This is a genomic window from Clostridioides sp. ES-S-0048-02, from assembly GCF_020658495.1.
Taxonomy (GTDB): domain Bacteria; phylum Bacillota; class Clostridia; order Peptostreptococcales; family Peptostreptococcaceae; genus Clostridioides.
The window spans coordinates 1-87,684 of the sequence record NZ_JACVWH010000013.1; the positions used below are offsets into that span (position 1 = coordinate 1).

Here is an 87,684-nt window from a genome sequence, read left to right on the forward strand (position 1 = left end):
TCTTTGACTAATTGTTTTCTTAAAGTATTCATAAAAAATCTCCTTTACGACATTTGATTATATTTAAATCATTGCCATAAAGAAGATTTTTATTAACCTTGAAGCACAAATTATTTTACATTACCTATAAGTACTTTAGTTTATAGTTTCTTGTATAAATTTATAAATATACACTTAAGTAGCATGAATTATAAAGGTGGTGTCTCAAAATGATTTTAATTAATCATTTTGGAACACCACTTTTTTAGTGTATATATAATAGATTAGTTTTTTACAAATCTACACACATTATCTTCAAAAATTAACTTACCATTTCTTTTTTCAGTCTCCACATAGCAAGTGCGAAACTTCCACAACACAATATTAAAAATAACACTATAACAGGTAGTATATCTCCAACTAGAATGGTTTCACCAAATATTAGACTACGTAAAGTATTAATAACATGGGTAAATGGATTGAGCATAACTGCTATTTTTAATCCTCCAGATAAATCTTCAACAGGGAAGAGAGCAGAGCTTAAAAAGAAAATAGGAAGTACAATGGCAGTCATAATTGTTTCATAAATTATTTCATTTGGTAATAATAGACTTATAGCATAAGCTAGGCTTGATAAAAAAAAGGCTGTCATAAATATCAATACTATCATTATAGCAATTCCACCAATACCAGATGCTATTTTTACTGAAAAGAATATGCTTACTATGCATAAAATTGCTACTTCAATAAAAGACACTAGGATAGCTTCTAGTAACTGACCAAAGACAATGGAATATCGACTAATAGGTGCAATTAAAACTCTATAAAAACTCCCGCTATTTTTCATTATAAAATTGATGATACCACCACTACTACATGATGAAAAGATAACCAATACAATTATACCTGGAAGTATAAAAGCTGTATAATTATCGACATTCATATCACTCATAGTTTGGTTTGCGACAGAGCTATAAAGTATAAGCCAAAGAAGAGGTTGTAATATAGTAACTACAAATGAAATTGGATTTTTAAAACGCCATTTCATATTACGCCATAAGATATTTAACATTTCCATTCCTCCTTTAAATCTTTATTAGAACTTGTTAATGCTAAAAAAACATCTTCAAGACTTGGCTCTACAATTTCTATCGCATCAAACTTTATATTATGCTCTAAAAGAAATTTATTTATTAAAGTAAGTGAAGTTCTACTTTCTTTTACACTTATGAAAAGAGAATTTTCATGTATATTCATAAATTTAACTAAGCAAGCATTTTTAATATCATTCTTATATTTTTTTATATCTTCAATATCATGAAATGCGATACGAAGTATATTTTGCTTAATATAATTACGTAAACTAGATGGTGTTCCTTGTGCCAAATCTTTTCCATTTTTCATAATACAGATATTATCACTTAGCTGTTCAGCTTCTTCAAGATAATGAGTAGTTAGAAAAATAGTTGTACCATATTCATCTCTAATTTTTAGTAGCATATCCCACATAGCTTTTCTTGAATCTACATCCATACCAACAGTAGGTTCATCTAAAAACAGAATCTTAGGAGACGACACCATATTCATAGCTATATCTAATCTACGTTTTACTCCACCAGAATAAGATGAAGTAGGATACTTTAAGTAACTAGTTAACTCAAATTTTTCAATTAAAGAGTTTATTCTTTCTTTTGCAACTTGTGGTTCCACTTTATACATTTTGCTTTGGAATATCATGTTTTCCATGAGAGACAGGTGTTCATCAATAGATACTTGTTGTGCTACACAAGCAATTTGAGTGCGTATCCAAGATGGATTATTTATTAAGTCTTTTCCAAGCATCGTTACATTACCCGCTGTAGGCTTATAAAAAGTGGTCAAAATATTGATAAGCGAAGATTTACCAGCACCATTTGGACCAAGTAAAGAAAATATTTCTCCAGTCTTTACACTAAAACTTAGACCATTTAAAGCTCTTACACCATTTTTATATTGTTTTACTAAATTGTTGATTTCGATTGCCAACATGTATTATTCCTCCTCTTTAAGTGGAAATATGATTTCTGTAATATATTTATCTGGATTACCTTTTATTAGCATACCTGGTCCTTTAATAAATACTTCTCTCCAAGGAGTTTTTATTGTTAGATTATTTTCATGAATATATTTAAATATCATTTCATATGTTTTCGGCAAATTGTTATATGAACCAATGTGGGTAAAAAACAAAGCTTTTGTTTTAGGAAACTCTTTTATTGTTACACCCATACGATTTGGAGTTTCAGAAGTTGGTACACATAACTCCATTTTTCCTATGCCAGTTTCTTGGTCAACATTATGGTAGCAAAAGAATGGTGCACCATTTGATTTTCCTTTTATAGATTTAAATACATTTGGAAAATATTTTGTTGCTTCAGTCATGGGTCCATTGTAACTCATAGTAGCTGCTGTGACTGATTCGATGTTTTTAATTTCAATTTTATAATTCATTTGTTTTCCTCCTTAGGTATGTTTATAATGGTTTAATTAACCCATTAAGTATTAGTACAATATAAGATTTTTGATTCATTGATGATATAACCTTACCTTGTTTGTTTTCAAGTCTAACATAACATAAAATATATATCCTCTCATTTGATGCTCAATTTTGTAAACTTATTATTTGAATTTTGATTTCAATGATTTAATAAATTAAAATCAAATAATTTATTAAAAAGTATTTACAAATTAAGTGTATTAATCGTATAATACACTTAACGAAATATAAAATAAAATTTAAAGTAGAAGTGTATTTTTTTAGAAAAAGTGTATTATCGTATTAATACACTAGAATAGGAGGAAGTATGAATTTTGAATTAGATAATACATCTCCAATTTATTTGCAAATAATAAAGCATATAAAGAGACAAATAGTAACAGGAGAATTAAAACCAGGAGAAACAATACCATCAAGAAGAGAAATGGCACTTAATTTAAAAGTAAATTTAAATACTGTTCAAAGGGCATATAAGGAGATGGGTGATATGAATATAATAAATACTTTTAAAAACTATCAGAGTAGCGTGACAGTTGATGAAAATATATTAAAAAATTTAAAACTAGAGTTAATAAATGAATCTTTAGTTGTATTTATAGAAGATATGAAGGCAATAAATGTTACTAAAGAAGAAGTTTTAAAGATAATAGAAGATAGATATTAGTTTTTTAATAAATATAAACACTTAACTTATAAGGTTAATTGTACAAGCATATTAAATATGGAGGATACTAATATGATAGAAATTAAAAATGTAAGCAAAACATATAAAAGAATGCAAGGACTAAAAGTAAAGAAAATAGATGCTTTAAAGAATGTAAGCTTTAGTATTGAAAAAGGAAAAATAACAGCTTTACTTGGGATAAATGGTGTTGGTAAGTCAACAATTTTAAAAGCAATAGCAGGGCTTATAAAAATTGATAGTGGAGAGATTTTAATAGATGGAGAAAAAATGAATAAAAACATATATAATAAACTTGCATTTGTTCCAGATGTAGAATCTCACTTTAGTAATACAACAATAAAAGAGTCATTTGAATTTATGGAAATTTTTTATCCAAGATGGAATAAAGAAAAATCAAAAGAAATGATGGATATATTTAAACTGAATGAAAATGAATTAATTGACAATTTATCTAAAGGAAATATTGCAAGAGTAAAATTAATTCTTGGATTTTGTCAAGACCCAGACTATATATTACTTGATGAACCATTCACAGGGATTGACTTGTTTAAAAGAGAAGAATTTATAGGAGTAATAGCACAGTATATGAAAGAAAATCAAGCTATTATTATAACCACTCATGAGATAGTAGAAATAGAAAGTCTAGTTGATGAAGTTATAATTCTTGATGAAGGTAAAGTAATAACATCATTTAATGCAGAAGATTTGAGAGAAAGAGAAGGTAAGTCTATATTAGATAAAATGAGGGAGGTATATAAGAATGAATAAGCTTCTATGTCTAATAAATGTAGATTTAAGGAGAAATAAGAGGTTTTATATAGCCTATATATCTTTTTTATCTTTAATTACATTGGGCTTAAATTTATTTGAAATTATTAAATTTAAGAACTCTAAATTTATTATAAACTTAGCAATAGAGGATTTTGGAGGTGTATTTTATGGAATAGGTATCATTGGCAATCTTAGATGTATCCAAACAATTTTACTGTATGGAATATTGGGAATGTTTACATACTATATTTTTATGTGGAAAAGAGATTTCTTTTCTAAAAATCAAAGTATTTATACTTTAATGATGTTACCTCAGAATAAATTTAAACTTTGTATATCTAAGTCAATTACTTTGATAACAATGGTATATGGTTTTTTGATAAGTCAGATAGCAACATTATTTATATGTAAACACATATTTAATTTTGTTTTTAGAAATGTTCCAATAGTTAATATGTCCTTTGCTCAGGATTTATATTATTTAAATTTAAAAAGTATTCCAATCGATTTTATTTATTTCATAACAATTTATGTATTTTTACTGTTTGTAGCTATTTCTTTTTTGAATAGTTGTATATTATTCACATTTTCTTACAGAGGTAAATTTTATGTGATTTTAATTACCTTGATAATTTTGGCAGGGTTATATTTTTCAACAGTATATATAAATATAATTAGTTTGTTTAGAAAGTATTATGGATTTGTTGGAACACAACTTAATTCCTTAGGTAACCATGTATTAAGTTTTATAGTTATAATGTTTATTTTAAATGGAATCTCTTATTTCTTAATAAATAAGAAATTGTCTATTTAGGAGGTGTGACATGAAATTAAAATCTAAAATATCTATACTTATTATATTTTTAGCAGTGGCAATATATTTTAGTATAGACCTATTGAACAATGAAAACAATTTAAGTATAAAAACGATAAAAGGTGACCAAGATGAATTGGGTTATATAAACATATATTTTGGATATGATTTTAATGGATATATAAATTCAAGATATATAATAAATGGAAGCAATAAAACTAAAAAAACAGAATTATTAAAATCAATAAAAGAGAGTGAGAACACGAATAACCTAATCGATGTCTCTAGTGGTTTGGATTCAATAGCTCATGTTGGTTTTGAAATAAGTGATGATTCTAAATCTAGTTCAAAAGGGATAAATTTTGTTATAGATGAGAAAAAAGAAGACCTAGAAAAAGGTGTATTTATTTCAGAAGGAAGTGATAAAAAAGTTGAATATGAAAAACTAGATATGGATAATTTTATAAGAACTAAATATAAAGTAGATAAAGATATCGATGAGTATCATGTAAAAGTGCTATCATCAAAAAGATACAAAAAAGATTTATATGTGTCTGTGCTTTATGCTCCAAATGAGTCATCAGAAAAAAATGAAGAAGATTTGAATACTATAGATATAATAAAGATTAATACTAAAAGTAAAAAAATAGAGACGATAAAAAGTATAAATATAAGCAAGTATCTTTTTGAAAAATACAACAACATACAGAGTATTGATGTAAGTTATTCTAGTAAAGATGGAGATAAAATGTATATTTTGATAGAAGCGATAAATGCAAATACATGGGATGATGTTGATTCTAAGCTCAATTTACTTGAGTATAATGTTAAAGAGAATAAAGATAAAATAATAGAATTAAAAAGTTATAATAGAATGTCTTTGGAAAAAGCAAAGCTAAAAGATAGTAAATTATATATGATAATGTCAGAAAGAGATAATTCCAATAAAAGTAAAGAGGTAAATTTAATAACTTATAACATACTAGATGGCAGTTTAGTTGAAGATAAATATGTTTTGGATGAAAAAGAAGAAAGAAGCATCAGAAACATTGAAATTGATTCAAATAAAATCATTGTATGTACATCAAAAACAAATTCCGTACTACCCTGGGACAATAAGACTATTCTATATATAATAAATAAAAATTCGAAAGAAATAGTGTATAAGGGAGAATTACAGTTTAATAGTTCAAATAGCAGTTTAGAATTTGAAATAAAGTAGGTGAATTGATGAGGGATTTAATGAAGTTATTTGAGTTTGATTTAAAAAGAAACATAAAAAATTATATATTTATAATAAGTTGTTTTTGTTCTATTGTATTTTTAAATCTAGTGAAAAATTTAAATGATTATAACTATATAATAGAAAATGCAGTAAAAACTGAGCAGTTATCAAAAGTAGGAAAGACAATAGAAACAGCAAGTGTCATGGGGTTTTCAAGTTTTGGAAACATAATGGGTTCTATACAATCATGTTTTTTATTTGGGATATTTGTGTGTATTTGTTATGCTTTTTTTATTTGGTATAGAGATTTTGACATGAAAAGCAAATCCATATATACACTTGTGATGCTTCCCAAGAATAAAATTAATATTTATATATCTAAATTATTAAATGTATTGTTTCTAGTGTATAGCTACACTATATTATTTACAATAACTTTATTTATTGCAAGTAAAATACTACCTAATTATATGCTTGGTAGTATTGCAAACTATAATTTTGTACAAGAAACAATATATAAATTAAATATTTTACTTCCATACAGCTTTGAGAACTTATTAGTAGAATATGTATTTTTACTAATAGGAGTTATATGTGTAGTATTCACATCAATTCTTATAAATAAATCTGTGTATAAAATGAGAGCTTTAATGAGTTTTCTATTTTTAGTTATAGAAATTCTAATATTTATAATTCTTGTAGAGTTTATTATACCTTATGAATATAGTAATGTATTTACTGTAGTATATTCAAGTGTGAGCATATTTGTATGTAGTTTTATGTCTAATAAACTTTTAAATAATAAAATTGACTTTTAGGAGGTGTATATATGAGAGAAAAGAAATTAGGAAAATATACAATATGTTTTATAACAGTATGTTTATCAATGATTATTATGACTTTGATATTGAGTTGTCTTAGTAAAAATAAATTATCTATAAGAACTTTAAATGGTAATCTAAAGGATATAGGAAGAGTTAGTTTAGTATATACACCGAATATAAGTAGATATACTTATGAAGAAGTAACCATAAGTAAAAATGGGACAAGAAATGATATAAATCCTAAAACTAAAATTGGAAATGATTATTTGCATATTGATAAGAAATACAGCGATTTTATTGATGGTAAAGGAATCGAATTTATATATAAAGATGATTTGAATATAGGGGTAGCATATACTTCTACTAAGTCTAATTCAGTACAGGAAAGAAACCATTTAAATGATTATATAAAAGTTTCAAATAAAAATTTGAAAAGTGGCTTAGAAGAAAATTTTGATATTGATTTAAAAAAATCTGATTTTAAAGAAAATAGTTGGCAAACTATTTTTAACAAAATATATAGAGGAAATTTATATATGGTGATTAGTGAAACAAATGTTTCAGGTGTTACAGTCAATAATATTTGTATATTAAAGGTAGATATAAAAAATAAATCCTATAAATTATTAAATAGATTTAATTTAGACTCACAAAGTAAATACCAACAAAATATTAATGAGATTAAATTTTCTATTGGAAGTAAACTTTATTTAGAGAGGTTAAACAACAAAGAGATAAATGGTGACATTGAAGGGCATGATAATTATTCAGATTTCATTGTGTATGATATAGAAGAGAATTCTTTCGATAAAAGTAACAAGTTTATGGATAATTTAAATAAAGAAAAAAATGCTGACCAAGGGGAAATGGGCTTATTGAGTAAAACAAAGTTAGACTATATCGTTAAAGATAACAAACTAAATATTATAGTTACAGATAAGAGTCGTTTTATAATTAATCTTGTTTATAGTGTTGATTCTAATGAAATTAAACTAGAAGATTATGAAAGGCTTAATTTAAAAGTAGATTATGATGAAGCACTATCTGGTGTTAGGAAAGTTAAGTTATTAGACGATAAAATATACTCTATTTCAAGTGTAAAGGAAACTATTTCAGGAGAGAAAAAAGGAAGTGGAGTTACTTCTGATATAGTTGGAACCAAGCCAATAAAATTTCAAGTATTTGATATGAATCTTAAAAAAACAGTATATGAAGCTGAATTGATAAATGGAGATGTAAGTTTACAAGATAAGTTATTCTTTGTAGCAAATTAAATAATAGTATTAATCAAATAACTTTAAATTTAGATATTTTTTCATGTAAAATATAAAAATGAATAGATAAAAATAAAACAAGATAATTATATACATTTTGATTATCTTGTCTTATTTTAGCATTGATATAAAAGCAATTTGATTAATATCTTTTACATATTATAAATATTCTAATATTATAATATATTCTAGTTTAATCCGATATTTAATTCACTTAAATTTGAAATGATAGTAATATAGTGGTAGAATTAATTATTAGAATATTAAAAATAATAAATAAATAATACATTATACTTGAAGAGGGGGATAATTTAAAAATGAGTAAAAAGTATATAAAAGCAGGAAATTTAATTGATGGAACAGGAAATAGTATTATGGAGAATAAAGGTATAATTATTGATGGAGATACTATACTTGAAATTGAAGATATAAGAGAAGATTTAAGTGGATATGAGGTGTATGATTACCTAGATAAAACTGTTATGCCAGGAATTATGAATTGTCATGTGCATTTGACAATGGAACCAGTAGGAAATCCAAAAGTTTATTATGAGAATGTATCTGATGTAGAGCTTGTAGTAAATACAATAAAACAACTTGATGCATATTTAGATTCAGGAGTAACATATATTAGAAGTCTAGGTTGTCCGAAATATGTGGATGTACAACTTAAAAATCTTATAGACAAAGGATCTATAGATGGTCCTGGTATAGTTACTTCAGGTCCAGTTATATGTATGACAGGAGGACATGGATACTATTTTGGTATTGAAAGTGATGGAGTAGATGAATGTAGAAAATCAGCTAGAACAGTTTTAAAAAATGGAGTAGATTGTGTAAAGATAATGGCTACTGGAGGTGTAACAACTGATGGTGTTGAGCCAGGTTCACCACAGTTGACTTTAGAGGAAATGAAGGCTGCTGTAGATGAAGCTATAAAAGCAGGTAAAATAACTGCTACACATGCACAAGGAAGAACTGGTATAAAAAATGCAGTTCTTGCAGGTATTACTTCTATAGAGCATGGTGTTTATTTAGATGATGAAATAATTGATTTGATGCTTGAAAAAGGAACATATCTAGTTCCAACAGTTGCTGCACCATATTTTATTTTAAATGCAGGAAAAGAAAGTGGAATAACTGAGGCTACTCTTAGAAAGTGCGAAATTGTTGCTATTCCTCATAAGGAATCATTCTTAAAAGCGTATAAAAAAGGAATTAAAATTGCAGTTGGTTCTGACGCAGGAACTTCTTATAATGAACATGGAAAGACGTATTATGAAATGAAATTAATGTCAGATTATGGTATGGATAACATGGATGTAATAGTAGCAGCTACAAAAACTGCATCTGAACTTTTAAGAATTGATAAAAATTATGGAACTCTAGAAAAAGGAAAGAAAGCAGATGTGATAGTGGTAAATGGAAATCCTATAGATAATATAGATGTAATGTCAGATGTTTTATCAGTATTTAAACTTGGCAAAAAAGTTAGATAATAAAATAAAAGAGAAATTAGAAAAAAGTGTCTGAAAGAATGTTTAAAAGATTAGAGACACTTTTTTTTATTGATAATATTTATTAATACTTTAAAAATTCATATGTTATTTTATATCCATTAGTTAATATATATATTATAAAAGAATAAAAAGTAATAATTTGTCATGTAAATATATGTGTTTTTATAAATAATATATTTTAAAATAAAAAACAGTATATAAAAAAGGTTTATATGTTATATTTATATAAATATATCTATAAATAAGAAAGGAGCAAGTTGGTAAATGATAGAGGTAGATAAATTATGTAAATCTTTTACAAGGGTTGTAAAAGATGATAAAAGTAAAAGTTCGATAAAAAAATTAAAGAAGATTAAAACTAAAAAAGAAGACTTTCTTGCTGTAAATAATGTTTCTTTTAGTGTTGAAGAAGGTGAGATAGTTGGAATATTAGGACCAAATGGTGCTGGAAAAACAACATTACTTAGAATGTTAGGAGGAATATTAACACCAACATCAGGAAATATAAGTGTTTCTGGATATGATTATTCAATAGATAGAAATTCAGCAAAAAAAGAAATAGGATATCTATCTGGAAATACAAAGCTGTATGGGAGACTTTCTCCTAGAGAACTTTTAACAACTTTTGGAAGTTTATATGAAATGACAAAAGAAGAAATAGAAGAATCAATTAAAAATGTTGTAAAAGTAATGGATATGAATGAGTTTATAGACAACAGAATTGAAAATCTATCAACTGGTCAGACACAGCGAACATCTATAGCTCGTTGCTTAATACATTCCCCAAAAGTATATATTTTTGATGAGCCGACATTAGGTCTTGATGTTTTGAGTAGTGCATCTATAATAGACTTTATGAAAAATGAAAAGTTAATAGGAAAAACTGTACTTTATTCAACTCATTATATGGAAGAAGCAGAAATTTTATGTGATAAGATTTTAATGATTCATAATGGAAAAATAATTGCATCAGGGACTCCAGAAAGTTTAAAAGAAGAATCAGGAGTAAATAACTTGAGAGATGTGTTTATAAATCTTGCTAGAATGGAGGAGGTTTAGATGAGAAGTAAAATTGTAAAATACATATTCAAAAAAGAAATGTTAGACATACTAAGAGACAAAAAGACTTTATTTATGATGATTGTTATACCACTTCTTTTATATCCTTTGCTTATGTTGTTGATGATTCAGGTAATGAATATGTCCGCAAATAGTATGAATAGTAAAGATATTAATATAGCTTTTGATAGTACACCCAATAAAGTGCTTGTATCAATGATTGAAAAGGAGAATAATTTAGAGGAAGACACTGGGAACAATAAAGATACTACAAATGATAAAGGCAAGATAAAAATATTAAGTGTTGATAATTATAAGAAGTCTTTAGAAGAAAATAAAATTGATGCCTACATAAAAATAGAAGAAAAGCAATCAGCTACAAGTTATAAAATATATATGAATTCATCTCAGGAAAATTCTTCTAACTCTGTAAAAAGAATTGAAACTGTTTTAGATAAATACAAGAGACTTACTGTAGAAAATACTTTAGCTGAAAAAGGATTAGATGTACAGAGTACATTGGAACCTATAACATACAATACTATAGATATTGCAAAAACAGAAGAAGTAGCAGGTTACTTTTTAGGTCAGATATTACCATTTATATTAATAATAGGAGTTTTGCTTGGTTCAATATATCCAGCAATAGATGTTATGGCTGGAGAAAAGGAAAGAGGTACACTAGAAACTTTATTTACACTCCCAATATCGAATTTAGAATTAGTAATGGGAAAATATATGGCGGTTTCCCTTAGTGCAATAGTAACAGCAATTTTAAATATTTTATCTATAGGATTAACGATGGCATTTATTTTAGTTAGTGGTGGTCTTAGTAGCCAGTTTGGTTTTGGAAATTTTAATTATGGAGATTTAGTTTTACCAGTTATTACTACTTTAATATGTGTATGTCTGTTTTCAATGGTAGTTGCAGCAATAAGTATGTGTGTATGTTCACTAGCAAAAAGTTTTAAAGATGCTCAAAACTATATAACTCCTCTTATGTTGGTTATTATGATACCATCTTATGTTTCTATGATACCCAATATAGTATTGGATAGAGTAACAGCTGTAATACCTGTGGTAAACATATCATTACTTATAAAAAGTGTATTGTCTTTTAAAAGTGATTTAAATCTGATAGCACTAGTTTTAACATCAAATATAGCTTTTGTAATATTGGCAATTATACTTCTGTCTAAAATGTTTAATTCTGAAGAAATACTTTTTGGAAATAGTAAGAGTTTTTCTTTCTTGGAGAAAAGATGCAATATAAAAAAAGGGTCTATACCAACTGTGAGTGATGGTATTATTTTGTATGCAGTAGGATTAGTTCTTTTAATTTATGTTGGTTCTTTGGTTCAAATTAAATTTGGAACAGCAGGTATTGTAATGACGCAAGTTATGATAATTGCTTTACCACTAATATTTGCATATTATATCAAAGCTGATTTTAGAGAAGTATTTAGTATAAAGATTCCAACATTAAAACATCTCTTAGGAGGCGTTGTTCTTTGGGTTGGAGGATACATAATTATTATGATTATAACTCAGTTAATTTTATTTTTATTTCCTCAAAATATGGAAGTGGCTGAGAGTTTAAATAAATCTCTTTTTATGAAGGATAAATTTCTATTGAATTTATTGATAATAGGATTATTGCCAGCTATATGTGAAGAAATATTTTTTAGAGGTTTTATATTTTCTGCATTTAGTAAATCCAAAAATGGAGTTAAGTCTGTAAAGTTAGCAATAATATGTAGTGGAGTATTGTTTGGTATTATGCATATGGATTTTATAAGAATAATTCCAACATCAATATTAGGAATCATATTTGCATACAGTGTATATAAGTCTGGCTCTATATTTGTATCAATGTTATTACATTTCTTAAATAATAGTGTAGCGGTTATAGTAAGCCATTATGCAACAGGAAATATAGCTAACTTATATAAGTTTATTGAGGTTGATTTTTCAAATTTAAATATATTTAAATTTGCTTTAGTTCTTGTAATAAGCTTTATATTAGTTATATTAGGGATGAGATTTTTATACAGAAAAGATTTAAAAAATTAAATATAAATTTCTTAAATATATTGAGATAATAAATAACACTAAAATATATAAGTATTGCTTTATTTATATATACTTTAGTGTTATTTTATTTATTTATTCATTATATAAACTCTTTATAAATTCATTTATATAATATTTTAATTATATAAATGAATTTATAAAGAGTTTATATTTAAAAAATGACTTTAAAAAATTAGGTGAAAGTGGCATATTAAAAAATTTATATTAAATATTATTCAATTTAGTTAATTATGAAAATTAAGTGTTGATTTGTTGAAATGAATAGAAGAAGAAAAACATAATAGAATTTTAAAGGTGAATGTATTGGAAATACTGTGTTTTAATAAAAAGTAGTCATTTCTTGTAAAATGGATAGTTTATATTTATTTTAAAATTTGTAAAATTTTGCTATACTATATATATAGAATATGTTATATTAGTTGTCTTTCCTATTGATTTATACATTTCATATCGGTATAATAGAAAATAAATTGGATTATTTTGGCATATAATTATTGATGAAAAGCCTATATCTTTCTATGAATTTTCTGAAAAATTTTATTTTTATATTATAATTATATTAATTTTTAATAAAAACTATCTATTTTACAAGAAATGGAAACTTTTGGAATGTGTTTATTTGCTAGTGGTTTATAATCAAATAGAGGTGCTTTAATGGGAGGAAATTTTTATGAGGAAATTACAAAAAAAATTAATGGTTTTTTTATTTATTTGTATAATTTTACAAGTTAAATATACAACACCAGTCTATTCTTTACATAAGCTTTATAAAAATAACTCCATAAATAACCTTGAATTCAGCTTATTTAATAAACAATTTATTAGCTACTATGCATCGCAGATAATATTTATTATGACGATAATATGTCTAGTACTTATTTTTTATATAATATATGATAAATTAAGTTTAAGAGTTAAATTGCAAAAGATAGTATATACAGATGGTCTTACAGGAGCAAGTACTATGGATAAATTTGTAATTGATGCTAAAAAAATATTAAGCAAAAACACTCAAGAGAAATATGCGTTATTATATATAGATATTGATAAATTTAAGTATATAAATGATTTGTTTGGATATGAAGTGGGAAATAAAATTTTATGTAGTTTAACAAATATTATTAAACATAATATATTTGAAGAAGAAATATTTGCAAGGATATCTGCTGATAATTTCACAATAATCATGAAATATAGAGAAGAAGAAGATATAATAAATAGATTAGAATCTATATTTAAAGAATTGGATTTATTTAATAATAATCAGGAAGAAAAATATAAATTAGTTTTAAGTTGTGGAATATACTTTATACTTCCAGAAGATAAAGATATCAACCCAATAATAGATAGAGCTAATATACCTCATAAAATGGCAAAGGGAGGACATAAAAGTTCATATGCATTTTATGACAACAAGATTCATGATCAAGAAATAAAAGAAAAAGAGATGGAAAATACAATGTTCTCAAGCTTAGAAAATAAAGAGTTCATAGTATACTTGCAACCTAAAATAGAACTAAATACAGGAGAAATACAAGGTTCGGAAGCACTTGTACGATGGAAAAGTCGTGATAAGGGATTAATTCCTCCAAATGAGTTTATACCATTTTTTGAGAAAAATGGTTTTATAATAAATTTAGATTTATATGTACTAGAAGAAGTTTGTATACAACTTAGAAAATGGATTGACACAGGTATAAACCCATTAACTATTTCAGTTAATGTATCAAGAATACATTTATATTGTAATAATTTTATAGAAACCTATAAAATTATAATTGACAAGTACAATATACCTGCAAAATATATAGAACTTGAATTAACTGAGAGTATTATATTTGATAATTTTGATATTTTAATTGATATAATGAATAGTTTAAAAGAGATAGGTTTTTTAATATCTATGGATGATTTTGGTTCAGGGTATTCATCATTAAATATGTTAAAAGAAATTCCTATGGATATTTTAAAACTTGACCAAAAATTTATCATGGAAACATATAATAGTAAGAGAAGTAAAATAATTGTTACTAAAGTTGTAGAGATGGCAAAGGAATTGGGGATGAAAGTAATATCTGAAGGTGTAGAGACAGAAGCACAGTTTAAACTATTGAAGGAAGTCAAATGTGATATGGCACAAGGATATCTATTTGGAAAACCAATGCCAATTGAAGAATTTGAAAAATTGATTGCATACACTTCAGCAAAAGAATAATCAGTTTACTTTATAAAAAATGAATAAGTTATATTAAAAATGAACTCTAAGCTAGTGTTCATTTTTTTATGTGGATTTTTATACATCTATTTATTAAAATATGTAAACATTAACAAATATAAATATAGTCTTATCTCATATAGATTAGACAAAACACTAGAATGTAGTATATATTGATAGCATCCATTGACATTACACTTCAGTGTTTATTTTGCAGTAATGATTGTATAACTCCTGAACTTTTGATTTTATCAATGTTTTAAGCTCAATTGGTTCTAGTACTGTGGCCTCTTTTCCAAATGACAAGAAGTATTCAGCTACCCAGTTTAGTGTTGTTTTTGAGACATACATATCTATGTAACCGCCATTAGGAAAAACAGTCAATCCTTTTGCTAATAGAAATTCTGTCTCACAGCGTTTTACTCCTATATCTGTTAGTTGAATTTTAATATGATAATCTTTAGCAACTTTTAAATTTTCAAGATATTCATGTATTGAATTTGGAATACTGTATTTTGAACTTGTTATATTTTCTATACTTACAATCTTTTCAATTCTGTCTACACGAAATTCACGGATAGATTTTGACTTTAAGCAATACGCTGGACAGTACCAAAGACCATTCATTGCATATAAACCAACAGGTATAATAGTTCTGATACTTTGGTTTTTATTTGATGAATATTGAACTGTAAGAGCAGAATTATTTGTAATTATGTTAAATAGTTCTTTTAGCAAGGGAGAAGAGCAATGTCTATCTGGTGTCCAGAATACAATTTTATTTTGTATTTGAGTAATATTATGTTGTACATCTGCTGGTAGACAATTTAAAAACTTTTTTAATACAGAGACTCTCTCTTGTTCAAATGGCAAATCACGATAAAAAGCTAACGATTGATAGGCAAAAAATATTGCTTTTGCTTCACTTTCTGAAAAGGTAATTGGTGGTAGTATACGTTCTTTTAACATATGATAACCACCTGTTGCTCCTGTTTTTGAATATAGAGGGAATCCCATGCTTTCTAAAGCTTGTAAATCCCTAAGTATTGTTCGTTTTGATACACAAAATTCTTCAGCCAATTCTCTTAGAGTAAAATTTCTTTTTGCATTTATAGTTATCATCAATTCAATTAAGCGCTCAGCCTTTGACATTTTTCTACTCCTTTTTTTACAATAGTGACAATTATTGTCACTATTATATGATAGGATATTATCGTGTTGAAAGCAATATAAATATTGTAGAAAGGATGGATATTTAATATGAAAGCTGACGATATATTCAATTACTGTGTATCAAATTTAGATGATGTTGTTTTAACAGAAAATTGGGGGGAAAGAGGGATATTTTATAATCCTAATGGTATTTTAAAGAAAGGAGTATATGTTCTTACTATCAAAGAAAAAGATGGTGAAAATGACAAAAGTTCATCACTAAACCGAAGTAATGTTTATCGTGTAAATGTATGCTTGAAAAAGGAAACATTTATTAAAAGGTTTGATAATATCCCAAAACGACCATATGCTGGGCAAATTGTGAAAATGGATTTTGATTTTACAAAACTGGATACAATTATGCCTCATCCTGTTTATGCATGGATGGGATGGGTGTGTGTCTTAAATCCTTCAGAAAAAACATTTAAAGAATTAAAAGTAATGATACAAGAGTCATACTATTTTGCTAAGGAAAAATTTGCTAAAAGGATAAAAAAGTAATAGCATGTGAACATAATTATAATAAAGGCTACTGAGACCTGAAAATACAATTCTATTTTTTCACTTCATATATTCTTATAGATTCATATAAAATTTGGTAGCCTTGAATGTAAATCTCTAAGTCAGACAAGAGAAAAATAAATACCAAATGAAATATCAAAAAACATAGTGATTAAGGAAATTTCTTGTATTATACCTATTTAGACCTGAAGATTTTGAGATTTAATAGTAGGTTTTAAAATGCTATTTTTTATAAAAACTATCTTTAAATGAAAAAGCTTGTAGATATTTATAATTTTATTTAAAAATAGTTGACATATGAGCTGTGTTATTATATTATTGTATTAAGTTATTAATACAATAATATAATAACACAATGAGGAGGCATGAATATGGAATGGGAACTTGATAATAACAAACCTATATATATACAATTAGTAGAACATCTAAAGTTAAAAATAGTTTCAGGGGAAATAAAAATAGGTTCTAAATTAGAAACAGTAAGAGCACTTGCTGAGGATGCTGAAGTTAATCCAAATACGATGCAAAAAGCTTTAACAGAACTGGAAAGACAAGGATTGGTTTATAGCCAAAGAACAAAAGGAAGATTTGTAACAGATGATAAGGAAAAAATAAAAGCTATGAAAGAGGAAATAGCCAATGTTGAAATAAATACATTAAAAGAGACTTTAGTAAAACTTGGATATGACGAAGATGAAATGTTAAAACTTATAACAGAAAATTTGAAAGGAGAATTATAAAATGGATAAAAATATAAATGATGTTTCTCAAAATGACATAGTTGAATTTAAAGGTGTAAATAAAAGCTATGGAGCTAAAAAGGTTTTAAAGAATGTTGAATTGAATATACCAAAAGGAAAAATAGTTGGCTTGTTAGGTCCTAATGGAAGTGGCAAAAGTACAATGATTAAATTGATGAATGGATTATTACAACCTGATGATGGTGAAATTATGATAAATGGAATGAAGCCATCTATAGAAACAAAGAAAATAGTATCATACCTACCAGAAAGAACTTATTTAAACGACTGGATGAAAGTATCAGATTTACTTAAATTTTTCTATGATTTTTATAGTGATTTTGATGTTAGAAGGGCAAATGAAATGATTAAGAGTTTAGATATTGATGTAGATGAAAAATTAAAAACAATGTCTAAAGGAACTAAAGAAAAAGTACAACTTATTCTGGTTATGTCAAGAAAAGCAAATATATATATTTTAGATGAGCCTATTGGAGGTGTTGACCCAGCTGCAAGGTCATATATACTTAAGACTATACTAAAAAACTATTATGAGGATAGTACTTTGCTGATTGCAACTCATTTAATAAGTGAGATAGAAAATATATGTGATGAAGTAATATTTATATCTAAAGGTGAGATAGTACTACAAGGAGATGTTGAATCAATAAGAGAGGAAAAAGGTAAATCTATAGATGCATTATTTAGGGAGGAATTCAAATGTTAGGAAAACTATTAAAATATGAGTTAAAGGCAAGTGGAAGAACGTTTATACCATTATATATAGCTATAATAGTAGTGGCTATATTAAATGGAATATTTATGAAGATTGATATATTCCAAATACAAGGAATAGGAATACTTGTACTTACAAGTCTTTTTATGGCACTGGGTGTTTTAACTATTGTAGTTACAATTCAAAGATTTAGAAAAAATCTTTTGGGAGATGAAGGCTATTTAATGTTTACTCTTCCTGTTAGTACTAGTTCACTTATATTATCCAAATGTATAACAGCACTTATATATGCGGTACTTAGTTTTATAGTTGCAGTAGGTACATTTGCAGTACTAATGTTTTTTAGTGCTTCTGGAATTGCATTTGCTGAGATTTTAGATTTTTTTAATAATGTTTTCAGATTGGGGTTTGAAAATTTTTTAGATATGTTCTTGCTATTATTAACAATGCTTATTTCATATACTTCATTTATTTTATTGCTATATACAGCAATTTCAATGGGGCAATTACCAAAGTTTAATAAACATAGAAATGTATCTGCATTTGTTTCTTTTATAATTATAAATATGATAATATCAACTGTTGGTAGTACAATTGAAAGATTTTTACCAGGAGAAAATACTAACATGATTTATCATTTATATCAAAGTTCTCATTTTATGTTTGCTATACTTGGTAGTATTATAATTTTAGTAATATTATTTATTGCTACAAAATATATACTAGATAGAAATTTAAATTTAGAATAGATATTTTTATAAAGAGCCATCTTTTAGAGTTACTTTAAAAGATGGCTCTTGTTTACTTTAAGAATTAATTAAGTATTATATAAACAGGAATAAATTCTTATATATGGTTAAATGTGTATGTGTATTGTATAATAGAAATGCATATTAAAAATTTTGATAAATAATTACAAAATTCTTATAAACAAATACTGTAAATAGAAAGTCTACAAACAGAGTAATAAAAGTTAAAATTACATAGATTTGAGGGAGAAAATATGAAAAGTTATACAAAGACTAAATGGAGTGTTTGGGGCATAATTACATTTTCATTTATTTTAGTCTTATTTTTAAGGATGTCAACTGCTGTTGTCTCAGATAATTTAGCAAAAGAGTTAGGGTTTAATTCTATACAAATATCAAATATAGCATCATTTTGCCTTTACTCATATGCACTTATGCAAATACCAGCAGGTATATTAATTGATAAATATGGAGCAAGAAAGATTAGTAGTATTGGAATAATAACAGCTAGTATAGGTTCGATACTATTTGGATTAATACAAAATATAGAATTAGCATATCTTTCTCGTATAGTTGTAGGAGCAGGAACATCAGTAATATTACTCTGTATCTTAAAAATTCAAGGTAGATGGTTTGATAAATCGGAGTTTGCTTCTGCAACAGCTAAGTTCTCATTTGTTGGAAATGTGGGAGGAGTTCTTGCTACTTTTCCGCTAGTATCTTTGTCCGAATTTATTGGTTGGAGAAATTCATTTTTATTAATAGGTATAATAGGTATTTTAATTGGATGTTGTATGTATATTATTGTTAGAGATACACCAAGAGAATATGGATTTAATGTAAATGTTGATATTTATGAAGAATCAGAAAAAATTAGTATTATTGAAGGGATTAAGTCCGTTATAATTAATAAGTCAACATGGTATAATTCAATAATAATGTTTTCTTTTGTAGGTTTAACAAGTGCATTTACAAGTCTTTGGGGAGTAAGATACATAATGGATGTTTATGGAGTTAGTAAGAGTTTTTCTGCGTTTATAGTATCATTTTTTACATATGGATTTATATTTGGTTCAATAATCATGGATTTTGTGTTTGCAAAAATAAAGTCTAGCAAGTTTAACATAATAAAATATGGTGCAATGATAGACTTATTTATATGGATAATAATTGTAATTGTTTTTAAAGTAAAACCACCAATAATGTTTTTACCAGTAGCATTTTTTATAATGGGGTGTATAGTCATGTCACATCTACAAGTATTTAATGATGCTAAATATAAAAATAAAGAGATTTATTCTGGATTGGCAACTAGTGTTATTAATACCTTTGAATTTATAGGAAGTGGTATTATTAATTTAATCATAGCTATATCTTTACAAATAAATTTCTATAATACAGTTGATGGATATAAAAGAGGATTTATTGTATTTATAGTATTAAGTATTATAACTATAATAGCATCTCATATTGGTGTAAAAAATGATGATTTTAAAACTCAATAGCATTTTCATAGTGGCTTAGCATAAAGTTCTACAAATAATAGAAGGTTTGGATTTAGAAAAAAGAGCTAACTGGAATATAAATCTTGTTTACTATGATTAAATGATATTGTATCATATTAAATAGAAAAATAAGAACTTTAAACTATAATATTGGTTCTAAAATATAAAGTAAGGAGTTTTTTCTATGGATACAACAAAAATAGATGATATAAGTAAGTTAGATTTAAATAATCTAGATATTAATAAAATGGACATGGGTGGTTTGATGGAAAGCCTTTTGGAATGGGCAACTACAAGTGGAGTAAAACTTATAATAGGTTTACTCATACTTTCAATTGGATTTAAAATAATAAAAAAAATTGTAAACCATGTCATGACAGTTCTTGGCAAAAGAGATGTCGATTTAACTTTAAGAAGGTTTTTGAAATCTCTTCTTTTAAGTGTACTTAAAGTTGCTGTTATAATAGTTGTTCTTGAATACTGGGGGATGAGTTTATCTAGTTTTGCTGCTGTAATAGCTTCAGCAGGGGTAGCGATAGGTTTAGCGCTGCAAGGTAGTTTATCAAATTTTGCTGGAGGATTTATTATACTTTTGATTAGACCTTTTAAAGTAGGAGATTACATAGAAGCAGCAGGTCATGGAGGAACAGTTGAGCAAATAGGACTTTTTTATACTCAATTAGCTACTCCAGATAATAAGCAGATACTTATACCAAATGGCTCTGTATCAAATGATAGTCTGATAAATTATTCTGCAAAAAATACTAGAAGGGTTGATTTAGTTTTTAGTGTAGGATATGAAGATGATATATTACATGTTAGAAGAGTCTTAAAAGAAATTGTAAATAGACATAAATTAATAATAAATGAACCAGAACCATTTATAGGAGTAGTAGAACATGGAGATAATGCCATTAAATTTGCAATTAGGGCTTGGTGTAAGACAGAAGACTATTGGACAATTTACCTTGATTTATTAGAAGATGTTAAAATTAGATTTGATGAAGAAGGAATTACAATACCTTATCCTAAAATGGATTTAACAGTTAGGGAACTAAATAAAATTTAAGTTTTTAATTATATAAAAGGGATGCTATTTAAAGCATCTCTTTTAGTTGTTTTTATTTTATGTAGATTTTTTATTTTCATATTTAATTAATGATAATTTTTACTATTTTATAGATTTAAATTTTAAAATTCTGGTATAATAAATTATATTATATAGATTTTAAAAATATTTCATCTTTGAGCGATACACGTATAGTTAAATATTATTTTACGATAGACAGAAAATCATCTTATCTCAGTATTTTAAAATAATAAGAAGTTGTATAACTTTGGATATTTGTGTATCATCCAATTTCATCTCAGTTTATCTCAACATTTCTATTTTTAAGAATAATTATGATTTATAAACAGGTATTATATTAGAAATTTAAAAATTTGTACTCATATCTTATTATTTAGGTTAATTTTCATATAAGTAATATTAAAATAGATTTTTAGCTTTTGATTATAAAGCTTTGAAAATAATTAAAATAAAGTAAGGAAAATATGCAATATAAAAGGGTAAATGAAGGGTTTAAAGGGCATAATATAGAATAAATTAATTATTATTTAAGGAGGATTTTTATGTGTAAAAAATTATATTTATTAGTAGCAAGTATACTTATTGCAGGTTTATTAACTGCATGTAGTGGAAATTCAAATTCAGGACAAGCACCTCAAAATAGCAATACAAAAAAAGAAGCAAATGCTTCAAATAGTGATTTAAAAGATGGCAAAATTGATGAAAGTTTAATGGAACAAGACTTCAAAGTACCTTATACAGATGCAATAAATATGTTTAAAGACAAATATAAGGATGCTGATATAGTAGATTTAAGTCTTGAAAGCGATTTAAATAAATATGTTTATACTGTTGAAGGTGTAGATGATAATAATGAGTATAAGATGAAAATAGATGCTAATACAAAGGATGTATTGCAAGATAAAACTGAAAAATTGGATTCAGAAGATTTAAATGGTAAAGCTAGAAAAGAAAAATTAGATTTAAATGATATAATAACACCTCAAAAAGCTATGGAAATTGCATTGAAAGAACAAGATGGAATAGTAAAAGAATGGAGTTTAGATAAAGATTTAGATGTTACTTTTTATAAAATAAGAATAGATAAAGATAAAAATGAATATGACATAAAGGTAGATTCTAAAAAAGGAACTATACTGGAGGTAGAAAAAGAAGATTAAGAGTTTCAAGTTGCTTTTAAAATAAATTCTTTTTTGAATAAAATTTGTTTAAAATATAACAAATAGGGTATAAAAAGGTTAAATAACTATTTTAGGAGGAGTACGGTATGTCATTAAAATCATTGAAAATAAAAGAAAATTTATATTGGGTAGGTTCACTTGACCCTGATTTAAGAGTATTTGACATAATTATGTATACACCTTATGGAACAACTTATAATTCATATGTCTTAAAAGGCACAGAAAAAACAGTTTTATTTGAAACAGTTAAAGATAAACATTTTGAGAAATATATTGAAAGATTAAATGATTTAAATATAGACTTTGAAAAAATTGACTATATTGTGGTAAGTCATACTGAACCAGACCATGCAGGAAGCGTTGAAAAGCTATTAGATTTAGCAAAAAATGCAAAAGTAGTAGCTTCAGAAACTGCTATTAAGTATCTAAAGGAAATCGTAAACAAAGACTTTGAATATATTGCAGTTGCAGATGGAGATGTGCTATCAATAGGCGATAAGACTTTAGAATTCTTCTCTGTACCTATGCTTCATTGGCCAGATACTATATACACATATATAAAAGAAGATAAAACTCTTGTAACATGTGATTCATTTGGAAGTCATTATAGTAATGACAAGATAGTAAACACTCTTAATGAAGATGAAGAAAAGGATTACTTAGATGCCTTAAGATATTATTATGATTGTATAATGGGGCCATTTAAACCATCTATGGTAACTGCTATAGAAAAGATAAAAGATTTAGATATAGACACAGTGTGCCCAGGTCATGGACCAGTATTGACTGAAAATCCTAGAAAAATTATAGACCTTTATTATAAATGGAGTGTAAATGAACAAGTAAAATTAGAAAAAGAAGTTACAATTTGTTATGTTTCTGCACATGGATATACAAAAATCATGGCAGAGGCTATAAAATCATATATTGAAAAAAATAGCAATTATAAAGTAAATTTATTTGATGTAATAGAGCATAAGCAAGAAGAAATTCTAGATAAAATAGCAGTATCGCAAGGTGTATTATTTGGAACACCAACAATATTAGGGGATGCATTAAAACCTATATGGGATATATTAGTATCTTTAAATCCAGTTCTTCATGGTGGAAAAGTTGCATCAGTATTTGGTTCATATGGATGGAGTGGAGAAGGTATAGAAAATGCTATGGAGAGAATCAATCAGCTTAGAATGACAACAGTGAAACCATTTGCTGTTAATTTTAAACCATCAGGGGAAGAAGTTGACAAATTATATGCTTATACAGGAAAATTCTTAGATAAGTTAAACTCTACTTTTGGAAGTAAAAAGAAGACTAAAAAGTTTAAATGTGTAATTTGTAATGAAGTATTTGAAGGAGATAGTGCTCCTAGTATATGCCCTGTATGTGGAGCCAAAGAGGACCAATTTATAGAAGTTGAAGAAGATGAGGTTACTTTTAGAAAAGATACTGACGAATATTTTGTTATAGTAGGAAATGGTGCAGCTGGTTTCTATGCAGCAAATGCTATAAGAAAAAGAAATAAGACTTGTAAGATAACTATGATTTCTAATGAGGAAGAGTTAACTTACTATAGACCTGCACTTTCTGATGGTATAAATGAAGAACTTAATTCTGATTTCTATATGGAAGATAAAGCTTGGTATGACGAAAACAACATAGTAGTAATATTAGGAACAAATGTAGATAAATTAGATGAAGCAAATAAAACTATTGTAGTAAATGATGGAGCTATTAAATTTGATAAGCTTGTAATAGCCACAGGAAGTAGAAATTTCATACCACCAATTAAAGGTCATGATTTAGAAAATGTATTTACACTTAGAAATATAAAAGACTTATATAATGTAAAAGAAGCATTAGAAAAGTCTAAGAAAGTTGTAGTAATTGGTGGAGGACTATTAGGTCTTGAAGCAGCATGGGAATTTAAATTAAAAGGCTTAGAAGTAGTAGTGGTTGAAGCAATGGATGGTATATTATCAAAACAACTTGATAAAGAAGGCAGTAAAATACTAGAGCAATGTGTAAGAGATACAGGCATAGATGTAAGATTAGGTGTGGCAGTTGATGGTATTGATGGCAATGGAAGGGCTCAAAAAGTTGTATTTAAAGATGGCAATAGTGTTGACTGTGATATGGTAGTCTTTTCAATTGGAGTGAGAGCAAATACTCAGATGGTTCAAGATACATCTGTAAAAATTGATAGAGGTATTGTTGTAGATAATACATTACAGACAAATGTTAAAGATATATACGCTTGTGGAGATGTTGCACAAGTAGGAAACACTAGTCTAGCAATATGGCCATCTTCAGTAGAAATGGGAAAAATAGCAGGAGCAAATGCAAGTGGAGATAGTTTGAAATTTGAAAGTGATGTATATCCAGTTTCATTAGATGCTATGAATGTTAAAGTATTTAGTATTGGTAATATACAAGATTTTGATAAAGAAATTTCATCAAAAGATGAAGGTAAAAGAGTATATAAAAAATTATTTATGAAAGATGGTTCATTAGTAGGAGCTATACTTATAAATGATTTAAGTTGCACTGTTAAATTGATAAGATTAATATCTGAAAAAGGGGATTTTGAAGATGTTATGAAGTCAGATATACTATAGTTTAAATATATCTAGATAAAAAGAAAAAGTCTTGAAATATGATAGATTCATATTTTAAGACTTTTTTGTTATAATATATAATAAAATAAAGATACCTTAACTGTAAATTTACATAAATTATTTACTTTTGAATATTAGATTCCTTTTTGAAATTGGTATGTAATAGCAATATAGAGTATATAATAATAGTTAAAGTTAAAAAAGGGGAAAAGCAATATGCAGTATATACAAGAATTACTTGATTTAACTCAAAACTATTGGGTGTTAGCCACAATAATTGGTTTATTAAGTGCATTTATAGAAAGCTTTATACCAGCCTTACCACTTGTGGCGATAGTTACAGCAAATGCTGCTATACAAGGGTTATTACTTGGGTGTTTGCTATCATGGATTGGCTCAGGGCTTGGGACAACCTCATTATTTTTATTAATAAGTAGATTTACTGATAGTAGACTTTTTAATAAGTTGAGAAATAGTAAAACTGAAAGAGCAATAAGTTGGATGGACAAACAGGGATTTAAACTGCTATTTATAGCATATGCTTGTCCATTTATGCCTGGGTGTTTAGTTACTGTTGCATCAGCTTTTTGTAAAAAAGATATAAAAGATTTTGTTCCAGCAATGTTGGCAGGAAAATTTGTAATGTTTATAGTAATAAGTTATGTGGCAAGTGATATAGAAGGATTTATAACAAGTCCACTAAAGATAGCATCATTTATACTATTAGTATTTTTATCATGGAAGATTGGAAGTAAAGTTAATAAAAACCTTGAAAATCATAACTATGAATTTCATCATAAAAAACACGATAATGATAGAGATAACAAAAGAATTTAACTTGTCAAAAAATTAAAATTGTCTTAAAAGAATTAGATTTAAATAAAAATTAAATTTAAAAGTATTCTTTTAAGACAATTTTTTTAATTTATTTAATTAATTTATAAATATGTAGCTATAAAAATACATTAAAATAAAATGTAAAATTGATATCCGATTAAAAAAATAACTATGAAGTTTAAAAGTTTAGATATGAATTTTTCTGTTTTTGAACTAGTTTTTATAGGGAGTAAGGAAATGTTTATAGTAATGGGAAAAAACAATTCGATACCTTCTTTGGTAATAAGGTCAAGACACATGTGAGAAAAATATCCTATTATAAATCCACTAGACAGACATGAAAAAACTATATTGTTGTTGGTAAAGATTGTTAGAGACTTAAAAAAACTACTAATGAGTAATAATGCAAGAAGACTATGGGTAAACCCTCTGTGTCTAAACCTACTTCCAAATAATTTGTAAATTAATATGAATTTTTTACTTATGTAAGAACCTCTCATATCTATATCTGGAAACAATGAACCTAAATATGCAAAATAGATATAGATTATAATTAATACTATTTTATATGTAGTATCGTATTTGACTAAATATATATTATTTATAAAGGGGAGTATCAAAAGCGCTAATATATATCCTCCCCTTTCATGTGTTTCTTTTATCATATAAAAATCCTCCTGAATCGTCACTATAAACACAATATTGGTAAATTTAGACTATCTTTTATTATATTATATAGCAAACATAAGTTTTTTTCAAAAGGATTTTAATATTTAATTACTCTTGAGATTTTAAATTTTTGTAATTTTCTAAAGCTCCATTCCAATTAACTACATTAAACCAGTTGTTAATATATTCATTTCTTCTGTTTTGATATTTTAAATAGTAAGCATGTTCCCAAACATCAAGACCTATGATAGGAGTCAAGTTTTTACTTACAGGGCTATCTTGGTTTGGAGTAGTTATAATGGACAATTTACCATCTTTAGTGGCTACCAGCCAAGCCCAACCAGAACCAAAAACATCTAAAGCTGCTTTTTGGAATTCTTCTTTGAATTTTTCAAAAGAACCAAAATCTCTGTCGATAGCTGCTTTTAAAGATTCAGAAGGTATAGTTTTCTCAGGAGTCATTATATCAAAAAAGAATTTATGATTGTAAGCACCACCTGCATTATTTCTTACTGTTGTAGCAATGTCTTTAGGCAAAGAATCTAAGTTTTGTAATAATTCACATAAAGAATAATTATAAAGCTCAGGATATTTTTCAAGAGCTGCATTTAACTTATCAACATAAGCCTGATAATGTTTATCATGATGTAAAATCATAGTTTCTTTATCTATATATGGCTCAAGTGCATCATAAGCATAAGGTAATGGTTTAACCTTAAACTTGTTATTTTCGGGTGTAAAAGCAAATAAAGTTATACACTGTGAAAGTATAAATAAAGACATAATAACTGGTATTAACATTTTTTTCTTCATAAAAATCACCTCCTAATATAGTATTTCTAGAAATTAAAAAATTATGAAAGATTAGCAGATAATTTATAAAAATTTGATAGTAATTTTTTTAAAATTGAATAAGTTTTGAAGGCAAAGACAAAACTATGAAATAAGGATAACACTAAAAATTAGGAAGGAAATTTGATAATATGTGTGGCAATATTTCAATTTATTATAAAGGAGATATATCTAAAAAAGAAGATATTAAATTTAAAATAAAAGAATCTGTAAATAATATAAATCATATAAGTCTTGATAGTAGAGGATACTTAAAAGGTGAGGAAAAAGAGTTTGATTTTAATAGATTTGATGTAATAGATGTTATACATGGAGTTAAACCATTTGAAAAAGATGGAAAGGTTATAGTTTTAAATGGTGAAATATATAATAGTTGCGAGATAAAAGAAGAATTGATTAAAAAAGGGTACAGCTTTGCTACAGATAGTGATATTGAAATCTTATTAACATCTTATATAGCATTTGGAAAAAATTGTGTACATAAGATAAAAGGTATGTTTAGCTTTATAATATATGATAAAGAAAATGAAAGCATATTTGGGGCAAGAGATTTATTTGGAATAAAACCACTTTACTATATAAATAAAGAAAAAGTGATAATCTTTGCATCAGAATATAAATTTATACTCGAGTATGTTAAAAAACTAAACATAAATGAACGAAGTTTACAGAGTTATTTTTCGTTTCAATATGTTCTTCCTGAAGATACTATGATACAAGGAATAAGATTGATACCAGCAGGACATTTTTTTAGAGTGGAAAACGGAATACTATCTTTAAAGAGATACAATAAACTTGAATTTAGGAGTAGTACAAAATTTTTTTACAGTAAGAATCATTTAGGGAATAGAGATATAGGCGAAGAAGAAATAAGAAATGTAGTAATAGATTCGGTAAGAAGACAGGTAGCAGAAAATAAACAAATTGGGACATTTTTGTCTGGTGGTATAGATTCATCAATTATAACCTCTATAGCTTCACAAATTAATCCAAATATAAAGTCTTTTTCGCTAGGTTTTAATGTTAAAGGGTATAGTGAATTGGAAATAGCTAAAAAAACAGCTGATAAATTGGGCATAGAAAACATTCCACTTAACATAACACAAGATGACTATATAAAAGCATTACCGAGTGTAATTTATTTTTTGGATGACCCTGTGGCAGACCCATCAGGAGTAGGTCTTTATTTTTTAATTAAAGAAGCTAGTAAATATGTTAAAATAGCTTTGTCTGGAGAAGGTGCTGATGAATTATTCGGGGGATATAATGTATACAAGGAATATAATAATGTGAAATCAGTTATAAATTCACCAGTGTATATTAGAGGCGTATTAAATAGAGTTTCAGAGCTTATGCCTAATATAAAAGGCAAAAATTATCTTTACAGAGCTACAACACCTTTAGAAAAGAGATATATAGGAAATGCGAAGATTTTTGAAAATAATGAAGTAAAAAGATTCTTTTTTAAATATAAGGAAAAGAATATACATGAGTATTTATTATCAAATTTGTACAGAGAAGCGCAGAAAAATAATTACGATTATATAAGTAAAATGCAACATATAGATGTAAATACATGGCTTCAAGGTGATATACTTCAAAAAGTTGATAAATTTTCTGTAGCTGAGCATCTAGAACTTAGAGTACCTTTTTTAGATAAAGATGTATTTGATGTAGCAAAAAATTTAAGAGTTGAACAAAAAATAACAAAAAATAACACAAAAGTGCTACTTAGAGAATCTTTTAAAGATATAGTACCAGAGCATGTTATTCAGAGAAAAAAATTAGGATTTCCAACGCCAATAAGAGTTTGGTTAAAAGATGATTTAGGAGTTGTTGTAAGAGAAACTATTTCCAATGCAAATGTAGACGAGTTTATTGATAAAAAATATATAATAAAACTTTTAGATGAACATCTAAAAGGTCACAAAGATAATTCAAGGAAAATATGGACTATATTTACATTTTGTCTATGGCATCAATTGTTTATAGAGCATAAAAACATCAAGTATTAATTTTTTCATGATATGGAGAGGGCGAACATATATAATGTTCTCACCCTCTCTATTGGTATGAAGAAAGAGTAAATTAGTTTATTATTTCGATAAAATTATTGGCAAATATTTTGACAAGATGACTTTCCACTGCTAGATTTAAGTTTTGTCCATCATCATATCCAGCAGAAATTAATCCCAGTAAATTGCCAAACATATCTAAAAGAGCCCCTCCAGAACTACCACTAGAGATTGGAGCTGTAAATTGTATCATTTGAACTGTTTCAAAGTCACGAAAAGCAGAGATAATTCCATCTGAAACTGTATTGAAAAGACCTAAAGGGCTTCCAATTGCAACTATTTTTTGGCCTCTTACAGGTTTTTTACTAACCTTGACTGGTATTGATTTACATTCTCTATCAACTTTTATTACAGCCAAATCATAATCTGAGTGGTATTTTATGATTTGATGTGATGTATAAACTTTATCATCATTTTCAAATCTAACTAAAAATGAATAGCCTTCATTAACTACATGGAGATTTGTAAGTATGTAACCTTCACTATTTATGACTACTCCAGAACCGCTCTTGAATGGTTTGTTTTCATTATCACACACAACAATCATAACAACGGAAGTTGATAATTTTGCGAGTTCTTCATATGTAAGTTCTATTTCTTTATCTTTTTTATTTTTTGTAGATGTAAAGTTTGTGTCAACAGAAGTTTGTTCAGATTGAGGTTTATTTATAGGAGTATAAGTTTTGTTATTATTGATGTTCTTATTTATATCTGTATTTAATTTTTCCAAAGGTATATCTAGCATAGTTGGACTTTTTTTAGAAAATTCAACTAAAGTAGAAAATCTAGAACATTCAGGATACAAATCAAGGATATCCTTATGAGGATTTATATATAAAATATCACATCCAAGCTGTGATAAAAAATATAAGAAAAAAAGTTCCTGTCTCTTAATATTTCCAAAATACACTACCTTGGGTGAAACAGTAATTTTAATTTTATTATAAAATAATTTAGGTAGAAAATAATCTATCCAACATAAAAGTTTAACAGCAAAATTTTTAACAATAGAAGGTGTTGAATGTGGTGTGTTTTTAGAAAACAAATCTAATGTATTTTTAAATGCAATTTTTTTTGTCCAATCTAATGTATCATTTTCTATCTTACAAGGAAATTCAATATTGTATAAATTCCAACTGTTAAATTTAGCATCATTATAAGTATTGAAAGTATTGAGCATCTTATCTGTTTGTGATTTATCAAAATTTATATTTAAGTTGTTTAGCCTAATATAGGGAACTGTTATATTGTTAAAAAAATGAGCATCTATATTTTTGATGTTTTTTATGTATTTATCAATCGAATTATCAATACCTATATATCGTGTAAAGTAGACTTCTTTAATATAAGAAGAACTCTTATTTGTATAAGACTTACTAGACATAAATTCATTTAAAGGCTCTTTTGAGTTCTTTATTACAGCTTTTAATGGTTTAATAGTACAAATCATATTTTTTCTCCTCTAATAAGATGATATAATCTATTATAAAACATCTTAAAACAATATAGTACAAAGAATTTTGTAGTTTCAAAATAAAATGTATACTTGTATATATAAATGATATATAATTACATATTAAACATAGATTTTATCTATTTAAAAAAATATGTAAAATCTATGTAAAAAGTAAGAAATATAAACATTTTTTTAATTATATTTTAAAAATATCAAGTAAGTTTTATTCACAAATGAATAAAAAATGTTATAATATGATTAAAGAAAAAGATAAATAATTAGCAAGATTTGTTTAGCTAAAATTAACAAGGGAGCGATAAATTATGGGTATAACATTATCAAAAGGCCAAAAGGTTGATTTAACTAAGGGAAACCCAGGGCTTAAAAATATTTTAGTAGGGTTAGGATGGGACACTAACAAGTATGATGGTGGATTTGACTTTGACTTAGATACAGCAGCATTTTTAACAGGAGCAAGTGGAAGTGTTACTAATGATGGAGATTTTGTATTTTACAACAATTTAAAGCATACTTCTGGAGCAGTTGAACATTTAGGTGATAATAGAACTGGTGAAGGTGATGGAGATGATGAGCAAATAGTTGTTGATTTATCTAAGATTCCTGGAGAAATAAGCAAAATTTCTTTTACAGTTACAATTCATGATGCTACAGAAAGAACACAAAATTTTGGGCAAGTAAGTAATTCTTATATAAGAATAGTAGATAAAGATACAAATGAAGAGCTAATAAAGTATGAATTAGGTGAAGATTTTAGTATAGAGACAGCTATAGTAGTAGCTGAAATATATAAACACAATGGAGAATGGAAATTTAACGCACTAGGTTCTGGTTTTGAAGGTGGACTTGCTGCGTTATGTGGAAACTTTGGAATAAACTTATAATTTTAAATACAATAAACTAGAGGGGGTATTTTCCATGGCTATAGTATTAAAAAAAGGACAAAAAATTGATTTAACTAAGGGAAATCCAGGACTTAAAAATATTAGACTTGGACTAGGATGGGATACAAATTCATTTGATAGTGGATATGATTACGATTTAGATGTCAGTGTTTTTATGGTAGGAGAATCTCAAAGAGTTGAAAGAGATGAAGATTTTATATTCTATAATAATTTAAAACATCCATCTGGAGCAGTTGAGCATTTAGGTGATAATAGAACTGGTGAAGGTGATGGAGATGACGAAGAAATATTAGTAAACTTAGATACAATGCCAAAGCATATACAAAAAATAGCTGTAACAGTTACAATATATGAAGCTGCTGAAAGAAAACAAAACTTTGGACAAGTAAGCAACTCATATATAAGAGTTTTAAACTCTGAAAATGACCAAGAAATATTAAGATATGACTTAGGTGAAGAATTTAGTATAGAGACTGCAATTACAGTATGTGAGATATATAAATATAATGGAGAATGGAAGTTTAGTGCAGTTGGAGCAGGATTTGAAGGTGGCTTAGAAGCACTTTGCAGAAACTATGGATTAAGTGTTTAGTATGAGTAACACAGTATATTAAATATAAGTAGCCTATACAAATAATGTATAGGTTATATTATATAAAATTTTATGGAGGTTTAGTATGTCAATTAATTTATCAAAGGGTGATAAAATAGATTTAAAAAAATCCAACCCAGGATTGAGTAATATACTTGTGGGCCTAGGATGGGACCCTGTGCAACAGGCAGGTGGAGGATTCCTTAAGTCTTTATTTGGTGGAGGACAAGCTGATATAGATTGCGATGCATCTGTATTTATGCTAAATCAGGAAGGAAAATTAAGTGGTATAAAAGACTTAATTTATTTTGGAAATTTAAAGAGTGCCTGTAAGTCAGTTTTACATACAGGAGATAACTTAACTGGTGAAGGTGTGGGTGATGATGAACAAATTCTAGTTAATTTAGATAAAGTTCCATCAAATATTCACAGATTATTATTTGTAGTAAATATATACAATTGTATAGACAGAAAACAACACTTTGGGATGATAAAAAATGCCTATATAAGAGTTGAGGACCAAAGCAATAAAAAGGAAATAGCAAAGTATAATTTATCTGATAATTATTCAGAAAAAACTACTCTTATAGTAGGGGTTATATATAGAAAAGATGGAAGTTGGCAGTTTAAAGCAATAGGTGAAGGAACAAAAGATGCGGGTCTTAAAGAAGTAATGCAAAATTTAGACAGGATTGAGTGTGTATATGGAATTTAATAACGATATCAAATATTATAATGTTGACAAAGAAGACGTAACTAAAGACTTATCTGTTAACCCTGATAGAGGTCTATCAGAATCAGAAGTCAAGACTAGAAGAGAAAAGTATGGTTTAAATGAATTTACACCAAAAGAGGAAGGAAGCTTTTGGGATGATTTAAAAGACAGTTTAAGTGAACCAATGATAGTTATTTTAATTATTGCAGCAGTAGTAAGTGCAGTAATTGGAGAAACTCATGATGCAATAGGGATTGTAGGAGCTATAGCAATAGGTATAGCAATAGGTATGATTACAGAAGGTCGTTCTAAGAAAGCAGCAGATGCTCTTTCTAAGATGACTGAAAATATTGAAGTTAAAGTACTAAGAGATGGAGAAATACATCAAATTTCTAAGAATGAACTAGTACCAGGAGATATAGTATATATTGAAACTGGTGATATGGTACCTGCTGATGGTAGACTTATAGAAACTATAAATCTTAAAATTAGAGAAGATATGTTAACAGGAGAATCAGATGATGTATCTAAAAAATGTGATGTAGTAGTTCCAATGGAAGAAATAGAATCTAAAGGAGCACTAGTGGTACAAGAACCAATTCCTGCAAAACAAATAAATATGGTATTTGGTGGTACACTTGTTGCTTATGGTAGAGGAATATTAGTTGTAACTTCAATTGGAGATAGCAGTGAAATGGGTAAAATTGCTCAAAACTTATCAGATGCAGATGAGCAAACTCCACTTCAGATAAAGCTTGGAAATTTAGGTGGATTGATAGCTAAAGTTTCCAGTGCAGTAGCAGGACTATTATTTATATTCATGGTTTTCCAAATGGTAAGTAAGAATGTATTAAATGTTGATATGTCTGGAATTTTACCATTTTTAGAATCAATAGACCCTGTTAAAACAGCCTTTACAGTATGTGTTGCATTGATAGTTGCAGCAGTTCCAGAAGGTCTGCCAACTATGATAAATATGACACTTGCAATAACAATGCAAAAAATGGCTAAAATAAATGCCTTAGTTACCAAAAAAGAAGCTTGTGAAACTATAGGTTCTGTTTCTGTAATATGTTCAGATAAAACTGGTACATTAACAGAAAATAGAATGACAGTAGAAGTTGCATATATTGATGGAAGATATATTGAGAGCTCAGAAGAAGAAATAAATAGTTATTTTGAAGAAAACTGTATGATAAACTCTACAGCTGATGTAGAGCATAATGATAATGATGTTAAGTACCTAGGAAGTGCTACAGAATGTGCATTACTTCTATATTATAAAAATGTAGATTACAGACAAGTTAGAAAAGAATCTAATATAGTAGCTCAAAATCCTTTTACTTCTGATTCAAAGAGAATGACATCTGTCATAGGTCAAGATAATAATCATGTGTTGTTATCAAAAGGAGCACCAGAAGTATTGCTTGAGCTATGTTCACACATTCAAAGAGGTAAAGACATAGTTCCAATAACTGAAGGTATAAAACATGAGATTTTAGAAGAAATAAAAAAATTACAAGTAAAATCAATGAGAACCTTAGGTTTTGCATATAAAGAAATTTCCCAAGCTGAAGAAGAAGCAGCAGTAACTGCTGAAAGTGATTCTATGAATGTAAGTGCAATGGAAAGTAATTTAGTATTTAGTGGATTTGTTGGTATAAGAGACCCACTTAGAAAAGATGTTATAGAATCAGTGAATACAGCAAATAAAGCTGGTGTTTCTGTAAAAATGCTTACAGGAGACAATATAAATACAGCAAGAGCTATAGGTGAAGAGTTAGGTCTATTAAAAGGAAATATGAGAGCAGTTGAAGCTTCATATATAGATACTTTAGATGATGAAGAATTAAAACAAGAAATACAAACTATTTCGATTGTTGCAAGAAGTAAGCCAGATAGTAAAATGAGAATAGTTTCAGCTCTTCAAAAGAGTGGAGATGTTGTTGCTGTAACAGGTGATGGGATAAATGATGCCCCAGCGCTTTCAAAGGCAGATGTTGGTATAGCAATGGGTATATCTGGTACAGAAGTATCAAAAAGTGCAGCAGATATAATTTTAACTGATGATAGTTTTAGCACTATTGTAAAAGGTATTAAATGGGGTAGAGGAATTTATGATAACTTCCAAAGATTTGTTCAATTCCAATTAACAGTAAATGTAATTGCATTTTTAGTGGCTATAATATCTCAGGTTATGGGACAAGAAATGCCATTTACAACAATACAATTGTTGTGGGTAAATATAATTATGGATGGGCCACCAGCACTAGCATTAGGTTTAGAGCCTGTTAGAGACCACGTATTAAATAGAAAACCTGTTGATAGAAAAGCAAATATAATTTCTAAGTCAATGGTATATACAATAGTATTAAATGCATTCTATATAACAGCAATACTATTGTTACAATCTACATTTAACTTCTTAGGTGTTGATGAAGCTCATAAGGGAACTGTAATGTTTGCGTTATTTGCTTTTAGTGCATTATTTAATGCATTTAACTGTAGAGAATTTAGTGCAGATAGTATTTTTCCAAACTTTACACATAATAAACTAGCATTACAAATAATAGTTTTAACAGGTATTGCACAAGTAATATTTACTCAGTTATTCCAAGATTTCTTTAATTCTGTAGCTATGGATGTTATGACATGGGTAAAAGTTTTATGTGTTGCAGCAAGTGTAGTTGTAGTCAATGAAGTTGTAAAGTGTGTAATAAGATTAGTAAAACCAAAGAAAACAGCTTAAAACAAATTTTATAAAAAAACAAACTGGCTCAAAATATATATTTTGAGTCAGTTATCAATAAACAATTAAATTGGGAGGATAATTATGGGTGACTCAAAGGTATTTGAAAAAATATTCTCCAGCCAATCAGATAGAGGAAATTACACTCCTTCAAAGGGATATCTAAGTTATTTTATTTCATATATTGGTTTAGAAGATGAGATTTTGTATAATCTTGAAATATTTAAGGCGAAGCAAAATATTGATAGTAGAAAAGATATTGCCTTATTTACTGATGCTATAGCAAATCCTAGTGATTTTGACATTATTAATTATTTTAAAAATGGGCTTAAAAATTATAAAAACAGTACAGAAGATGTAGACATAAGTATTTTAGGGTTTGAAGAAATAGATTATAAAATAAAGCAAGCAATAGATAAAGTATTAAAAGAGGAAGAAAAAGATTTTACTAATGATAGAGTTAAACAAAATTTTATAGTGAAAATAATGGCATGGATAAAGACTTATATTGGTGCCTTAGATATAAATAAAAATGATGCTCCAAAAATAATATTTTATGGAGACATAAAAAAGCATGAAGTCTATCTACTTTTAATATTGTACTTAGCAGGATTTGATATATTATACCTTAATCCAAACTCAAAGAGTAATATAAGTATCTTAAATTTAGAGAAATATAAGATAGAATTAGAAGAGGCTAATATAATAGAAGAAAATGTTTCTTTTGAAGATAGAGTTGTTTCAGGTGAAAAGATAGATAAAGGCTCTGTAAAAAAAGCTTTCACTGTTGGAGCAGAAGCATCAAAAAGAATAAGTGAAGAATTGTTAAATGATGCTGGATTTATAAAACCCTGGCAACTTCAAGATAGAAAAATAAAAAGCTTGCTTTTAAGTTCAACTATTGATGAAATATCAATATATTGGAATCAGCCATTAAAATTGAGACCAGGATTTAAGTTTAATGATACTATAGTAGAAACTCCAGTTTTCTTTTCTAAAATCAATGGAATATATAATGATAAAAATGAATACATTAAGTTTTTAGATTTATTAAGAGATTCAGAAAGTTCAACATTTATTGAATTTAATGGAGAGATAGATAGATTTTCAAAAGAATTTACAAGAGAAGCTTTTAGCCTATCATTTGTATTAAATTCAAAAGGTATTATAGATAAAAATTCTGTTTTAAATAATAAAGAATATTCTATTTCAACATTAGCATTAAATCAACAAATTATGATTTTAGAAAAAGTGGAAGAACTTATAGAAGGCAACATGTTTTTAAATGGACTAAGTGGAGAGGATAAAATAAAAGGCTTATTCACAGTACTTCATATGGATAAAAAGCTTGTTCATATGATGAATAATTTCGATTACTCTCTCATAAATCCAAAGTTGGTTATATATATGTATAAGAGCATTGTGTTTGATAAAGAAGTTGTATTCCTAATGCTTTTACTTAGTAAAATTGGATTTGATATTATTATATTATCTCCAGGCGGAGAAAATAATATAGAAAATGTTATAAATAACCAATTGATTGATATACACAGATTGGATAAAATGGTATATGACCTTAAATTGAACTTACTTGAAGATGGAATACCTTTACTTAAAAAAATTTTTGGCAAGAGGAGACGATTTTAAATGGGGATAAATATAAATAATTTTTCAAAAGATAATAATTCTGTAGAGACTGTTGAAAATTTACCTACGACTATACAAGAAGAAAATTTTGATATAATGGAATATACAAATAATAAAAAAAATGAACTTAGAAAGTCTAAAGAGGTGGAGGCTTTAACTTCTCTTATAGAAGTAGAAAATCCAGATACAATTTTACAATTTGGTAGAAAAGCATCTGAAGGAGTAGCTAGAGTTTCTGATAGCCTATTAAACACAATAAAATTAAATAGAAATGAAGAAAATTCTAAGATGCTTGTTCACTTAACTAAAATAATGGATAAGTTTGATTTAGATGATTTTCAAGAAACTAAGGAACCAAATTTTGTTCAAAAACTTTTCAAAAAAGCTAATAATGCTATTGAAATGATGTTTCAAAAGTATGAAACACTGGGAGGAGAAGTTGAAAAGATTCAAATTGAACTTGAACAATATGAAAGAGATATAGCTCTTTCTAACAAGCAAATTGGTGCTATGCTAAATGAAAATTTTGACTTTTATAATGAACTTCAAAAATATATTGTTGCTGGAGAAATGGCAGTAGAAGAAATGGATAATGAAATACTACCATATTTCAAACAAAAATCAGAGACTAGTGGAGACCAAATGGATATTGTCAACTATCAAGAACTATTAAAAGTCTATGATATGTTAAATCAAAGAGTCTATGATTTAAGGATAGCAGAAAATATAGCTATTCAGACTATACCTATGCTGAGAGGTATGCAACATAATAACTATGGTTTAATTAGAAAAATCAATAGTGCCTTTGTTGTAACTCTACCAGTATTTAAACAATGTTTATCTCAAGCTATATTACTTAAAAAGCAAGAATTACAAGCAAAGTCTTTAAAAGCTCTTGATGATAAAACTAATGAATTACTGCTTAGAAATGCACAAAATGTAAGTTCTCAAAGTGCACAAATAGCTAGAATGGCTGGAACAAGCTCTGTGCAAATAGAGACATTAGAAAAAATGTACAATACCATTAAATCTGGTATAGATGAAACTATGAGAATAGAAGAAAATAATAGAGTTACAATTAAGGATAATACAAAGAGATTAGAAGAATTAAATACAGCTATAATTTATAATAAGTAGTATATTAAGGGCTAATTTTGATAAAGTTGGCCCTTTCTATGTATATGAGGAGGCCACACATTGAAATATTTCGATTATATCTGCAAAGAGGATTTAGAGAAAATTTTTTTGAAAGTGCCAGAAGACTTTAATGCCAATACTGAAAAAGATGTACTGAAATATGCACTAGGTGCTTTTTTATACGTTCCAGCGACTCAATATAACATGATTTATAAAAGTATTATAGGTGATGTTAAGGGAGTTAGACCATTAGCTATTTGTTTAGAAGATGCTGTTGGGGCAAATGGAGAATCTGAGGCTATAGAAAATCTTAAATTGATTTTGAAAAATATTAGCAATGAAAATATAACTAATAAAGATGGTATACCATTAATTTTTGTGAGAATAAAAGATGTAGAGCAATTGCTAAGAATTAAAGAGATTATAATTAAAAACAATAATACAATAACAGGAATATTGATTCCTAAAGCAAATTCTGAGTTAATTGAAAACTGTATAGAAGTTTTGAATTCTATAGGTCTTCAAAATATGTATGTTATTCCAATAATAGAAACAAGAGAATTCATATATAAAGAAAACAAAGAATTAAGCTTCAGTAGTTTATATAATACTATTTTAAGATATAAATCAAGAATACTCAGTATTAGAATAGGTCTAACTGACATATTAGGTATGTATGGTATAAGAAGAAATAAAAATTTTTCTATATATAATAATTTAATTTGTTCTTCTTTTATATTAGATATAATTACATATCTTCAAAGACCAGAGATAGATATACCAATAAGTGGAGGTGTATCGGAATTTTTTGATATGACAAATGAAGAGATAAGAAATAAGTATATAGAAGAAATACTATTGGATAAATTTCATGGATTAGTTGGAAAGACAGTAATTCATCCAATGCAAATTCAAATTGTACAAGCTTTGTCTGCAGTATCATATGAAGATTTTACTGATGCTTTAGAGATACTTGATAGTACAAATAGTAAATATGGTGTGAGTAAAGGCATATTAGGTGAGAGAATGAATGAAACTAATCCTCATTTTTTATGGGCTAAAAAAACATTGATTTTATCTAAAATATATGGTGTATTAAATAAAGGAGTAGACTATGAAGAATTGCTTAAATTTTAATTGTGAGATTGACATTGTTGATAATCCATTGAACTTAGATTTAAATGATTTTTTAGATATAGGAATAAGAAATAACAGCAAAAGACGTTTTTTATTTATATCAAAAAAACTTGGAAAACATTTAGCTTGTAAGCCAAGTGAAATGGATAATTTAGGAAAACTAATGGCTACGATTTATAATAAAAAAAATAAGGTGGCATCAAATGGAACTGTAATAGCTTTTGCAGAAACTGGGACAGCCGTTGGGCATAGCTTTTTTGATTACTTATCTGGAAATTATGAATTTATTCATACCACTAGAGAGCAATTTGATGAGCTAGAAAATTTAGATTTTTTAGAAGAACATTCTCATGCAACAGACCAAAATTTATATTTTGAAATGCTAGACAACTTTAAATTTGGCGATGAAGTAATTTTGGTAGATGATGAAATTACTACAGCTAATACATGTATGAATATAATCAGAAAGATTCAAAGTATCTATCCTAAAAAAATATATACTATATGTTCTATACTTAATTGGGTAAGTGATGAAAATTTAAGAAGAATTAGTAGTCTAGAAATAGAACTTGGATGTAAAATAGAATTTGTGTATTTATTTAAAGGAGACTTTAATTTTGATATAAATGAAGATATTGTTGCAAATTACAATGATAATTACAATATTAGTAAATTGAGTATTATGAAGGATGATAAAATAAATTTAATAGTAAATCATATCAATGTTGATTTAGAAGATTATATTGGAAATAAAAAATATATAAGATATACAGGTAGGTTTGGAATTAACAAAAGAGAACAAATTAAATTAAAAGAAATTATAAAAAGAGAAAGTAAAAAAATAGTTATAGAAAGTAAAGAATCTTTAAAAAAGAAAGCAGAAAAGGTTCTATTTTTAGGCACTGAAGAATTTATGTATATACCTATGTTATTTGCAAAAGAAAAAGAAAATCAATGTGATATATACTATCATTCAACAACTAGAAGTCCAATAATTAATATTGATAAAAATAATTATCCTATTAGAAGTAAGTTTAAATTAAAGAGTTTTTATAATTTAGATGTTCAAAATTACATTTACAACATAGACAGACATAATTTTTCTGAGTGTTATTTATTTGTTGAGTTAGATAAAAGTGAGAATTCTTATCTGGAATTTATTGATATAATTAAAAATACAAGTATAAAAAAATTGACTATAGTATGTTGTAGCTAAAATGTTTTATTGCGATAAAATATATCACAGTTTTAAGATAGGAGTTGAGTCATATGAGAGAATTTAGCACATATTCTAAAGATGATGTTATCTTTTTATTAAAAGATATATCAAATTTAATTGAAGAAGAAGGAAACAAAGAGAGAGAGTTAAAAATACAAAATGGCAGACATTATTCGGAAATGATACCAATAGAGTATGAGGTTAGCGAAGATTATCTGAAATTATATCATGATAAACTAGAAGAAAATAAGAATAAACTTGCATTTTCTATAGGTGTTATGTGTGAAAAGATAATTAAAAAAAATGGAAATGATGTTGTACTAGTTTCACTTGCTAGAGCAGGAACTCCAATTGGTATTTTGGCAAAGAGATATCTAAGAAATAAGTATAGTTTAAATTTACCTCACTATACAATATCTATAATAAGAGATAAAGGAATAGATATGAATGCAGTTGAATATATAATAAATAGTCATCCAGATTCAAACATACAATTTTTAGATGGATGGACTGGCAAGGGAACAATATCAAGGGAGCTAGAAAAAGCATGTGATGAGCTTAAAATTAAATTTAAAAAGAATTTTGATTCAACACTTGCCGTATTAGCTGACCCTGCTGGATATTCTGGACTTTATGGAATTAGAGAAGACTTTTTAATACCAAGTGCATGTTTAAACTCAACTGTTTCTGGATTAGTGAGTAGAACTGTGCTAAGAGAAGATTTGATTGGTAAGGATGATTTTCATGGTGCTAAGTTTTATAGCCATTTAAAGGATAAAGATGAGTCTATAAATTATATAGAAACTATAGAAGCATGTTTCAAAAACCAATTTGAAAATATATCTGATGAAGTTGAAAAATGGAAAAGTGATATTATAACTAAAGATGGTTATTTTGATGTTTTAAATATAAAGGAAAAGTACGATATAAAAGATATCAACTTTATCAAGCCAGGGGTAGGAGAAACAACAAGAGTTTTACTTAGGAGAGTTCCATATAAGATACTTGTTAAAGACTTAAATGATAAATCTTTAGAGCATATATTTATTTTGGCAAAAGAAAAAAATGTTGAAGTTGAGAAAATAGATTTAAAAGCTTACAAGTGTTGTGGCATAATAAAGAATATGAAAGATGTTTAGAAAATATATTTGACAGGAGAATGCTGAATGATTGTTTTTTCAGACTTAGACAGGAGTATTATTTACTCTGATAAATTTTTAAATACTAATAAGAGATATACCAATATAGAAATCTATAAAGAGAAAGAAATCTCTTATATATCTTTAAATACTATAAATTTAATAAAACAAATACAGTACTATGGTATGTTTGTACCAACTACTACTAGAACAATAGAGCAGTTTAAGCGTATAGAATTTAATAAATATGGTATTTACTTTCCATGGAGTATAACTTCAAATGGAGGAGTTATACTTAAAGATAATGAAATATTGAAATCATGGAGTGAAAAGATAGACAAATTAAAATCTGACTATGAGCCTATTGAAAGCATGGTAGATAAATTTAAAATTTATTTGAATGTAGAAGGAATAACTAATTTTAAAGTTGCAGAGGATACATTTTTTTATATAGTTGTAGATTTTAAAAAATTTAATTTAGATTCAATTAGGGAGTATATAAATATATTAGAATCAAAAAATTGGAGATTGTATGTGAGTGGTAGAAAAATTTATTTTATACCAAAAGAAATCTCAAAAGAAAATGCCATAGAATATTTAACCAAAGAATTAGGAATAGAAAGTTTTTATGCAATTGGGGATTCTATTATGGATTATGGGATGCTCGATATTTCAAATAAAGCTTATGTATTGAAGCATGGTGATATAAATAAAAATGAAATAAAAAACACATTTATATCAAGTAAATTTGATGGAATGAGTGGAACTGAGGAAATATTATCTGAAATTTTAGATGAAAGTTGTCTACTCAATATATAACCAATAAACTAGAAAAGTCTGAAATAAATTAGGATAAAATTTATCATACTAATTTATTTCAGATTTTTATTAATTTATATTTAAACAAGAGCTGCATATATTAAAATGAAGGTGGAGTCATTGCCCAGACGGAAATACATTCATCATCATCACAGTTTTCATATATATGTGGTATAGTGCTGTTAAAATAAAAACTGTCACCCTCCTCTAATATATACTCTTTATTACCAAGTGTTATTTTCATTTTTCCTTTTATTATGTATCCGCATTCCTCTCCTTCATGTGTAACAAATTCATTACTTTTTTTTGTATGTCCATTTAATGTGACAAGTATAAATTCTATTTTTTTTCCAATTAAATTAGGAACAAGAAGCTCGTAAAATTTTGTAGAATCGTTAGTTACTATTTTCTTTCGATTGTTTTTCTTTACTACTATATTAGAATTATCCTTCCCAATATCATCAAAAAAATAACCTATGTTTACATCAAGCGTTTTTGATATTTTCCACATTGCTATAATTGATGGAACAACCATATTACGTTCAATTTGACTTATTAAACCTGTACTTAAACCAGACTCTTTTGCTAAGGTAGCTATACTTATATTTTTAGATTTTCTAAGAGCTCTAATTTTGCTTCCAACATCTATGTCCATTAGATAAAAACCCCCTCAAACATGATTATAACATATATAGTTTTCAAAATTAATAAAATAAAATAAAAGTTATATAATGCATGTATTTACATCGTTATATTGAATTTTCTGAAAAGATGAATTATAATAGTATTAATATTCAATATATTGAATATTAATACTGATATTTTAATTTAATGAAATGGAGGCGGTTGAGATGAAGAGTTTTGTAAGTCCTGATAATATTTGGGTATTGTGGGCAATTGTAACTGGATGGGCAGCATTTAGTATTTATTTAGAGCAAAAGTATAGTTGGGCATCAAAAATATCAGGAGCAATAATAGCTCTTGTAGGAGCAATGTTATTATCAAATCTAAATATTATACCAGTAGAGTCTGTTGTATATGACCAAGTCTGGGGTTATGTTGTCCCTTTAGCCATAGCTTTGTTGTTATATCAATGTAATATCAAAAAGATATGGAAAGAGAGTGGAAGATTACTTGTAATATTTCTTGTAGGTTCTATAGGAACTGTACTTGGAGCTATGATTGGATTCTTGGCATTAAAAAATGCAGTACCAGATTTAAATATTGTTGCAGCCATGATGACAGGTTCTTATATAGGTGGAAATGTAAACTTTGCAGCTATGTCAGGAGCATTTGATGCACCTGGAGAATTGGTATCAGCAACTGTTGTAGCAGATAATCTTTTGATGGCATTATATTTCTTTGTTTTAATAGCTATCCCATCTATTGGATTTTTTAGAAAACATTTTAAACATCCACATGTAGATGAGATGGAAAGCATAGGTGTAAATGAAGGCGAAACAATAGCAGCAAATTATTGGGGAAGAAAAGAAATATCTTTAAAAGATATAGCAATAGCCATTGGTAGTGCTTTTATAATAGTTGCAGTATCAGTAGAATTGTCAGGTTGGTTTAAAGCTATAATACCAACATCAAATCCATTTTTAGCAATGTTAAATACTTTATTTGGCAATCAATATCTAATAATAACTACTTTAACTATGATGTTTGCTACCTTTATGCCTAATTTCTTTAGTGATATAAAAGGAGCGCAAGAGCTGGGTACATTTTTAATCTACATTTTCTTTGTCGTAGTAGGTGTTCCTGCTTCAATCCCATTAATAATTCAAAAATCACCATTATTACTTTTATATTGTGGAATAATGGTACTTATAAACATGCTAGTTACATTTACAGTTGCCAAAATATTTAAGTTTAGCTTGGAAGAAGCTATTCTTGCATCTAATGCAAATATTGGTGGACCTACAACAGCAGCAGCTATGGCAATATCAAAAGGGTGGTCTAAGTTAGTAGGGCCAATACTTATAGTTGGAACATTTGGTTATATAGTTGGTAATTATTTTGGTCTTTTGGTAGGAAATATTTTAATATAAGTTTTGTAAAGAGTGAAAAACAAACGTTTGAAAAAGATTTTATTTAATTGGAGGTTGTCATGATTTTTGATGGACATTCAGATACTTGGTCAGATGTAACGATAAGAAGAATTAATGGAGAGAAAGATGTATTTAGAAGAATCCATCTTGAAAATTTTAAAAAAGCAAATATTGAAGGGGCTATTTTTGTAATATGGATAGACCCACCATATGATAAAAAGCCTGAAAAGAGAGTTAAGCAGATAATAGAATGTGTAAAAGAAGAAATTGAAGATATGAAGGATATTGTAAACATAGTAAAAAAATATTCTGATATAAATAAAGGTCTAAATGAGAATAAAATAAATATTTTAATTGGTCTTGAAGGTTTAAGCCATGTTGGAAAAAATTTAGACTTAATCGAATATTATTATAAAGAAGTTGGAGCTAGACATGCATCATTAACTTGGAATGAGCAGAATGAACTTGCTACAGGGTGTTTAGGAGATGAAAACAGAGGCTTAACTGCAATAGGAAAAAAAGCAGTAGATAAGTTAGAACAATTAGGTATGCTAATAGATGTATCACATCTAAATGAAAAATCATTTTGGGATTTGATGTCTGTTGTAAGTAAACCAGTTATAGCATCTCATTCTAATGTTAAGAATCTATGTGATGTAAAAAGAAATCTTACAGATAATCAATTAAAAGAAATTTCAAAAACAGGTGGATTAGTGGGAATAAATAGCTTTAGAGCATTTACCAATATTAATCCTAAGAAGCAAGATTTAATACATTTAGTTGACCATATAGATTATATGGTGAATCTTATAGGTATAGAGCATGTATCTTTTGGTTTTGATTTTAGCGATTATCTAGGAGAAGAGACTATAGGTTCTTTTACTGAAGAAAATTCCAAAAATCCAAGTGTAGATGGGCTTAAAAGTACATATGAAGCTAAAAATATAATAGTAGAGCTTGAAAAAAGAGGATATAAAAAAAGTGATATAAATCTAATATCTAGTGGAAACTTTTATAGAGTGTTTAAAGAGATACTAAAGTAAGATAGTAATTAAATTAGGTGTAGAAAATACTATATTTAATAAGAAGCATTCATATATATAGATTTATATATGAGATATGGTTTAGATTAAATTTAAATGTTACTAGAATTTTTAATTCTAGTAACATTTTTTATATAAAAAAACAAATATATATACATATTGACAATGATAATTATTATTGATAAAATGTAAAAAGAAATGATAATAATTATCATTTTTAGTAAAAAATTAAGGAGAGAGAATGAAAAAGAGATATTTAATTATAGGAATAATAATTTTATCTTATTTTTCCTTATTTATAGGAGCAGAAGATATAAACATAATGCATATATTTGCAAAAAATCAGCATAAACTTATGATATTTGTCATGAGTAGAATACCAAGATTAATAAGTATATTAATTGCAGGTATAGGAATGAGTATAGCAGGCCTTATAATGCAACAGATAAGTAAAAATAAATTTGTATCGCCTACTACAGGAGCAACAATAGATGCGGCTCAATTTGGTATAGTAATTAGTATGCTTTTAATACCAAGTGCATCGATTTTCACGAAGACCATAATAGCATTTATATTTTCTCTTATAGGAACATTTATGTTCATGAAAATAATAAGGAAGTTACAGTTTAAAAGTATAATATTCGTGCCATTAGTAGGTATAATGTTTGGAAATATAATAGGTTCTATGACTGATTTTATTTCATATAAATATGATTTGAGTCAAAATGTAAGTTCTTGGATGCAAGGTGACTTTTCTATGATACTTAAAGGAAATTATGAAATATTATACATAACAATACCTCTCATAATAGTAGCATATATTTATGCAAATAGATTTACTGTTGTTGGGATGGGGATGGATTTTGCAACTAACCTAGGTCTAAGTTATAAAAAAGTCGTTAATGTAGGTTTAATAATAGTAGCTCTTGTTACAGTATGTGTAGTTGTTACTGCTGGTAATATACCTTTTATAGGTCTAATAGTTCCTAATATTGTATCTTTGTATATGGGTGACAATATAAGAGATAGTATATGGCATACGGGATTATTTGGGGCACTATTTGTACTTATATGTGATATTTTTGGAAGGCTTATCATTTATCCATATGAAATATCTATAGGGCTTACAGTTGGTGTTATAGGAAGTATACTATTCCTTTACTTAATACTAAGGAGGAATATAAATGAAGCTTAGTCTTAATAAAAAAATTTACTTAGTGACTGCATTACTCTTGATATCAATGGCACTTTTTTTAACCTATGGAATAGATATGAATAATCTAGATTATGCATTATCACAAAGAATACCAAAAATACTTGCAATGATACTTGGAGGAGGATGTATAGCATTTACTACAGTAGTATTTCAAACAATTACTAACAATCAGATATTAACACCAAGTGTGCTAGGATTAGATTCCTTATATGTAATGATTCAAACTATAATAGTATTTATATTTGGAGCAAGCAGTAATCTCATTACAAATGAAAATTATAATTTTATCATTAATGTGACTATAATGATTGTAGCTTCAATGTTATTGTATAGGGCATTGTTTGAAAGAAAAGAAAATAATATTTTCTTTTTAATCCTAGTAGGAATGGTATTTGGAACTCTATTTAAAAGTGCAACAACATTTATTCAAGTAATGATAGACCCTAATGAATTTCTAGCACTACAAACTAGCATAATGGCTAGTCTAAATAATATAAATACAAATGTATTGTTAATTGCATTTATAATAGTTATTGCAACAATACCTTTTATATATGATGATATAAAATATTTAGATGTACTATCATTAGGTAGAGAGCAAGCAATTAATTTAGGTGTAGATTTTGATAAAGTAGTAAAAAAAATGATAATCCTAATAGCAATTTTAGTTTCAGTATCAACGGCACTTATTGGACCTATGACATTTTTAGGTCTTTTACTAGCCAACATAGCTAGAGAAGTTTTTAAAACATATAAACATACCTATTTAATTTTAGGTTCTATATTGCTAGGAATGATTACGTTAATAATAGGTCAATTTTTTATACAACATATATTCAAATTTGATACAACATTAAGTGTAGTAATAAATTTTATAGGAGGAATTTACTTTATCCAATTATTATTAAAGGGGGCAAATAGATGATAGAAATAAAAAATATATTTAAAAAATATAAAAATAAAAATGTTGTAGATAATGTTTCTTTTAATATAGAAAAAGGAAAAATAACATCTTTTATAGGTCCAAATGGGGCTGGTAAAAGCACTGTGTTATCAATAGTAACAAGACTTATAGGAGGTGATAGTGGAGAAGTATTGATAGAAGGAAAAAGCTTGAGTTCTTACAACAATAAAGAACTTGCAAAAAAAATAGCTATACTTAAACAATCTAATAATATAACTTTAAAACTCACAATAAGAGAATTAGTTGGCTTTGGAAGATTTCCATACAGTGAAGGAAATTTAACTCAAGAGGATGAAAAATATATTAATGAAGCAATAGAGTATATGAAATTAACTGATATACAAGACAAATATTTGGATGAATTAAGTGGAGGTCAAAGACAAAGAGCTTATATAGCAATGGTAATAGCCCAAAATACGGAGTACATATTACTTGATGAACCACTTAACAATTTGGATATGAATCATTCAGTACAAATGATGAAGGTACTTAGAAGTCTTTGTGATGAGTTAGGTAAGACTATAGTGTTGGTCATGCATGATATAAATTTTGCTTCATGCTATTCAGATAATATAGTTGCACTTAAAAATGGAAAAATTGAAAAGGTAGGTCGTACAGATGAAATAGTTAATGAAAAAGTTTTAGGAGATATTTATGAAATGAACTTTGACATTAAGCATATAAATGGAAATAAAATATGTGTTTATTTTTAAAACACTATAGATAAAAATCTATGAATTTTCTAATCAAAATTTAAATTAAGACAAGTATTAATAAAAAATGAGGGAGACATTAAGATGAATAAAAAAGCAGCAATAATAGCAACCGTGGCTATAGTAGGATTAGTAGCAGTATTTGCATTAGGTGGGAGTAAAAAAAGTGATAAGAAAACATTAGATGCTTCAAATGCTACTATAAAAATAACTCATAGCTTAGGAGAAACAGATGTAAAGTTGAAGCCTAAAAAAGTAGTAGTATTTGATTATTCAGCACTAGATACAATGGATGCACTAGGTGTAAGTGAGAGTTTAGTAGGACTTCCAAAATCAAGCTTACCAGTATCTTTAGAAAAGTATAAAGATGAAAAATATGCAGATTTAGGTGGATTAAAAGAACCAGATTTAGAAAGTATAAAATCAACAAATCCAGATTTAATCATAATAAATGGAAGACAAGAAGATTTTTATGAGCAATTATCTAAGATTGCACCAACAATAAGTACAAGTAAAGATGATAAGAAGTATTTAGAATCTGTCAAAAATAATATAAATAAAATAGCTAAAATATTTGGAGTAGAAGAGAAGGCTAATCAAGAATTTGTTAAAATTGAAAAGAAAATAGAAGTTTTAAATAAAAAAGTAACAGAAAAAGACTTAAATGCTTTAACTCTTATGGTAAATGAGGGGAATTTAAGTGTATTTGGTGAAGAGTCTAGATTTAGCATATTATATAATAGTTTTGGATTTAAGAATAAAGATAAAAATATAAAGGAATCAAGTCATGGTCAAAATATTACTTTTGAATATGTAGCTAAACAAAATCCAGATATTATGTTTGTTATAGATAGAGGTATAGCTACTGGTAGTGATGTGAAAGCTGGTTTAACAGCTAAATCTGTTCTAAACAATGACGTAATAAAGTCTATGGATGCTTATAAAAATGATAATATAATATACTTAGATGCACCAACATGGTATGTAAATGATGGTGGTCTTACATCTTTAAATAAGATGATAGATGATGCTTCAAAAGCAGTTAATAAGTAAGTCTATTTTTTATGGCAAATGTGTTTTATATAATGATTATGTAATCAGCCACCTTAAAGTGGCTGATTTTTTTTGATTTAAATACTTCTGTGGACGAGTTTTGTAGACTTGTATAAATCTATAACAGTTTCCTTTATTGCTGAAAAGTAATTAATTGAATACTTTTTTGAATTTCTTCATCTTGTTCAGAGATGATAATAGAAGTTAGTTTAACTCTAATTGAAATATAGCCAGCATCTTGTATTTTTGATAGAGCAGTACGAGCTGTTTGTGATGCAACTCTAAATTGCTTGTAAATTGTTTCAATAGATGGTAGAGTTTGCCCTTTTTTATAATGTCCAAATAATATACTCTATACATAGTATTCATAAATTAAATAATACAAGCCATATTCGTGTTTCAAAGTATTTACACTTCCTATTATTATACAACTTATTTGATGAATCTTATTTTATCATTCTATGTTTAAGGTTTAAGAAAACTAGCTAGAACTTGCGGTTTATTAGTTATTTTGATACAATTAATCTAATACATACATGAACAAGGTTATGTTATTATATTAATAATTCAATGGATATATATTTATTATATAATCTCTCAGGAGTGGTTTAAATATTAGAATAAAATCTTCTAAAAAAACGTTTTTCTATTTTTGTTACTAATTATTGATTTTATCCATATAAAACCTCCAGCATATGCACTAAAGAAAGAATGTAGAAATTGATTAAACAGACCCTTATTTCTCAACTAGTTTACATAAAAAATACTTTGCACAACAAAACTTGAAAAACATTTACAAGTGTATGGGCTTATGAGTGATTATTTTATTAAGTATGATTATAAAAAACACATTGATATTTTCAATACCACCTACAAAGGAGAATTAACAAGCTAGATTAATAACAATGAAAAAAAGGAAAAAGGTCACGATAGATTTTAGATTGCAGATTTTGAATAAAAATAAACAAACATTAAACTTGCAATAGCTATTATGATTATAGTATTTATATAGGTTCTAAAGTTTGTTAACAGAAACTAAACCTAGACCTATTGGAAAATTTGAAAAAATGATGATTTACAAAAATATGCAATGTCAAAAATAAACTATGTAGAATAAAATCTTCTATATTTTAAGTAATAAGAGAGTTTTATTAAGGTTTAATACACGTTATTTGAGAAAATGATTATACAATATTTTACTAAGTTGGTTATTAAAAATGTTTAGAAAATTTATTGAAGAAATCATATTAATTATTTATAACATATAAAAACCTAGTTAGCATAATTGTAGAATATCTGATAAACGTGAAAACATAGGGGATAGAGGTATTTTATGAAGAGATTTTTAAAGATAACTATCTTAGTTTTATTTGTTTTATTAATTTCTATAAGTTACATTTCTGTTCAATTAATTCACAACATTGGAGATTATGGAAAGTTGATTAATTATGTTGGTATTGTTCGTGGAGCGAGTCAACGTCTAACTAAATTAGAAATGAATTTTCAACCAAATGATGAACTAGTAGAATATATCGATGAAATTTTACATGAATTAAATACAGGACATGGAAAATATGGTCTAGTAGTCACTGATTGTAAAAAATATAACGAGTATTTATCTTTATTAGAAAGAAAATGGGAAAATTTAAATATTGAAATTAAAAAAGTAAGGATGGAAGAAGATAGTAGTCAGTTACTACAAACAAGTGAAGAATTTTTTAAGATTGCAAATGACACAGTATTTGAGATAGAACATTATTCGAAAGAAAAAAGCGATTACTTAATGACTTTAATAATTATAATATCAATTGTAGGTATAGTAGCATGGATTATATTGATTATGCAGTACAATAGAAGATTAATTAGACTTGAAAAATTAAATGTAGATTTAAAAAATATTGCATATAAAGATGAACTTACAGGAGCAAATACTATAGACAAGTTTAAGTTGGATGCAGAACAGTATATTTATAAACATAAAGACAAGAAATTTGCTATATTTTATATCGATTTTGAAAATTTTAAGTATATCAATGATATATTTGGATACGATTATGGGGACATGATATTAAAACGCTATTCTAATTTCATGATGGATGATATTGGAAAATATGAAACATTTGCAAGAGAGATTGCAGATAGATTTGTTGCATTAAGATGTTATGTAGATAAGGAAGCTTTACTAAGAAGACAACAAATTGTAGATGATAAGTTGATTAACATTACAGATGAAATTAAAAATAAATATAGTATTACTATTGTCAGTGGAATTTGTTGTATTGAAGATGTGAATGAAAAATTAAATATAGATGACTTGATAAATCGTGCAAATTTTGCACAAAAGACTGTCAAGAATAAACCTGGTACTAAGTATGCTTTTTATAATGAAAATATTCGCAAAAAAATGATTGAAGAAAATACCATTAAGAGTAGAATACATGAAGCACTCGATAGAAGAGAATTTGTTGTTTATTTTCAACCTAAAGTTAATTTACATAATCAAAAAATAGATTGTGCAGAAGCTTTAGTACGTTGGATGACACCAGACAAATGTGTAATATCTCCAGCGATATTTATTCTAATATTAGAAAAGGAATTTTTTATTAGTTTAGTAGACCAATATGTGTTTGAAGAGGTATGCAGATGGATTAGAAAGAGATTAGATGAAAATGAACAAGTTGTTCCCATCTCAGTTAATGTTTCTAAGATTCAATTTTATAATGCTAAGTTTGTAGAAACTTATTCGCGTATACAAAATAAATATAATATACCTAAAAATACTATAGAAATTGAATTTACAGAAAGTGTTGCTTTTGAAAATCAAGAGCATCTTTTAGAAATTGTACATGACCTACATGAAAGTGGCTTTACTTGTTCTTTGGATGATTTTGGAAAAGGATACTCGTCTCTAAGTGTTTTGAAGGATTTACCATTTGATGTTTTAAAGCTTGACTCAATGTTTTTTAAAGAAAGTTTAAATAAAGAAAAAGAGAAGATAGTAATAAAAAATATTATACATATGATAAAAGAGTTAAATATTATAACTGTTGCTGAAGGTATTGAATATAAAGAACAGGTTGAGTTTCTTAAAGAGATTGGGTGTGATTTGGTTCAAGGGTTTGTCTTTTATAAACCAATGCCAATATTAGACTTTGAAAAAATATTAGATGAAGAAACTGTTTATAGTTTATAATAGTTAAAGTATATTTTAATATATACTAATCTAATAAAGTGCTTATAATATAAGTGCTTTATTAATTTTGTTAACTATCTAAAATGTACAGTGATACAAATATTGAGAATAACATCAATACATAATATACAATTTTATTTAAATAATTACATGAAAACTATAAATTCTTATAAGGTTTTATGTGAGGTGTAAATAATATAAAGTTATGTTTTAGAGAAGATGAACTTATTGATAGTGTTGATAGTGAATACATAAATAAAGACTATAAGTAGATTTACCTATAGTCTCTTAAACATTGTTATTTTTTTCCTGCAACCCATTTTAAGCCCCAGTTAAATTCATTATCCATTTCTCTATGTCCTTTAAAGTATTTAACTACCTTTTCAACACTAAATGTTTCATCATTTACATTTTCTATTAATGCTATTGAACACATATTATAGCCATTTTTATGCTCATCAAGCTTAACCACTAAATCAGAATCTTGTTTTTGTTTAATAGTTACAACTCCGTCAGCTTCTGACCAATTAGCCACACCTTCATAAATAAAAGCATAAATCAATATTCTTTTTATTTCTTTTATCTTGTTACCATTGATTCTTATATTTTCGCCTTGTGTATTGCTTCCTGTTCGGTCATCTCCATCTAGTTGAGCAAAAGGAGGATGTTCTAAATTGCCAAAGGAATTGCCTAACGCTTGAACAGCACCTTTTACACCATTTTTCATTTCAAACAAGCAACCTAAATCTAAATCTATATTACTATTTCTTAGAGCTCCAAAAAAGCCCTTTTTTTGTACTTTTTGATTCCAATTTAAATTAACTAAAATCTCACCTAAATCGGTATTTTCTTTTTTTGTAAGATTTATTTTTTGTCCTTTTTTCAATTCTATAGCCATAGTAATCTTCCTCCACAAACATAGATTTACTTAAATGGTAGCACTTAACAAGTCAATATTCAACAAGATTACAATAATAATATTAAAATTATACTAATTCTACTAAAAAACAGGAATTACAATTCCTTTGTATTTTTCTTTAATTAAGTTTCTTGCTTTATCTGATGTAAGAACTTCTTGTAGAACTTTAATTTTTTCACTATCTTTATCTTCACTTCTAAATGCTAAAAGATTAGCATATTCATCATTTACCGGTGCTGTGTAGATTCCATTTTTCTTAGCATCAAGACCAGCAGGTACTGCGTAAGTAGTGTCTATAAATGCAGCAGTTACATCTGGAAGAGAAGATGGTATTTGAGCAATATCTAATTCTTTGAATTGTATGCCCTTTGGATTTTCAATTATATCTTTAGGACTAACTAAATTATTTTCTTTAGGTAAAGTTAAAAGTCCTATACTTTCAAGATATCTAAGGTCTTTAGAACAAGAAGATGGATTGTTGCTTATTGCAATTGTATCTCCCTTTTTAAATTCATCAACAGATTTTATTTTGTAAGAGTAAAGTATCGCTGGGCATACATATAGTTTAGTTCCTGCCATTATTTTATAACCTTTAGCTTTAACAGCTTCTTTTAGATAAGGTTCATGTTGAAATAGATTTGCATCAATTTCGCCATTATTTAAAGCTTCATTTGGAAGTATGTAATCGTCAAAGTTCTTAACTTCTAAAGTATAACCTTTTTCTTCAATCAGTGGTTTTAGTTCCTCTAACAACTCTCCACCTGGAACTAAAGTAGCACCAACAACAATTTTTTTATCGTCTTTAGATTTTGAACATCCAACTACAGATAAAGTAAATACTAGACATAATAACAAACTTAATAATTTTTTGAATTTCATAAAAATTCCCTCCTGAATATAATTGATTAGTTAAAAATAAAATACCCTCTTTTTATCACATTGTGAAAATAAAATAAGCCTGAGTGTAAACTCAGGCTTTAAAAGCTAATTTAAACTCATCTTTCAGTACAATACTGCAGGATTTAGCACCAATGTATATTAAAAAATATACTGGTTGCTGGGTTTCACAGGGCCAGTCCCTTCACCACTCTGGATAAGAAGTATTAATTTTTAATTATGTTATACATATTAGCATGATTTTTTGTATCTGTAAACATAATTTTATAAATATTTTAAAGTTTTTGTTATTTCTATTTAACACCCAAAATTCCAGAAACTAAAATATTAGTATCAGCACCCAAGAAATAGTCATTTATTTCAATAGCATCTAAAATAGCTCTCAATGAATTCTCCTCATGCTTTGTACCAATAAGTTTATCTTCTACAAAAGATACATCACACTTCCCAAAGAAATCTCCAAAAAACTTTATACTAGTTATTATACCTTTATCAACATTTAAATTAAATTCTACATTTCCACCAGCATATTTTAATTCATTTGAAAGAGAGTATTTTGGTGAATTACCAAAATTCCAATCCCAAGTTTCATATTTTGATTTAGTAAGTTTTTCTATTTCTTCTATGTCATATTTACTTAGAGAGTAATTTGTAGTACCAGTATTTGTTGAAGAAAGATAATTCATTATAGCATCTTTAAACTCAAGTATATCCATATCAGACTGTAAATGTTCGCTTATATTGGTTACACGAGACTTTACAGATTTTATGCCTTTACCTTCAAACTTTATGGGTTTTACTTTTAGTGCATTTGGAAGGTCATTTATTTCAGATGAAAATAAAAGTGTCCCATGATGCATCACTTTATTTTTATAGTTATGTTGAGCATTTCCAGAGAATTTTTTACCTTCTATAAGAAGGTCATTTCTTCCAGAAAACTCAGCATTGACATCTAAGGTTTTAAGCAAGTCTATTATTGGTTGAGTGAATCTTCTGAAATCACTAAAGCTATTATTATTACAAGCTATAAATGTAAAGTTTATATTTCCTAAATCATGAAATACAGCTCCTCCGCCAGATTGTCTTCTAACAACTGGTATTGAATGTTCTTTTATATATTCTAAGTTTATTTCAGAAAGTGTATTTTGATTTTTTCCAACGATTATAGAAGGTTCGTTCCTCCATAAAATAAATAAATCTTCGTCAAAGTTTTTAAGTAGATATTCTTCCATTGCTAAATTAAAATAAGGGTTTGTTTTTTCATTGTAAATTAATAACATTAAAGTAATTCCTCCATATAATTGATAAAATTTTTTTAGCTGATTTTAGTACAATTATTTTTATAATTCGACAATAATATAAAAAATCCTTTAAAGTAAAATTTTTAAAACTTCCTTGCAAATTTTAAATAAATAATATATACTCAAAATATATTTAATAAAAGTGAATAAAAGGGTAGAGGCGCAATAATCTATCAGTACCAATAAGGAGTTAAGCACAAAGAATTATTGGGAAAGGGGATATTGCCGAAGTTTTATAATCGATGCTTTAAGATTATATTGCTGGGGGTACATAAAATATATGTACAACTGTCACAGGTTTATTTGTGGTGAGCTATCATTTAAGGAATTATATTATATTTGTTTTTAGTATTATCAATGTATTGTAATGTTTAAGCCTTGAGTGTTTACCACTCAAGGCTTTTTTATTTTATCATAACCCATAATACCCTATATAATTCACAAAATTAAAAAGAGAGGGAGATTTATATGAGAAATAAAAAATTTAACATTATTTTTCTGACGACAATTATGTTTATAATGTCAACTGTAATGGTATTTGCAGAGGAAGATATAGATACCATTGCACTGGCTAACGCAGAAAAATTTGGAATTTTAACTTTAATACCACCATTAGTTGCTATAATACTTGCATTTATAACTAAAAATGTAATAATTTCTTTATTGCTAGGAATTCTTTCTGGAAGTTTTATAATTCAAGTCAGTGGAGTTAATGTATTTGCTGCATTTATACAAGCGTTTTTAGACTTAGTAGATAGAGCTTTAGTATCTCTATCAGACCCGTGGAATGCAGGGATAATACTACAAGTCTTAGCAATTGGGGGAGTAATAAATCTTGTTGCCAAGATGGGTGGTGCTAAGGCTATAGCTGAAGCACTTGCAAAGAGAGCAAAATCAGCTAAAGGTACACAGATTATAACTTGGTTTTTAGGTCTTTTAGTTTTCTTTGATGATTATGCTAATTCATTAATTGTAGGACCTATGATGAGACCAGTTGCAGATAAAATGAAAATATCAAGAGAAAAATTAGCATTTATAATAGATGCTACAGCAGCACCAGTTGCTGGGCTTGCTATAATATCTACATGGATAGGTCTTGAAGTTGGTTTGATACATGATGCTTTTGAAAGTATCAGTGTAGATGTTGATGCATTTGGCATATTTTTAAATACAATACCATTTAGATTTTATAACATATTAATATTAGCATTTATTGTAATTTCAGCGTTATTATTAAAAGAATTTGGACCAATGAGAAAAGCTGAAATAAAATCTAGAAGTAGAAAAATTGGTACAGACCTTGATGAAGGTGTTGAAGAGTTGGATGATTTAGCTCCAAAAGATGGAGTGAAATTAAGTGTATGGAATGCTATAATTCCAATAGGTACATTAATAGTAGTTGCACTAGCATCATTCTATTATAGTGGATATACATCTATAATGGGAGGAGAAGATAAGACTTTAATACAATTATTTACAAATTCGCCATATTCTTTTGAAGCAATCAAAGAAGCGTTTAGTGCATCTGATGCATCTAGAGCATTATTCCAATCTGCATTAGTTGCAAGTTTAGTTGCTATTATAATGGCTGTAGTTAAGAAGATTTTTACAGTATCAGAAGCAATTGATGTTTGGATAGATGGTATGAAAAGTTTAGTAATCACTGGTGTAATATTAATACTTGCTTGGTCATTAAGTTCAGTAATAAAAGAGTTAGGTACAGCTAAATTCTTGATACATTTATTATCAGGTTCACTGCCTCCATTCTTACTACCAAGTTTAATATTTGGATTAGGAGCAATAATATCTTTTGCTACTGGAACTGCTTATGGAACAATGGGTATACTTATGCCACTTGCGATACCACTTGCATATTCACTAAATCCTGACATGTCTTATGTAATAGTAAGCACAAGTGCAGTTTTAACAGGTGCAATATTTGGAGACCATTGTTCTCCAATTTCAGATACAACAATACTTTCTTCAATGGGAGCTGGATGTAATCATATAGACCATGTTAATACTCAAATGCCATATGCTATATTTACAGCAGTAATTACTATTGTATTTGGATATATACCAGCTGGATTTGGATTGCCAATATATATAGTATTGCCAGTTGCTATAGCAGCTGTATTTGTAGGTCTTCAAATTATAGGTAAGAGAGTAGATGAAGCAGAAATAGAACTTGCAGAATAAGGCTGTAAATGAATTTTACCTTTTATTATCATTATTTTGTTTATTTTTAGATAATTTAAAAAAGTTATTGAAAATAATAGCGAAATATAGTAAAATAAAAGAGTAATATAAGCGGATGTGGCGGAATTGGCAGACGCACTAGACTTAGGATCTAGCGCCATTGGCGTGGGGGTTCGACTCCCTTCATCCGCACTTTACAGTACTTAGTTGTGCTGAAAAAAAACTGGGGTTGCTGGCTTTCGGAGTGGGCTATCCCGTTTTTATTTTTTGATAAATAACTATATTAAATTAATAGGGATACCTAATGATAGGAATTTGCTATATTGTTATTTTTAGAAAACTTGTAAAAAAGCTCAATAAGTTCTTTTTGTTATACAAAAATAAAATTACATATACAACATTTAAAATGTATGTAAATAAAGGTATAAAATTTTATAGCAATGTATTTTAAAAGTATAAAATGATTAAAATTTTAAGAAATATTCAAATCACATAACCATTCAATAGTTGTAATTCTATTAAAAATATTCTATTTTAAAAATCTTATTTTTCACAAGTTTAAAATTGCAAACGATTTCATTAAGTGTATGAATATACTTTTAACATGTTATAGTAAATCTCGATACAAATTTACATTTGGTTCTTTGTGTGTTATTTTAATAATAAATTAAGTGAAAATGTTATTTTGCATTAATATATAATATGTTTGCAGAAGAGTGAATAATATAAAAGAGAAATAATTGATAATAAAAACTTAACAAAAAAATTAATACATAAAAAAAAATAAATATAATGTGTTGACATTTGATTTAAATATTCATAAAATAAAATTGAAAATAAATATTTCCAAGTGAGATTAGCGAGAGAGACCTTTATACAAAAAGGCGCCGAAGAAGAAATTTAAGAAATGCCAATTCTTAGAGAAGCTTTCAGGCAAAGATATCGCTAATTGATGGGACTCTGGAGAGACTTAAGTTAAATATTATAAGTCACCGAAGAAGCAGAATAATATTAAATTATTAAATCTTTCAGGTATACAAACAGGGATATATAGGCTAGGATTATTTCCTATGCTTATATATTTTTTTTTATGGGAAAATACAGGACATAATGGCGAAGTTGCTTAAATAGAATAAGTTTAGTTTTATAGGGAGGGTTATATATGAATGAATTAAAAAGAGTACCTTTGTATAATACACACAAAGAGCTTGGTGCAAAGCTTGTTGAATTTGCTGGTTGGGAAATGCCTTTAGAATATGAAGGAATAAACAAAGAGCATGAAATGGTTAGAAAAAGTGCAGGTATATTTGATGTATCTCACATGGGAGAGATAGAAGTAAAAGGAGTAGAATCAGAAAAATTTATACAAAATCTAGTTACGAATGATATAAGTGTATTAAAAGTCAATGACATCATATATACACCTATGTGCTATGAAAATGGTGGAGTAGTTGATGATTTATTAATATATAAGTTTGGGGAAGAAGATTATTTGTTAGTAATAAATGCAGGAAATATAGACAAAGATGTTGTATGGATAATGAAGCAAAGTGAAGGGTATAAAGTAAATATAAAAAATATATCTAATGAAGTTTGTCAATTAGCAGTTCAAGGACCTAAAGCAGAAAAAATTCTTCAAAAAATCACGGACATAAATTTAGAATCAATAAAATTTTATAAGTCAATGCCAAAAATAAAAGTATCTGGATACTCTTGTTTAGTTTCAAGAACAGGATATACTGGAGAAGATGGTTTTGAAATATATTGCAAAAATGAACATATAAAAGCAATTTGGGATGAAGTCCTGAAAGTTGGAGGAGAAGATATATGTCCAGCTGGTCTAGGTTGTAGAGATACTTTAAGATTTGAAGCAGCTCTACCTCTATATGGACATGAGATAAATGAACACATATCTCCACTTGAAGGAGGATTATCTATTTTTGTAAAAGTAAATAAGGAATCATTTATTGGCAAATCAATCTTAGCAGAAGAAAAAGAAAATGGGATTAAAAGAAAATTAGTAGGATTTGAAATGCAAGGTAAAGGGATGCCTAGAAATGGATATGATATAAAAGTTGGAGATAAAACAGTTGGTTTTGTAACTACTGGGTGTGCATCTCCAACAACAGGAAAAATCTTAGGAATGGGAATTATAGATGCTGAATATGCAAAAGCAGGAAATGAAATAGGTATAGCAATTAGAAAAAAAGTTGTTCCTGCTATAACAGTTAAGAAGCCTTTTTATAAAAAACAATATAAAAAAGATAATGTTGTAGTAAATAAAGAAAATAAATTTTCATATATACCTGCCACAAATGAAGATAAGGAAAAAATGTTAAAAGTAGTTGGATTAAACTCAGTTGATGAATTATTTTCAGATATACCAGATGAACTAAAATTAAAAAGAGATTTAAATCTAGATAGTGGAAAATCTGAATTGGAAGTTAGTAAAATAGTAAAAAGATTGTCAGAGGAAAATTTAAGTCTAGAAGATTTAACTTGTTTTCTTGGAGCTGGTGCATACGACCATTATATACCATCAATTATAAAGCATATAACTTCAAGGTCCGAATTTTATACAGCATATACTCCATATCAAGCAGAAATAAGTCAAGGAACTTTGCAAGTAGTGTTTGAGTTCCAATCTATGATTGCAGAAATTACTGGTATGGAAATTGCAAATGCATCAATGTATGATGGAGCGACTGCTGCAATAGAAGCATGTATAATGGCAATGAATCAAACTAGAAAAAGTAAAATAGTAGTATCAAAAACTACACATCCAGAAACTTTATCAGTACTAAAAACTTATTTACAATATAAAGATTGTGAAATAGTAGAAATTGATTTTTGTAATGAATATGGAACTACAGATATAGAAAAATTAAGAACTTCTGTAGATAAAGATACAGCATGTGTCCTTATACAAACTCCTAACTTCTTTGGGATTATTGAAGAGATGGAAGAAATAGAAAAAATAACTCATGAAAATAAAGCCATGTTAATTATGAGTGTTGACCCAATATCATTAGGTGTTTTAAAAACACCAGGTGAAATAGGAGCAGATATTGTTGTTGGAGAAGCTCAATCACTAGGAAATCCTCTTAATTTTGGAGGTCCTTATGTAGGATTTTTGGCTAGTAAATCTAAATATACAAGAAAAATGCCTGGAAGAATAGTTGGGCAAAGTTTAGATACAGAAGGGAAAATTGCATATGTATTAACTTTACAAACTAGAGAGCAACATGTAAGAAGAGAAAAAGCAACTTCTAATATATGTTCAAATCAAGCTCTAAATGCTCTTGTAGCATCAATATACATGGCTACTATGGGTAAAGAAGGATTTAAAGAAGTTGGTATGCAATCAATGAAAAAAGCACACTATGCTTATAATAAACTTGTGCAAACAGGAAAATACAGACCTATATTTAAAGGCAGATTTTTTAAAGAATTTGCAGTACAAGGAAATTATAATATAGACACTATAAACGATAAACTTTTAGAAGAAAATATATTAGGTGGTTATAATTTAGAACACAATTATCCAGAATTAAAAAATTCAACTTTACTTTGTGTAACTGAAAAAAGAAGTAAAAATGAAATAGATAAGTTAGTTGGAATAATGGAGGGGTTATAATGAAAGAATATAATAGTTTGTTGATAGATATATCTAAAAAAGGTAGAAAAGCATACTCACTTCCAGAATTAGATATAGATGATATAAAAATAGAAGATATGATTGACCCAACTATGGCTAGACAAAATGAATTAAACTTACCAGAAGTTGGTGAATTAGAATTAGTTAGACATTATACTTTATTGTCAAATAAGAATTTTGGTGTTGATACTGGTTTTTATCCCTTAGGTTCTTGTACAATGAAATATAACCCTAAAATTAATGAAGATATGGCAGCACTTCCAAACTTTACTGGAATGCATCCATATCAATCTTCAGATACAGCACAAGGGTCTCTTGCTCTTATGTATGATTTATCAAATAAACTTGCAGAAATTACAGGTATGGATGAAGTGACACTTCAACCTTCAGCAGGTTCACATGGTGAATTTACAGGTCTTATGCTTATAAAAGCGTATCATGAAAATAGAGGAGACTATAAAAGAACTAAAGTAATAATTCCAGATTCTGCACATGGAACAAATCCAGCAAGTGCAGCTATGGCGAATTTTGATGTAATTCAAATAACGTCTGATAAAAATGGTGCTGTAGATATAGATGCATTAAAAGAAGTTTTAAATGATGAAGTAGCAGCCCTTATGCTTACTAATCCGAGTACTCTTGGGCTATTTGAAAAAAATATAAAAGAAATAGCTGACCTTGTACATGAAGCAGGTGGTCTTTTGTATTATGATGGTGCAAACATGAATGCTATTATGGGAATAACAAGACCAGGAGATATGGGATTTGATGTAGTCCATCTTAATCTTCATAAGACATTTTCAACTCCTCATGGTGGTGGTGGTCCAGGGGCTGGACCTGTTGGAGCAAAAAAAGAGTTAGTGTCTTTTTTACCAATTCCAATAATCGAAAAACAAGAAGATAAATATGTATTAAATTATGATAGACCAAAGTCTATTGGAAAAATTAAAAATTTCTATGGAAACTTTGGAGTCCTTGTAAGAGCTTACACATATATATTGACAATGGGAAGAGATGGACTTAAAGAAGCTAGTGAAATGGCAGTTCTAAATGCTAATTATATAAAAGAAAGTATAAAAGATGATTATATTTTACCAATAGACACTTTATGTAAACATGAGTTTGTATTAGGTGGATTACCAAGAGGAGAAGCAAATATAAAAACTATTGATATAGCAAAGAGATTGTTGGATTATGGATATCATCCTCCAACAATGTATTTCCCTCTTATTATAAATGAAGCACTTATGATAGAGCCTACAGAAAGTGAGAGTATAGAAACATTAGATAGTTTTATTGAAGCTATGAAGAATGTCGCCAAAGAAGCTAAGGAAGAGCCAGAATTACTAAAAACTGCTCCACATAATACTTTAGTTAAAAGAGTTGATGATGCAAGAGCAGTGAAAAAGCCTATATTAACATGGTCACAAAGATAAGTAATTAAAATAATAAATAATTTAAATATACAAAAACTTTGTATTTGTATTAAAAAGCTATCTAAACTATTTTAAATTAGATAGCTTTTTTGTATATATGTTGACATACATGGTATGTACTGTTAAAGTTTTTTATATATTACTAGAAAATGTGAGGATTTAAATCCCTCTTGATTTTATGTATGTTTCAACCATTTCTATATTTTATGCTTGAGACATTTGGAGTTAAGTATACATCTACATCAGAAGTTGGAGTTATGATATCTATGATACCAGTAGTTACAGGGATTATGGGAATTATATTTTTAAATGAAAAAATGAACTTAAAACAAGTAGTGTGCATCGTAATTGCAGTTTTTGGAGTTATAATAGTAAATTTACAAAATACAGGTAATCAAACAAGTAGTATGCTTGGAAGAATAATGATACTTGCGGCAGTAATTTGTGCAGGTGCATATGGTGTATATGTAAGAAAATTATCTAAAAGTGAATTTACACCAATTGAAATAACAGCAGCAATGCAACTAATTGGAACAATATCATTTACATCAATATTATCAAATATCGCTACGGTAGTATCTATATTTGCAGGAGTATTTTTACTGAATGAAAAGTTCAATTTTTATAGTATTGTAGGAAGTATGCTTATAATAATTTCAGTTATAGGAATGATTATATATGGTAAAGGAAAACATGAAGATTTGGAAATTGAATATACAAACTAGTTTTATTTTATAGGGAATAAACCCATTTATTCTTTTAACTTAATTTAAACTTAATAAGAATATATCGAAATTCATAAAAAATTTAGGAAATCTTAAGAATTATGATATTTAAATCTTTAGATTTATGTTTTATTATATAAACTACAATAAGATATATTAAACTAAATTAGAATTTTACAATATATTTATAGATATTACTATTAAAGAAAAAGTTAAGTTGAAAGGAGTATAATATGGATAAAGTTAACTTAAAAAGATATAATTGTGATATAAATGTTGGATTAAACAGTGAACAACTTAAAAGTAGAAGAGAAGACAATTTAATTAATGTATTTGACAATGGAAAAACTAAAACATACAAGCAAATTTTTAAAGATAATATATTTACACTTTTTAATCTTATAAATATTGTTTTAGTTTGTTTGCTAGTTTCAGTTGGCTCTTTTAAAAATACCTTATTTATATTTATTGCTGTAATTAATACTATTATTGGTGTGATTCAAGAGATAAGAGCAAAAAGATTGTTGGACAATCTATCTGTTATAGTATCAAGCAAAGTATCTGTTATAAGAGAAAAAGAGAAAATAGAGATTGATGTTCAAGAATTAGTGCTGGACGATATTATGATTTTAAAAACAGGAAATCAAATTTGTGCTGATTCAAAAGTTTTAGAAGGAAAGTTAGAGGTAAATGAATCTCTAATCACAGGAGAATCTGATATTATTGTAAAAAGCAAAGGTGATTTTTTATATTCTGGTAGTTTTGTAGTTTCTGGAGATGCATTTGTAAAAGTTGAAAACATAGGAAAAGATAACTATGCAAATAAGATAGCTAGTGACGCTAAAATTTCCAAGAAACACAATTCTCAACTCAGAAATTCATTAAATGCAATATTAAAAGTTGTTGGTGTAATAATTATTCCTTTAGGAATTATATTGTTTGTAAAACAACATTTTGGAAATGGAGATTCTATAGTAACATCTGTAGTAGGTACTGTGGCAGCTGTAAATGGAATGATACCAGAAGGATTAACTCTGCTTACAAGTATTGCCTTAGCTGTTGGGACAATAAAACTTGCAAGCCACAAGACTTTAGTTCAAGAATTATATTGTGTAGAGACTCTTGCTAGAGTTGACACATTATGTCTTGATAAAACAGGTACAATTACAGAAGGTAAAATGCAAGTTGATGATGTAGTAATGCTTGAAAAAGTTGATGTAAATGAGATTATGGGAAATTTGTGTAATTCTCTTAAAGATGATAATGCGACATTAAATGCTATAAGAGATAAATATGATATTTCAGATACGTATAAAGTTAAAAATTTGATTCCATTCTCATCAGCAAGAAAATACAGTGGTGTTGTTTTTGAAAATGAAGGTACATACTTAATAGGAGCCTTTGAGTTTATTTTTAAAGATAGATATAAAGACTTAAAAATAGAAATTGAAAAATATTCTAAAGCAGGAAATAGAGTAATAGCTTTAGCTCATAGTAACTCTTACATGGAAGATAATAAGATACCTGAAGATATAAAACCGCTTGCTTTTATATTGATATTAGATAAAATTAGGAATGAGGCTAAGGAAACTTTAGAATTTTTTTATAATGAAGGTGTAGATATAAAAATTATATCTGGAGATAATCCAATAACAGTAAGTGAAGTAGCAAGAAAAGCAGGTCTTAAAACAGCTAATAGATTTATTGATGCAACAACACTTAAAAATGATAAAGACATATACGATGCTGTTGATAAATATAGTGTTTTTGGAAGAGTAAGCCCACAACAAAAGAAACAAATGATTGTAGCATTAAAACAACAAAATCGTACAGTAGCAATGACAGGAGATGGTGTAAATGATGTGTTAGCACTTAAAGAAGCTGACTGTAGTATTGCAATGGCATCTGGAAGTGATGCTACCAAAAATGTTTCTAATTTAGTTTTATTAGATTCAAATTTTGCATCCATGCCAAAGGTTGTTATGGAGGGGAGAAAGGTAATCAATAATATTCAAAGAGCATCTTCTTTGTTTTTAGTAAAAACAATCTTTTCATTCTTCTTATCACTATTAACATTATTTTTCTTTAGTAGACAGTATCCATTTGTGCCAATTCAATTATCATTGATTGGAGCTGTAACAGTAGGTATACCATCATTCTTTTTAGCTCTTGAGGCAAATAGAAGTAGAATTTCAGGAAATTTTTTACTTAATATATTAAAAAATGCTTTACCAGGAGCATTATGTGTAACATTAAATGTAATTATTGTTTACAATATAGTCGAATATTTAGGTTATAGTTCAAGTGTATTTTCCACAATGTGTGCTATATTAACTGGTATATGTGGTCTTTTAATACTAAGACAGCAATGCTTGCCATTTAATAAAGAAAGATTATTTTTAATTGTAAGCATGACCATAGCATTTGTTATTGGGATTCTATTTTTAGGTGGATTATTCTCATTTGTAGCTCTAAGTAAAGAGCTAATCCTTATAACTATGGTATTAGCAGTGTTAATGCCGATTATGATAAAAGTTATGTTATTTGTATTAGATGAGATACTAGACACAATAGTTCCAGATTTAAACTAATTTGAGCAATATAAAAAAAAGAGCAACTTAATATTAAATATAGTTGTTCTTTTTTTATTTACATTAAATTTTATATAAGAATATCATATATATTTATTAATCAGCTATGTATGAACAGCAATAATCAACAACTTCATTAACTTTTAAATCAAAACTTGAATCAGAAGGAACATTAAATTTTTGACCTTCTTTATATGTCACAAATTCATTGCTTCCAGGTAGTTTTACATCCATGCTTCCAGCAAGCATTTCCATTATTTCTTCTTCTCTAGTAGAAAAAGTATACTCTCCAGGTAACATCAATCCTAAAGTTTTTCTTTCTCCATTAGGAAATATTATTACTCTACTACTTACTTTACCATCAAAATAAACGTTTGCTTTTTTTACTGCAGTAACATCTTTAAATTCACTCATTAGACAAATCCTCCAAAATTATTTACTCATATATATTATATAGAAATAATATAAAAATTGCTATATATTTACAAATAAAATTTAGTATTTATAAAAAAAATTAATAAAGATAAAATAAAAAAATTTAAAAAATGAGTGGAAAAAATTCATATTGTTATTATATTGACTTCACAATTTTATAAATATAATATGAAAAGTACTTAGGAGAAGTACCATATGCTACACATCAAAAACATAAAGATAGTGTATAATCTAAATATGTTATACAATCTAAAGTTTATAATTATAGAAAGAGGGGATAAGCTTGTCAAAGAGAATATTGGTCATAGAAGACGATATAGATATCCAAAATATAATAAAAACATTTTTAGAAAATGCAGATTATACTATCATAACAGCAAATAATGGTCTTGATGGAATTGAAAAGTTTAAAAAGCAACAATTTGATTTGATTTTATTAGACATACTGATGCCAAAAATAGATGGCTTTGTAGTTTGTGAAATAATAAGAAATGAATCTAATATTCCAATTATTATACTTACAGCATTGGATGAAGAAACAGACCAAGTAAAAGGATTTGAATTAAAAGTGGATGATTATATTACAAAACCATTTTCTACAATTGTTCTTCTAAAAAGAGTAGAGGCAGTATTAAGAAGAACTGGGGATAAGGAAGAAAATCATGAAGATAGAGAATTTTTATCATATAGAGATATCAATGTTGATGTTGAAGGATATAAAGTTTTTATTAATGGTAAACAGATTGAATTGACTGCTAGAGAATTTGAAGTTCTAAAGGAACTAATAGAACACAAGGGGCGTGTACTTACTAGAGAAAATTTAATAAATAGCCTGTGGAAATATGATTTTTTAGGAGATGAAAGGGTTGTAGATACACATATAAAAAATCTTAGAAAAAAGCTTGATGTGAATTACATAGAAACAATAAGAGGGGTAGGATATAGGATTGATGTATTGGATTAAGAAAAGTCTAAATAGAAAAGTTTTTTTTAATACAACTTTGATACTTATTTTATCCTGTACACTAATTTACATATTTATCATGATGTCAATGCCCAAAACATATAAATCATACTTAACAGATGATATCAAAAAAAATCTGAATGAATTTGTTAAAGTTATTGAGAAGACTAAATATGAGGATTCTACACCTAAATTTTATGATTTTATAATTGAAAATAATGTGTCTATTAATTTAATGAAAAATGGAAAATCAGTAGAAATACCATCTAATATAAAGTATGGGAAATTAGGTGATGAAAATATTATATCAAATAAGAAGCAAAGAACCATATTTAATGAAGATAATTTTTTATATAATTACCTAAATAATAATCAAATTTCGGGAAGTAGTTATGTAAGTGCCATATCCACTGATATTACATTTAAAAATAGTTCAGATAAATATATTCTCTCTGTTATGCCAAAATTGATGGTAGTTGATGAAGCTTCTATGGTTTTATTAAAATTGATACCAGTAGTTGCAATAATGATTTTGATAATATCACTAGTTACTTCATTTATTTATTCTAGAGTAATTACAAAACCTGTTGTCAAGATAAGTAATACTTCAAAAAAAATTGCACAGATGAATTTAGATGTTAGATGTGATGTAGAAAGTGATGATGAAATAGGCTCTCTTGCTTTAAGTTTAAATGAGCTTGCACATAATTTATCAAGCACACTTAATAATCTTGAGCATGCAAATTTAAAGCTTCAAGAAGACATTGAAAAGGAAAGAAAGAATGAAATAAGTAGAAGAACTTTTTTTGCAGCAGTATCTCATGAGTTAAAAACACCAATTACGATTATAAAAGGTCAACTTGAAGGCATGATATACAATGTTGGCATGTATAAAGATAGAGATACTTATTTAAGACATTCACTTAAAGTAATAGAAAGTATGGAAGAAATGGTACGTGAAATTCTCGATATTTCTCGTATGGAGTCATCTGGATTTAAATTAAATACAGTAGAAATTAATATGAGTTCATTAGTACAGAAATCAATACAAAATTACTTAATATTAGCAGAAAATAAGAATATAGATATTATTACTGATATAGAAAAAAATTTATACTCTTTTGTAGATATAAAATTGATGAAAAAAGCTATTTCTAATATTATTAACAATTCAATTAAGCACTCAAAAAATGGTGTTTTGGTAAGTATAAAATTGTATAAGAATAATGAATGTGGAGTTTTTGAAGTTGAGAATTCAAATACATTTATAGAAGAATCTGAGATAGAAAATATTTTTAATCCTTTTTATCGTGTAGATAAGTCACGAAGTAGACAATCTGGTGGAAGTGGTCTAGGATTGTATATTATTAAAGTTATATTTGATATGCACAAGGTCAAATATAAAATTGAAAATACATCAGTAGGTGTAAAATTTACAGCTATATTTCCTATCGCATTAAAAAATACATTGCAGTAAATATTTTATAAATAAAATAACCCTATACTAAAATTTTAAGGTTAAATTTAAATTTTAGTATAGGGTTATTTTGAGTATAAGAATGTATTTAAAAAGTATTTAGCTACCATATAAAAAACAAGATAAGAACATATTAACTACATACTTCATTTATATAATAAAAAATGTAATAAGAAACTAAAAAACGTGAAAGGTGAGTGAAACATGAAAATTGATGTTAAAAATTTAAATATGATTTATAGAGCAGGGAAGGAAGCACTAAAAGATATAAATATAAGTCTTGAAAGTCCAAATTTGATAGGCTTACTTGGTCCTAATGGTTACTATTAATTAGTCCGAATAATTATATAAAATTAATTGTGATGTTTTTGTTATTATCTATTTCTATATAATCTATTATAGACAGCCAAAAACGTCTGCGTTCAACCTTGCTTAAATTACTATACATCTCATTAATATCAATGTCTAAGAATTTTTTTATATGTGATGTATCAATAATTTGACTTTCTTGTTCTTCAGTTATATTATCCAATTGAGATTGTAATTTTTCATAATCTTTTCGATAAGTTTCTTTATTAATTAAATCTTCCAAATATAAGTCTTTTATTTTATCTAACTTTTTCATAATATTTTTCTTTTCATCTTTTTTACTAAATCTTTTCATTTGTCTAATTTTTTCATTTTGTGATTCTAATTTCAACATATGCTTATGTAATTGTGGTTTTAAATTAGTTAAAAGATAATTTTCAATGTGTTTTTCATTATGAGTTACGCTATGTATGCAGTTTTTATTTAGATAGAATGTAGAACACCTATAAGATAAGTAAACTCTTTTATCATTAATGTTTTTAGAATTACCCTTTAATGTTCGACCACACTCCTTACATTTTAAAAGACCAGAAAAAATATGATAGTTTCTATTTTTATTATGAGTAGATTTTTTATTTTTTTCTAATATTCTTTGGATTCTCTGAAATTGTTCTTTTGATATAATTGGCTCACAATAATCTTCAACATAAAATCCTCGTTTATTATAGATTCCTATGTAAAGTTCATTTTTTAGTATATTCTTTATTTTATTATAACTATATAATTCGCCACAAAGATTATTAATTATATCTATTAAACTTCTAACAGAACATAATTTCTCATATTCATCAAAAATAGATTTAACTATATATTCTTTTTCTTTATCAATAACTAGATGCTTATTTTCTATTTTATAACCTGTTGGAATTGTGCCACTTACAACCTCTTTACGTTGTAACTTATCTTGAAAAACAAATTTTATTCTTTCAGATGTTTGAGCTGCTTCATTTTCTGCTACAGATAACATAATGTTTATATGTAATCTACCAGCAGCAGTACTAGAATCATAATTTTCTAAAATGGTTTTCCAATCACATTTATGCTTTTCCAAAGTTTCCATGATTTTATAATAGTTTTTAACACCACGACTTAGTCTGTCAATTTTAGTTAAAAGAACTAGGTCTACTTTATCCTTTTCTACATCTTTTAATAATCGCTGTAAGTTAGGTCTTTTTAAATTAGTTGCAGAGAATCCTTCATCAATGTACTTACCAACTATGTCAAAATCATTCTCTTTAGAGTACTGTTCTAAAGCCTCTATTTGTGTTCTTATACTATCCCCATTTAAAACTTGTTCTTCTGTACTAACACGTATATAAAGTGCTACTCTTAACATCCCATCACCACCTTTTTTATAGTTATATTTAAGAGTAGTTTAGTTACTCTTAAATAAACTATGAATTGTTATAAAAAATTCGCATTCATAATACTAAATCTTGGCTCAAAAAATATTACATAATTATCTAGTGTAGCTGAAATACCATATTTATTTTTATAACATTCTAAAGCTTCCTTTAGAAACTTTTCAGTTACCTCAAGGTATTCTGCCATTTCAGATATAGTCTTACAACCAGCATTAAAACTATCTATTATACCTTTAAGACCAATTAACTTGTTATAAGCCCTTAATCTAGCTTTATATTCCTGTTTACTATTTTCAACTTTATTTAAATCTATAATATCACCATATGATGTGTAGTGGTGTCCTAATTCTTCTGCTAAAACACAAATTTTTTCACTTAAGGTAGTAAGTTTATCTTTATTAAGTGCAATTTTGTTATTGATATATAGACCACTAGAATTAGATTTTAAAGGAACTTCTTTAATTAAAATATTGTTGTCATAAGCTTCAGTTTGTAATTCTTCATATTTATTCAAATTAGACACCTACCATTTTTTCATATCATCTAAATCTTGATATATTTTTTCAATTTCTCCTTCTTCATCTAAGTGGTCATTATGTGCTGCCATTGTATCTATATGATTTTTATTTACATATTTATCTATTTGAGTAAGTTCATCTACTCTTTTTATTGCCTCGTTTTGCCCAATGTCGTTTAAGGCATTAAAGCTTGCTAAAAGCTTATTTTCTTTAGTCGCACTAAGATTATCAAAGTCAACTGCTTTTTTAAACTCTTCATATTTAACTACATCTCCGTTAAAAATTTTCGGTATATATTCATCGTATAAGCAATATTTATTAAATATCTCTGATTGTGTTGTATCAAAAGCTTCACATATAGATGTAAAATCATTTTCCTCAATTGGAATTAAATCATTTTCATACTCCTCTAGTTTTTCTTTTTCAATACCACTTAATTTTGATAATTCTTCTAAAGAAAGACTCAGTTCTTCTCGCTCTTCTTTGATTATATACCCTATGTCATAAAGTATTTCTTTTTTTAAGAGTAAATCTGTACTAATTCTAAATATACTAGCTATTTTGATTAAAGTATCTATATTAGGTTCTCTTATACCATTTTCATAACGTGTAATTGTAGAAATATTTACACCTAATTTTTTTGCTAACTCCTGTCTGGAAATATTTTTTTCAAGTCTGTATTTTTTTATTGATTCTCCAACGCCCATTTTTTAACCTCCCTTTAATTATATAATCATATTATAAAACATTCAATTCCAAAATGGAACGATAAACAATAAAAAATATTAAAAATAATCTTGACTATTCCGAAATGGAATGATAATATTAAATTACAAAAATAAAGTTCCAATATGGAACTAAGAATAGAGAGAGGTGATATATAAAATGAGCTATAGATTAAATATTAAAGTATTAGATTTAGCTATGTTGAAGAAAGGTTATTCATTGAATCAACTATCAAAAGAGTGTGGTCTGTCAAAGTCAACAATATCAAGAGCTATAAATAGAAAAAGTATACCAAGAAGACTTTCTTTATATGAAATATCCAAGGCTTTAGATATTCCAGTAGAAGAACTTATAAAGGAGGAATAAGAATAATTAAGATGCATTGAAAATGGGTGATGGAACATTACATACATTGTTTACAAAGTAAAATTAAGACTTTGTAAGTAAATGTAGCACCAGAAGGTGATATGTATAGATTAATTATAAAATCAGTAGTGTTGACTTTAGAAAATTAAAATTGAGGAGGAAGAAATTATGAGTAGTAACTTAATGGTATTTGAAGGAAAAGAAGTAGAAGTGTTTGAGTTTGAAGGTGAAATTTTATTTAACCCATATGATTGTGGAACATGTTTAGAACTTACAGAAAGTGGAGTAAAAACAGCATTAAGTAAAATGAATGATAAGCAAGTGATAAAACTTACAAATTCTAAAGTTGCTAAGTACAACTTTAGAAAGTTACATAATACAGGTGAGAATTTTTTAACTGAGAGTGGGGTATATAAGTTAATCTTTAAATCTCAAAAAGAAGAGGCTGAAAAATTTCAAGATTGGGTTACTGATGAAGTATTACCATCTATTCGTAAAACAGGTACATATAGTAGTAAAAAAACTAAAGATACTAAGGATGAATCAGAAATAAAATACATGAATGCTCAAGCAAGATTAAAAAATGCAAGAACAAGAGAAGCAAAGATTTATTTAGAGTTAGCTGATAAAGTATCACAAGCAGGGATACCAGAATTTGCTCAAGTAATGTATTCAAAAACTACTGAACTTATTTCTGGAGAAACATTAATACCACTACCTAAAATGGAAAGAAAAACTTATTCAGCTACAGATATAGGTAAGATGTTAGGAATTTCAGCTAACAAAGTTGGAGGATTAGCAAATGCTTATAATCTAAAAACAGATGAGTATGGAATTAATGTATGGGATAAAGCTAAATATTCAGATAAACAAGTACCTAATTTTAGATATTATGAAAATGTAATACCAGTTTTAGAAAAAGTACTAAAGGGTTTTGAAAACTAAATTCAGAAGTTGCTAAATATAACTTTAAAAACTTAAATTTAAGGAGGAATAAGAAAATGAAAGAAAATAACAGAATAGTAAGTGTTGGAACTGAAAGTGAGATGGATTTAACCTTTAATGAATTAGAAATGATAAATGATTTTAAAAACTCTATGAATACCATTAACACTAAAATAGCTAGTGATTGTGAGATTTTAGAAATAGATAAAGATATAGTAGGAAAAATTGCAATAAGTGTAACTTTGAATTATAAGAAAATGAATTTTGAGTATTTAGAAATGGATGAAAAACTCTTTGATGATTTTACTTTTGAGTTTATGTTAAAGTTCTTCGGAGATATAGAAGAAGATGAACTAATCAAATATCTTACCCATGTAGGAGATGAGGAAGATGAAAGTCACGAATTGAGTGATAGAGAAAGGATATTTTATAAAATAGTAGATACACTTGATGCAATAGCAGATATAAAAATAGCAGACCAAAATAAGATAGAAAAAGAAGTAGGTATGTGTATAGGTGAGGATAATTATATAACTTATTGCATAGATGAAGATTTAATAAAATTCTACATTAAAGATGAAGAAGAACTAGTTATAAATAAAAATAGTCCTTTGTTATATATGTTAGATACACTATTTTATGAAGTGCATGAAGAGTAAAAGTTACAATGATTAAATACAGAATATTTTGAAAATAAAGGGGCGATTTAAATGGGTAAAAAAAGCGAATACACAGTAACAACAGTTGGTGAACCAAATTTAGATGCATTAGGAGAGACTTTAGCTAAAATTCTTACAGAGAAATTCGGAGTATTAATAACTCACACATACATTGAGAACTATTATGTTGATAAAGAGAAAGAAGGTGATGAAATTGTTGAGTCTTAATATTAATAGGAAGAACATAGTAACACTTAAAAGGAATGGTGAGTTTTTAGCAGATATAGTATTTAAGGATATTGAAACTGGTAAAAAAATATCAGTTGGTATATTAAACAAAAAAAGTGCTGGTCAAAGTAACCAACACAACAAATAAAATATAACACAAATAAAGTATAACACAAAAAGGAGAGATTTAAAATGGTTGAAGTTAATGTAAATGTAAAAGTTAAAGTGGAAGCACCAGAATTTACAAATGCACTATTAGTAGTAGCGAATGCTTTAGGAGGTCTTAATTTAGGACAAGCAATGCAGATAGAACCTATAAATATAATGGATATGAAAGAAGAGAAGAAGGCTGAAACTAAGCAAGCTGAAAAGACTAAAAAGGTAGAAGTTAAAGAAGATAAAATAGAAGTCAAGGAAGAAGTGACAAAGGATAGTGAAGATACAACTGATGAGGTTAAATACACAAAAGAAGAGGTAAGAACTAAGGCAGCACAAGTAAGTAAGGCAGGTAAGAAGGATAAGCTTAAAGAGTTATTTGGTGAATTTAGAGCCAGTAAGTTAAGCGAAGTAAAAGAAGAAGATTACCCAGCATTTATGGATAAATTAGAAAGTTTATAGGAGGTACATAAATGGCACAACATGCAAGACTTAGTGCAAGTGGAGCACATAGATGGCTTAACTGCACTCCTAGTATAAAATTAGAAGAAAACTATCCATCATCAACTAGTATATATGCAGAAGAAGGAACAGTAGCACATGAATTAGCAGAAACTAAATTAATGCTAGAGTATGAAAAAATAAGTAAAAAGGCATATAATGCAAGAATTAAAAACATACAGAAAAGTGAATATTATAACTCAGAAATGGAGGATTATATACAATCTTATGTTGATAATGTAATTGAATTAGTAAATGACAGTAAAGCTATATGTGATGATGTAATAGTAATGTTAGAAGAGAGACTCGATTTTAGTGAATGGGTTCCAGAAGGCTTTGGAACAGGAGATGTTGTTGTAATATCTGATGGAATACTTCAAGTTATAGACCTAAAGTATGGAAAAGGTGTGGAAGTTTCAGCTATAGATAACCCTCAACTTAGACTATATGGTTTAGGTGCATATAATCAGTTTGAAATACTATATGATATTGATTTAGTTAAGACAACTATAATTCAACCTAGACTTGATAATATATCAAGTGAAGAAATCGAAGTTACCAAGTTACTTACATGGGCAGAGGACATCAAAAAGAAGGCTCAAATGGCTTTTAATGGTGAAGGTGACTTTGTAAGTGGTGACCATTGTGGATTTTGTAGAGCTAAAAATGATTGTAGAAAAAGAGCTGAAGATAATCTTGAGAAAGCTAGAAAATATGATTTTGCTGATACATTTACTCTTAATGAATATGAGATTGCAGACATTTTGGGATTTGCTAAGAATGTTCAAGATTGGTTAAAGGATATTCAAAGTTATGCACTAGAACAAGCTGAAAAGCATGGTGTTAAATATCCAGGATATAAGCTTGTAGAAGGGAGAAGTAATAGAAAGTATGTGGATGAACAAGAGATTGCTAATGTTTTATTAAATTCAGATTATGATGAGGAAAAGATTTATAAACCAAGAACATTAAAAGGAATTAGTGATATGGAAAAAGCTATAGGCAAAAAGAGTTTCACTAATCTACTAAATGATTTAATTATAAAACCAGTTGGCAAAGCTACTTTAGTTCTAGAAAGTGATAAAAGACCAGAAATTAATAGTATAGATTCAGCTAAAAAAGACTTTGGAATATAAATTAGGGGGTGTATTATATGTCATTAGATGAAGCTACAAAAGATAAATTGGAAGAGAGTATAAGTTTGATTTTAGACTTAAAGGAAAGAAAAAAGAGTATTGAAGAAAATTTGGTTTATGAAAAAGACAACTTGTTAGATATGTTAAAGAGATTAAATATTACAGAGTATAATTCAGTAGAAGAAAATGCAAAAGCTATAGTAATGGATTTTAAAAGAGAAAGTTTAATAAAAGATAAAGTGATGTCAACTTTCTTTGAAGTGAATGACAATCATCTTGATAGAGTGTATATACCAGAACATATAAAGGTTAGTCCAGTATGCTTTGTATCAGTAAGAGTAAAGGATAATTAAAAATATTTAATTCCTAGTAGCTATAAAAAGTATAAAAAGGGGATATAGTTTTATGGATAATCAAGAAATAATTAAACTAGTACTAGAATTCAAAAATGGAAATGAATTAGCATTTGAAACATTACTAAGAGAGTTTGATAAAGAAGTAAAGATAACAACCAATATATTGTTAAAAAACAATAAAAATAAAACTTATATAGATAAAAATAAAACTTATATAGATAAAGATGACTTAATTCAATCTGGATATATTGGAATATATGAGGGGATAAAAAATCTGAAGACAGAAGGAGAGACTTACCCTAAAGCATATTTTAAGAAATGTATTAGATACAAAATGTATGCTTATATTAAAAGTCAGTTGAGAAAAAAACATACATTTTTGAATGAAGGAATTTCTATAGAACCAAAACATTATGAAGTACTGTCTAATGGCAATACACTAGTAGAAGATGAAGTAATAAACACATATATTTCAAAAAAAGTAATTAATTATATTAATTATTTACCAGAAAAGCAACAAAAGGTAATGAGATTATATGCAGAAGGTTTTGAGGTTATACAGATATCTAAACTATTAAAATATAAAAGAAAAAATGTAGAAAATGGGGTATACAGTGCAAAAAAGAATTTAAGAGAATTATGTTTAGATAATATCTATTTATAAAATATAAAAATATTAGGAGGAAGAAAATTATGAGCAATTCAGTACAATCAACAAAGGTGGTAACAGGAAAGGTGAGATTAAGTTATTGTAACATCTTTAAAAGTAGAGCAATGGTGGAAGGTGCAGAACCTAAGTATTCAGTTTGTATTTTAATACCAAAATCAGATAAGGTGACTTTAGGAAAAATAAAGAAAGCTATTGATGCAGCCAAAGAACAAGGTAAAACTTCTAAATGGGGTGGAAAGTTACCAAGTAATTTAAAAACACCTCTTCGTGATGGAGATGACGAAAGAGCTGATGAAGCAGAGGAATATATAGGAATGTATTTTCTAAATGCAAATAGTACTCAAAAGCCAGGAGTAGTTGATAAAGACTTAAATGAAATATTAGATAATACAGAAGTATATAGTGGTTGTTATGGAAGAGTTAGTATAAACTTTTTCCCATATAATAGTGCAGGAAATAAAGGAATAGGTTGTGGGTTGCAAAATGTTCAAAAGTTAGCAGATGGAGAAGTACTTGGAGGAGCTAGAGCTAGTGCAGAAGCAGATTTCTCAGATGATTTTGAAGATGAAGAAGAGGACTTCTTAAGTTAATGAGAACATTATCAATTGATATAGAGACATATAGTGATTTAGATATAAAAAAAGTTGGAGTCTACAGATATGTAGACTCTACTAATTTTGAGATACTGTTATTTGCCTATGCTTTTGATGAAGAAGAAGTAAGAGTTATTGATTTAGTAAATGATGAAGAGTTACCAAACGAAGTAATAGAAGCTTTAAAAGATAACACTATTATAAAATCAGCATTTAATGCTAACTTTGAAAGAATAGCAATAAGTAAATTTTTGGGCATTGATTTAAAACCAGATGAGTGGTCATGTACAATGATAAAAGCTTTAACACTGGGACTTCCAGGAAGCTTAGATAGTGTATCTAAGGCTTTAAAGTTTAATGAAGATAAGCAGAAAATGAAAGAAGGTAAGTCATTAATACAATATTTCTGTAAGCCTTGTAAAGCTACAAAAACTAACAAAGGAAGAACTAGAAATTTACCAATACACGATATGGAAAAGTGGAATAAATTTAAAGAATATTGTAAGCAAGATGTTGTAGTTGAAAGAGAAATAAGAAATAAACTTAGCAAGTATAAAACCTTTGAAAGAGAAATTAAATTATGGTATTTAGATCAGAGAATTAATGATACTGGTATTAAAGTGGATACAGAGTTAATAGAGAATGCAATAGAATGTGATAAAAGATATACTGAAAAACTTACAAAAGAAGCAATTAAAATAACTGGTCTAAATAATCCAAATAGTCCAGCTCAATTAAAAAAATGGTTAAGTGATAAAGTGGGCTTTGAAGTTACAAGTCTAACAAAAGAAAGTATTCCAGAAATATTAAAACAAGTTGAGGATGAAAATGTAATTAGGGTTTTAGAGCTTAGAAAATTAATGTCCAAAACCTCTATAAAGAAGTATGAGGCTATGAAATTAGCTAAAGGTAATGATAATAGAGTAAGAGGTCTGCTACAGTTTTATGGGGCTAATAGGACTGGTAGATGGGCAGGAAGATTAGTACAAGTACAGAATTTACCACAAAATCATATAGAAGATTTAGACCTAGCTAGAAGTCTATTAAAAGAAGGTGACTTTGATTTAATAGAGCTTTTATATGATAGTGTACCAGATGTCTTAAGTCAATTGATAAGGACAGCTTTTATACCAAGTGAAGGTCATAGATTTATAGTATCAGATTTTAGTGCAATAGAAGCTAGGGTTATAGCTTGGCTTGCTGGTGAGAAGTGGAGGCTGGATGTGTTTAATTCTCATGGAAAAATATATGAAGCAGCAGCTAGTCAGATGTTTAAAGTTCCAATAGAAAGTATTAAAAAAGGTTCTGAGCTTAGACAAAAAGGTAAGATTTCAGAGTTAGCTTGTATTGCTGAAGGTGAACTAGTTCTTACTAATAAAGGATTAGTTCCAATAGAGAATATCACCTTAAAACACAAATTGTGGGATGGAGAAAACTGGGTATCACATGAGGGGGTAATTTATAAAGGGATGAAGGAGGTTATAGAGTATGAAGGACTTAGAGCAACAAAAGACCATATTGTATGGATTAGAGAAAAACCATATCCAATATCATTTGAAAAAGCAGCCACAAGCGGCTCACATCTCTTACAAACAGGAAATGGTAGGAGAACAATATGGATGGGTAAAAATTATAAGTCCAGAAAAGCGTTGGAATGCAAATTGGAACCACTGTTATGTGTTAGTTCAATGTATAAATTGCAAAGAGGTAAAATGGATTTCTTTAAGCAGTATAAAACGTGGAAAATCAAAAGGATGCCAAAAATGCTCTCAACCAAGAAGAATACCAACATGGCTGAGCAAAAGGCTAGCAGCTGCAAAACAAAGATGCGAAAATCCAAAAGACAAAGGGTACCCAAAATATGGTGGAAGAGGAATAGAGTTTCAATTTGGTTCAGTATTAGAAGCAGGACTTTGGATTATGGAAAACTTAGAAAATGTTACAAGAGATATGGAAATGGACAGGATAAATACAAATGGTCATTATGCAAAAGGAAATATAAGATTTGTCAAAAGGGAAGTGAATCAAGGGAATCGAAGATTAACCGTTTTGTCAGATTGGAGACAAAACGAATGGCCATACTCAAGAGGAGTAGTAACAAGAATGTTATCAACAGGAATGACAAGAAAAGAGATAATCGAATCAGCACAAAATGCTGTGATACACAAAAGAAAAAAATGGAGATTAATACAAGCAAGGTTAGAGTTTATGACATCAGAAATGCAGGAAGGAACAATCGTTTTACCGTATCGAACTGTTTAGTTCATAACTGTGGATATGGTGGGAGTGTAGGGGCTTTAATTTCTATGGGAGCTATTAAAATGGGGCTTAAGGAAGAAGAACTTCAACCTATTGTTACTGCATGGAGAAATGCTAATCCAAATATAACTAAGTTTTGGTGGGATGTAGATAAGGCTACTAAAAAAGCTATAAAAGATAGGACTATAGTAGAACTTCAACATGGGATTAAATTTATTTATAATCCAGGAGTTTTATTTATAGAACTCCCAAGTGGTAGAAGATTATCCTACTTAAGACCTAAGATAGAACCTCATACTACGTTTAGTGGGGATAAGATAACATATGAAGGCATGGAACAGACAAGTAAACAATGGAAAAGAATAGATACCTATGGACCTAAATTAGTTGAAAATATTGTTCAAGCTACAGCTAGAGATTGCTTAAGAGAAGCTATGTTTAATATAACAGATGCAGGTTATGACATTGTAATGCATGTACATGATGAACTTGTACTTGATGTAGATAAAAAATATGGCTCTTTGGAAGAAGTTAACAGAATTATGGGAAAAGAAATCTCTTGGGCTAAAGGACTCCCACTTAAAGCAGATGGGTATGAATGTGATTATTATAAGAAAGACTAGGTGATTAATTTATGGATGTAAAGGCCAGTGAAATTGAACACATAAATGTAAGACATGATGGCCAACTCATGCTGGCCACAGGAAAAAGTAAGTTAGAAACTCATTGGAAGAATAAAAGTATTTTATGGTCCGAACTTGTAAATAGATTAAGTAAAACATTAAGAACTCAAGAAACATATACAGAATATAGGAAGATGTCAAAGACTGAAAAAGATAGAGTTAAAGATGTTGGTGGATTTGTAGGTGGAAGCTTAAAAAATGGAAGACGAAAAGCAGAGAATATTGCAAATAGAAGTATTATAACTTTAGATATAGATTATGCGAATAAAGATATATGGGAGGATATAACATTATTAAATGATTATGCTTGTCTTATGTATTCTACGCACTCACATACTGAGAATAATCCCAGATATAGACTTGTAATACCTTTAGCTAGACCAGTACTACCAGAAGAATATCAAGCAATTTCTAGGATGATAGCGGATGCTATGGGAATAGATATGTTTGATGATACTACATATCAACCTCATAGACTTATGTATTTTCCAAGTACTTCAATTGATGGAGACTATATATTTAAATTTCAAGATGGTGAATTTTTAAACCCAAATGAAATACTAGATTTATATTTGGATTGGACAGATGTAAGTTATTGGCCAGAAAGTTCAAGAGAGAGGCAAAAGTTTAATACACAATTAAAAAAGCAACAAGACCCTATTGAAAAAGATGGAATTATAGGTGCATTTTGTAGGTCCTACAGTATAACAGAATCCATAGATATTTTCTTAGATGAAGTATATATTCCTGGTATTGATGAAACTAGATACACGTATGCAGAAGGTAGTACAAGTGGTGGAGTAGTCATTTATGATGATAAGTTTTCCTATAGCCATCATGGTACAGATCCTGCAAGTGGTATCTTATGTAATGCTTTTGATTTAGTTAGGATACATAAATTTGGAGAACTTGATGAAGACGCTAAACCAGAAACACCTGTAAATAGATTACCTTCATTTACTCGAATGAGTGAATTTGCAAGTAGTGATACTAAAGTACGAAAGACTATAGGTAGAGAAAATATTGATAAGGCCAAAGATGATTTTGGTGATATAGATTTTAAAGATGATGAATGGTTAACTAAGTTAGAATATGACAATAAAGGAAGCTATAAGAAAACAACAAATAATATTTTAATGTTTATAGAAAATGACCCCTATTTAAAAGGAAAAATAGCTTATAATGAATTTTCAAATAGAGCTGTCGTTTTAGGTAAGTTACCTTGGAGAAGAGATGATAAATTAAATGATTGGAATGATAGTGATGATTCTGGACTTAGACATCATATAGAAACAATTTACAATATCTCATCACCATCAAAAGTAAATGATGCTCTAGTAATTGCTTTTGAAAATAATACTTTTCATCCTATAAAAGATTATTTAAATTCTTTAAAGTGGGATGGTATTAAGAGAGTGGATACACTTTTAATTGACTATTTAGGTGCAGAAGATATTCATTATACAAGAATAATAATAAGAAAAGTTTTAGTAGCAGCAGTAGCTAGAGTATTTAATCCAGGAATAAAGTTTGATAATATGATTGTTTTATCTGGTCCTCAAGGAATAGGAAAAAGTACTTTTATTAAAAAACTTGGTGGAGACTGGTATTCTGATAGTTTAACTACTGTACAAGGTAAAGAAGCATACGAACAATTACAAGGAGTATGGTTGCTTGAAATGGGTGAAATGATGGCTACTAAAAAAGCGGATATTGAGGCAGTTAAGCATTTTCTAAGTAAATCAGAGGATATATATAGGGTTGCCTATGGGAAGAGAACATCAAGGTTTTTACGACAATGTGTAGTTATAGGAACAACTAATGATAAAGAGTTTTTAAGAGATAAGACTGGTAATAGAAGGTTTTGGCCAATAGATACAGGAGTAAAGAAGAATAATAAAAATATATTTAATGGTCAACTTGATAATGAAAGAAATCAGGTTTGGGCAGAAGCATTAGAATTATATAAAGCTAATGAACCTTTATATTTATCAGATGAAGAGAAAAAGGAAGCTGAAAAACAACAAAAAAACCACTCAGAAGAAAATGCTAAATCTGGAATTATTGAAGAATATTTAAATAAACCTATTACTGAGAATTGGTATGATTTAAGTATTTCAGAAAAAAGAGAATATATCCATGGTTCAGATTTTGGAGAGTTAAAAGAAGGAATAATATTAAGAGAAAAAACATGTGTTATGGAGATATGGGTTGAGCTATTTAATGGAGAACCTAAACAACTCACGCCTATCTTATCAAGAGAAATTAATGACATATTAAAAGGTTTAGATGGGTGGGAGCCACACAGTAGTCATCTAAGATTTGGAAAAGTGTATGGTAAACAAAGAGCATATATTAGAACAAAATAGTGTCTACAAAGTAAGTTTTACTAAATTTATGTAAAATAGGTAGGTGTCTACAATGTCTACAGAAAAAATAGCTTTGTAGACACTTCTGTAGACACCTAAAATATAGATATTGCAATGTATAGAATACTAACGTCTACAATGTCTACAAAAATTATATATAAAGTAATAAAAGTAATATTAGGCATATACGTATATATATATGTATGCCTAATATGCATATATACATATATATAGACAATCTGTAGACATTGTAGACACCTAAATTTAAGGAAGTGATATTTTGTTAGAATCACGAATAGAAAAAAGACTTAAAAAAGAGATTGAGTTGTTAGGTGGAAAGGCTATGAAATTTATTTCACCAGGGGAAGCAGGTGTGCCAGATAGGATTGTCTTATTACCAGAAGGACATGTTATATTTGTAGAACTTAAAGCACCAGGTAAAAAGCCAAGAAAGCTTCAAAAGTATAAAATGCAAGAATTAAAAGAATTAGGATTTAAAGTTAAATGTGTAAGTACATTAAAAGAAATAGATGATTTTGTCAAGGAGGTTAAGGGATGGAATTTAAACCACATCCATACCAAGAATATACAATTAGAAAAACTATAGACAATAATAATATAGGTTTATTATTAGATATGGGATTGGGTAAAACAGTTTGTACTTTAACAGCTATAAATGAATTAATGTATGATTACTTTGATATATCAAAAGTTTTAGTTATAGCACCTCTAAGAGTCGCAAGAGATACCTGGAGTAGTGAAATAAAAAAATGGGAGCATCTAAAGCTTTTGAAAGTGTCTAAAGTTCTTGGTAGTAAATTAGATAGAGTGAAAGCTTTAAGTACAGACTCAGATATTTATATAATAAATAGGGAAATGGTATCCTGGATAGTAGATTTTTATAAAAGTAAATGGCCGTTTGATATGGTTGTTATAGATGAACTTAGTTCTTTTAAATCAAATAAAGCACAACGATTTAAGAGTCTAAAGAAAGTATTACCTTTAACTAAAAGAGTAGTTGGGCTTACTGGTACACCAGCACCAAATAGTTTAATAGATTTGTGGCCACAGATGTATTTACTTGATAGAGGTGAAAGGTTAGGCAAAACTATTACAGGATATAAAGAACGATATTTTGAACCAGGACAAAAAAATTATCAAACAGGAGCTATATATAATTGGCAGCTTAAAGTTGGAGCAGAAAAAGCAATACATAATAAAATAAAAGATATTTGTATAAGTTTAAAAGCAGAAGATTATTTGAATATTCCTAGAAAAATAGATAATAAAATTGAAATATACCTTGATAATAAAATACTTAAATATTACAAAGAACTAGAAAGAGAGAAGATATTAGAATTAGATAAAGACATAATAACAGCTTCATCATCAGCTGTAGTAGCAAATAAACTTTTACAATTAGCTAATGGTGCAATTTATGATAATGATAAAAGGGTAAAAGAAATTCATAGAGAAAAATTAGAAGCCCTAAAAGAAATCATAGATGTTTCAAATGGTAAACCTATTATAGTTTTTTATAACTATAAACATGATTATAGTCGTTTGATGAAAGAATTTAAGACTTTAAAACCAAGAACAATAGAAAACTCAAAAGATATACAAGATTGGAATAATGGCAAAATACAATTATTACTTTGTCATCCAGCAAGCACAGGACATGGACTTAATTTACAAGCAGGTGGAAGTATAATTGTTTGGTTTGGGTTAACTTGGAGCTTAGAACTGTATCTACAAGCTAACGCAAGGCTTTATAGACAGGGTCAAAGGGAAACTGTTATTATCCATCATCTAATCTGTAAAAGTACAATAGATGAACAAGTAATGGAGGCACTAGAGAATAAGGATAAAGGACAAAGTGCATTACTTGAAGCAGTTAACGCGAAATTAAAAGAATATAGGGAGTGAAAGTATGAAAGTAAAAAGAAAAGATGGAACTTATAAGCCCAGGTAAAATAGTAAGATGTGCTTGGTGTGGTAGAAGATTTTATAAGCTAGATAAATCTAAAGTTGAGTATTGCAGTAGAAGTTGTTCAAAGAGAGCAAGAGGGAGTGGTTTAAGTGGATAAAGAAAGTATAAAAGAAATTGTAAGAGAATTAAGAAAAGAAGAAAAAGAAAATAAAAAAAGGGAGGTCTTTCATAATACTAAACTTTTGCTTAAACATTATAATGATTTAAAAAGTCATATTGCAAATTCTATTAGTGATATTGAAGATGTTAAAAGTGATTATGATGATTTATTATGTTTAGATACAGAAGATTTATATATATTAAGTATCAAAAGAAGTAAGGCAAAAACCTTAATTATGGTTGCACATATAGATATGGCATTAGACACATTAAAAGTAACACAAAATAAGTTGCAGTCTTTAGAAAAATACAAAGCTTTAGAGTTATATTTTTTTAAAGAAAAAACTTATGAGGATATAGCAGAACTTTTACATTGTGGGGTAGCAACAGTGAGACGTTGGGTAAATGAAATGGTTAAAGAACTTGGAATATACCTATTTGGAGTAGATGGTCTAAAAATAAAACTATGATAAAATGATGATATTTTATTGTTACTTTATATAAGCTATAATGGTAGTATGAAACAAGTGTATAATAAAACCCTTAAAAAAGACTAAGTAGGGGCAACTTAGTCTTTTTTATTTTGTAAATAAGGAGAATAAAAACATGAATGATTTAAGAGGAAAGATAATAAAAGAATTAGATGAATTTAATATAAAAGCAGATGATGAATTTTTGGAATATGCAGTTGAACACATTAAAAAGTTTATAGATGAAGGTATAGATGATGAAAATTTGCTAATAAGAGGAGTTGTGCTTGGAGCAAATTATATAGTAAATATGAAAGCAAAAGACTTAGATTAGTTTCTAGGTCTTTTTTTATACAAAAATTAATAAGTTTCAGATGTCGGAGTTACCGACATCTGAAAAGGTCTATTAAAAATGCATAATATGCACTATTCGGATATGCATAATGTGCATATCTAAAATTCAAATATCCAGGAGGTTGATTTTATGAAACTAAAACTTGTTAAAAAAGGAAAATTTTTAGGGACAACATGCGACTTTTACATGAATGAAGAAAAAGAAATATTTATGAGCAGAACACAACTAGGTCATGCTCTTAAATATTCTAACCCAAGTAAAGCGATAGAAAATATACATAATAGAAACTTTGAGTATATGAGAGGAAAATCTATTGAAATAACGGGGGCTCAAATTGAGGGGTCGATATATAAAAATAAAAATGCTAAGAAAATATATATGTATAATGAAAAAGGAATCTATGCTATAGTAAGAAAATCTAATATGCCTGTTTCTGATGAATATTTTGATTGGGTATATGAAGTTATACATTCTATAAAAGAAAATGGATACTATATAGCTAATGAAAAAGATGAAGAATGGTTAGGTATAAGAGCTGAAGGTAAAAAGGTTAGAAAAGATTTTACAGATGAAATACAAGAGTTTGTTTATCATGCTACTAGTCAAGGAAGTAATAAACCTCAGATGTATTATAAACATTTTACTGAACTTGTAAGAAAAAAATTAGGTATACCAAAGGGTGTAAAAAGAGATGAGTTAAATCAAAGTGAACTGTTTGA

Annotated in this window: 79 protein-coding genes, 1 tRNA gene and 3 riboswitches; of the genes, 64 read left to right on the forward strand and 16 right to left on the reverse strand. The window is 27.5% G+C overall.

The annotated features are described in order from the left end of the window. Positions 1–301 precede the first annotated feature (301 nt). From IC173_RS15015 to IC173_RS15025, 3 genes are read right to left on the reverse strand one after another with little or no spacing between them, the layout of a single operon-like run. Positions 302–1,051, reverse strand: coding sequence for an ABC transporter permease (locus IC173_RS15015; protein ID WP_227482393.1), 750 nt, complete (start codon positions 1,049–1,051; stop codon positions 302–304). Beyond that, positions 1,045–2,007: an ATP-binding cassette domain-containing protein gene (locus IC173_RS15020; RefSeq protein WP_227823781.1), complete on the reverse strand. Its 963-nt coding sequence runs from the start codon at positions 2,005–2,007 to the stop codon at positions 1,045–1,047. Before IC173_RS15020 ends, IC173_RS15015 begins: the two co-directional genes overlap by 7 nt. Positions 2,008–2,010: 3 nt before the next feature. Then, positions 2,011–2,469, reverse strand: a complete 459-nt coding sequence (locus IC173_RS15025; RefSeq protein WP_227482395.1) for a GyrI-like domain-containing protein — start codon at positions 2,467–2,469, stop codon at positions 2,011–2,013. Positions 2,470–2,822: 353 nt separating this feature from the next. Here IC173_RS15025 and IC173_RS15030 point away from each other — a divergent pair, with 353 nt between their 5' ends. The 10 genes from IC173_RS15030 to IC173_RS15075 all read left to right on the forward strand — a co-directional run bounded on the left by IC173_RS15030 (position 2,823) and on the right by IC173_RS15075 (position 14,996). Further along, a complete protein-coding gene (locus tag IC173_RS15030) occupies positions 2,823–3,179 on the forward strand; it encodes a GntR family transcriptional regulator (protein WP_227433053.1) in 357 nt (118 codons plus the stop codon). Between the two features lie 72 nt (positions 3,180–3,251). Beyond that, the gene (locus IC173_RS15035; RefSeq protein ID WP_227433054.1) at positions 3,252–3,968 is read left to right on the forward strand and encodes an ABC transporter ATP-binding protein; all 717 of its coding nucleotides are present in this window, start codon (positions 3,252–3,254) and stop codon (positions 3,966–3,968) included. Further along, positions 3,961–4,785, forward strand: a complete 825-nt coding sequence (locus IC173_RS15040; RefSeq protein WP_227855792.1) for an ABC transporter permease — start codon at positions 3,961–3,963, stop codon at positions 4,783–4,785. The genes IC173_RS15035 and IC173_RS15040 overlap by 8 nt, the downstream gene beginning before the upstream one ends. A gap of 10 nt (positions 4,786–4,795) precedes the next feature. Then, the gene (locus IC173_RS15045; RefSeq protein WP_227433056.1) at positions 4,796–6,007 is read left to right on the forward strand and encodes a hypothetical protein; all 1,212 of its coding nucleotides are present in this window, start codon (positions 4,796–4,798) and stop codon (positions 6,005–6,007) included. Positions 6,008–6,027: 20 nt separating this feature from the next. Continuing rightward, a complete protein-coding gene (locus tag IC173_RS15050; RefSeq protein ID WP_227831099.1) occupies positions 6,028–6,828 on the forward strand; it encodes a hypothetical protein in 801 nt (266 codons plus the stop codon). An 11-nt stretch (positions 6,829–6,839) separates the two neighbouring features. Further along, a complete protein-coding gene (locus tag IC173_RS15055; RefSeq protein ID WP_227845862.1) occupies positions 6,840–8,108 on the forward strand; it encodes a hypothetical protein in 1,269 nt (422 codons plus the stop codon). Between the two features lie 317 nt (positions 8,109–8,425). Continuing rightward, the gene (locus IC173_RS15060) at positions 8,426–9,607 is read left to right on the forward strand and encodes a metal-dependent hydrolase family protein (RefSeq protein WP_227823784.1); all 1,182 of its coding nucleotides are present in this window, start codon (positions 8,426–8,428) and stop codon (positions 9,605–9,607) included. Between the two features lie 285 nt (positions 9,608–9,892). After that, on the forward strand, positions 9,893–10,687 hold the full coding sequence (locus tag IC173_RS15065; RefSeq protein WP_227433060.1) for an ABC transporter ATP-binding protein: 795 nt from the start codon (positions 9,893–9,895) through the stop codon (positions 10,685–10,687). Next, on the forward strand, positions 10,688–12,760 hold the full coding sequence (locus IC173_RS15070; protein ID WP_227855793.1) for an ABC transporter permease subunit/CPBP intramembrane protease: 2,073 nt from the start codon (positions 10,688–10,690) through the stop codon (positions 12,758–12,760). Positions 12,761–13,451: 691 nt separating this feature from the next. Further along, a complete protein-coding gene (locus IC173_RS15075; protein ID WP_227855794.1) occupies positions 13,452–14,996 on the forward strand; it encodes a bifunctional diguanylate cyclase/phosphodiesterase in 1,545 nt (514 codons plus the stop codon). Between the two features lie 192 nt (positions 14,997–15,188). On the opposite strand, the gene IC173_RS15080 is transcribed toward IC173_RS15075, so the two are convergent. After that, entirely contained in the window at positions 15,189–16,148 is a 960-nt protein-coding gene (locus IC173_RS15080) for a helix-turn-helix transcriptional regulator (protein ID WP_227834556.1), read from the reverse strand. A 108-nt stretch (positions 16,149–16,256) separates the two neighbouring features. Here IC173_RS15080 and IC173_RS15085 point away from each other — a divergent pair, with 108 nt between their 5' ends. From IC173_RS15085 to IC173_RS15125, 9 genes are all read left to right on the forward strand, one after another. After that, complete coding sequence (locus IC173_RS15085; RefSeq protein ID WP_227855795.1) at positions 16,257–16,709, forward strand: DUF6194 family protein; 453 nt, start codon at positions 16,257–16,259, stop codon at positions 16,707–16,709. A 392-nt stretch (positions 16,710–17,101) separates the two neighbouring features. Then, entirely contained in the window at positions 17,102–17,470 is a 369-nt protein-coding gene (locus IC173_RS15090; RefSeq protein WP_227433073.1) for a GntR family transcriptional regulator, read from the forward strand. A gap of 1 nt (position 17,471) precedes the next feature. Further along, on the forward strand, positions 17,472–18,197 hold the full coding sequence (locus IC173_RS15095) for an ABC transporter ATP-binding protein (protein ID WP_227855796.1): 726 nt from the start codon (positions 17,472–17,474) through the stop codon (positions 18,195–18,197). Then, positions 18,191–18,955 (forward strand): ABC transporter permease, encoded by a 765-nt coding sequence (locus IC173_RS15100; protein WP_227433076.1) that lies wholly within the window; start codon positions 18,191–18,193, stop codon positions 18,953–18,955. Before IC173_RS15095 ends, IC173_RS15100 begins: the two co-directional genes overlap by 7 nt. Before the next feature lie 254 nt (positions 18,956–19,209). Beyond that, positions 19,210–20,460 carry an MFS transporter gene (locus tag IC173_RS15105; RefSeq protein WP_227855797.1) on the forward strand — a complete coding sequence of 417 codons (1,251 nt, stop codon included), beginning with the start codon at positions 19,210–19,212 and terminating at the stop codon, positions 20,458–20,460. A gap of 184 nt (positions 20,461–20,644) precedes the next feature. Next, positions 20,645–21,529, forward strand: coding sequence for a mechanosensitive ion channel family protein (locus IC173_RS15110; protein ID WP_227433080.1), 885 nt, complete (start codon positions 20,645–20,647; stop codon positions 21,527–21,529). Positions 21,530–22,092: 563 nt separating this feature from the next. After that, complete coding sequence (locus IC173_RS15115) at positions 22,093–22,710, forward strand: PepSY domain-containing protein (protein WP_227433082.1); 618 nt, start codon at positions 22,093–22,095, stop codon at positions 22,708–22,710. A 107-nt stretch (positions 22,711–22,817) separates the two neighbouring features. Then, positions 22,818–25,349, forward strand: coding sequence for an FAD-dependent oxidoreductase (locus tag IC173_RS15120; RefSeq protein WP_227855798.1), 2,532 nt, complete (start codon positions 22,818–22,820; stop codon positions 25,347–25,349). Positions 25,350–25,565: 216 nt separating this feature from the next. Continuing rightward, the gene (locus tag IC173_RS15125; protein ID WP_227433084.1) at positions 25,566–26,186 is read left to right on the forward strand and encodes a TVP38/TMEM64 family protein; all 621 of its coding nucleotides are present in this window, start codon (positions 25,566–25,568) and stop codon (positions 26,184–26,186) included. A 128-nt stretch (positions 26,187–26,314) separates the two neighbouring features. Here IC173_RS15125 and IC173_RS15130 read toward each other — a convergent pair whose 3' ends face one another. After that, on the reverse strand, positions 26,315–26,851 hold the full coding sequence (locus IC173_RS15130) for a metal-dependent hydrolase (protein WP_227433086.1): 537 nt from the start codon (positions 26,849–26,851) through the stop codon (positions 26,315–26,317). Between the two features lie 112 nt (positions 26,852–26,963). Further along, positions 26,964–27,668, reverse strand: coding sequence for a superoxide dismutase (locus IC173_RS15135; protein ID WP_285891625.1), 705 nt, complete (start codon positions 27,666–27,668; stop codon positions 26,964–26,966). A gap of 170 nt (positions 27,669–27,838) precedes the next feature. Between IC173_RS15135 and asnB the strand changes: the two genes are divergently transcribed. Beyond that, complete coding sequence (gene asnB, locus IC173_RS15140) at positions 27,839–29,722, forward strand: asparagine synthase (glutamine-hydrolyzing) (protein WP_227433087.1); 1,884 nt, start codon at positions 27,839–27,841, stop codon at positions 29,720–29,722. 73 nt (positions 29,723–29,795) lie between these two features. Here the strand turns inward: asnB and IC173_RS15145 are convergent, their stop codons facing one another. Continuing rightward, entirely contained in the window at positions 29,796–31,232 is a 1,437-nt protein-coding gene (locus IC173_RS15145) for a trypsin-like peptidase domain-containing protein (RefSeq protein ID WP_227855799.1), read from the reverse strand. Positions 31,233–31,561: 329 nt separating this feature from the next. Here IC173_RS15145 and IC173_RS15150 point away from each other — a divergent pair, with 329 nt between their 5' ends. The 10 genes from IC173_RS15150 to IC173_RS15195 all read left to right on the forward strand — a co-directional run bounded on the left by IC173_RS15150 (position 31,562) and on the right by IC173_RS15195 (position 43,315). Beyond that, the gene (locus tag IC173_RS15150; RefSeq protein ID WP_227433090.1) at positions 31,562–32,140 is read left to right on the forward strand and encodes a TerD family protein; all 579 of its coding nucleotides are present in this window, start codon (positions 31,562–31,564) and stop codon (positions 32,138–32,140) included. Between the two features lie 34 nt (positions 32,141–32,174). Further along, a complete protein-coding gene (locus tag IC173_RS15155) occupies positions 32,175–32,753 on the forward strand; it encodes a TerD family protein (protein WP_227433091.1) in 579 nt (192 codons plus the stop codon). A gap of 85 nt (positions 32,754–32,838) precedes the next feature. Further along, entirely contained in the window at positions 32,839–33,468 is a 630-nt protein-coding gene (locus IC173_RS15160; protein ID WP_227433092.1) for a TerD family protein, read from the forward strand. After that, entirely contained in the window at positions 33,458–36,217 is a 2,760-nt protein-coding gene (locus IC173_RS15165; RefSeq protein ID WP_227855800.1) for a calcium-translocating P-type ATPase, PMCA-type, read from the forward strand. The genes IC173_RS15160 and IC173_RS15165 overlap by 11 nt, the downstream gene beginning before the upstream one ends. Positions 36,218–36,301: 84 nt before the next feature. Next, a complete protein-coding gene (locus IC173_RS15170; RefSeq protein ID WP_227433095.1) occupies positions 36,302–37,864 on the forward strand; it encodes a YceG family protein in 1,563 nt (520 codons plus the stop codon). Beyond that, on the forward strand, positions 37,865–39,001 hold the full coding sequence (locus tag IC173_RS15175; RefSeq protein WP_227433096.1) for a toxic anion resistance protein: 1,137 nt from the start codon (positions 37,865–37,867) through the stop codon (positions 38,999–39,001). A 60-nt stretch (positions 39,002–39,061) separates the two neighbouring features. Continuing rightward, positions 39,062–40,138, forward strand: coding sequence for an HpcH/HpaI aldolase/citrate lyase family protein (locus IC173_RS15180; RefSeq protein ID WP_227433097.1), 1,077 nt, complete (start codon positions 39,062–39,064; stop codon positions 40,136–40,138). Then, positions 40,116–41,354: a phosphoribosyltransferase family protein gene (locus IC173_RS15185; protein ID WP_227831092.1), complete on the forward strand. Its 1,239-nt coding sequence runs from the start codon at positions 40,116–40,118 to the stop codon at positions 41,352–41,354. Before IC173_RS15180 ends, IC173_RS15185 begins: the two co-directional genes overlap by 23 nt. A 53-nt stretch (positions 41,355–41,407) precedes the next feature. Next, a complete protein-coding gene (locus IC173_RS15190) occupies positions 41,408–42,496 on the forward strand; it encodes a cysteine protease StiP family protein (RefSeq protein WP_227823792.1) in 1,089 nt (362 codons plus the stop codon). A 27-nt stretch (positions 42,497–42,523) separates the two neighbouring features. Continuing rightward, entirely contained in the window at positions 42,524–43,315 is a 792-nt protein-coding gene (locus tag IC173_RS15195; protein WP_227433102.1) for an HAD family hydrolase, read from the forward strand. A 100-nt stretch (positions 43,316–43,415) separates the two neighbouring features. Here the strand turns inward: IC173_RS15195 and IC173_RS15200 are convergent, their stop codons facing one another. Then, on the reverse strand, positions 43,416–43,970 hold the full coding sequence (locus tag IC173_RS15200) for a cupin domain-containing protein (protein ID WP_227433104.1): 555 nt from the start codon (positions 43,968–43,970) through the stop codon (positions 43,416–43,418). A gap of 196 nt (positions 43,971–44,166) precedes the next feature. Here IC173_RS15200 and IC173_RS15205 point away from each other — a divergent pair, with 196 nt between their 5' ends. The 6 genes from IC173_RS15205 to IC173_RS15230 all read left to right on the forward strand — a co-directional run bounded on the left by IC173_RS15205 (position 44,167) and on the right by IC173_RS15230 (position 50,358). Then, the gene (locus IC173_RS15205; protein ID WP_227834547.1) at positions 44,167–45,369 is read left to right on the forward strand and encodes a DUF819 domain-containing protein; all 1,203 of its coding nucleotides are present in this window, start codon (positions 44,167–44,169) and stop codon (positions 45,367–45,369) included. A 59-nt stretch (positions 45,370–45,428) separates the two neighbouring features. After that, on the forward strand, positions 45,429–46,412 hold the full coding sequence (locus IC173_RS15210) for a dipeptidase (RefSeq protein ID WP_227433108.1): 984 nt from the start codon (positions 45,429–45,431) through the stop codon (positions 46,410–46,412). A gap of 241 nt (positions 46,413–46,653) precedes the next feature. Continuing rightward, a complete protein-coding gene (locus IC173_RS15215; protein ID WP_227855801.1) occupies positions 46,654–47,607 on the forward strand; it encodes an iron chelate uptake ABC transporter family permease subunit in 954 nt (317 codons plus the stop codon). Next, positions 47,597–48,553, forward strand: a complete 957-nt coding sequence (locus IC173_RS15220; RefSeq protein ID WP_227855802.1) for an iron chelate uptake ABC transporter family permease subunit — start codon at positions 47,597–47,599, stop codon at positions 48,551–48,553. Before IC173_RS15215 ends, IC173_RS15220 begins: the two co-directional genes overlap by 11 nt. Further along, positions 48,550–49,305, forward strand: coding sequence for an ATP-binding cassette domain-containing protein (locus IC173_RS15225; RefSeq protein WP_227855803.1), 756 nt, complete (start codon positions 48,550–48,552; stop codon positions 49,303–49,305). The genes IC173_RS15220 and IC173_RS15225 overlap by 4 nt, the downstream gene beginning before the upstream one ends. Before the next feature lie 84 nt (positions 49,306–49,389). Beyond that, positions 49,390–50,358, forward strand: coding sequence for a siderophore ABC transporter substrate-binding protein (locus tag IC173_RS15230; protein ID WP_227834546.1), 969 nt, complete (start codon positions 49,390–49,392; stop codon positions 50,356–50,358). A gap of 133 nt (positions 50,359–50,491) precedes the next feature. Here the strand turns inward: IC173_RS15230 and IC173_RS21015 are convergent, their stop codons facing one another. Beyond that, entirely contained in the window at positions 50,492–50,707 is a 216-nt protein-coding gene (locus IC173_RS21015; RefSeq protein ID WP_227855825.1) for a GntR family transcriptional regulator, read from the reverse strand. Between the two features lie 984 nt (positions 50,708–51,691). Between IC173_RS21015 and IC173_RS15240 the strand changes: the two genes are divergently transcribed. Beyond that, positions 51,692–53,551 (forward strand): GGDEF domain-containing phosphodiesterase, encoded by a 1,860-nt coding sequence (locus IC173_RS15240; protein ID WP_227855804.1) that lies wholly within the window; start codon positions 51,692–51,694, stop codon positions 53,549–53,551. 298 nt (positions 53,552–53,849) lie between these two features. Here IC173_RS15240 and IC173_RS15245 read toward each other — a convergent pair whose 3' ends face one another. From IC173_RS15245 to IC173_RS15255, 3 genes are all read right to left on the reverse strand, one after another. Further along, entirely contained in the window at positions 53,850–54,449 is a 600-nt protein-coding gene (locus IC173_RS15245; RefSeq protein ID WP_227433117.1) for a TerD family protein, read from the reverse strand. Between the two features lie 102 nt (positions 54,450–54,551). Beyond that, a complete protein-coding gene (locus IC173_RS15250; protein ID WP_227482414.1) occupies positions 54,552–55,349 on the reverse strand; it encodes a MetQ/NlpA family ABC transporter substrate-binding protein in 798 nt (265 codons plus the stop codon). 113 nt (positions 55,350–55,462) lie between these two features. Continuing rightward, a riboswitch (SAM riboswitch) is annotated at positions 55,463–55,570 on the reverse strand. A 90-nt stretch (positions 55,571–55,660) separates the two neighbouring features. Further along, the gene (locus IC173_RS15255) at positions 55,661–56,647 is read right to left on the reverse strand and encodes a lipoate--protein ligase (protein ID WP_227855805.1); all 987 of its coding nucleotides are present in this window, start codon (positions 56,645–56,647) and stop codon (positions 55,661–55,663) included. Positions 56,648–56,815: 168 nt separating this feature from the next. Further along, positions 56,816–56,992, forward strand: a riboswitch (Lysine riboswitch). A 144-nt stretch (positions 56,993–57,136) separates the two neighbouring features. On the opposite strand from IC173_RS15255, the gene IC173_RS15260 reads away from it, so the two are divergent. From IC173_RS15260 to IC173_RS15290, 6 genes are all read left to right on the forward strand, one after another. Further along, positions 57,137–58,867, forward strand: coding sequence for a Na+/H+ antiporter NhaC family protein (locus tag IC173_RS15260; RefSeq protein ID WP_227823796.1), 1,731 nt, complete (start codon positions 57,137–57,139; stop codon positions 58,865–58,867). Positions 58,868–58,978: 111 nt separating this feature from the next. Beyond that, positions 58,979–59,059, forward strand: a tRNA-Leu gene (locus IC173_RS15265). Positions 59,060–59,717: 658 nt separating this feature from the next. Next, a riboswitch (glycine riboswitch) is annotated at positions 59,718–59,822 on the forward strand. Positions 59,823–60,029: 207 nt separating this feature from the next. Further along, entirely contained in the window at positions 60,030–62,504 is a 2,475-nt protein-coding gene (gcvPA, locus tag IC173_RS20755) for an aminomethyl-transferring glycine dehydrogenase subunit GcvPA (RefSeq protein ID WP_255613407.1), read from the forward strand. Then, positions 62,504–63,961: an aminomethyl-transferring glycine dehydrogenase subunit GcvPB gene (gene gcvPB, locus IC173_RS15280; RefSeq protein WP_227836087.1), complete on the forward strand. Its 1,458-nt coding sequence runs from the start codon at positions 62,504–62,506 to the stop codon at positions 63,959–63,961. The genes gcvPA and gcvPB overlap by 1 nt, the downstream gene beginning before the upstream one ends. A 170-nt stretch (positions 63,962–64,131) precedes the next feature. Further along, positions 64,132–64,686 carry a DMT family transporter gene (locus IC173_RS15285; RefSeq protein ID WP_227831086.1) on the forward strand — a complete coding sequence of 185 codons (555 nt, stop codon included), beginning with the start codon at positions 64,132–64,134 and terminating at the stop codon, positions 64,684–64,686. 233 nt (positions 64,687–64,919) lie between these two features. Further along, complete coding sequence (locus tag IC173_RS15290; RefSeq protein ID WP_227433128.1) at positions 64,920–67,277, forward strand: HAD-IC family P-type ATPase; 2,358 nt, start codon at positions 64,920–64,922, stop codon at positions 67,275–67,277. 96 nt (positions 67,278–67,373) lie between these two features. On the opposite strand, the gene IC173_RS15295 is transcribed toward IC173_RS15290, so the two are convergent. Then, positions 67,374–67,691, reverse strand: a complete 318-nt coding sequence (locus IC173_RS15295) for a pyrimidine/purine nucleoside phosphorylase (RefSeq protein WP_227433130.1) — start codon at positions 67,689–67,691, stop codon at positions 67,374–67,376. Positions 67,692–67,995: 304 nt separating this feature from the next. Here IC173_RS15295 and IC173_RS15300 point away from each other — a divergent pair, with 304 nt between their 5' ends. From IC173_RS15300 to IC173_RS15310, 3 genes are all read left to right on the forward strand, one after another. Further along, positions 67,996–68,676, forward strand: a complete 681-nt coding sequence (locus tag IC173_RS15300; protein ID WP_227823799.1) for a response regulator transcription factor — start codon at positions 67,996–67,998, stop codon at positions 68,674–68,676. Positions 68,677–68,758: 82 nt separating this feature from the next. Further along, positions 68,759–70,153 (forward strand): sensor histidine kinase, encoded by a 1,395-nt coding sequence (locus IC173_RS15305; RefSeq protein WP_227855806.1) that lies wholly within the window; start codon positions 68,759–68,761, stop codon positions 70,151–70,153. 204 nt (positions 70,154–70,357) lie between these two features. Then, positions 70,358–70,483, forward strand: a complete 126-nt coding sequence (locus IC173_RS15310; RefSeq protein WP_413927554.1) for a hypothetical protein — start codon at positions 70,358–70,360, stop codon at positions 70,481–70,483. Between the two features lie 13 nt (positions 70,484–70,496). Here the strand turns inward: IC173_RS15310 and IC173_RS15315 are convergent, their stop codons facing one another. The 3 genes from IC173_RS15315 to IC173_RS15325 form a co-directional block, all read right to left on the reverse strand. Next, entirely contained in the window at positions 70,497–71,858 is a 1,362-nt protein-coding gene (locus IC173_RS15315; RefSeq protein ID WP_227855807.1) for a recombinase family protein, read from the reverse strand. Positions 71,859–71,926: 68 nt separating this feature from the next. Beyond that, on the reverse strand, positions 71,927–72,400 hold the full coding sequence (locus tag IC173_RS15320; protein WP_227482422.1) for an ImmA/IrrE family metallo-endopeptidase: 474 nt from the start codon (positions 72,398–72,400) through the stop codon (positions 71,927–71,929). A 9-nt stretch (positions 72,401–72,409) separates the two neighbouring features. Then, positions 72,410–73,111, reverse strand: coding sequence for a helix-turn-helix domain-containing protein (locus IC173_RS15325; RefSeq protein ID WP_227855808.1), 702 nt, complete (start codon positions 73,109–73,111; stop codon positions 72,410–72,412). A gap of 178 nt (positions 73,112–73,289) precedes the next feature. Between IC173_RS15325 and IC173_RS15330 the strand changes: the two genes are divergently transcribed. From IC173_RS15330 to IC173_RS15415, 18 genes are all read left to right on the forward strand, one after another. After that, entirely contained in the window at positions 73,290–73,496 is a 207-nt protein-coding gene (locus IC173_RS15330) for a helix-turn-helix domain-containing protein (RefSeq protein WP_227855809.1), read from the forward strand. A gap of 168 nt (positions 73,497–73,664) precedes the next feature. After that, positions 73,665–74,441 (forward strand): BRO family protein, encoded by a 777-nt coding sequence (locus tag IC173_RS15335; protein ID WP_227855810.1) that lies wholly within the window; start codon positions 73,665–73,667, stop codon positions 74,439–74,441. A gap of 56 nt (positions 74,442–74,497) precedes the next feature. Next, on the forward strand, positions 74,498–75,100 hold the full coding sequence (locus IC173_RS15340; protein WP_227855811.1) for a hypothetical protein: 603 nt from the start codon (positions 74,498–74,500) through the stop codon (positions 75,098–75,100). A 51-nt stretch (positions 75,101–75,151) separates the two neighbouring features. Next, positions 75,152–75,328, forward strand: a complete 177-nt coding sequence (locus tag IC173_RS15345) for a hypothetical protein (RefSeq protein ID WP_227855812.1) — start codon at positions 75,152–75,154, stop codon at positions 75,326–75,328. Beyond that, positions 75,318–75,476, forward strand: coding sequence for a hypothetical protein (locus IC173_RS15350; RefSeq protein ID WP_227855826.1), 159 nt, complete (start codon positions 75,318–75,320; stop codon positions 75,474–75,476). The genes IC173_RS15345 and IC173_RS15350 overlap by 11 nt, the downstream gene beginning before the upstream one ends. A gap of 44 nt (positions 75,477–75,520) precedes the next feature. Beyond that, complete coding sequence (locus IC173_RS15355; protein ID WP_227855813.1) at positions 75,521–75,946, forward strand: hypothetical protein; 426 nt, start codon at positions 75,521–75,523, stop codon at positions 75,944–75,946. Between the two features lie 11 nt (positions 75,947–75,957). Continuing rightward, entirely contained in the window at positions 75,958–77,121 is a 1,164-nt protein-coding gene (locus IC173_RS15360) for a DUF2800 domain-containing protein (protein WP_227855814.1), read from the forward strand. A gap of 17 nt (positions 77,122–77,138) precedes the next feature. Beyond that, positions 77,139–77,474 carry a hypothetical protein gene (locus tag IC173_RS15365; protein ID WP_227851887.1) on the forward strand — a complete coding sequence of 112 codons (336 nt, stop codon included), beginning with the start codon at positions 77,139–77,141 and terminating at the stop codon, positions 77,472–77,474. 52 nt (positions 77,475–77,526) lie between these two features. Continuing rightward, positions 77,527–78,141 (forward strand): sigma-70 family RNA polymerase sigma factor, encoded by a 615-nt coding sequence (locus IC173_RS15370; protein WP_227855815.1) that lies wholly within the window; start codon positions 77,527–77,529, stop codon positions 78,139–78,141. Positions 78,142–78,170: 29 nt separating this feature from the next. After that, positions 78,171–78,737 carry a DUF2815 family protein gene (locus IC173_RS15375; RefSeq protein ID WP_227855816.1) on the forward strand — a complete coding sequence of 189 codons (567 nt, stop codon included), beginning with the start codon at positions 78,171–78,173 and terminating at the stop codon, positions 78,735–78,737. Then, on the forward strand, positions 78,737–81,622 hold the full coding sequence (locus tag IC173_RS15380) for a DNA polymerase (protein ID WP_227855817.1): 2,886 nt from the start codon (positions 78,737–78,739) through the stop codon (positions 81,620–81,622). Before IC173_RS15375 ends, IC173_RS15380 begins: the two co-directional genes overlap by 1 nt. A gap of 11 nt (positions 81,623–81,633) precedes the next feature. Continuing rightward, entirely contained in the window at positions 81,634–84,051 is a 2,418-nt protein-coding gene (locus tag IC173_RS15385) for a virulence-associated E family protein (RefSeq protein WP_227855818.1), read from the forward strand. Positions 84,052–84,331: 280 nt separating this feature from the next. Next, on the forward strand, positions 84,332–84,658 hold the full coding sequence (locus IC173_RS15390; RefSeq protein WP_227855819.1) for a VRR-NUC domain-containing protein: 327 nt from the start codon (positions 84,332–84,334) through the stop codon (positions 84,656–84,658). After that, positions 84,607–85,977: a DEAD/DEAH box helicase gene (locus IC173_RS15395; RefSeq protein ID WP_227855820.1), complete on the forward strand. Its 1,371-nt coding sequence runs from the start codon at positions 84,607–84,609 to the stop codon at positions 85,975–85,977. Before IC173_RS15390 ends, IC173_RS15395 begins: the two co-directional genes overlap by 52 nt. Positions 85,978–86,000: 23 nt before the next feature. Further along, a complete protein-coding gene (locus IC173_RS15400; protein WP_227855821.1) occupies positions 86,001–86,138 on the forward strand; it encodes a hypothetical protein in 138 nt (45 codons plus the stop codon). Next, on the forward strand, positions 86,131–86,610 hold the full coding sequence (locus tag IC173_RS21020) for a sigma factor-like helix-turn-helix DNA-binding protein (RefSeq protein WP_227855822.1): 480 nt from the start codon (positions 86,131–86,133) through the stop codon (positions 86,608–86,610). The genes IC173_RS15400 and IC173_RS21020 overlap by 8 nt, the downstream gene beginning before the upstream one ends. A 136-nt stretch (positions 86,611–86,746) precedes the next feature. Next, positions 86,747–86,944 carry a hypothetical protein gene (locus IC173_RS15410; RefSeq protein ID WP_227855823.1) on the forward strand — a complete coding sequence of 66 codons (198 nt, stop codon included), beginning with the start codon at positions 86,747–86,749 and terminating at the stop codon, positions 86,942–86,944. Positions 86,945–87,094: 150 nt separating this feature from the next. Further along, positions 87,095–87,684 (forward strand): BRO family protein (locus IC173_RS15415; RefSeq protein ID WP_227855824.1); only part of this gene is annotated, 590 nt, incomplete at its 3' end.

What these genes read in the sequence shown, in the direction of transcription:
- IC173_RS15015 (WP_227482393.1), bottom strand. Translation starts at nt 1,051, where the DNA reads ATGTTAAATATCTTATGGCGTAATATGAAATGGCGTTTTAAAAATCCA.
- IC173_RS15020 (WP_227823781.1), bottom strand. Translation starts at nt 2,007, where the DNA reads ATGTTGGCAATCGAAATCAACAATTTAGTAAAACAATATAAAAATGGT.
- IC173_RS15025 (WP_227482395.1), bottom strand. Translation starts at nt 2,469, where the DNA reads ATGAATTATAAAATTGAAATTAAAAACATCGAATCAGTCACAGCAGCT.
- IC173_RS15030 (WP_227433053.1), top strand. Translation starts at nt 2,823, where the DNA reads ATGAATTTTGAATTAGATAATACATCTCCAATTTATTTGCAAATAATA.
- IC173_RS15035 (WP_227433054.1), top strand. Translation starts at nt 3,252, where the DNA reads ATGATAGAAATTAAAAATGTAAGCAAAACATATAAAAGAATGCAAGGA.
- IC173_RS15040 (WP_227855792.1), top strand. Translation starts at nt 3,961, where the DNA reads ATGAATAAGCTTCTATGTCTAATAAATGTAGATTTAAGGAGAAATAAG.
- IC173_RS15045 (WP_227433056.1), top strand. Translation starts at nt 4,796, where the DNA reads ATGAAATTAAAATCTAAAATATCTATACTTATTATATTTTTAGCAGTG.
- IC173_RS15050 (WP_227831099.1), top strand. Translation starts at nt 6,028, where the DNA reads ATGAAGTTATTTGAGTTTGATTTAAAAAGAAACATAAAAAATTATATA.
- IC173_RS15055 (WP_227845862.1), top strand. Translation starts at nt 6,840, where the DNA reads ATGAGAGAAAAGAAATTAGGAAAATATACAATATGTTTTATAACAGTA.
- IC173_RS15060 (WP_227823784.1), top strand. Translation starts at nt 8,426, where the DNA reads ATGAGTAAAAAGTATATAAAAGCAGGAAATTTAATTGATGGAACAGGA.
- IC173_RS15065 (WP_227433060.1), top strand. Translation starts at nt 9,893, where the DNA reads ATGATAGAGGTAGATAAATTATGTAAATCTTTTACAAGGGTTGTAAAA.
- IC173_RS15070 (WP_227855793.1), top strand. Translation starts at nt 10,688, where the DNA reads ATGAGAAGTAAAATTGTAAAATACATATTCAAAAAAGAAATGTTAGAC.
- IC173_RS15075 (WP_227855794.1), top strand. Translation starts at nt 13,452, where the DNA reads ATGAGGAAATTACAAAAAAAATTAATGGTTTTTTTATTTATTTGTATA.
- IC173_RS15080 (WP_227834556.1), bottom strand. Translation starts at nt 16,148, where the DNA reads ATGTCAAAGGCTGAGCGCTTAATTGAATTGATGATAACTATAAATGCA.
- IC173_RS15085 (WP_227855795.1), top strand. Translation starts at nt 16,257, where the DNA reads ATGAAAGCTGACGATATATTCAATTACTGTGTATCAAATTTAGATGAT.
- IC173_RS15090 (WP_227433073.1), top strand. Translation starts at nt 17,102, where the DNA reads ATGGAATGGGAACTTGATAATAACAAACCTATATATATACAATTAGTA.
- IC173_RS15095 (WP_227855796.1), top strand. Translation starts at nt 17,472, where the DNA reads ATGGATAAAAATATAAATGATGTTTCTCAAAATGACATAGTTGAATTT.
- IC173_RS15100 (WP_227433076.1), top strand. Translation starts at nt 18,191, where the DNA reads ATGTTAGGAAAACTATTAAAATATGAGTTAAAGGCAAGTGGAAGAACG.
- IC173_RS15105 (WP_227855797.1), top strand. Translation starts at nt 19,210, where the DNA reads ATGAAAAGTTATACAAAGACTAAATGGAGTGTTTGGGGCATAATTACA.
- IC173_RS15110 (WP_227433080.1), top strand. Translation starts at nt 20,645, where the DNA reads ATGGATACAACAAAAATAGATGATATAAGTAAGTTAGATTTAAATAAT.
- IC173_RS15115 (WP_227433082.1), top strand. Translation starts at nt 22,093, where the DNA reads ATGTGTAAAAAATTATATTTATTAGTAGCAAGTATACTTATTGCAGGT.
- IC173_RS15120 (WP_227855798.1), top strand. Translation starts at nt 22,818, where the DNA reads ATGTCATTAAAATCATTGAAAATAAAAGAAAATTTATATTGGGTAGGT.
- IC173_RS15125 (WP_227433084.1), top strand. Translation starts at nt 25,566, where the DNA reads ATGCAGTATATACAAGAATTACTTGATTTAACTCAAAACTATTGGGTG.
- IC173_RS15130 (WP_227433086.1), bottom strand. Translation starts at nt 26,851, where the DNA reads ATGATAAAAGAAACACATGAAAGGGGAGGATATATATTAGCGCTTTTG.
- IC173_RS15135 (WP_285891625.1), bottom strand. Translation starts at nt 27,668, where the DNA reads ATGAAGAAAAAAATGTTAATACCAGTTATTATGTCTTTATTTATACTT.
- asnB (WP_227433087.1), top strand. Translation starts at nt 27,839, where the DNA reads ATGTGTGGCAATATTTCAATTTATTATAAAGGAGATATATCTAAAAAA.
- IC173_RS15145 (WP_227855799.1), bottom strand. Translation starts at nt 31,232, where the DNA reads ATGATTTGTACTATTAAACCATTAAAAGCTGTAATAAAGAACTCAAAA.
- IC173_RS15150 (WP_227433090.1), top strand. Translation starts at nt 31,562, where the DNA reads ATGGGTATAACATTATCAAAAGGCCAAAAGGTTGATTTAACTAAGGGA.
- IC173_RS15155 (WP_227433091.1), top strand. Translation starts at nt 32,175, where the DNA reads ATGGCTATAGTATTAAAAAAAGGACAAAAAATTGATTTAACTAAGGGA.
- IC173_RS15160 (WP_227433092.1), top strand. Translation starts at nt 32,839, where the DNA reads ATGTCAATTAATTTATCAAAGGGTGATAAAATAGATTTAAAAAAATCC.
- IC173_RS15165 (WP_227855800.1), top strand. Translation starts at nt 33,458, where the DNA reads ATGGAATTTAATAACGATATCAAATATTATAATGTTGACAAAGAAGAC.
- IC173_RS15170 (WP_227433095.1), top strand. Translation starts at nt 36,302, where the DNA reads ATGGGTGACTCAAAGGTATTTGAAAAAATATTCTCCAGCCAATCAGAT.
- IC173_RS15175 (WP_227433096.1), top strand. Translation starts at nt 37,865, where the DNA reads ATGGGGATAAATATAAATAATTTTTCAAAAGATAATAATTCTGTAGAG.
- IC173_RS15185 (WP_227831092.1), top strand. Translation starts at nt 40,116, where the DNA reads ATGAAGAATTGCTTAAATTTTAATTGTGAGATTGACATTGTTGATAAT.
- IC173_RS15190 (WP_227823792.1), top strand. Translation starts at nt 41,408, where the DNA reads ATGAGAGAATTTAGCACATATTCTAAAGATGATGTTATCTTTTTATTA.
- IC173_RS15195 (WP_227433102.1), top strand. Translation starts at nt 42,524, where the DNA reads ATGATTGTTTTTTCAGACTTAGACAGGAGTATTATTTACTCTGATAAA.
- IC173_RS15200 (WP_227433104.1), bottom strand. Translation starts at nt 43,970, where the DNA reads ATGGACATAGATGTTGGAAGCAAAATTAGAGCTCTTAGAAAATCTAAA.
- IC173_RS15205 (WP_227834547.1), top strand. Translation starts at nt 44,167, where the DNA reads ATGAAGAGTTTTGTAAGTCCTGATAATATTTGGGTATTGTGGGCAATT.
- IC173_RS15210 (WP_227433108.1), top strand. Translation starts at nt 45,429, where the DNA reads ATGATTTTTGATGGACATTCAGATACTTGGTCAGATGTAACGATAAGA.
- IC173_RS15215 (WP_227855801.1), top strand. Translation starts at nt 46,654, where the DNA reads ATGAAAAAGAGATATTTAATTATAGGAATAATAATTTTATCTTATTTT.
- IC173_RS15220 (WP_227855802.1), top strand. Translation starts at nt 47,597, where the DNA reads ATGAAGCTTAGTCTTAATAAAAAAATTTACTTAGTGACTGCATTACTC.
- IC173_RS15225 (WP_227855803.1), top strand. Translation starts at nt 48,550, where the DNA reads ATGATAGAAATAAAAAATATATTTAAAAAATATAAAAATAAAAATGTT.
- IC173_RS15230 (WP_227834546.1), top strand. Translation starts at nt 49,390, where the DNA reads ATGAATAAAAAAGCAGCAATAATAGCAACCGTGGCTATAGTAGGATTA.
- IC173_RS15240 (WP_227855804.1), top strand. Translation starts at nt 51,692, where the DNA reads ATGAAGAGATTTTTAAAGATAACTATCTTAGTTTTATTTGTTTTATTA.
- IC173_RS15245 (WP_227433117.1), bottom strand. Translation starts at nt 54,449, where the DNA reads ATGGCTATAGAATTGAAAAAAGGACAAAAAATAAATCTTACAAAAAAA.
- IC173_RS15250 (WP_227482414.1), bottom strand. Translation starts at nt 55,349, where the DNA reads ATGAAATTCAAAAAATTATTAAGTTTGTTATTATGTCTAGTATTTACT.
- IC173_RS15255 (WP_227855805.1), bottom strand. Translation starts at nt 56,647, where the DNA reads ATGTTATTAATTTACAATGAAAAAACAAACCCTTATTTTAATTTAGCA.
- IC173_RS15260 (WP_227823796.1), top strand. Translation starts at nt 57,137, where the DNA reads ATGAGAAATAAAAAATTTAACATTATTTTTCTGACGACAATTATGTTT.
- gcvPA (WP_255613407.1), top strand. Translation starts at nt 60,030, where the DNA reads ATGAATGAATTAAAAAGAGTACCTTTGTATAATACACACAAAGAGCTT.
- gcvPB (WP_227836087.1), top strand. Translation starts at nt 62,504, where the DNA reads ATGAAAGAATATAATAGTTTGTTGATAGATATATCTAAAAAAGGTAGA.
- IC173_RS15290 (WP_227433128.1), top strand. Translation starts at nt 64,920, where the DNA reads ATGGATAAAGTTAACTTAAAAAGATATAATTGTGATATAAATGTTGGA.
- IC173_RS15295 (WP_227433130.1), bottom strand. Translation starts at nt 67,691, where the DNA reads ATGAGTGAATTTAAAGATGTTACTGCAGTAAAAAAAGCAAACGTTTAT.
- IC173_RS15305 (WP_227855806.1), top strand. Translation starts at nt 68,759, where the DNA reads ATGTCAATGCCCAAAACATATAAATCATACTTAACAGATGATATCAAA.
- IC173_RS15310 (WP_413927554.1), top strand. Translation starts at nt 70,358, where the DNA reads ATGAAAATTGATGTTAAAAATTTAAATATGATTTATAGAGCAGGGAAG.
- IC173_RS15315 (WP_227855807.1), bottom strand. Translation starts at nt 71,858, where the DNA reads ATGTTAAGAGTAGCACTTTATATACGTGTTAGTACAGAAGAACAAGTT.
- IC173_RS15325 (WP_227855808.1), bottom strand. Translation starts at nt 73,111, where the DNA reads ATGGGCGTTGGAGAATCAATAAAAAAATACAGACTTGAAAAAAATATT.
- IC173_RS15330 (WP_227855809.1), top strand. Translation starts at nt 73,290, where the DNA reads ATGAGCTATAGATTAAATATTAAAGTATTAGATTTAGCTATGTTGAAG.
- IC173_RS15335 (WP_227855810.1), top strand. Translation starts at nt 73,665, where the DNA reads ATGAGTAGTAACTTAATGGTATTTGAAGGAAAAGAAGTAGAAGTGTTT.
- IC173_RS15340 (WP_227855811.1), top strand. Translation starts at nt 74,498, where the DNA reads ATGAAAGAAAATAACAGAATAGTAAGTGTTGGAACTGAAAGTGAGATG.
- IC173_RS15345 (WP_227855812.1), top strand. Translation starts at nt 75,152, where the DNA reads ATGGGTAAAAAAAGCGAATACACAGTAACAACAGTTGGTGAACCAAAT.
- IC173_RS15355 (WP_227855813.1), top strand. Translation starts at nt 75,521, where the DNA reads ATGGTTGAAGTTAATGTAAATGTAAAAGTTAAAGTGGAAGCACCAGAA.
- IC173_RS15360 (WP_227855814.1), top strand. Translation starts at nt 75,958, where the DNA reads ATGGCACAACATGCAAGACTTAGTGCAAGTGGAGCACATAGATGGCTT.
- IC173_RS15365 (WP_227851887.1), top strand. Translation starts at nt 77,139, where the DNA reads ATGTCATTAGATGAAGCTACAAAAGATAAATTGGAAGAGAGTATAAGT.
- IC173_RS15370 (WP_227855815.1), top strand. Translation starts at nt 77,527, where the DNA reads ATGGATAATCAAGAAATAATTAAACTAGTACTAGAATTCAAAAATGGA.
- IC173_RS15375 (WP_227855816.1), top strand. Translation starts at nt 78,171, where the DNA reads ATGAGCAATTCAGTACAATCAACAAAGGTGGTAACAGGAAAGGTGAGA.
- IC173_RS15380 (WP_227855817.1), top strand. Translation starts at nt 78,737, where the DNA reads ATGAGAACATTATCAATTGATATAGAGACATATAGTGATTTAGATATA.
- IC173_RS15385 (WP_227855818.1), top strand. Translation starts at nt 81,634, where the DNA reads ATGGATGTAAAGGCCAGTGAAATTGAACACATAAATGTAAGACATGAT.
- IC173_RS15395 (WP_227855820.1), top strand. Translation starts at nt 84,607, where the DNA reads ATGGAATTTAAACCACATCCATACCAAGAATATACAATTAGAAAAACT.
- IC173_RS15400 (WP_227855821.1), top strand. Translation starts at nt 86,001, where the DNA reads ATGGAACTTATAAGCCCAGGTAAAATAGTAAGATGTGCTTGGTGTGGT.
- IC173_RS15410 (WP_227855823.1), top strand. Translation starts at nt 86,747, where the DNA reads ATGAATGATTTAAGAGGAAAGATAATAAAAGAATTAGATGAATTTAAT.